This window comes from Herbidospora sp. RD11066, from assembly GCF_054661255.1.
Genome location: NZ_BAAGDO010000006.1, coordinates 1 through 114,202 on the forward strand (window position 1 = coordinate 1; position 114,202 = coordinate 114,202).

A 114,202-nucleotide genomic window follows, 5' to 3' on the forward strand; every position below is an offset into this window, starting at 1 on the left:
CGGGTTGATAGGCCGGGAGTGGAAGCGCGGTAACGTGTGGAGCTGACCGGTACTAATAGGCCGAGGACTTGACCATAAATGTTCGCGTCGACTATGCAACTCTCGAACCACAATCAGCGGTTCGGAGCGGGCAGAAGCAGTAGTTTCTGTTTGTTCTGAAGTTCGCGGTTGGTTGTTCGGTAGAGTTACGGCGGTTATGGCGGAGGGGAAACACCCGGTTACATTCCGAACCCGGAAGTTAAGCCCTCCAGCGCCGATGGTACTGCACCGGGGACGGTGTGGGAGAGTAGGACACCGCCGGACAATCTTTAATCCGAAGGCCCCCACCAGTTTGGTGGGGGCCTTCGACGTTTCTGGGACAGAAGAGCCCGGCCGTCATCGGCCGGGCTTTCGTCGTTTCGCTGGGAAGTGTCGGGGCCGGCGAATGACGGCCGGGTTTTGGCGCTTCACAGAGTCCGCTACGTGCCGGGCTTTGAGAGGTATGACGCCCGGCTACGCGCCGGGCTCATTGTGTTTCACAAGGCAGTATCGAGCCCGGCCGTCGTGCCGGGTCTTTTCTCGGGTGGCCGTAGGCCCGGCTAGTGAGGGGCTGGGTCTCGTGTTTCCGGGAGTGGTCGCGGCCCGTTGCGGTAGCCGTTTCTGAGGGTTCTGCCAGGTAGACCAGGTCTCTGTACCTCAGAGGTCGGCAGCGGCATCCAACAGGTGAGGCAGCTGGCCTGCTTGCGGTCAGTGGCGTCGTCAGTCGGTGTCGCAGGGCCAGTGGAAGACGTATTGCTTTTGGCTCTTGTCGAAATGGACGGTCATTTCGGGGAGGTCGATGCCGAATTCCTCGGACAGCCAGAGGTCCATCGCGGCTCGCACTCCTTCCGGTTGGTAGTCCGTCTCGGTGTAGGTGATCTTCCGGACTTCGATGACGATGCCGTCCCCATCAAGAGACTCTTCGATCTTCGTGGCGGCGGAGCGCACGGCAGGTGTGATCTGCTCTGCGATCTCCGCGTAGTGGGTGTAGCTCCTGAGGGCGAGCGACACCCTGTCGGTGATCTTTATCGTGTCACCCACGTAGTCGGCCTGAGGAAGAGCGCGGGCGGTCAACTGGACGAACACGCCCCACGACGTCGTGATGAACCTGTAGACGGCCGTTCTCATCGGCTCGTACTCGAACAGGCGGTCCGTGGGGATGTCGAGGTTGTCGAGGAGGTGGCCGGTGAAGTAGACGGTGCCCAGGGCCAGGACCCGGTTGCCGGCGTTCTCGATGAATGCGGCGTCGACCTTGTCGATGGTGGTCACGTGCCAGGTGTTCGGGAGGTCGCCGTTGAAGTTCAGGTGGGTCTGGGGGAGGCGGACGAAGGTGACGGGCAGGCCGTTCAGGGCCTCGATGGCGCCGTCCAGGTCCTTGTGGTCGGGGAGGCAGAGGAGGACGTGGTCGATGCCGCCCCATTCGGCCACGGCTCGCTGCACGGACATCTCCACGCCCGCTCTGCTGATCGGTGAGTCGATGATGAGGCGGGTGTGGCCGATGTCGTGGTGGGAGAAGCGGGCGGGAAGACGTACAGGAAGAAGGGGCTTCTGATCGGGCCGGAGGTCGGTCAGATGGGCGGCCGCTGTTCGGCCCAGGATCGCGTTTCTGGTCCAGGGGGCCTCCTGCGGGTCGATGCGGTGGAGGCGGGCGCCTGCCCTGGTGCTGAGTTCCGACCAGACCTCCGGGGTTTGGGGGAGGCTCACCACCGACAGGGTCTCGTCGGCGATCACGCCTGCCTTCTCGCGGGCGATCTCGGCGACGGTGTTCCCCAGGACGCCGATGTGTTCGGCGAAGATCTCCGTCACGGCGACGACCTGCGCTGGGAACAGCGATACCTCGTCGGATGCGCCGCCCATTCCGGCCTCCAGGACGACGAAGTCGGCTCTGATCCGCTGGGCGTGCAGGATTCCGGCGATGGTGAAGAGGCCCGCGGGGGACAGGTAGCCCTCCGACGGCGGGAGTGTCTCGCGGGTGACCCGGCTTCCCAGGCTCGCCAGGTCCTCATCGGAGATGGAGGCGCCGTTGACGCGGATGCGGTCGCGGTTGCTCCGCAGGCCGGGGCTGGTCACCGTCACGACGGTCGCGCCGGTCGAGGCCAGGTAGGCAGAGGCGTAGGTCGCCGTGGTGCCTTTTCCCTTACTTCCGACGACGGTCAGGACCGGTACGCGCACGCCGGCGTGCAGGGCCGTGACCAGGGCGCGCGCTCGGTTCAGGTCGCGGCGTGTTCCCGGGCGGCGGTGGGTCCATTCGGTGAAGAAGGCCTCGTCGGAGCTCATTCCCGACAGCTTAGGGAACGCCATTAGGCTGGCAGGGTGACGATCCACGCAGTTGAGGCCGCGATTCGTGCTCGCGGTGTCGAATGGGACATCGATCCGACGCTCGACCGGATGGCGGGGCTCGTCGATCTGCTGGGGAACCCGCAGGCGGCCTATCCGATCATCCACATCGCCGGCACCAACGGGAAGTCGAGCACGGCGCGGATGGCGGAGGCGCTGCTCAAGGAGCGGAACCTGCGGGTGGGGCGCTACACCTCGCCCGAGTTCGCCAGCATGCGCGACCGGATCTCGCTCGACGGGGAGCCGATCTCCGAGGAGCGGTTCGTCGAGGTGTACGAGGAGCTGGAGCCCTACTTCGCGATCGTCGACGAGAAGTTCGGGCGGCTGAGCTTCTTCGAGGTGCTCACCGCCATGGCGTTCGCCGCCTTCGCCGACGCACCCGTTGACGTCGCCGTCATCGAGACGGGCATGGGTGGCACGTGGGACGCCACGAACGTGGCCGACGGCACGGTTGCCGTGATCACTCCGGTTTCGCTGGATCACACCGAATATCTCGGGAACGACGTCGAGACGATCGCGGGGGAGAAGGCCGGGATCATCAAGCCCGGGTCGCTCGTCGTGCTCTCCCAACAGCAGCTCGCCGCGGCCGAGGTGATCGTCCGGCGGGCGGCCGAGGTCGGGGCGACCGTCGCCCGGGAGGGCATCGAGTTCGGGGTGCTCGGGCGGGAGCTCGCGATGGGTGGCCAACTGCTGCATCTGCGCGGGTTGAACGCCACCTACGAAGAGGTCTTCCTGCCGCTCTACGGCGGGCACCAGGCCGGGAACGCGGCGACCGCGCTGGCCGCCGTCGAGGCGCTGTCCACGGCGGCCGAGCCGCTGGGCGAGGAGCTGATCCGGCAGGCGTTCGGGCAGGTCACCAGCCCGGGGCGGCTTGAGGTCGTGCGTCGGGGGCCGACGGTGCTCGTCGACGCCTCGCACAACCCCGGGGGCATGGAGGCGACGCTCGACGCGGTCGGTGAGTCGTTCGGGTTCACGCGGCTGATCGCGGTGCTGGCGGTGATGGCCGACAAGGACGTCGCGACGATGCTGGAGCTCCTGGAGCCGGTCGTCGAGGAGATCGTGGTCACCCGGAACTCCTCGCCGCGCTCCATGGAGGCCGAGGAGCTGCTGGAGCACGCGCGTGAGGTGTTCGGGCCCGACCGGGTGCACGAGTCCGACCGGCTCGACGACGCCATTGACGTGGCCATCGGGCTGGCCGACCAGGGCGACGAGTATGGTTCCGGTGTGCTGATCACCGGTTCGGTGGTGACCGCGGGAGATGCCCGCATTCTGTTGAAGGCCGGATGATGAACTTCGAAGTTACCCCCGGAATGCGGCGGCTCGGCGCTTCGGTACTGGGCATGGAGGCGATCGTCGTCGCGCTGATGACCCCGGTCGCGATCATGGTCGGCAAGGTCGATCCGCCGATCGCCGTCGGGGTCGGCTGCGGGCTCGCCGTCCTCTGCGTCATCGCCGCCGGGCTGCTCAAGAAGCCGCTCGGTTACGTCTTGGGCAGCGCCGTGCAGGTGCTCGCGATCGCCTCGGGGATCATGGTCCCGACCATGTACTTCCTGGGGGTGATCTTCGCGGCACTCTGGGTCACCGCGATTATCGTCGCTCGCCGTGTCGAAGGCGCGACGAAGCGCTAAAGTCGGTCGCCATGGCCGTCCCCCCATTTCAGCCAGCCGTGCCCCAGAGGGTCCGGGCGCTCGCCGTAGACGTCGTGCGTCTGGCCCGGCGGCCGATGGTCACCGACGCCGTCGTCGGAATGTTGATCGCCGTGGCCCTGCCGCTGGCCATCGTGTCGATTCCCAACACGATTTCGCAGGTCGCGGCGTTGCTGCCGCCGGGTGTCTCGCAGATCGACATGATGCGGGCCCATGGTCTGGCGCTGCCGGTGATGCTGCTGACCGTGCCGCTGGCGGCGGTCGCGGTGCGCCGGTTCAAGGCGGCGCCCGTCCTGGTGCTGGGGCTGGCGATGCTGGCCACCGCCGACGCCGGTGGCGGTTACGCCGACGGGCCCGCTCTGGTCGGGGTGCTCCGGGTGATGCACGGCGTCGGGGCCGGGCTGCTCATTCCCGCCACACTCGTGGCGGCGGGGGAGCGCCGGGCGCGGCGCGGGCTGCTGGCCCTGTGGGCGGGCATGCTCGCGGTCTCGCTGGTGACCGCCCAGGCGCTGGCGCTCTGGCCGATCGACAACGTGCGGTCGTGGGCCGTCACGCTCCAGCCGTTCCCGCTGCTGACCGGCATCGCGCTCAGTCTCGCCGCCGTCTATCTGGTGCTGTGGCGCATGGCGTGGGAGACCACGGCGGCCTCCACCGACCGGCTGCTGATCTCCTCGCCGCCCGGCTCCGCGGAACGGTCCCGGCTGCTGATGGCGGCGGTGCCCTCGGCCGGGATCGCGGTGCTCGCGGTCGGCACCACCTACGACTGGCCCTCCGGGCTGGTGGTGGCCGTGGCGGGCCTCGCGCTCGTGGCGATGCTCGGGCTCGCGGTGTCGGCGGCCACGCCGGGGGCGCGCACGCTCGGGTTCACCTGCGTGGCGGTCGGGCTGGTCGTGCTGCCGACGGCGGCCCAGGTGACCTATGTGGAGATGCCCTGGCTCGGCGGCCCCGGGCTAGAGGCGATGGCGTGGCCGCTCGCGGTGGCGGTGATCGGCGCCCTCGGGGCCGCCGCGGTCGCCGGGCGGGCGGCCGAGGAGAAGAGCGCCAAGCTCGTAGGGGCCGGGCTGGTCGTGCTGGTCGTGGGGCTGTGCGCGATCAGGCTGCTGGTGCCGACGGTCGACGGGCTGCTGCTCGCGGTGCCGTTCACGCTGGTGGCCGCGGGTGCGGCGGTGGCGCTGGTGAGCGCGCTGCGGCTGGCCGGGCCGGTGGCGGCGCTGTTCGGGCTGACCCTGCTCTTCCCGGCCATGCTGGCCGGGTTCCTGCTCGGCACGGGCATCCAGGTCACCTGGCTCCGGTCGGCCGCGACCTCCGGGATGGCGACCTATCAGGGGATGGTCGACGGCTTCGTCGAGGCGCTCCACGTGTGGGCGCTGGTGGGCGGGTTCGGCGTCGTGCTGGTCCTCGGGCTGTCGGCGCTGTCGGGCCGCCGGGGCGCCCGGGTGGCCGCCGAGGTGCCCGTCGCCGAGGAGCCGGAAGACGAGCCGGAAGACGGGCCGGAAGCGCTGACGGACGGCGACGAATCGACCGGTAAGCTTCCCTCGGATTCCCACGAAGCCTTCACAAAGGAGTGATCCCGTGTCCGAGCGCACGCTCGTCCTCATCAAGCCGGACGGTGTCCGCCGCGGCCTCATCGGCGACGTCGTCGCCCGCATCGAGCGCAAGGGCCTGACCATCGCGGCCATGGAGCTGCGCCAGCTCGACGCCGAGACCGCCAAGACGCACTACGCGGAGCACTCCGAGCGCCCGTTCTTCGGTGAGCTGGTCGACTTCATCACCTCCGCGCCGCTGGTCGCGCTGGTCGTCGAGGGCCCGCGCGCCGTCGAGGCCTTCCGCGCCCTGGCCGGGCTCACCGACCCGGTGAAGTCGGCCCCCGGCACCATCCGCGGCGACCACGCGCTGGAGATCGGCGAGAACGTCGTCCACGGCTCCGACTCTCCCGAGTCCGCCGCGCGGGAGATCAAGATCTTCTTCCCCGACCGGTTCTAGAGAACCCTCCCGAAAGCCCCGGCCACGCCGGGGCTTTCTTGCGTTTTCACCGCCGGAAAGCCCGTGACCAGCGGATTTATGCGTTGAGAGTGGGGTCGGTGTGCCCAGCGTTGGGTACGACCCGTTACGATTCGAGTGCGATGCGTTACTCCCGCTAACCACCTGAAGGAAGGCCTCCTTCCCTATGGGCCACTTTGCTTTCCTGGGCCGCGACATGGCGGTCGATCTCGGCACCGCCAACACCCTGGTCTACGTGCGGGGGCGCGGCATCGTGCTCAACGAGCCGTCCGTCGTGGCGATCAACACCTCGACCGGCCGCATTGTCGCGGTCGGCATCGAGGCGAAACGGATGATCGGGCGAACACCGGGCAACATCGTCGCGGTCAGACCGCTCAAAGACGGTGTGATCGCCGACTTCGACGTGACCGAGCGCATGCTCAGATACTTCATCCAGCGCGTGCACAAACGGCGGCACTTCGCCAAGCCGCGCATCATCGTCGCGGTGCCCTCGGGCATCACCGGCGTCGAGCAGCGTGCCGTGAAGGAGGCCGGCTACCAGGCCGGCGCCAGGCGCGTCTACATCGTCGAAGAGCCGATGGCGGCGGCGATCGGGGCGGGCCTGCCCGTCCACGAGCCGACCGGCAACATGGTCGTCGACATCGGCGGCGGCACCACCGAGGTGGCGATCATCTCGATGGGCGGCATCGTCACCAGCCAGTCGATAAGGGTCGGCGGCGACGAACTCGACCAGGCGATCATCACGTACGCCAAGAAGGAGCACTCGCTCATGCTGGGCGAGCGCACCGCCGAGGAAGTGAAGATCGCCATCGGTTCGGCGTGCGCGGCGGCCGAGGAACCACAGGCCGAGATCCGCGGCCGTGACCTGGTCAGCGGCCTGCCGAAGACCGTCGTCGTGTCGTCGAGGGAGATCCGCGAGGCCATCGCCGAGCAGGTCGCCTCGATCGTCGACGCGGTGAAGTCGACCCTCGACAAGTGCCCGCCCGAACTGTCCGGCGACCTCATGGACCGCGGCCTCGCCCTCACCGGCGGCGGCGGCCTGCTCAAGGGCATGGACGCCCTGCTGCGTGAGGAAACCGGCATGCCCGTCCACCTGGTAGACAACGCGCTCGACTCGGTCGCGCTCGGCTCCGGCCGCTGCGTGGAGGACTTCGACGCCCTGCAGCAGGTGCTCGTGCCCGAGGCGAGGAACTGAAGAACATGAAAGACAGCCGCCGCTCCCGTCTGTTCCTCGGCCTGCTGCTGGCCGCGGCCCTGGTCCTGATCACCGTCGACCACCGGAGCGAGAACACGCCCGTGTTCGGGCCGATGCGCACGATCGTCACCTCGGCCTTCGGCGCGGTCGAACGCGGGGTCACCACGGTCACCGAGCCGATCGGCGGCTTCGTCGGCGCGCTCGCCGGGGCGCAGGGTTCACGCGAGCAGATCACCAACCTGAAGTCGCAGAACGCGAAGCTGCAGGGCGAACTGTCCTCGCAGCGGATCGACAAGCGGCGGTCGGCCGAGCTGCAGGCCATGCTCGGCCTGTCCGGCCTGGGCGGTTACAAGGTCGTCCCGGCGCAGGTCGTGGCGCGGCGCGCGTCGCCCGGGTTCGAAGACGCGGTGGAGATCGACGCCGGCACGACCGACGGGGTCAAGCCCGACATGACCGTGCTCAGCGGCGAGGGGCTCGTCGGCCGGGTGGTCAAGGCGACCGCGTCGACCGCGACCGTGGTGCTGCTGTGCGATCCGGCCTCCTCGACCGGGGCCCGGCTGGAGAACAGCGGCGAGCTCGGGGTCATCAGCGGGCTCGGCGCCAACGGCAACGCCGGGCGCCGGATCATGTTCCGGCTGCTCGACTCGACCGCGCCCGTGCCGGTCGGCACCCGCCTGGTGAGCTTCGGCTCGCAGGCCGGCGTGCCCTATGTCGCGGGCGTGCCGATCGGGACGATCGAGAAGGTGGAGGCGACGCCGGGTGAGCTCACCCGCACCGCCTACGCCAAGCCGTTCGCCGACCTGAGCTCGGTCGACGTCGTCGGCGTGGTGGTCGAGGGGCCGAAGCGCGATCCGCGCGACGCCCTGCTGCCGCCCGCGCCGAAGCCCGCCGCCAAGCCCAAGCCCGCGCAGCAACCGCTGCCCGGCGCGCAGGTGCCGCCGCAGGCCGCCCGACCCGGCCTGACCGGCCCGGCGAACACGGGTCCCGGCAACACCGCTCCCGGCGACGACGGTCCCGAGAACACCGGTCCGGAGGCGCCCGCGAACGAGAACGGAGCGCCCGGGAACACGCGGACGACCGATCGTGAGAACCCGGCTCCGGCCGCGCCGGTCCAGGGCCGTGAGACGGCGATACCAGGCGACGAGGCGGCGTGATCTCGATGCCCCGGATCCTGCTCACCACGCTGCTCGTGCTCACCGTCCTCGTGCTGCAGGTGACCGTGGTCAACCGGTTGCCGGTGTCGGTGGTGCCCGACTTCGTGCTGCTCGTGGTGATCGCGCTGGCCGCGATCCGGGGGCCGGTCGCCGGGGCGACCATCGGGTTCCTCTCCGGCCTGGGCGCCGATCTGCTGCCGCCCGCCGACCACGCGCTGGGCCAGCACGCGCTGGTGCTGTGCCTGGTCGGCTTCGCGGCCGGGCGGTGGGCCGAACGGTGGCCGCTGCTCACCGTCGCGGTCTGCGCGGCGGGGGCGCCGGCGTTCGCGCTGGCGGTGGGCGGGCTGCTCGGTGATCCGGGGGTCGACTTGCAGACGTTCGAGGTGGCGTGGCCGATGGCCGCGCTGGTCAACCTGCTGGCCGCGCCGGTCGTGGTGTGGGCGGTGCTGAAGATCTACGGGCCCAGGCCCGAGAAGGCCACGGCCGCCGCCGTGCCGGGGTGGAGGCGGGCATGACGCGGATGCGGACCAGGTTCGTGGTCCTCCACCTGACGGTGCTGGCGCTGCTCATCGTGCTCGGTGTGCGCCTCTACCAGGTGCAGGTCGTACGGGGTAAGGAGTTCGTCGCGGACGCGACCGAGACGCGCACCCGCGCGGTCGTCGTACCCGCCGTGCGGGGGCAGATCCTCGACTCGACCGGGCGGCCGCTGGTGCGGAACCTGACCCGGCTCGTGGTGTCGGTCGACCGCACCCGCCTGGAGCGCATGCCGCACGGCGGCCAGGAGGTGCTCGAGAAGCTGTCGGCCGTGCTCGCCATCCCGGTCGCCAAGCTGCGGGAGCGCCTGCGGTCGTGCGGTCCCGGCGTGAGCCGTCCGTGCTGGACGGGCTCGCCCTACCAGCCGATCCCGGTCGACGACCGGGTCACCCAGCGCGAGGCGCTGACCATCCTGGAGCGCCAGGAGGAGTTCCCCGGCGTGACCGCCGAGACCCAGGCCGTGCGCGACTATCCGGGCGGCGCCGACGCCTCCCAGGTGCTCGGCTACCTTCAGCCGGTCACCCAGCAGGAGCTGGAGCAGCGCAAGGGCCTGAAGGCCAGCTATTCGGGGGTCGACCTCGTCGGCCGCGACGGCCTCGAATCGGTCTACGACCACGAGCTGCGCGGCAGCCCGGGGCTGCGCCGGGTCCAGGTCGACCGCATGGGCAAGGTCATCGGCGTCGAGCAGCAGATTCCGCCGGTGGCAGGCGACACCCTGATCACCAGCATCGACGGCAAGGTGCAGGAGCTCGTCGAGAAGGCGCTGGCCGACGCGATGAAGAAGGCGCCCCAGGCCGACGGCGCCGCCGGTGTGGTGCTCGACGTGCGCGAGAACCGCGTGGTCGCGATGGGCAGCGTGCCCACCTACGACCCGCGCGTCTGGACGGGCGGCATCTCCGAGAAGGAATACCAGACGCTGCTGTCGGAGAAGGCGGGCAAGCCGCTGGTCTCGCGGGCGATCAAGGGCACCTTCGCGCCCGGTTCGACGTTCAAGGTCAGCTCGGTGTCGGCGATGGTCGCCGACGGCTATCCGATCAACGGCACCTACGACTGCCCGGGGTCCTACATGGTCGGCGCCCGGCCGTTCAACAACTTCCGGGGCATCGGCCTCGGGCCGATGAACCTGCACACCGCGCTGGTGAAGTCGTGCGACACGATCTTCTACCGGGCGGCGTACGAGATGTGGCAGCGCGACGGAGGCATGCAGCCCAAGTCGACCGCCAAAGACCCGATGGCCGCGATGGCCCGCGCCTACGGCTTCGGCAAGGTCACCGGCGTCGACCTGGTCGGCGAGTCGGCGGGCCGGATCCCCGACCGCTTCTGGAAGAAGGAGCTGTGGGCGGCCACCCGCAAGACCAACTGCACGCGGTCGAAGACCGGCTACCCCGAGGTGAAGGACGCCGCCCGCGCCGCCTTCCTCAAGCAGCTCGCCTACGAGAACTGCCTGGAGGGCTTCCAGTGGCGTCCCGGTGACGCCGCCAACTTCTCGATCGGCCAGGGCGACGTGCTCGTCACCCCGCTCCAGCTCGCCAACGCCTACGCGGCGCTGGTCGGCGACGGCAAGGTGCGCAGCCCGCGCATCGGGTGGGCGCTGATCCGCCCTGACGGCACCTCGGCCAAGGTCATCGAGCCGCCGGTGATCGGCAAGCTGCCGATCGACAAGAAGACCCGTGACTACATCAGGGGAGCCCTGAGCGAGGTCGCCTCCGACGGTACGGCCGCGGGCGCCTTCGGCGGCTTCCCGATGGACGTCGTCCGCATCGGCGGCAAGACCGGAACGGCCGAGGTCTACGGCAAACAGGACACCTCCTGGTTCGCCTCGTTCGCGCCCACCAAGAACCCGCGGTTCGTGGTCGTCGTCATGGTGTCCCAGGGCGGCATGGGCGGTTCGGCCGCCGCCCCGGCCGTGCGCCAGATCTACGAGGGCATCTTCGGCCTGACCGGTAAACCGCCCGTGCTGCCCGCCGGGCATCCGGCCGAGCGCCTGCCGGTGATCGGTCCCGACGGGACGGTGGAGCGATGATGTCCGCCCCGATCACCCGCATCCGCAAGCGGTCGCTGGCCAGCCGCGCGATCGGCACCGACGCCGCCGTCTGGCGGATGGACGGCATCCTGTTCGTCGCCGTGGCCGCCCTGTGCACCATCGGGACCCTGCTGGTGTGGTCGTCCACCCGCACCTGGACGGCGATCGAGCCGACCGGGCTGCTGAAGAAGCACCTGCTCAACCTGTGCGTCGGCGCGATCCTGTGCGGCCTGGTGGCGATGGTCGACCACCGGCGGCTGCGGGCCTACGCGCCGGTCGCCTACGGCGTGGCGCTGCTCGCGCTGGCGCTGGTGATCACGCCGGTCGGGTCGACCGTCAACGGCTCCCACTCGTGGATCATGCTCGGCGGCGGCTTCGCGATGCAGCCCTCCGAGCTGGCCAAACCGGCGCTGATCCTGCTGCTGGCGATGCTGCTGTCGGAGCCCGCCGAGGGCACCGACCGGCCCCGCACGCTCGACATCGTGCTGGCGCTGCTGGCGGCCGGGCTGACGATGGGGCTGGTCATGCTCCAGCCCGACCTCGGCACCACGATGGTGCTGACGGTGATCACCGCGAGCGTGCTGATCTTCTCGGGCATCCGCAAGCGGTGGATCGCGGCGGTCGTGCTGGTCGCCGTGACGGTGGCGGGGCTCGTGTGGTTCCTGGGGCTGCTGCAGCCCTACCAGGTGGCCCGGTTCACCGCGTTCATGAACCCGGCCAGCGACCCGCGCGGCGTCGGCTACAACGCGACCCAGGCGCTGATCGCGATCGGCTCGGGCGAGCTCTACGGCAAGGGGCTGTTCGAGGGCGGCCAGACCACCGGCCGGTTCGTGCCCGAGCAGCACACCGACTTCATCTTCACCGTCGCGGGCGAGGAGTTCGGCTTCCTCGGCGCGCTCACGGTGGTCGCGCTGCTCGGGGTGGTGCTCGTCCGGGGCATCACGATCGCGCGGCAGAGCGACGACAGGTTCGGCGCCCTGGTCGCCGCGGCCGTCGTCTGCTGGTTCGCGTTCCAGACATTCATTAACGTAGGGATGACGATCGGCATCATGCCGATCACGGGACTGCCGCTTCCGTTCGTCTCCTACGGAGGTACCGCCACGTTCGCCAACATGATCGGCGTGGGCCTTCTGCAGGCCATCCACAGCGGCCGGCGTACCTGAGAGCGTTCCGCATGAAGGTGCGGCAGGCTCTCACTGGTGCCACGGTCCTTTGGCGAACAGTCTGGGAACGAACCTTGAATAGGCGGTGACTCCGCAGACGGAGGAAGCGTGACACCGGACGACGAGGCGCGTGAGCGTATGCGCGCGTTGGACCTGCTCCGCAAGGCCTTTCCCGACTACCGGATCGTGTACGGCAACGGCCGGTGGGCCGCCGCGGCGGCCGGCAACCCACCGATGGTGTGGTTCGCCGACACGCCGGGCAGCCTCTGTGGTCAGTTGTTCATGGCTCAGGTCCGGAGCGGCGGTGACGTCGGCCCTTTCCGGACGAGCCGTGAGAGCGGCTCGCAGGCTGCGCGGTGACCGTTTCGTGATTATCGCGACGCTAGCGTGGAAATGTCCCCACCTGGAGAGAGCATGACGTACTCCGCCCGCGGCGCCGACCGTTCCGCGATCCAGTTCGCGTCGGCGATACGCGATCGAACCCTCGCGGCACTGGGGGAACCCCCTTCGACGGCGATCATCCATCAGATCGCCGAGGAGATCCACGCGGGTTCCCCGCAGACCTCACGACTGAAGTGCATGCGCCTGGCCAACGGCTGGACCGTCGAAGAGGCGATCGAGCGGTTCCACGACATGTGCGACCGGGCCGCCATCAAGCGGCGCGGCCTGTCCGAACGCTCCTGGCGGGAGTGGGAGGCCGGGGCGCGCCCCGACCGCGAGTACACCGATTTGCTGTGCCGCCTGTTCGAGACGGGCCCGGTGCAGCTCGGTTTCGCCCGCGACTACACCCCGGAGGAGGCCCGCCGGGCGCACGCCGCGGCCGGCACCGCCGACCCGGTGGAGGACGCCGCGCGCGAGGCCAGCGAGCACGCGGAAGAGGTCGAGAACAGCGAACTCGGCGCGGGCGCGCTGGAACGGTTACGCACCCAGGTGGTCTGGGTGGGCAGGCGATACGTGTGGGAGGCACCCCTCCCGCTGTTCGTCGAGATGCGCGTGTTGCAGGAGCAGACCCGCAAGGCCCTCGACCGGCGCATCCACCCGACCCAGGCGCAGGATCTCTACTTCCTCACCGGCGCCCTCTGCGGCCTGATGGCCAACGCCAGCATGGACATGGGCCGCCGGCTCCCGGCCGACACCCTGGCCCGCGCGGCGTGGACTTACGGCCGCATCGCGGGGAACAGGTCCCTGATGGGATGGTCGCGCGGGATGCAGGCGTCGGTCGCGTTGTGGGACCGGCGCTACGAAGACAGTTTCCGGTACGCCGGAGACGCGCTCACCCACCTCAACGAGGGGTCGGGCGGGGCCAGGCTCTACATGCTCAGGGCCAGGTCGGCCGCGATGCTGGGCCGTACCGCCGAATCGCGGGAGGCGCTGCTCCGGGCCGAGGAGGCGCGGGCCAGGGGCGGCCGCGACGAGCTCCACGACGAGATCGGCGGGGAGTTCGCGTTCCGCCCCGCCAAACAGCACTACTACGCGGCCGTCACCCATCTCCATCTGGGTGACGCCCCCCGGGCCATCCAGGAGGCGGGGGAGTCGATCGCGCTCTACTCGGCCGACGAGCGGGAGAACCGGTCCTACGGGTGCGAGGCCATGGCCCGTGCGCACCTGGCGATCGCCTATGTCATGGAGGACGACCAAGAGGGCGCCGAGCAGGCCGTGGCCCCATTGCTCGAACTGCCCCCGGACCGCCGCATCGACAGTCTCGGCGCCACCCTCGCGGCCAGCAGGTCGCTGGTGTCCGACCGGATGGCGCGGCAGATCGAGGGGTTCTGCTCGGTCGGCCTCACCCACACCGTGGCCGCGACCGACCAGCGGAGGCTCACCCCGTGACCGTCCCCCTCGTCGCCGGAATCCCGGCGGCCCTCATCGAGGCCTGCCGTGAGGCCGGCCTCAACTCCACCGGAGCCCGGCTCCTGCGCAGCTTCGCCAGCGTCGTGCACCACCTGCCGGAAGAGGGGCTGGTGGCCCGCATGGCGACCGCCACCACCCCCGGCAAGTACGACCGCCTGGTGACCTCGATCAAGGTCACCCGATGGCTGGCCGCGCAGGGTTTCCCGGCCACCCGTCCCGCCGAGTGCCGTCAGCCCATCGCGGTCGACGGCTACCTGGTGACCTTCTGGCACTACGAGGAGCAGGACGGGCCGGCCCCCGGTCCCGTCCCGCTCGGACTGCTGCTCCGGCGGCTGCACGCGCTGCCGCCGGTGCCGTTCGACCTGCCGACCTACGACCCGTTCGGGACCATCAGGCGGGCCATTGCGGATGCCCGCGCGATCCATCCCGAAGAGCGCGAGTGGCTGACCGAACGGTGCTCGGCGCTCTCCGACGCCTACTACGAGCGGCTGGAGTTCTCCCTCCCGTACGGACTGGTTCACGGTGACGCGCACCGGGGAAACCTGCTCCGTGCACCTGGGGGCTACCTGCTGTGCGATTGGGACTCGGTGAGCGCCGGGCCACGAGAGATCGACCTGGCGCCGACGATGGTCGGGGTCAGGTTCGGTCTGACCGAGGCGCAGCGCGATGGCTTCGTCGAGGCCTACGGCTATGACATCCGCAACTGGAACGGTTATTCCGTGTTGCGGGACACCCGGGAGCTCCAGACTCTGACGGCGCTGCTCAGGAACGCCCACACCGATCCCGACGCCCTCGCCGTGCTCCGGTTCAGGCTGGCCTCGCTCCGGGCGGGCGACAACCGTACCTGGCGTGCCTTCTAGCTCCTATACCCTGGGTCACATGTCTGTCGAGTCGCTGTTTCCCCGTCTGGAAGCCCTGCTGCCCAAGGTGCAGAAGCCGATCCAGTACGTCGGGGGTGAGCTCAACTCCACAGTCAAGGAGTGGGACGACGCCACGGTCCGCTGGGCGCTGATGTATCCCGACGCCTACGAGGTCGGCCTGCCCAACCAGGGCGTCCAGATCCTCTACGAGATCCTCAACGAGCTCCCCGGCACCCTGGCCGAGCGGACCTACGCGGTCTGGCCCGACCTCGAGGCCCTGATGCGGGCCGAGGGCGTCCCGCAGTTCACCGTCGACGCCCACCGGCCGGTGCGCGCGTTCGACGTGCTGGGCGTCTCGTTCTCGACGGAGCTCGGCTACACCAACCTGCTGACCGCGCTCGACCTGGCGGGCATCCCGTTCAGCTCGGCCGACCGGGGCGACGACGACCCGATCGTGCTGGCGGGCGGCCACTCGGCGTTCAACCCGGAGCCGATCTCGGAGTTCATCGACGCCGCCGTGCTCGGCGACGGCGAGCAGATCGCCATCGCGATCTCCGAGGTCATCCGCGAATGGAAGGCCGAGGGCGAGCCCGGCGGGCGCGACGGCGTGCTGCTGCGCCTGGCCGAGACCGGCGGGGTCTACGTGCCCCGGTTCTACGACGTCGAATACCTGCCCGACGGGCGGATCAAGCGGGTCGTGCCCAACCGGTCGGGGGTTCCCTCGCGGGTGTTCAAGCACACCGTGATGGACCTCGACGAGTGGCCCTACCCGAAGAAGCCGCTGGTCCCGCTGGCCGAGACCGTCCACGAGCGGTTCAGCGTGGAGATCTTCCGCGGCTGCACCCGCGGCTGCCGGTTCTGCCAGGCGGGCATGATCACCCGTCCGGTGCGCGAGCGGTCGATCACCACGATCGGCGCGATGGTCGACAACGGCGTCAAGGAGTCCGGCTACACCGAGGTCGGCCTGCTGTCGCTGTCGAGCGCCGACCACTCCGAGATCGGCGACGTCGCCAAGGGCCTGGCCGACCGCTACGAGGGCACCAACGTGTCGCTCTCGCTGCCGTCGACCCGGGTCGACGCGTTCAACATCGATCTCGCCAACGAGTTCTCGCGCAACGGCCGCCGGTCCGGGCTCACCTTCGCCCCCGAAGGCGGCTCGGAGCGGATGCGCAAGGTCATCAACAAGATGGTCAGCGAGGAAGACCTGATCCGCACCGTCACCACGGCCTACAGCCAGGGGTGGCGGCAGGTGAAGCTCTACTTCATGTGCGGCCTGCCGACAGAAGAGGACATCGACGTCCTCGGCATCGCCGACCTGGCCAAGAAGGTCATCAAGGCCGGCCGTGAGGTCACCGGGTCACGCGACGTGCGCTGCACGGTGTCGATCGGCGGGTTCGTGCCCAAGCCGCACACCCCGTTCCAGTGGGCCGCCCAGTGCGACCACGAGACCGTCGACCGGCGGCTCAAGGAACTCCGCAACAACCTGCGCAACGACAAGCAATACGGCAAGGCGATCGGCTTCCGCTACCACGACGGCAAACCGTCGATCGTGGAGGGGCTGCTGTCCCGGGGCGACCGCCGGGTCGGCAAGATCATCCAGGCGGTCTGGGAAGACGGCGGCCGTTTCGACGGCTGGAGCGAGCACTTCTCCTACGACCGGTGGATGGCCTGCGCCGGCAAGGCCCTCGACGGTGAGCCGGTCGACGTCGACTGGTACACCATCCGCGAGCGCGAGGAGCACGAGGTGCTCCCGTGGGACCACCTCGACGCCGGCCTCGACCGCGAGTGGCTCTGGCAGGACTGGCAGGACGCCGTCAACGACGTCGAGGTCGAAGACTGCCGCTGGACGCCCTGCTACGACTGCGGCGTCTGCCCGACCATGAACACGGAGATCCAGATCGGCCCCACGGGCCGCAAGCTGCTCCCGCTCACGGTCGTATCCTGAGGAGATGCCTCGGGGAGCGCTTTCTCCGAGGTGAAACGCACGAGACTGGAAGGAACACGGACCGCTGAGAAACGCTCCCGATGGACCCCCGCCCGCTCCGGTGGCGCAGCGCCTGCGTGTGCGCTACGCGAAACGGGGGCGGCTGCGCTTCACGAGCCACCGCGACATCTCCCGAGCCGTCGAACGGGCGGTCCGGCGGGCTGACATCCCGGTGGCCTTCAGCGCCGGGTTCAGCCCTCACCCGAGAATCTCCTACGCGGGTGCCGCCCCCACCGGGGTGGCCAGCGAGGCCGAATATCTCGAGATCGCGGTGACCCGCCCCTGCGACCCGCAGGCGTTGCGCGCCGCTCTCGACGCCTCGCTGCCGCCGGGCCTCGACGTCGTCGACGTGGTCGAGGCGCGCGTCGGCAGCCTGGCCGACCGGCTGGAGGGCTCGTTGTGGGAGGTGCGCCTGCCGGGAGCCGATCCCGGTGTGGCCGAGGGAGCGGTGAAGGAGTTCATGGCCGCGACGGAGATCGCGGTCGAACGCCTCACCAAGAAGGGGATGCGGAACTTCGACGCACGGGGAGCCGTGCTGTCGCTGACCGCTGACCAGGACGATCACGTGGAGGGAGGGCCGAATCAGTCGTGTGTCATACTTCGCATGGTTGTTCGGCACGAAACTCCGGCCGTCCGACCCGACGACGTGCTCATGGGTCTGCGTCTCGTGGCCGACTTCGCGCCGCCGTCACCGCCTTCGGTGACCAGGCTGGCGCAGGGGCCACTCGACGCGTCGACCGGTGAGCCCGCCGACCCGCTCGAAGCCGACCGGGTTGGTGGAGACCAATAGGACTTGCCGCCATGGCCCCGGAAGGTGGCCGGGCGGACCGCGAGAGACGAGAAGAGCCCCCGCGCGGCGCGGAAACGTGCCCGGGGGCTGACGGGAGAGCGCCCGCATGCTCGACAACGAGCCCATTGTCGGCGATACGACAACTGCAGATACGACGACCTCGGTGACAACGGCGAAGCCTGCCCGCAGACGGGCGGCCAGCCGCCCCGCGGGACCGCCGCCCGAGCCCGACGACATCCCTCCGGCCCCGGCCATCCAGGCGTCCGCGGCCGAGGCCCTCGGCACGGCCACTGCGGCCGCCCATTCGGGCGCCAACGGTTCGGCCCCGGCCGCCCAGGCGGAGAACGCGCCCGGAGCCGGTTCCGGTGCGGCCGGAGAGGCCGCCGAGGCCCAGGTGACCGCCGAGGTCGCTGAGAAGCCCAAGCGCACCCGCCGCCGGACCCGCTCCGCCGAGCCGGAGGCCACGGCCGAGACCGGTGAGGTCGGTGAGGCCGCCGGTGCCGCTGACGTGCCCGCCGCCGAGGCCCCCGCCGCCGAGGCCGAGGCCGTCGAGGTCAGCGCCACGCGTCGGCGTGCCACGCGGACCCGCGCGGCCACCAAGAAGGCGATCACGCCGGAGGCCGTCGTCCCGGAGGCCGCCGAGGTCCAGGCCGTCGAGGTGGCTCAGGACGAGGCGCTCGACGCCGAGATCGCCAAGCCCGTCCGGCGGAGCCGTACACGCAAGAAGGTCGAGGAGACGCCGGAGGCGGTCTCCGACGACGACGAGAAGCCGACGAGACGGCGCCGGACCCGCAAGAGGGACGAAGAGGTTCCCACGGAACGATCCAGCGCGCTCAACGCGGCCGAGGTGCAGGTCGCGGCCGCGATGCTGATCTCGCTGCCCACCGAGGAGCCGCTCGACGACGAGCCGGCCGGTGAGGATCTGGAAGACCTCGACGAGGGCGCCAAGCAGCCGTCACGGCTGGCCGACCCGTTCGGGTTCCACGCCGCCGAGCAGCCGCAGTACACCTTCCAGCGGCCCGCCGCCATATTCCAGCCGTTGTTCCAGGCGCCCGACGCCGCCGCGGCGATCCCCGCCCGGCCGCAGCCCGCGCCGCAGCCGGAACCCCAGCCGCAGCCCGAACCGGAGCCCGTGGCCGCCGAGGAGTCCGAGGAGGACTCCGACGACGACGGCGACGAGGAGTCCGGTGAGGGTTCGCGCCGCCGCCGGCGCCGCCGTGGTGGCCGCGGACGCGGTCGCGGCCGCGAGGAGAACGGCGACGAGCAGGACGGCGACGAGGAGCCCCAGGCCGCCGCCGAGGAGCCCGAGGAGGACTCCGAGGGCGACGACGAGAACGGCGAGGGCGGTTCGCGCCGCCGTCGCCGTCGCCGCCGCCGTGGTGGCGAGGACGAACCGGTCGTCTCCGACGATCCCCCCAACACCGTCGTGCGCATCCGCGCGCCGCGCGCCGGGCGGGCCACCACCACCTCGGTCGACGAGGTGCAGGGGTTCCGCGGGTCGACGCGCCTGGAGGCCAAGAAGCAGCGCCGCCGTGAGGGGCGCGAGCTCGGCCGCCGCCGCCCGCCGATCATCACCGAGTCGGAGTTCCTGGCCCGCCGCGAGTCGGTCGAGCGCATGATGGTCGTGCGCCGCCACGGCGGCCGCACCCAGATCGCGGTGCTCGAAGACGGCGTGCTGGTCGAGCACTACGTCGATCGCGAGGCCAGCCAGTCCTACGTCGGCAACGTCTACCTCGGCAAGGTGCAGAACGTGCTGCCCTCGATGGAGGCGGCGTTCGTCGACATCGGCAAGGGCCGCAACGCCGTGCTCTACGCCGGTGAGGTCAACTTCGACACCGCCGGGCTCGAAGGTCAGCCGCGCCGCATCGAGGCCGCCCTGAAGTCGGGCCAGTCGGTGCTGGTGCAGGTCACCAAAGACCCCATGGGTCACAAGGGCGCCCGGCTCACCTCGCAGATCAGCCTCCCCGGCCGTTATCTGGTGTACGTGCCCGACGGCTCGATGACCGGCATCTCGCGCAAGCTCCCCGACAAGGAGCGCACGCGCCTCAAGCAGATCCTCCGCAAGGTCATGCCCGAGAACGCGGGCGTGATCGTGCGCACCGCCGCCGAGGGCGCCTCCGAGGAGGAGCTGGCCCGCGACGTGTCGCGGCTGTCGGCGCAGTGGGAGAACATCCAGCGCAAGGCGAAGTCGGCCAGCCCGCCGGAACTGCTGTCGGCAGAGCCCGACATGACGGTCCGGGTGGTCCGAGACGTCTTCAACGAGGACTTCGCGAACCTGGTCGTCCAGGGCGACGAGGTCGCCCGGACGGTCGAGGAGTACGTCGACTACGTCGCCCCGCACCTCGCCGACCGCGTCGCCAAGTGGGACGAGGACGTCGACGTCTTCTCCGCCTACCGGGTCGACGAGCAGATCGCCAAGGCGATGGAGCGCAAGGTCTGGCTGCCCTCGGGCGGCTCGCTGGTGATCGACCGGACCGAGGCGATGACCGTCGTCGACGTCAACACCGGCAAGTTCACCGGCCAGGGTGGCAACCTGGAGGAGACGGTCACCAGGAACAACCTGGAGGCCGCCGAGGAGATCGTCCGTCAGCTCCGGCTGCGCGACGTCGGCGGCATCATCGTGATCGACTTCATCGACATGGTGCTGGAGAGCAATCGCGATCTGGTGCTGCGCCGGCTGCTCGAATGCCTGGCGCGCGACCGCACCAAGCACCAGGTGGCCGAGGTCACCTCGCTGGGTCTCGTGCAGATGACCCGCAAGCGGGTGGGCCAGGGGCTGCTGGAGGCGTTCTCGACGCCGTGCGACTGCTGCCACGGGCGCGGGGTGATCGTCTCGACCGAACCGGTCGAGGGGAAGCCCGAGCCGCGCGGCACGCAGGGCAAGATGGCCATCGAGAAGGCCGTGGCCGAGAAGCTGGAGAAGGCCGAGACCGGCGGCAACGCCGTCGCGGCCCACGACTCCCGCGACTCGGTGACCGACACCGTCGACGACCAGCCGCGCTCGCGGCGCAGGTCGCGAAGGTCAAGGTCAGCGGATTAGTTCACCACCGGCGGGCCGCTCGGTTCGACCTCGGGACCGGAACCCGGTACCCTAGAGAACCGGCGCGCCCTGGTGGCGCGCTTGGCTTCGCGCGCCCCTCCTGGTTCGCCGGTTCATCTGTTAGCGATCGGATGTCGGGGCGCAGCATCCAGTAGACAAGAAGGGTTCCGCGGTGTACGCGATCGTTCGTTGCGGCGGCAGGCAGCAGAAGGTCTCCGTCGGAGACGTCATCGAGGTCGACACGGTCGCCGGCGAGGTTGGTTCCTCGCTGACGCTGCCGGCGCTCCTCGTCGTCAACGACGGCGATGTCACGCATGACGCCGCCGCCCTGGCCCGTTTTGCGGTGACCGCCGAGATTCTCGGTGAGGTCAAGGGCCCCAAGATCCGCATCCTCAAGTACAAGAACAAGACCGGTTACAAGAAGCGCCAGGGTCACCGCCAGCGGTACACCCAGGTGAAGGTCACCGGCATCGACTCTGGGAAGTAGTGACTCATGGCACACAAGAAGGGCGCCTCGTCCACCAGGAACGGCCGTGACTCGAACGCCCAGCGTCTCGGTGTCAAGCGCTTCGGTGGTCAGCTCGTGAACGCCGGCGAGATCATCGTCCGCCAGCGTGGCACGCACTTCCACCCCGGCGACCTGGTCGGCCGCGGCAGCGACGACACGCTGTTCGCGCTGGCCGCCGGCCACGTGCAGTTCGGCCGTAAGCGCGGTCGCCGCGCGGTGAGCATCATCCCGGTCGCGGAGTAGATCCGCAGCACCGGAATAGGACGAGGCGGGTCGGTTCTACCGATCCGCCTTGTCGCGTTGTTAAGACCGAAAGGGTTGAGCCGCTGTGGCGGATTTCGTGGACAACGTCCTCCTGCACATCAAGGCGGGGGATGGCGGCAACGGCTGCGCGTCCGTCCACCGCGAGAAGTTCAAGCCGCTCGGCGGCCCCGACGGCGGCAACGGCGGGCGGGGCGGTGACGTGATCCTGGAGGTCGACCCCAACACCTCGACCCTCCTCGAATACCACCACCGGCCGCACCGCAAGGCCGGCAACGGCAAGCAGGGCGCGGGCTCCAACCGCGACGGCGCGATGGGCGAGGACCTGGTCCTCACGGTGCCCAACGGCACCGTCGTGAAGAACGCCAAGACCGGCGAGGTGCTGGTCGACCTGGTCGGCGTGGGCACCCGCTACGTCGCCGCGCAGGGCGGCTTCGGCGGCCTGGGGAACGCGGCGCTGGCCAACACCAAGCGCAAGGCCCCCGGGTTCGCGCTGCTCGGCGAGCCGGGCGACGAGGGCGACATCGTGCTGGAGCTGAAGACGGTCGCCGACGTGGCGCTCGTCGGGTTCCCCAACGCGGGCAAGTCGTCGCTGATCGCGGCGCTGTCGGCGGCCCGGCCGAAGATCGCCAACTACCCCTTCACGACGCTGATCCCCAACCTCGGGGTGGTGACGGCGGGCGAGGTGATCTACACGGTCGCCGACGTGCCGGGGCTGATCCCGGGGGCGTCCGAGGGCAAGGGCCTGGGTCATGAGTTCCTGCGTCACGTGGAGCGGTGCTCGACGATCGTCCACGTGCTCGACTGCGCGACCATGGAGCCCGGCCGCGACCCGCTGACCGACTTCGACGTGATCGAGGCTGAACTCGCGGCGTACGGCTCACTTCAGGACCGGCCCCGCATGGTGGTCTTGAACAAGGTCGACGTGCCCGACGGGCGCGAGCTGGCCGACATCGTGAAGCCGACCCTGGAGGAGCGCGGGCTGCGCGTCTTCGAGGTGTCGGCCGCCGCGCACGAGGGGCTGCGGCCCTTCTCCTACGCCATGGCCGAGATGGTCGAGCAGGCCCGCGCCGAGCGGCCGGTCGAGGAGCCGACGCGGCTGGTGCTGCGGCCCAGGAACTACGGCGAGACCGGGTTCTCCGTACGGCGGGTCAACGACGGCATGTTCCAGATCACCGGCGAGAAGCCCGAGCGGTGGATCCGCCAGACCGACTTCACCAACGACGAGGCCGTGGGCTACCTGGCCGACCGGCTGGAGCGGCTGGGGGTCGAGGAGGCGCTGATCAAGGCCGGGGCTACCATCGGCGCCGAGGTCGTCATCGGGTCGATGGAGAACGGCTACATCTTCGACTGGCAGCCTTCGGTCGGTGCCCGGACCGCCGGGCCCCGGGGCAGCGACAACCGCATCTAGGGGGAAACGTGGTCAGGGAGCGCATCGGCGCAGCCGGGCGGATCGTCGTCAAGGTGGGGTCGTCGTCGCTGACGACCTCGCAGGGCATGATCGACGTCGACCGCGTCGACGCTCTGGTCGACGTGCTGGCGGCCCGCCGCGCGGCCGGTTCGCAGGTCGTGCTCGTCTCCTCCGGCGCCATCGCGGCCGGGCTCGGCCCGCTCGGGCTGAAGGCCCGGCCGAAGGACCTGGCCACCCAGCAGGCCGCCGCCTCGGTCGGCCAGGGCGTGCTGGTGGCACGTTACACAAGCTCCTTCGCCCGCTACGGGCTGCGCGTCGGCCAGGTGCTCCTCACCGCCGACGACATGATGCGGCGCTCCCACCATCGCAACGCGCAGCGCACCCTGGCGCGGCTGCTGGAGCTGGGCATCGTCCCGGTCGTCAACGAGAACGACACCGTGGCCACCGACGAGATCCGCTTCGGCGACAACGACCGCCTCGCCGCGCTGGTCGCCCACCTGACCCACGCCGACGCGATGGTCCTGCTCTCCGACGTCGACGCCCTCTACGACGGCGACCCCCGGCGCCCCGGCGGTGCCAACCGCATCACCGAGGTACGCGGCCCGGAAGACCTCGAAGGCGTCGAACTCGGCACCTCCGGCCGGGTGGGCACCGGCGGCATGATCACCAAGGTGCAGGCCGCCAAGATCGCCACCGGTGCCGGGATCCCCGTCGTGCTGACCGCCTCGGCCCACGCGGCCCACGCGCTCGCCGGCGACGACGTGGGCACCGTCTTCCACCCGGGTGGCCGCCACCCCGGCACCCGCCTGCTCTGGCTCGCCCACGCGGCCACCGGCCGGGGCCGCCTCCACCTCGACGAGGGCGCCGTGAAAGCGGTGGCCGGGCGGCGGATGTCCCTGCTGCCCGCCGGTGTTCTCAAGGTCGAGGGCGAGTTCTCCGCCGGTGACCCGGTCGACCTGTGCGGGCCCACGGGAGACCTCGTCGGGCGCGGGCTGGTCAACTTCGACTCCGGCGAGATCCCCGAACTGCTCGGACGGTCGACGCGGGAGCTGGCCAGCAGCCTCGGGCCCGAATACGAGCGTGAACTGATCCACCGTGACGACATAGTGATTCTCTAGGAGCGGTCAATGAGCGAGTTCCTGCAGGTGGCGAACGCGGCGAAGGATGCCGCCCGGCTCCTCGCCCCGCTGCCGCGCGCGGCCAAGGACACCGCGCTGCGCGCCATCGCCGACGCCCTGGTCGCCCGCGCCGAGGAGATCGTCGAGGCCAACGCCGCCGACGTCACGAAGGCCCGCGCCGACGGGACGTCGGAGGCGATGATTGACCGGCTGCGGCTCGACGTGGCGCGCATCGGGCAGATCGCCGACGCCGTCAGGGACATCGCGGAGCTGCCCGACCCGGTGGGCGAGGTGATCCGGGGTTCCACTCTGCCCAACGGGCTTGAGCTGCGGCAGATCCGGGTTCCGCTCGGGGTCGTGGGGATCATCTACGAGGGGCGTCCCAACGTGACGGTCGACGCCGCCGCGCTGTGCCTCAAGAGCGGCAACGGGGTGCTGCTGCGGGGGTCGTCGAGCGCCTACTCGTCCAACACCGCGCTGGTGAAGATCATGCAGGAGGCCCTCGAAGGCACCGAGGTCCCGGCCGGGGCCGTGCAGCTGGTTCCCGGGCTGACGCGTGACTCCGTGAAGGAGCTCATGCGGGCGCGCGGGCTGGTCGACGTGCTGATCCCGCGTGGTGGCGCCTCGCTGATCAACAGCGTGGTCGAGGAGTCGTCGGTGCCGGTCATCGAGACCGGCGTGGGCGTCTGCCACGTCTACGTCGACGCCGCCGCCGACCAGGACATGGCGCTGCGGATCCTCGTCAACTCCAAGGCGCAGCGGGTGTCGGTCTGCAACTCGGCCGAGACGCTGCTCGTGCACGAGGCGATCGCCGCCGAGTTCGTGCCCAAGGCGGTCGCGGCGCTGGCCGAGGCCGGGGTGACCGTGCACGGCGACCCGGCGATGGTCGCCCTGGGCGGCTCCGGCGTGGTCGCGGTGACCGAGGAGGAGTACTCGACCGAGTACCTCTCCTACGACATCGCCGCCGCCGTGGTGCCGTCGCTGGAGGGGGCGGTCGCCCACATCACCCGCTACGGCTCGGGCCACACCGACGCGATCGTGACCGACTCACAGTCGGCGGCCAAGAGGTTCGTCTCGCTGGTCGACTCGGCGGCAGTGGCGGTCAACGCGTCGACCCGCTTCACCGACGGCGGTGAGTTCGGGTTCGGCGCCGAGATCGGCATCTCCACCCAGAAGCTCCACGCGCGCGGCCCGATGGGCCTGCCCGAACTGACCTCCACCAAGTTCGTGTACGTCGGCGAGGGCCACGTGCGCGGCTAGGACGCCCTGACGAGGACCCTGGTGCCCAGGCCCGCGTCGCGGGCCCGCAGGGCGGCGTCGAAGCGGCTCTCCGCCTCCAGCTTCGTCAGCACGTTGCTGACGTGGTTGCGGACCGTCTTCGGCGCCAGGCACATCTCCTTGGCGATCTCGGCGTTGCTGCGGCCGTCGGCCAGGTGCTCCAGCACCTCGTGTTCACGCTGGGTCAGCTCGGGGAAGGTCGTCCTGGTCGACCGCGTGGTCAGTTTTGTACGCAGCCCGGAAGCCACCTCGCAGGCGAACACCAAATGGCCGACGCCGACGGCGCGGATCGCGGTGGCCAGTTCTTCGGGGTGGGCGCTGGTCATGACGTAGCCCCGGGCGCCCGCGCGCATGGCGGCCATCAGGCTGAGCTCGTCGGCGTGCTGGCTGACGACGACGATCTTCACGTGGGGGCAGCGGCGGGCGATGTAGTCGACCTCGTGCAGCAGGGTCAGGTCGATCAGCAGCACGTCGGGGCCGAGTTCGACGGCGGCCCGCAGCGCGTCGGGGCCGTCGTCGGCCAGCGCCAGCAGCTTGATCCCGGGGGCGTCGGCCAGCGCCCAGCGGACTCCCTCGGTGTACAGGTAGGTCTCGCCGGCCACGACGACGGTAACGGGTTCGCTCATGGTCAAATCGTGGCCGACCTCTCTTGAGGATGACTTGGCAGTCACTTCAGTCACTCTCCGTGACCGGCGATGAGACATTGGTTCCATGGATCTTCTCGTCACGCTGAGTTTCATCGTGGCCGTCGTCGCGGGGGCCGATCGGCTGCTGCTCGCGATGGAGCGGCATGGGCTGATTCGCTGGCGGCACTCCGCGCGCCGTCCGGCCGAGCTCCGCGAACGCGGCGCCCGACTCGACTCGCTGCTCCGGTGAGGCCCGCCTTCTACGACGCCGCCGCCCTCTTCGGCCGGATCGCGCTCGGGACCACGTTCATCCAGCACGGCTACGCCAAGGCGCGCGGCGGCATCGACGCCACCACGCAGGCGATGACCCAGGCGGGGGTGCCCGCGCCGCGCGTGTCGGCCTGGTTCGCCACGATCGCCGAGCTCGGCGGCGGGATCCTGCTGGTCCTGGGGCTGCTGACGGCGGTCGCGGGGGCCATGCTGTTCGCGGTGATGTCGGGTGCGTTCCTGTTCGTCCACGTCAAGGACGGGTCGTTCGAACTCGTCACGGCATTGGGTGCGGTGGCCGTCATGCTGGCCGTGGCCGGACCCGGCCGGATTTCGCTGGATCGGTACGTCTTCCGGCGATGACCGGCGCGCCTCCGGGGAAATGTCGTGGCGCTCCCCTATGGTGACCAGACCTATGGGTGGACGTCTGGGGCGGGTCGGCCCATACGCGCTCCTGGAGCGCCTGGGCCGTGGTGGCATGGGCGAGGTCTATCTCGCGACGACCAAACGCGGTGAACAGGTCGCGCTGAAGATGCTCCGCGAGCCCATCGAAGGTGACGCCGACGCCCGATTAAGGCTAGATCGCGAGGTTCGTGCGCTTCGTCGGGTGGAGAGCCCCTACGTGGCGCGGGTCCTCGACGCCGACCTCTCCGGTGACCGGCCCTATCTGGTCATGGAGCACATCGCGGGCGACAACCTGCTGAATGCGGTCAAACGTGACGGGCCGCTGCCCGAGGTCGAGCTGATCCACCTCGCGCGCGGCCTGGCGACCGCGCTGGCGATCATCCACGCGGCCGGGATCGTGCACCGCGACCTGAAACCGGCCAACGTGCTAATGGGCGAAGAGGGCCCGGTGCTGATCGACTTCGGCATCGCCCAGGTCCTCGACGCGACCCGGATGACCCAGACCGGGACCTTCCTCGGCACCCCCGGCTACGCCGCCCCCGAACTCTTCGCGGGCGAGCAGGTCGGCGAACCGGCCGACCTCCACGCCTGGGCCGCGACCGTGGCCTTCGCCGCCACCGGCCGCCCGACCTTCGGCGGCGGCTCCGCGGAATCGCAGATGTACGCCATCCTCCACGGCAAGGCCGATCTCAAGGACGTGCCGCCGGCCCTGCTCCCGCAGATCAGGGCGGCCTTCAACCGCGACCCGGCCAAACGCCCGACCGCCGCGATCCTCGCCGACCGGATGACCCGCCTGGCGCGGGCGGCGGAGGAGCATGACGTACGGGAAAGGGAGTCCCCGACCACCGACGGCCCCGCACGCGGCGCCCGCCGAGGCCGCGCGGGTTCCGTTTCCGAGAGCACCAAGGACAAATCCGCCAAGGAGACCGGCACCAAGGATTCCGGCAGGGACACCGACGGCGGCAGGCGCGGGCGTGACGCCGCGAGCCGCGAACCGGCGAGCCGGGAGAGCGGCGCGAGCGCCGCCGAGGGCGGGCGCCGGGGCCGCGAGGCGGTGGGTCAGGAGAGCGGGTCGGCCGACGGCGGGCGCCGGGTCCAGGATGACGACGGTCAGGAGAGCCCGGCTGAGGGCGGGCGCCGCGGTCGGGACGGCACGGGCTCGGCTGATGGCCGCCGGACTCGGGAGGCCGCCGCTCAGGAGAGCGGTGCCGGGGCGGCCGAAGGGCGCCGCGCCAAGGACGCTGACGGCGGGCGCCGGGCGGGAAGCGCTTCGACGGACGGTGGGCGCCGGGGCACGGACTCCACCGACGGTCGTCGGACGCGGGAAGCCGCCGCCGTGTCGGTCGAGTCGCGGCGGGCCAAGGACAAGGAGACCGATTCGCGGCTCGGGGCCGAGGCCGTGGTGCAGACGCGGCGGAAGCGGGCCGTCAAGCCGCCCGAGTCGGTGCCCACGGGCGGCAACTCGCTGCTGGTGCTGGCCGCCGTGTCGGTGCCCTGCGTGATCGGGTGTGTGATCTACCCGGTCGCCACTTTCGCGGTGACCGGGGTGTTCGTCGTGCTGGCCCGCACCCTCTGGGTGGGGCACTGGCTGACGAGGAGGCGCAGGCCCGGACGGCTGAAGAAGGCCCTGCGGATCGGGCTGTTCCCGGTGTCGTTCTCCGGGGCGCTGATCGCCGGGGTCGCCTGGCCGGGGCTGCCCGCCGGGGCGCTGGCGTTCGGGGCGATGTGGGCGACCGCAGGGGGACGCCTGGCCCACGACTGGTGGGACCAGGCCGTGCCCGTCACGGTCGCGGGGCTCGTCTTCAGCGTCGTCTGCGGCGCGATCATCGGCCGCGAGGTCGAGAAGGTCGGCGCCGAGCTGCCGGAGCTGCGCAGAGAAGGGCTGCGGGCGCTGGCGGTGCTCGGCGGGTTCGTCGCGATCTGCGCCGCGGCGGTCCGGATCGTCGGATCGCTCTTCTAGCCCGCGACTAGTTTTCCCGGCGGGAGAAGCGGTTGAAGATGCGCTCGCCGGCGTTGACCGCGCCCTCGGCGACGTCGCGCAGCACGCCGATGAACGGGTCCTGCGACTGGGCCCACGACTCGCGGTAGGACGCCGCGGCGGCCTTGACCTCGTCGGTGAGCTTGGCGTTGTGGTCGTCGGTGCGGCGGGGGTAGTCGCCGGCGATGATCTGGTCGTAGTCGCCGCTGCGCCGCCAGCGGTCGAGCTCGGCGACCCGGGTGACCGCGAACGGGTGGGTGGTGCCCAGCAGGTTGAGCACCTTGAGCAGGCCGTCGCGGACGTCACCGGCGGTGTCGTATTCGCGGGCCTGGTCGAGGAAGGCCTCGATGTTCATCTCGTGGAGGCGGGAGCCGCCGGCCAGCTTCATCAGGGCGCGCAGCGCGGCGTCGGGGTCCTGACCCGCGAGAAGACCGCCACGGTCGGCGGACATCTCGGCCTTGCGGGCCCACTCTTCGAGCGCGGCGACGATCACGCGCAGGCCGATGTAGCCGAGGGGGATCCAGGCGACGCGGGTGGCCAGGCGGGTGAGGATCTGGAGCATCGTGCCGTAGACCGCGTGGCCCGACAGGATGTGGGCGGTCTCGTGGCCGACGACGAAGCGCAGCTCCTCGTCGTCGAGCAGGTCGAGACAGCCGGTCGAGATGACGATGAACGGCTCGTCGAAGCCGATGGCCATCGCGTAGACCTTGGGATCCTGCTGGACGTAGACCTCGGGGATCCGGGCCAGGTCGAGGATGTAGGCGCTGTCGCGGCCCATGTCGTACAGCGACCGGAACTGGGTCTCCGACGTGCGGACGGCCGAGGCGAGGAACATCAGGCGCAGGCGGCGCTCCGAGAACAGCCCGGAAGTCCGCTTGAGCACCGAGTCGAAGCCGGTCAGCGAGCGCATCGCCACGAGGGCGGACCGGTCGGCGGGGTGTTCGTAGGCACGGGAGCTGATGCCGGGCAGCGGCGTGCGGCTGCGATCGGGAGTGGTCATGCTCGGCATGCTACGTCGGTGCTCAGCACGACGCGCGTCAACGTTATCGTCCGAACTATGAGAAACGGGGCTCCAACCAGGCGGCTTGGAATCATGGGCGGCACCTTCGACCCGATCCACCACGGTCACCTGGTCGCCGCCAGCGAGGTCGCGCACCACTTCGATCTGGACGAGGTGGTGTTCGTCCCGACCGGCCAGCCGTGGCAGAAGGCCGACCGGACGGTGTCGGCCGCCGAGGACCGCTATCTGATGACCGTGATCGCGACCGCGTCGAACCCCGCCTTCTCGGTCAGCCGGGTCGACGTCGACCGGCCGGGGCCGACCTTCACGATCGACACCCTGAGGGACCTCGCGGAGTCGTACGGGCCCGGGACCGAGCTCTACTTCATCACCGGCGCCGACGCCCTGGCGCAGATCCTGGGCTGGCGGGACGCCGAGGAGCTGTTCACGATCGCCCATTTCGTCGGCTGTACTCGGCCGGGGCACACGCTCCAGGATCCGGGCCTGCCCAGCGGGAAGGTCAGCCTGATCGAGGTGCCGGCGCTGTCGATCTCGTCGTCGGAGTGCCGTGACCGGGTGGCCGCAGGTCAGCCGATCTGGTACCTCGTCCCGGACGGGATCGTCCAGTACATCGGCAAGCGGGGTCTTTACCGATAGGGCGGCAATAGGCTTGAACCGCACGCCGACGGGTGGGCACTCTGGGATCACGCATCCCCGTCATGGAGGAACAAACCGCATCGTGACCGCATCTGAACGCTCCATCCAGCTCGTATCGGTCGCCGCCGAGGCCGCGGCCGACAAGCTCGCCGACGACATCGTCGCCTACGACGTGAGCGACCGGCTGGTGATCACCGACGCCTTCGTCGTCTGTTCCGCCTCCAACGACCGGCAGGTCAGGGCGATCGTCGACGAGATCGAAGACCGTCTTCGCGTCGAGGCCGGGGCCAAGCCCGTGCGCCGTGAGGGCGAGCGGGAGGGCCGCTGGGTGCTGCTCGACTTCGTCGACATCGTGGTCCACGTCCAGCACGAAGAAGAGCACAACTTCTACGGGCTGGGGCGGCTCTGGAAGGACTGCCCGCCCATCGAACTGCCCGAGAGCGTGGCCCAGGCCGCCGCACAGAGGTCGCGGGGTGAGGGGTGACCCGCCGGATCGTCTGTCTCCGGCACGGCCAGACCAGCTGGAACGCCGAACACCGCTTCCAGGGGCACACCGACATCCCGCTCGACGAGACCGGGGTCGCCCAGGCGGCCCGGTCGGCGTCGCTGCTGGCGTCGCTCCGGCCTACGAAGATCGTGTCGAGCGATCTCAGCAGGGCCCACGACACCGCCCGCGCGCTCGGACGGATCACCGGTCTCCCGGTCACCGCCGACAAGGAGCTGCGTGAGCGCGGCGGCGGCGAGTGGGAGGGCCTGACCGGCGACGTCATGAAGGCCCGCTGGCCGGTCGAATACGCCGCCTTCGAGCCGCCGGGCGGTGAGACCGAGATCGAGGTCGCCACCCGGGTGTCGGCCGCGATCCTCCGGTGGGTCGAGGAGATCGACGACGACGGGCTGCTCGTGGTCGTCTCCCACGGCGCCGCGCTGCGGCTGGGCATGCTCGCCGTGCTGGGGCTGCCGCGGGAGTCGTGGCACGCGCTCGGCGGGCTCGGCAACTGCGCGTGGTCGGTGCTCAAGGAGGGCCGCAAGGGCTGGCGGCTCGTCGACCACAACGCGGGCACCCTCCCCGAGCCGGTCAGCAGCGACGACAAACCGGAGTTCCAGGACGACGGCACGCGATAGTGCCCTCCCGGGAAACCGGCTGAGCCTGTAGTCGTGGGGACATGCACTTGTTGTCCCTCTGGCGACTCAAGTCGTATCTCCGGCCCCATCTCACCGTCGTCATCGTCAACTGGGTCGCGGCCGTCGTCGGCATCGCCGCCGGGCTCGCGATCCCCATGGTCGGCAAGGAGATCATCGACGGCCCCATCGCCGCCGGTGACCTCACCGCTCTGACGCCCCTCGGCCTGCTCGCCCTCGCGCTGGGCGTGGTCGAGGCGGCGATGATCTGGCTGCGCCGCTGGACGCAGGGCCTCGCGGTGCTCGCCGTGGAGACCGCCCTCCGCGACGACATCTACGCCCACCTCCAGCGGCTCCCCATGAGCTTCCACGACGAGTGGCAGTCGGGGCAGCTCCTCTCCCGGGCCACCACCGACCTCAGCACCATCCGCCGCTTCTTCGGGTTCGGCGCGCTGTTCCTCGTCATGAACGTCATCCAGCTCGTCGTGGTGACGATCCTGCTGCTCAACCTCTACTGGCCGCTCGGCCTGCTGGTCGCGCTGGCGGCGGTGCCGATCATCACCGTGTCGGCCCGGTTCGAGAGGCGCTACCGGGGGATCTCCCGCACCCTCCAAGATCGGCAGGGCGACCTGGCCACCCACGTCGAGGAGTCGGCGCTGGGCATCCGCACCATCAAGGCGTTCGGCCGGGGCGGCCATGTCCTTTCCCGGTACGACGGCCTCGCGGTCGTCGTGAAGGACACCGCGCTGGCCAAGGTCCGCCTGTCCTCCCGGTTCTTCACGTTCCTGGAGATCGTGCCGAGCGTCACCCTGGCACTGGTGCTGCTGCTCGGAGCCTCGGCGGTCGGGGGCGGCACGCTGTCGCTGGGCACCCTGGTGGCGTTCACGAGCTTCGTGCTGCAGCTGGTCTGGCCGGTGTCCTCGCTCGGCTACATCCTGGCGATGGGCCAGGAGGCGATGACCGCCGCCGACCGGGTGCTCGAGGTGCTCGACACCAAGCCCGCGATCACCGGCGGCGCCCTCGTGCTCGACCGGCCGCGCGGCCACCTGCGGTTCGAGGGCGCCGGGTTCCGCTTCCCTGGCGCCGACCGGCCCGTCTTGGACGATCTGTGGCTGGAGGTGCACCCCGGCGAGACCGTGGCCGTCGTCGGGGCGACCGGCTCGGGCAAGACCACCCTCACGGCGCTGGTGCCCCGGCTGCTCGACGTGACGTCGGGACGGGTGAGCGTCGACGGCCACGACGTGCGCGACCTGACGCTGCCGTGCCTGCGGTCGATCGTGGCCACGGCGTTCGAGGAGGCCACGCTCTTCTCGATGAGCGTGCGCGAGAACGTGACGCTCGGGCACCACACGGCCACCGACGCCGAGGTGCGGGCCGCGCTGGAGGTGGCGCAGGCGACCTTCGCCTACGACCTGCCCTGGGGGCTCGACACCCGGATCGGCGAGCAGGGCATGTCGCTGTCGGGCGGCCAGCGGCAGCGGCTCGCGCTGGCGCGGGCGGTGCTCGGGCGGCCGAGGATCCTCGTGCTCGACGACACCCTGTCGGCGCTCGACGTCGAGACCGAGGCGCTGGTCGAGGAGGCGCTGCGGCTCGTGCTGGCCGACGCGACCGGGATCGTGGTCGCCCACCGGGCCTCGACCGTGCTGCTGGCCGACCGGGTCGCGCTGCTCGACGGCGGCACGATCACCCACGTCGGCACCCACCGGGAGTTACTCGCGGGGGTGCCGGGGTACCGGGCGCTCCTGGCCGCCGAGGAGGTGCTGAGTTGACCGACTGGCGCGGGGTCGCGGCGGAGAACCGCGACGACCTCGACGAGCGGGCCAACGTCCTGCTCAGGGCCCGGTCGCGGCGGCTGCTCGGCGATCTGCTGCGGCCGCACCGCAGGGCGCTCGCGGGGCTCGTCGCGCTGATCGTGGTGTCGAACGCGGCGGGGCTGTCGGTGCCGTACCTGGTCAAGATCGGGATCGACACCGGCATCCCGGCCGGGATGCGGACGCTGTCGATGATCGTGGCGGTGATCCTCGGGGCGGCGCTCACCCAGGCGCTGACCCGGCAGGCGTTCCTGCGGTTCTCCGGCCAGATCGGGCAGGAGACGCTGCTGGAGCTGCGGCGCCGGGTGTTCGGGCAGTTCCAGCGGCTGTCCCCGGCCTTCCACGAGAAGTACACCTCGGGGCGGGTGATCTCGCGGCTGACCTCCGACGTGGAGGCCATCGCCGAACTGCTCGAAGGCGGCTTCGACGGGGTGATCACGGCCGTGCTGACGCTGTTCGGCACGGCCGCGATGCTGCTGGTCCTCGACGTGCACCTCGGGCTGGTCGCGCTGGCGCCGTTCCCGGTGCTGTTCCTGATGACGCGCTGGTTCCGGCGGGCCTCTCTCACCGCCTACCGGCGTAGCCGCGACGCGGTCGCCCAGGTGATCGTCCACTTCGTCGAGTCGATGACCGGGATCAGGGCGGCCCAGACGTTCCGCCGGGAGCCGCGCAACCAGGAGATCTTCGAGGAGCTCGACGAGCGCTACCGGGCGGCCAACCTGGTCAGCATGCGGCTGGTCGCGCTGTTCCAGCCCGGGGTGAAGCTGCTCGGCAACGTCACCATCGCGGCGGTCCTGATCTACGGCGGCCGGCTGGCGATCGAGGGCGAGGTCACGGTCGGGGTGCTGGCCGCGTTCCTGCTGTATCTGCGGCAGTTCTACGAGCCGATGCAGGAGATTTCCAATTTTTACAACACGCTCCAGTCGGCGGGTGCCGCGTTGGAGAAGCTGTCGGGTGTGCTGGAGGAACGCCCCGGTGTGGCCGAGCCGCTCGTGCCGGTCGCGCTGCCCGCCGCGAGGGGGGAGGTGCGGTTCCAGGACGTCCGGTTCCACTACCACCCCGACGTGCCCGTGCTGCACCGGCTCGATCTGGTGATCCCGGCCGGGCAGATCGTCGCGGTCGTCGGGGCGACCGGGGCGGGCAAGACCACGCTGGCCAAGATGGTCGCCCGGTTCTACGACCCGGTCACCGGCCGGATCACCCTCGACGGCGTCGACCTGCGCGATCTCGGGGAGGCCGCGCTGCGGCGCGCGGTCGTCATGGTCACGCAGGAGAACTACCTGTTCGGCGGGAGCGTCGCCGACAACATCAGGTTCGGGCGGCCCTCGGCGACGGCGGCCGAGGTCGAGGCGGCCGCGGCGGCGGTCGGGGTGCGCGGGTTCGTCTCCTCGCTCGACGACGAGGCCGGGAAGCGGGGCGCGCGCATGTCGGCCGGGCAGCGGCAGCTCGTCGCCTTCGCCCGGGTGTTCCTCGCCGATCCGGCCGTGCTCATCCTCGACGAGGCCACCTCCAGCCTCGACGTGCCCGGCGAACGGCTCGTCCAGCGGGCCCTGCGGACGGTGCTGACCGGCCGGACCGCCCTGATCATCGCCCACCGGCTGTCGACCGTCGAGATCGCCGACCGCGTTCTCGTGATCGACGACGGCCGGGTGGTGGAAGACGGCCCGCCCGGCGAGCTGATCGCCGCGTCGGGACGGTACGCGGGCCTCCACCAGGCCTGGCTCGACAGCTTGACCTGATTCGTGCACATTCTCCGGATGATGGGTAGATCACCCCTTATGACTCGCTTGGTGGCGCTGGGCGTGGAAGAGGAATTCCACGTCGTCGATCTGGTCAGCCGCCGGCTGACCCCACAGGCCCATGTCGTCCTCGACGGGCTTCCCGACACGAGTTTCTCGGCCGAACTGCAGCAGGCCGTCGTCGAGACCAACAGCACCCCGACCCCCGACCTGGCCGCCCTCCGCGCCGACCTCGTCGACCTGCGCCGGCAGCTGATCGCCTCCGCCGAACCCCACGGCCTGGGCATCATCGGCTCCGGCACCGCACCCTTGCACGGCGCCGGGGGGTTCGAGCTCACCCCCGACGAGCGTTACCAATATCTGCTCGACACCTACCAGTTCATCGCCCGCGAGCAGTTCATCTGCGGCGGACAGGTCCACGTGGAGATCACCGACCGCGACCTGGCCGTGCTGGTGGCGCAGCGGGTGCAGCCGTGGCTGCCCGTCTTACTGGCCGTCTCGGCCAGCTCGCCCTACTGGTTCGAGACCGACAGCGGATACGCCAGCAGCCGGGCCCTGGCCTGGCAGCGCTGGCCGACCGCCGGACCGCTCGGGCCGTTCGAGTCGGCCGCGGAATACGACCGGGCCGTCGCCGACCTGGTCACCTCCGGGGTGATCGACGACCGGGGGATGGTCTACTTCGACATCCGGCTGTCGGCCCACGTGCCGACGATGGAACTGCGGGTGTGCGACGCGCTGCCCCGGGTCGACGACATGATCCTGCTGGCCGGGCTGTTCCGCGCCCTGGTCGTCAGAGAGACCGACGCCGTGGAGGCCGGCACCCCGCCCCGGCTCGACCACCGGCCCGCGGTGCTGCGGGCCGCGAGCTGGCGGGCGGCCCGCTCCGGGCTGGGCGGCGACCTCATCTCGCCGCTCACCGGGAAGCCGGGCCCGGCGGCGGCGCTGGTGGAGACGCTGCTGAACGAACTGCGCCCCACCCTCGACGCGCTGGGCGACTGGGACACCGTCTCCGCACTCGCCTCCGACCTGGTCCGGCGAGGGGACTCGGCGGGGCGGCAGCGGGCGGCGTACAAGAGGAAGGGGCAGGCCACCGACGTGGTGGACCTGCTGCTGGGGGAGACCGCAGAAGGGTGACGGTTCCGGTGGGCCGCAGGAGAGGGACCGGCGCGGCCCACCGGTACCCTGCTGGGCATGTTCTCCGCCTTTTCCGGATGGGTGATCGGCGCGGCCCTGCTGCTGGCCGTGGTCTCCCTCGTCACGGCGATCCGGAACCGGCCCATGGGGGCCGTCATCCTGGCCGGGCTCGTTCTGGTCGAGGTGGCCCTCGTCGTGCAGGCCGTCATCGCGTTTCCCAAGGCCGGTGAGGTGACCGAGCAGGCCACGTTCGTCGGTTACCTCCTCGGCACGATCGTCATCCCGCCGGCCGCCCTGTGGTGGGGGCGCGCCGAACGCACCCGCTGGGGGCCCGCCGTGATCGCCGTGGGCGCGTTCACCGCCGGGGTCATGACCGGGCGGCTGCTCCAGCTCTGGAACATGGCGTGAACACCGGGCCCGGCCGTCTGCTCGTCGCCGTCTACGGCGTGTTCGCGCTGGCGGCCTCGGCGCGGGCGGGGGTGCAGATCGCGACGAAGTTCTCCGAGGCGCCGCTGGCCTACGCGCTGTCGGCCTTCGCCGCCGCCGTCTACATCGTGCTGACCGTGGCGCTGGCCAGAGGGAACGGGCGGTTGGCGCTGGTGGCGTGCCTGATCGAGCTGGCCGGGGTGCTGATCGTCGGCACCCTGTCGATCGTCGACTCGCAGGCCTTCCCGCAGGCGACCGTGTGGTCGGGCTACGGCAGCGGCTATCTGTTCATCCCGCTCGTGCTGCCCATAGTCGGGCTGCTCTGGTTGTTCAGGACGCGCAGACTCGGGCAGGTGTGACCGTTCCCCCCTAGTTCAGGAGGAACGGCGAATGAGCACGATCGAACACACGGTGGACGTCGAAGTGCCGATCCGGGCCGCCTATGACCAGTGGACGCGGTTCGAGTCCTTCCCCGAGTTCATGGAGGGCGTCGAGTCGGTCAAACAGCTCGACGACCGCCGCACGCAGTGGGTCGTCGAGATCGCCGGGATCCGGCGCGAGTTCGAGGCCGAGATCACCGAGCAGACCCCCGACCACCGGCTCGAATGGCGGTCGCTGGAGCGTCCGCGTCACTCCGGCACGGTGACCTTCGAAACCCTCGGCGCGGGCGCGTGCCGGGTGTCGCTGCGGATGGAGTACGACCCCGAGGGGTTCGCCGAGACCGTCGGCGACGCGCTGCACATCGTGCACATGCGGGTCAACGGCGACCTCGACCGGTTCAAGGAGTTCATCGAGTCGCGCGGCGCCGAGACCGGCGGCTGGCGCGGCACGGTCGACGACCGGCACGAACCCGGCGGGACCCTGCCCGGCGACACCGGCCTTCCGGCGCCAGGCCCCACGCCCCGGCCGTCGTATGGCAACCCCCGTTACGACGAGGGTCCGCCGCTGACGCCCCCCGTCCACTGAGCCACTGATCTGCGCGGGCGGCCTCCGGGCCGCCCGTTTTATTACGGCTGGTTTGCCTAACTGGACAAAAAGGACCTAAACTTGTCGAATCATAGGATGATTCGATGAGTGGGGGACTGAGTTAGGCATGGCAGCGATCGCCGCCCGCCGAAGCCGTACCGGATCGATTGCCTGGCTGGTCGCCTTGGGAATCGTGTTGGCCGCGCTGAACCTGCGCACTGCGGTCAGCAGCGTCGGCCCTGTATTGGACCAGGTCAGAGACTCTCTCGGCATGTCGGCGGTGACCGCGGGCGTGCTCACCACGCTGCCGGTCCTCTGCTTCGCGGCCTTCGGCGCGGTGACTCCGGCCCTGTCCCGGCGGGCCGGGGAACACCGGCTGCTGGTGGCGGCGCTGGTGCTCACCGGCGTGGGCCTGCTGATCCGGTCGCTGGTGGACGACGTCTCGGTGTTCCTGCTGGCCAGCGCGGTCGCCCTGTCGGGTGGCGCGATCGGCAACGTGCTGATCCCGACGCTGATCAAGCGGCACTTCCCGGGGCGTCCCGGGCCGCTGACCACGCTCTACTCCGTCGGCCTCGCGTTCGGCACGATGATCTCGGCCGCCGCGACCGTGCCGATCCAGAAGGCGGCCGACGGCAACTGGCACATCGCCCTGGGGGTCTGGGCGGCGCTGGCGGCCGTGGCGGTCATCCCGTGGCTCGCGCTGCTGCGCACCGAGCCCGAGCGCGGCGCGGGCGGCGGGATCAAGCCCGGTGACCTCGTGCGGAACAAACTCGCGTGGGCGATGGCCGGGTATTTCGGGTCGCAGAGCCTGATCGCGTACGTCATCTTCGGCTGGTTCCCGCAGTTCCTGCTGGACCACGGCTTCACCGGTGAGCAGACCGGGACCATCATGGCCATCTTCGCGGCCGTCGGCATCCCGATCTCCCTCGTGGTGCCCGCTCTGGCCACGCGGATGCGCGACCAGCGGGGGCTGGTCCTGGTCTTCGTCGCCATCTACGTGATCGGCTTCGGCGGGCTGATGACCGGCCAGATGATCGTGCTGTGGACGATCATCCTGTCGCTGGCCATGGGGTCGTTCCCCCTGGCCCTGGCGCTGCTGGGGCTGCGCACCCGGACCGCCGAGGCGACCGCCGCGCTGTCGGCCTTCGGGCAGAGCGCCGGATATCTCATCGCGGGGGCGGGACCGCTGCTGGTCGGCCTGCTCTACCAGGTCTCCGGCGGCTGGACGCTCCCGTTCGCGCTGCTCTTCGTGGTGGTCGCGGGCCAGGCGGTCACCGGATGGTACGCGGGGGGCGATCGGGTTCTGGACGACGTGCCCGATAATGGCGAATATGGACATTCGCGCATCGACCCAGGTCACGTATCCCAAGGGCGGGCTGACCGGGTCGTCGGAAGTGGTCGCGCGGGTGCCGCTGGGGGGCGGCCACGGAGTGATCGTGGCCCGGACGCCGTTCCATCCACTCGACCACGCGTGGCCCGACCAGCCGGCCGACACCGGCCTGCTCGCCGGGGCCCGGGTGGTCGACTGCCAGACCGGTGCGACTGACGGCGAATTCCTCTACATCGGCGACGAGATCCCGGTGAAACGGGGCGCCGAGGGCTGGAAGTGGCTGGTCGTCCACATCATGGAGGAGCCCATCGAGGGCCAGGTCGAGCTCTGGGTCGACCCCGACCGGCGGCACGGCCTCTCGGCTGGCCACACCGCGTGTCACCTGACGGCGCTGGCGCTCAACGAGGCGCTGGCGCCGCTCTGGCGTAAGGAGGCCCGGCTCGACAGCCTCGGCCACCCCGACTTCGACCAGCTCGCCATCACGTCGTCGCGGATCCTCAACCACGGCAGCCGTGACGTCTACCGGCTCGGGAAGTCGCTGCGGCGCAAGGGGTTCGACGCGGCCGGGCTCGATCTGCAGGCGGTGACGTCGCAGGTCAGAGAGCGGATCAAGGAGTGGATCGCGGCCGACGCGCCCGTGTGGGTCGACTGCCCCGACGAGGATCTGACCGCCCGCCGCACCTGGCGCTGCCTGCTGCCCGGCGCGGAGGCCTCGATCCCGTGTGGCGGAACCCATCTCAGCAGTACGGGAGAGCTCAACGCGGTCGAAGTGGATCTCGCCTTCGACGGCGAGGAACTGGCGATGACGACCCGGGTGTCACGCAAATGACCCCGGACACAAGGGTGGCCGCCCGAGGCGACCTGACCTCGCCTCGGGCGACCACTTCACAAGCCTAGGCCATGGGAGGTGGATCGGGCCAATCTGCCCCCCATCCTTTACATCATTCCCAGGGTTTTCGCCGGTCGATCTGGCCGATTTCGCGGCGTTTTCGAGCGGTGGACGGCTCAGAAACAGGCACAATCCGGCAAGTGCGTACCGTTCCAAAGACTCACAGACGGGCCATCTTCTCGGGGTTGGCCACGGTGTAGACGGTCTGGATCAGCCCGTCGGCCACCACGACGGAGAAGACCGCCACCGCGCGGCCATCGGCGTGGACCACCACCGCCGGGCCGCCGTTGACGTCGGCGATCTCCACGGTGAGCTCGGCCTGGACGCCGTTGAGGAAACGGCTGACGCCGCGTTCGGTGGTGATGGCGACCAGGAACCTGGCCACGTTGGCGGCCCCCACGAGGATGTTGCGCGGCGCCCTGGCCTTCCCGCCGCCGTCGCCGACCAGGGTGACGTCCTTGGCCAGCAGGGCGGTCAGGCCGTCGAGGTCGCCCCCGGCGGCGGCGCTGACGAACCGCTCGGTGATCGCGCGGCGCTCGCCCCGGTCGACGTCGTAGCGGGGACGCCGCTCCCTGACGTGGTCGCGGGCCCGTTTGGCGAGTTGGCGGACCGCCGCCTCGTCGCGGCCGAGGATCGCGCCGATCTCGGCGTGGCCGTAGCCGAACGCCTCCCGCAGGACGAAGACCGCCCGCTCCAGCGGCGAGAGGGTCTCCAGGACGACCAGCAGGGCCAGCTCGACCGTGTCGGCCAGTTCGGCCTCTTCGGCGATGTCGGGGGTGGCGACCAGTTCGGGCAGCCAGGGGCCGACGTAGGACTCGCGGCGGGTCCTGGCCTGGCGGAGCCGGTCGATCGCGAGGTTCGTGGTGATGCGGATGAGGTAGGCCCGCTCGTCGTCGGCGTGCCCCTCGGGGAGCTGCGACCAGCGCAGCCACGTCTCCTGGACGACGTCCTCGGCGTCGGTGACGCTGCCGAGGATGCGGTAGGCGACCCCGATCAGGGTCTTGCGGTGCTCGCTGAACATAGTCACCCAGACGTATCACCCCCGCCGGACGTGACATGCGCGCGGGCCGCGCGATATTCCGGCAGCCAGTCGTCGCGGTAGGCCGCCGTGATCGATTCGGGCAGGGCGCCCAGGACGCGGGCCGTGCGCTCGTCGCCGGCGGAGTCGAGCACCCACGGCAGGTAGCGCCGGGTGTCGGCGCCGATCCGCTGCCGGTGCAGCGCGCCGAACCCGGCCCAGCCCTCGGGGGACAGGACGGCCGCGATCAGGGGGAGGGTCTGGCGTTCCTCGTGGGCCAGGTGGGCGGTGAGCCGGTCGCGCAGGACCGCGACGTTCTCGGCCAGGGCCTCGGGGGTGGCACTCGACTCGACGGCGATCAGGGCGGGGTCGATGACGGCGTGCTCGGCCTCCATGGCGTCGAGGAGGGCCAGGTCGGTCGCCGGGACCACCTCGCGCAGGGCGGGCCACAGGGAGTCGTCTTCCGAGGTGTGGTGGACGTGCAGGTAGGTGCTGAACAACTCCCAGGTCACCGTGGCCTTGAGGAGGGTGCCGGGGTGGTCGGTGGGGGTGTCGGTCAGGCGGGCGACGCGGTCGAGCTCGCGTCTGAGGGCGTCGTGGAGGGCGTACATCATCGTCATGTCGATGCTCATGTCGGGGACTTTATTATCAACTTACTTAACCGTCAACGACTTAACTATCTTATGCTGACGGGGTGCGGGAGTACCTCGGCTTTCTGTTGCGAACCCTCTACGCCCGCATCGCCGCCGACGGCGCCGGGCCACGCGACCTCGTGCTCCTCGACACGCTGGCCGACCAGCCGGTGGGCTCCCAGCAGGAGCTGGCCGTCCACCTCGGCATCAACCGCACGATCATGGTCAAGCTCATCGACCGGCTGTCCGGCGAGGGGCTCGTCGTCCGGACGGTGAACCCGGCGAACCGGCGGTCGCAGATGATCTCGGTGACGTCCAGGGGACGTGAGGTCCTCGAGGAGATGCGGGCGGCGATGGCCGCCCGCGACGGCGAACTGACCGCCGCCCTCACCCCATCTGAGCGGGCGCGCTTCACCGAGCTGCTCGGGCGGCTGGTGGGGTCGGTGGGGGGCGTCGACCATCTGGTCTCCCAGGCCCACTTCATGGCGCGGCGCCGGGGCGACGCGCTGCTGGCCGACGCCGGCCTGAAGATGCGCTATTTCGGGCCTCTGTGGACGATCGGTCAGCACGGCCCGTGCCCGCAGCAGCGGCTGGCCGAGGTGATGGGCTACACCGAGGCGGCCGCCGCCCAGGTCGTCGACGAACTCGTGTCGAGTGGGTCGGTGGCCAGGGGGCAGGACCCGCTCGACCGGCGTCGCTACGCGCTCGAACTCACCCCTTTGGGGATGGAGCGCCTAGAAGTCGCCCAGAAGGCGGCGGATACCCTTCAGAGGGAACTGATCGCCGCCCTGGGAGGTCCCGCCGAGGGCGAGGAGTTCGGGGAGCTGCTCCGGAGGCTGGTGTGACCGACCGCAAGCCCGTCGGGATGAATTTCGAGACCTGGATCGACCGGCAGATCCGCGAGGCCGCCGAGCGGGGCGAGTTCGACGATCTGCCCGGGGCGGGGAAGCCTCTTCCCCGCGGGCACGACGACGAGATGGGCTGGATCAAGCGCAAGCTCGACGAAGAGGGGCTGGAGTTTCCGCTGCCCGGGGGGCTCGGGCTGCGGCGCGAGGCCGAGAAGGTTCGCGCAGCGGCCGTGGCGGCTTCGTCGGAGGAGCGGGCGCTGGCGCTCGTCGAGGAGATGAACGAGCGGATCAAGGACGCGGTGCGTCACCCGATGGACGGGCCGCCGGTGATCGTCCCAATGCTCGACGTGGACGACGTGATCGCGGCCTGGCGAGAGGCGCACCCCGCGCCGGTGCCGCCTCCGGCGGCCACGGCGCCGCCGCCGCGTCGTCGATGGTGGCGACTGGGTTTCTAGTCCGGTCGAGGTGATCTCTGTTCGGGCGCGCTGCCGCTATGGCGTCGCTGATGGTGGCTGTTGTGTGGGCTGGGCAATGTGCTCGCGGCTTAGCTCGCATCGCATCAAGAGGTCGTGGCGCCGTTGCTCAGTGGGCCGACCGCCGGATGGTGATCAACGGCTGGTCTGTCGTGGTGGGGGTCACCCGCCACGACAGACGTGGCTACGTTGCTTCTAGGCCGGGGTACGAGGGTCGATGATCAGGGTCGTCGAGCGTTCGCCGGCCACCTGCAGGGTGCGGAGTTGCAGCAGGGCCGGGTGTTCCTCCAGGAGGCGGGCCGTGTTCGCCAGGGAGCGCAGGGCCGCGGCCTCCGCTCGGGCCTCCTCCAGGACGGCCTTGCCGCGTTCGCGGGCCACGACCGCGTCCATCGCCGCGCGGCGGAGTTCGCCCGGAAGCATCAGGTCGCGCATGCGGAACTCGGTGACCTCGATGCCCAGGGGTGCGACCTCGGTGCGTACCGGCTCGAGATCGGGGGCCGAACGGTCGGTCAGGAGTGCTTCGAGGTCCAGAAGGGCCACCTTGACGCGGATGGCGTCCTGGAGAGCGGCGTACAGGACCGGAACGGGCTTGGAGACGCCGTTCGTGTACGCGACCGGATCGGTCACCAGCCACGACGCCGTCGCCGACACGCGGACCGAGACGCCGTCGCGGGTCAGGACCTCCTGGCCGGGGACGTGCATGAGCTGCGGCCTGATGTCGACCGTGACGTGGGTCGTGCGCTTGGGGCTGTAGCGGTGCCGGCCCGGACCCAGGACCTGCTCGAACCTGCCGTCGCGGAACGCCAGTACGCGCTGCCACTCCATCACCGTGATCGTCGCCATTACCTGCTCACCCCTTTTCGCCGTCTGTGTGGAGGCGGCCTCCGGCGGGTCGCACGGGGCTCGGGCGGGGGTGTCCCGTCCGAGGACGGGCACCCGCAGGGCCCTCGCGACCGCATCGAACCCGGCCCACCGGAGGTCGCCGTGGAGGAGTCGAACCTCTAGGTCGGTGACCTTGCCATGAGAAGGATGGTGCGGCGCGATCGTGGGAACGCGACCCGGCGATACCCGGGGCGCCCTGCCCTGCCGGCACCGGGATCAACGGTAGGGGGAGGAATGCCCGGGATGCGAAGGGATTTCGGGGGAACCGCTCGCGTTCACCCCTCCTTCCAGAATCCGCTATGCTGGCACAGCACTTCACGCAAACAAGTGCGGCGGGGCTATAGCGCAGCTGGTAGCGCACCTCCATGGCATGGAGGGGGTCTGGGGTTCGAATCCCCATAGCTCCATGGCGAATGGACGGCCCGTGGTTGTTGCCCCCCTTTGGGGGGCACCTGCCGCGGGCTTTCGCCATTTCTGCCACACGGGGGGACGACCCCCCGAACCCCCCGATACGAGAGGGCTGTCGCCCCCTCGCGCTCCCCCTGGTCCGCGTTCGCGGCCCGGCATCGCTTCGCTCTGGGTCGCTCTGCTCCCTGCGATGGGCTCCGCCCCTCGCGCTCCCTGGTCAGGCCTCGCTTCGCTCGGGCTGCCTCTCGCTTCGCTCGCTCATTGTCTCCATAGGACCGGCTTGTGTGGAGTGAGGGGGTTGAGGACCGCCTTCCGCGTGCCTTCCATGCGGCGGTACGAGTTTGCGTGCCGGATCCGCCACATTGCCGACCTGGCCGTCGGCCGGGTCGAGGTGGCTGACTGTGTTGGTGAGGATCGCGGGCAGGTCTTGGTGTCGGCCATGAGCGTTTTTTATGGCGACCGTCTCTGGGAATGGCTGTGGTCGGTCGCCGGCACTCAACTGCTTCAGCGGAATTTCTTATGGAGGCGACCGTATGCATTGCCAGGTCGAGTAGGCATGCGTATCAAGTTCCCGGGCGGCTGCGGATCGTTAGTTCTGGATTTCGATGGGGCCCTCGTCGAAGAGGGTGATGTCGGTGACGATGGGGATGGGGTGGGGCCAGTCCACGTTGACGACGAAGGTTACGCCCTGGTTGGGGTCCCATGGTGGGCCGTGGGGGGCGATGTTGGAGACGGTGACGTTGGCGGAGCCGATGAAACGCTGGTGGTTGGCGTCGGCGAAGCCGCCGTGGGCGTCGGGGTCTGATTCCGGGATGTATTCGCTGGCGGCGATGTGCACGATCGAGTTGACGTTGATCGCCGGCCAGTTGAAATTGAGCGCGACTCGGCCGTTGAGCCGTCCCCAGTATTTGCGGATGTGCTGCGGCATGGGTTGCCCCCTCCGTTGGCGTTGTGGCACCAAGACTGGTGGGAACACGATGTCGTCACATGAGTAGGGGCCTACTCAATTTCGTCGCGCGGGTGAAGCGGGCGGCCAAAGCCCTTAGGTGGTCGATCAGTTCCGGGGGGTCGGTCACGTCGAAGTCGAGGTCGAGCATGCCCAGGTGGACCGCCAGGGTCTGCAGGGTGTCGGCGCCGGTGTCCAGGACGCACGTCGTGTCGTCGATCGCCTCGACCACCCCCACGGCCGGGTTGATGCGGGAGGTCACCACGTCGGCGGGGGCGTGGACGACCACGCGGGCCCGATGGCGCCAGGCGGCCGATGAGACGCCTCTCGTCACGTAGGCGGCGGCGCCGCCCTCAGGGGGGTCGCGAGGGGGGAAGCGGGGGCCGGTCGGGGTGCGGGGGGTGAGGCGGTCGAGGCGGAAGGTGCGCCAGTCCTCACGGTGGACGTCCCACGCGACCAGGTACCAGCGGCGGCCCCACGACACGATCCGATAGGGCTCGACGGTGCGCACGGTGGTCGAGCCGTCGTGGGCTCGGTAGTCGAACCTCAACCGCTCCTGGTCGCGGCAGGCGGTGGCGACGGCGGAGAGCACGGTGGTGTCGAGGGCCGGGGCGGGGTGGTCGGCGGGGACCGGTTCGGTGGACGAGCGGAGTGCGTCGACGCGGTGGCGCAGGCGCGATGGGAGGACCTGTTCCAGTTTGGTGAGGGCGCGGGCGGAGGTCTCCTCCAGGCCGGCGACGGCGGTGCGCAGGCCGAGTGCCACGGCGACGGCCTCCTCGTCGTCGAGGAGCAGGGGCGGCATGGCGGTGCCGGCGACCAGGCGGTAGCCGCCGTCGGTGCCCCGGCTCGCGTGGACGGGGTAGCCGAGGTCGCGCAGGCGGTCGACGTCGCGGCGGACGGTGCGGTCGCTGACGCCCAGGCGGTCGGCCAGGTCGCGGCCGGGCCAGTCGCGGCGCGACTGCAGGAGGGACAGCAGGCGCAGCAGGCGCGCCGAGGTTTCCAGCATGGACGTCACATTGCCAGCACTTCCGGACAGAGGCTGACCGGAAGCCTCCCTAGGGTGAGGGGCATGAGCGAAGAGATCACTCCCTTCCGGATCGACATCCCTCAGGCCGACCTCGACGATCTCCACGATCGGCTCGACCGCACGCGGTGGCCCGACCAGATCCCGGGTTCGGGCTCCGACTACGGGGTGCCGGTCTCGTACGTGAAGCGGCTGGCCGACCACTGGCTGCACACCTACGACTGGCGCGGGTGGGAGGCGCGGCTGAACGCGCATCCGCAGTTCACGACCGAGATCGACGGGCAGAACATCCACTTCCTGCACGTCCGCTCGACCCGCGACGACGCGCTTCCCCTGTTACTCACCCACGGCTGGCCCGGATCCGTCGTCGAATATCTGGACGTGATCGAGGGGCTCACCGCGCCGCCCGCCGACCAGCAGGCCTTCCACCTGGTGATCCCGTCGCTGCCGGGGTTCGGGTTCTCCGGGCCGACCAGAGAGCGGGGGTGGAACCGATTCCGGACCGCCCGCGCGTGGGCCGAGCTCATGCGGCGGCTCGGCTATGACCGCTACGGCACGGCCGGGAACGACGCCGGGTCGCTCGTCGCGCCGGAGCAGGGGCGCGTCGATCCCGAACACGTCGTCGGCGTGCACGTCACGCAGCTCTACTCGTTCCCGTCGGGGGACCCGGCCGAGTTCGCGAGGATCACGCCCGAGGACCAGGAGGCGCTCAAGGTCCTCGCGTGGTTCCGGGACAACAAGATGTCGTTCAACATCCTGCACTCGCAGCAGCCGCAGACCCTCTCCTACGCCATCACCGACTCGCCCGCCGGGCTGCTCGGCTGGCACGCCCAGCTCATGGGGGAGGACCTCGACCCCGATTTCGTCCTCACCAACGTCATGCTCTATTGGCTGACCGGCACCGCCACGTCGGCCACGCGCTTCTATTTCGAGGACGACAAGGCCGAGGCGCCGACGGGGCCGAGCACGGCGCCGATCGGGCTGGCGATGTTCAAGGGTGACTTCGTGTCGATGCGCACCTTCGCCGAACGGGATCATCAGGACATCCGGTCGTGGCACTCCTACGACGAGCCCGCCGGTCACTACGCGGCGCACCTGGCGCCGGAGGTACTCGTACAGGATCTTCGAGACTTCTTCCGAGGACTGGGAACCTGGTGAGCGACAACGTTCTCTCCGTCATTCCGGCAGATCCGCACTGGCTGCCGGGCCAGGACGCGGCCGACCGCGCCGCCGCGCTCGTGGCCGACCTGGTGCCCGGGGATCCCGACGACGAGATCGAGATCGACGTCACCTGGCACGAGGGCATCGGCGTGGTCGACTCCGCACAGAACCTGGAGCGGATCGGGTGCCCGCTGTGCGGGGCCTCGATCGACGTCGACTGGTGGCGGGAGTTCGTAGAGAAGGAACCGCTCTCCGCGCTGGAGTGCGTGGTGCCCTGCTGTTCGGGGGCGACCACGCTCGACGCGCTGGCCTACGAGTGGCCCTGTGGGTTCGCGCGGTTCGAGATCGCCGTCTGGAACCCGGATCGCGGGTGGTTCACCGACGACGAGATGGCCGCGCTCGGTGCGGCGCTCGGGCATCCGGTGCGGCAGGTCTTCGCGCACATCTGAGGCACGACCGCAGACGGCGGTGTCCGGGGGACACCGCCGCGCCTCAGGGGTGAAACAGGGTCACGCGTAGAGGAAGTAGTAGCGGTAGCGGTCCTCCCACTCGCACGAGTAGTCGTTCCACCAGTCCTGGTTCACACCCTGGGTGCCGATTCTCTCGCACTCCGCGTGCTCCCTGAAGACGCCCGCCAGCCTGTCGGCGTGCGCCGGGGCGGCGCCCATCGTCAGCGACGCTCCGAGAACCACGGCTGCCGTGACGAGAACAGCGCGTACCTTTCGCATTCGTCCTCCTGTGCCTGTGGAGATCATGACGGCGGACATTATCACCAACTGCGCGCAAGGAAAATTGTCACCGGCGAATCGGACACCCGGGTGGTTGAAAGTTTCACCGGCGGACGCGACCGGATGCAGGTACTCGCGAATATTCACCGTCGGTGAAGTCGGAATTACTTTCCGGCGGCTGTCCTCTTACGGACATGGCGGCCTTGAAAGGCCCTGCAGGTGCTCGATGATCTCTAAGGTCCGTTTTCTGCCTCTCTGAAGCGGAGTTAAGAAAACTTTGACCTTGCCGACTTATGTGTCATATCGTCGCCCCGCCCATATCGATGTACGCCGCGACAGTCGAGCAGGACGTCGTTCTCGCATGTCCCGGCACCGGGGGAGACACGGACGGTAACCGGCTGGGAAGCGGCGATCATCCGACCACCGGAGTCGCACTATGCAAGCTCGAATCCGCATGGCCAAGGTCGTCGGCATGGTGATATCCATGCTGGCCGCCCTAGGAGTGACGGCGGTCCTCGCACCGCCGGCGCACGCCGCGGTGATCTCCGACATCGCCTACGCGCCCGCATCACCGGCCGGCAGCAGGGGGCATCTGCTGGACCTCCACCTGCCGACCACCGGCATCACCCCTCGTCCGCTGCTCATCTGGCACAGCGGCTCGGCGTGGACGAGCGACGACAGCAAGCCCGGCGCGGCGGCGATCGCGGCGGTGTTCAACCCGCTGGGCTTCGCGGTGGCCGGCGTCAACGTCCGGTCCAGCGCCCAGGCGATCTTCCCGGCCCAGGTGCACGACATCAAGGCCGCCATCCGCTGGCTGCGCGCCAACGCCGCGACCTACCAGATCGACCCCAACCGCATCGCGATCGCGGGCGACTCGTCGGGGGCCTGGCTGACCCAGATGGCCGTCTTCTCCGGCGGCGTCGCGGCACTGGAGGGCACCGTCGGCACGACCGGCGTCTCCAGCGCGGTCAACGTGGGGCTCGCGTTCTACAGTCCGACCGACTTCCTGCAGATGAACGCGCAGAACCTGCCGACCGGGGGGCTCGACCACAACTCGCCCGCCTCGCCGGAGTCGCTGCTGGTCGGCTGCCCGATCCAGACCTGCCCGGCCGCGGTGGCGGCGGCCAACCCGATGACCTACGTCGACTCGGCCGACCCGCCGCTGATGTTCCTGCACGGCCAGGCCGACTTCCTGGTGCCGCACGGGCAGAGCGTCCTGCTCTTCAACCGGATCAAGGCGCAGTGCGGCAACGCCACCTTCATCTCGGTGCCGGCCGCCGACCACATGATGGTCCAGATCATGGACCCCGCTCAGTACGGCAACGAGACCGTGAAGACCACGGCCAACTGTGGTGAGACCACCAGCACCGGCACGCTCAACCCCACGTGGCCCAACTTCACGAACTGGCTGCGCGGCGGGCTCAAGATGGGCACCTCCTGCGAGGTCGCCTACGCCACCGGCGCCTGGGCCGGCGCCTTCAACGGCACCGCGACCATCAAGAACACCGGCACCACCCCGATCCAGAACTGGACCCTCCAGTGGACGTGGGGCGGCAACCAGAGCATCACGACGGCCTGGAACGCCACCGTGACCCAGGTCGGGACGGCCGTCACAGCCCGTGACGCCGGCCATAACTCCTATATCGGTCCGGGCCAATTCCAGAGCATGGGCTTCGCGGCGACCGTCACCGGGACGAACGCCACTCCCACGTTCAAGCTCAACAACATCACCTGCACGCTGGTTCCCTGATCGGAAGCGCCGGGCCCGGGCCGAAATGGCCGGGCCCGGCGCCGTTTTTGCATTCGGAAAAACGCCGTTGTGAAGCGGAAAGAAGTGTTTCCGAAATTCAACACGTACTGTCGGGTAATGCTCACCGAATGTCGCCGACGTTCATATTGCCTTAACGTGCGGTCCGCTCTATGGTTTCCCCTGGCGGCTCGCAAGCCATTTACCGTTGTTTTCATACCGGCCGGGATCTTTTGATATCCCGGGGCCCGAGATTTATCGGATGAGCCGCCCTTTCTTCCTGAGAGCCGTTTCCCAGGTCAATGAAGTAAGGGGACGTGTGCGTACATCCAACATGTTCGTCAGGAGTCTCGGCGTTTACGTGCCTGAAAGTGTGAGCGTCGAGCACGCGGTTCGCGAAGGCTGGTACCCGGCCGAGGAGGCCGAGAAGTTCCGGCAGCTCGGCGCGGCGGTGGCCGGCGACATGCCGGCGCCGGAGATGGCGCGGCTCGCGGTCCTGGACGCCTACGAGCGCTGGGGTGAGTCCTCCCCCCGCGAGCTCGACCTGCTGCTCTACCCCTCGGTGTGGCACCAGGGCCCGAACGGGTGGCAGCCCCAGCACTACCTGCAGATGCACCTCCTCGGCGGCAACGTTCCGGCGTTCGAGATCCGGAGCGGCTGCGTCGGGATGATCAGCTCGCTCGAACTGGCGGCGAGCTACCTGCAGGCCGTGCCCGAGCGGGAGACGGCGATGGTCGTCTCCTCCGACAACCACGGCACCCCGCTGGTCGACCGCTGGCGGATGACGCCCGGCGCGCTGATCGGCGACGCCGCCGCCGCGCTGCTGCTCGGCAAGGAGCACGGCATGGCCCAGCTCCTGTCGGTGAACGCGACGGTGATCCCCGAGGCCGACGCCGTCAACGACGGCGGCTATCCGCTGTTCCCCCCGGACGCCACCGTCGGCGTCGGGCTCAGTTTCGGAGACCGGCACGAGGAGTTCCGCCAGAAACTGCTCAAGAAGCAGGGCACCGGAATCCACCTGACGATCCAGAAGACGATGATGCAGCAGGTCGAGAAGACCCTCGACGAGGCCGGCATCGAACTGTCGGACATCACGAAGGTCGCGCTGCCGCACGGCCGCCGCGAGGACCTCGACGGGCAGATGTCCTGGCTGGGCATCGACGAGGACCAGACCACCTGGGACTACGGCCGGCGCGTGGGCCACTGCGGCGCGGTCGACCAGTTCATCGCCTTCGAGCACCTGCTCGCCACCGGCGGCCTGGTGGAGGGCGACCACCTGCTCATGGTCGGTTTCGGGTCGGGCACCTCCTGTGCCGCGGCCGTCTTCAAGGTTCTCGGGAACGGGGCAAGCGCATGACCGACCTCAGCCGGAGGCTCGTCGACTTCATCCAGGACAACCTCGTCCAGGAGGGCGACGACATCACCGTCGACGAGACGACCCCGCTCCTCACCTCGGGTCTGCTCGACTCCCTGCGCACCGCGCGACTGCTGAACTTCCTCCGTAAGGACGTCGGCGTGCCGGTCCCCGCCGCCAAGCTCGACTCGGAGAACTTCCAGGACGTCACGACCATCGTGGCGATGCTCAGAGAACTCGAAACCGTCGGATGAGGTACGCCGACACGTACATCAGCGGGGTGGGCGCCTTCGTCCCCCGGGCCGTGGTGAGCGTCGAGAAGGCGGTGGCCAAGGGCTGGTATCCGGCCGAAGAGGTCGAGCTGCACAACCTCGCCGGGGCGGTGGTGGCCGGTGACCTGCCGGCGCCCGAGATGGCCCTGCACGCCGCGCGCAGCGCGCTCAAGCGCAGCGGTCAGGCGCCGGGCGACCTCGACCTGCTCCTGTACGCCTCCACCTGGCACCAGGGCCCCGACGGCTGGCCCCCGCACTCCCACCTGCAACGGCAGCTCATCGGCGGGCACGTCCTGGCGACCGAGATCCGGCAGGGCTGCAACGGGATGTTCCTCGCTCTGGAGCTCGCCGCCGGTCACCTCGACGCCGCCCCCGGCCGGAAGGCCGCCCTGCTGGTCGCCGCCGACAACTACGGCACCCCGCTGATGGACCGCTGGCGGATGGGCCCCGGCTACATCGGCGGCGACGCCGCCAGCGCGCTCGTGCTCACCAAGGCTCCGGGCTTCGCCCGTCTTCTCTCGGTCTGTACGACCACCGTCACCGAGGCCGAGGAACTCCACCGGGGCAGCGAGCCCCTGTTCCCGCCGGGGGTCACGGTCGGGCGCAAGATGAGCTTCGCGGCCAGGAACGAGCAGTTCCGGCAGCAGGTCACGTCCAAGGGCGAGGCCACCGCGGCGCTGTTCAAGATCCAGCGGGCGCTGATGGAGGTCGTCGAGCAGGCGCTGGACGAGAGCGGCATCACGGCCGCCGACCTCACCCGGGTGGCGTTCATGAACTACTCCGAGGAGATCGTCGAGCAGCGCTGCATGGCCATGCTCGACCTCCCCATGTCCCGCTCGACCTGGGACTACGGCCGCACGATCGGCCACTGCGGTGCCAGCGACCAGGTGCTCTCCCTCGACCACCTGCTCATGACCGGGGACCTGGGTCCCGGCGACCACATGCTCATGCTCGGAACCGGGCCGGGAGTCACCGTCTCCAGTGCCGTGATCAAGATCGTTGACAAGCCTCAATGGGTTTGAACCGAAGGGAACGAACGCAGATGGCCGAACCAGTCGCGGTGATCGGGATCGGATGCCGCCTGCCGGGTGACGTCCACTCGCCGGACGAGTTCTGGGATTTGCTGAACGAAGGCCGGAACACGACCGGACCACTGCCCGCCGACCGCTGGCGCCGGGACGAGAACCGCAGCCCCGAATACGCCGCCGCGCTGCGCGACGCGGTGCGGCACGGCAGTTTCCTGAGCGACATCGAGGGCTTCGACGCGGAGTTCTTCGGCCTGTCGCCGCGCGAGGCCGAACTGATGGACCCGCAGCAGCGGATCCTGATGGAGACCGCCTGGGAGGCGCTGGAGCACGCCGGTCTGCCGCCGCACACGCTGCGCGGCACCGATGCGGGCGTGTTCGTCGGCGTCTGCACCGGCGACTACGGCGCCCGCCTCCTGGAGGACCTGCCCCAGATCGAGGCGTGGACCGGCATCGGCGCCGCGACCTGCGCCGTCGCCAACCGCATCTCCTACTCCCTCGACCTGCGCGGGCCCAGCATGGCGATCGACACCGCCTGCTCGGCGTCGCTGGTCGCGCTGCACCTGGCCGCGCAGAGCCTGCGCCTCGGCGAGAACGACGTCGCCCTCGCGGGCGGCGTCAACCTGCTGATCACCCCCGGCCAGACCCTCACCCTCGGCACCGCCGGGGCGCTGGCCCCCGACGGCCGGTCGAAGTCGTTCGACGCCTCGGCCGACGGCTACGGCCGGGGCGAGGGCGTCGGCGTGGTCGTGCTCAAGCGACTGTCGGACGCCCAGCGCGACGGCGACCGGATCCTCGCGCTCGTCATCGGCAGCGCGGTGAACCAGGACGGCCACACCCAGGGCATCATGGCGCCCTGCGGCGAGGCCCAGGAACACGTGATGAAGCGGGCCTGCAAGCAGGCCGGCGTCGACCCGTCGACCGTCGACTACATCGAGGCCCACGGCACCGGAACCCGTCTCGGCGACCCGCAAGAGGCCGAGGCGCTCACCGCCGTGTACGGCGCCGGCCGCTCCGCCGCCGACCCCTGCCTCATCGGCTCGGTCAAGTCGAACATCGGTCACCTCGAAGGCGCCGCCGGAATCTCGGGCGTCATCAAGGCGGTGCTCGCGCTCCACCGGGGCTCGATCCCGCCGAGCGTGCTGACCAGCCTGAACCCGAACATCCCGTGGGAGACCTCGGGCCTGCGCGTGGTGACCGAGCGGGCCGACTGGCCCGAGCGCGAGCATCCCCGCCGGGCGGGCGTCTCCAGTTTCGGTTACGGCGGCACCGTCGCCCACATCGTGCTGGAGCAGGCTCCGGCCGTACAGGAAGAGGAAACCCGCCAGGAGCCGGTGGGGGAGCGGCTGTTCCCGCTGTCGGCCGCGTCGGAGAAGGCGCTGCGGCAGTACGCGGCCAGGCTCGCCGGGCACCTGGAGAAGGGGCTCGACGTGGCCTCGGCCGGGCACACCCTGGCCCTGCGCCGCACCCACCTGACCCGCCGCGCCGTGGTGATCGGTTCCGAGTGGGACGAACTGGCGGCCGGCCTGCGCAGGCTCGCCGACGACGTGCCCGGCGAGGCGATCCTCACCGGTGACGTGCTGCCCGACCTCGGGCCGGGACCGGTCTGGGTGTTCTCCGGGCAGGGCTGCCAGTGGCGCGGGATGGGGCGCGAACTGCTCGCCGTGCCGGAGTTCGCCTCTGTGGTGGACGAGGTCGACCCCATCTTCGTCGAGGAGATCGGCTTCTCTCCCCGCCAGGTGCTGACCGACGGCGATCTCGACACGATCGACCGCGTCCAGACCATGATCTTCGTGATGCAGCTCGGGCTGGCCCGGCTCTGGACCGCCCACGGGGTCGTGCCGACGGCCGTCATCGGTCACTCGGTCGGCGAGATCGCGGCGGCGGTGACGGCCGGCGCGATGAGCGTCGCCGACGGCGCCCGCCTGATCTGCCGCCGGTCGGTGCTGCTGCGCCGCGCCGCGGGCAAGGGCGCGATGGTCATGGTCGACCTGCCCTTCGACGAGGCGGCCGAGCGGCTGGCCGGGCGCACCGACCTGGTCGCCGCGATCTCCTCGGCGCCCGGCTCCACCGTGCTGTCGGGCGACGTCGCCGCGGTCGAGGAGGTGGCGAACGACTGGCCGGCCGAGGGCATCGTGACCCGGAGGGTCGCCTCCGACGTCGCCTTCCACAGCCCGCAGATGGAGCCGCTGGCCGTCGACCTGGCCGCCCAGGTCGCCGACCTCACCTTCGGCGCGCCGAAGATCCCGATGTACTCGACCGCGCTGGCCGACCCCCGGTCGACCCCGGTCCTGGACGGTGACTACTGGGCCGCCAACCTCCGCGAGCCCGTGCGGCTGACCTCGGCGACGGCCGCCGCCGCCGAAGACGGCTACCGGGTCTTCCTGGAGATCTCGCCCCACCCGGTGGTCGCCCACTCGGTGACCGAGACCCTCTCGGAGCACGGCTTCGAGGACGTGTTCGTCGGCATCAGCCTGCGCCGCAACCAGCCCGAACTGCCGACCTTCCTGGTCGCCGTCGGCACCGCGCACTGCCACGGCGTGGACGTCGACTGGACCCGCCTCCAGCCGTCGGGCGGCCTGGCCGACCTGCCGCCGTACGCCTGGCAGCACCGCCGCCACTGGCGCGAGGCCTACACCGAGATGGACAACCGCGGCCACGATGTGCGCGAGTTCGACCTGCTCGGTGTCGGCACCAGCCTGGCCGGCAGCCGCACCCGCGTGTGGCGCACCAGCGTCGAGGACGCCAACCGCCCCTATCCGGGCAGCCACGCCCTCAACGGCGTCGAGATCGTGCCGGCCGCCGTGCTGGTCAACACGTTCCTGCACGCCGCCGAGGACGAGGACGTCACCCTCACCGACGTCGAGATGATGCACCCCCTGATGACGGCCGAACGCCGCCAGATCCAGGTCGTGCACGAACCTCCGGCCCTGCGCCTCGCCGCCCGCACCCCGGCGGGCCCCGACGAGCCGGAACCGGCCTGGCTGGTGCACGTCACCGCGAACGTGGCCGCTCCCGGCCAGGTCAAGCCCGACCTGCTGCCGGACGCGGGCACGCTCACCCCGATCGACCCGGGCTATGTGCACCAGCGCCTGGCCAAGGTCGGGGTGCCGTCGACCGGTTTCGACTGGTCGATCGAGACGCTGCTCAGCGGCGACGGCACGCTCCGGGCGACGGTCCGCACCGACGACTCCGGAAGCTGGGCCCCCGCCCTCGACGCGGTGATGTCGGTCGCGCCCTGCGTGTTCCCGGGTGACCCGGTGCTGCGCATGGTCGTCCACATCGACGAGATGGTGCTGACCGGCACCCCGCCGCAGACGGTGATCATCGACGCCGCCGTCGACCCGTCGGCGGAGGACACCGTCCGGGCCCTGGTCGCCGACGCCGACGGCCGGGTGGTGGGCCACCTGACGGGCCTGCGCTACCCGGTCATCGACGCCCCGCTCCAGTCGGACGAGGAGCTCGGCGGCCCGGCGGAGTCGTTCGCCGGGATGACGCCCGAGGCGCTGCGCGAGCGCGTCCTGCCGGAGATCCGCGCGGAGATCGCGACGGTGATGCGGCTGGCGCCGGAGGACCTGTCACTGCGGCGCCCGCTCGTCGAGCAGGGTCTCGACTCGGTGATGACCGTCATGGTCCGGCGGAGGCTGGAGAAGCGCTTCGGCTGCCGCCTTCCCACGACCCTGCTGTGGCAGCAGCCGACCATCTCCGCGATCGCCGACCGCCTGGTGGAGCTGCTGATGGCGGCCAAACCGGAAGTGGCGGAGACGGTGCCCGAGCCCGTCCCGGTGTTCGGAGGCTGAGACCGGCGGCCGGGCGGTCCCACGGGCCGCCCGGCCGTGTCCGTCAGTTGAAGGGGTTGTCGTAGGTGCCGGTGCTCTTGGTCCGGCTCATGTACTGGTAGCCGTTCACGCTGCTGAACCAGCCGGCGGTCAGGTCGAAGCGCATGTTGTAGACGGCGCTGCCGACGTTCACCTCGGCGCTGTACAGCGCCACCTGCTGGCAGCCCGCGGCCGAGCTGGAGCCCGTCCAGACGGGGTAGCTGTTGAAGGTCCCGTTCACATAGATCCCGGCGGACGGCTGGGGATAGGCGCCGCTCTGCCAGCAGATGCTCACCGAGTAGCGGTACTTCGTGTTGGAGTCGTCGAACGCGACGGTCCCCTGGAGCAGGGCCAGCGGCATCCCGGTGCCGTCGTTGGCGGTCAGCTGCAGGTAGACCGACTGGTCGGCGCTGTAGGCGGCGTGGGCGGGGGTGGCGGGCAGGATGAGGGCGGCCAGCGCCATGAAGGCGAAGGCGATGGACGTCGTCAGGCGGCGTCCCCTCGGGCGTTGGGTCACTTCACACCTCGTCGGTTCAGGAGTGATGGAACGCCCGATGGTGATAGATGCGATCTTGGCCGTCCAGTCGGCGCCATTTGGGACCGGTCTCACGGACATCAGTCGAATCACCGGTCACGCCTCCGCTGTTTGACCAGCGCATGTGCGGAATTACGGCCCGGACCGCCCGAGCTGAAAATTTCACCCTCATGGCGCGCTCTGACCTGCGAAGATACGATGCCGGGCATGGTCGAATTATTCGGCACCGAATATTTCCGCGACCCCTATGCCGCCCTCGATCGGCTGCGCGTGAATTCACCCGTCCACCGATATGTGTTTCCGCTCGGAAACGTCCCGATGTGGGTTGTGACCAGGTATGACGACGCGATGACGATCCTGTCCGACACCCGGTTCAGCACGGCCGAATGGCGGGGCAGCGCCGCGTTCCAGGCGTCGGGGCTGTCGATCAGCGCGGGCACCGTCCTGGCGCAGACGATCCCGGGGCTCGACCCGCCCCGGCACACCAAGGTGCGCCGCTGCGCGATGGGCGCGTTCACCCCGCGCGGCGTCGACCGGTGGCGCGAGGACGTCCGGCGCGTCATCGACCGGACCGTCGACGGCTGGGTGCCGGGGCAGGAACACGACCTGGTCGCCGAGTTCGCCGCGCTGATCCCCTCCGAGGTGATCTCGACCCGGCTCGGGTTCACGCTGGAGCGCAGGGAGCAACTCGGCCGCGACATCGACCTGCTCATCTCCACCGATCCGGCCGACTTCCCCCGCATCCCCGAGGCGCGGGAGCGCATCATCGCCTACGGCCGCGAGCTCGTCGCGCTGAAGCGGGCCGACCCGGGCGACGACCTCACCTCCGCCTTCATCCGGGCCGCCGACGAGGAGCGGATCACCCAGGACGAACTCGACGCGCTGGTCATCATCATGATCATCGCCGGGGTCGGCACGACCAAGATGTTCCTCACCAACGCGATGCTCGCCCTGCTCGACCACCCCGACCAGCTCAAGATGGTCGTCGACGACCCGGCGGCCCTCGGCGGAGCCGGGATCGAGGAGCTGCTCCGCTACGAGTCCCCGGTCGCGTCGGTGCCCTGGCGGTTCCCGGCCGAGGACATCACCGTCCGCGGGCAGCGCATCGGGGCCGGTGAGCCGGTCATGGTCATGGTCGCGGCGGCCAACCGCGACCCCGAGGTCTTCCCCGACCCCCACCGGCTCGACCTGACCCGTTCCGGGGCGCGGCACCTCGGGCTCGGGCACGGCATCCACAACTGCCTCGGCGCGGCGGCGGCCCGGCTGATCAGCGAGATGGCCCTGGCCACACTCGTCGAACGGTTTCCCGGGGTCCGGCTGGCGATACCCCGCGACGAGGTGCGCCGGCACGAGATCTGGGCGCTGAACGACTACCGCGCCCTGCCGGTCGTCCTCTGATGGCGGCGCGGCTGGAGGTCGACCGGTCCCTGTGTTTCGGTACGGGGCTCTGTTCCGCGACCGCGCCCGACCTGTTCACCCTCGGGGCCGACCGGCTCGCCGTCGCGCGGGAGGGGGAGCTCACCGATCCGGCCGACGTCGAACTGGCGCGGGAGGTGGCCGAGTGCTGCCCGCGTGAGGCGATCATCCTGCGCGTCTGAGCACGATCAGCCGCTTGGTGGCTCGGGTGAGGGCGACGTACAGATCCCGGGAGCCCGACTCGCGGTGGGTCTCGATGGCGTCGGGGTCGACGACGATGACGGTGTCGAACTCCAGGCCGCGCGCCTCGGGGGCGGGGATGACGCCCTCCGCCGCGAGCGTGCCGATGACGCCGGTCAGGCCGTTGCCGGGGTCCTGGGCCAGGGTGCGGGCGGTGGCGGCGAGGTCGGCGGCGGGGACGTCGACGACGCGCGGGGGTTCGCCGTGGCGGATCGACTGCGAGGGCTTCTGGTCGGGGGCGATGCGGGCCAGCAGCGGGGTGGCGAAGTCGAGGATCTCGGCGGTGGTGCGGTAGTTGACCGTCAGGGTGTGGTGGACGAAACGGTCGCCGACCGCCTCGGGCCAGGAGCGGATCGTGGTGGCCGAACCCGCCTGGGCGAAGTCGCCGACGACGGTCATCGAACGCGCCGGGCAGCGGCGCATCAGCATCCGCCACTCCCGTTCGGTGAGCTCCTGGGCCTCGTCGACGACGATGTGGCCGTACACCTCGCCGGGCGGGCCGTCGATCAGCGCGCGCGCCTCGTCGAGCAGGGCCAGATCGGCGGTGTCCCCCACGGCCTGCTCCGCGCTCAGGCGGGGCCAGATCGTCTCGACCGCGCGGTCGACGGCGGGGTCGTCGAGGAGCTGTTCGCGGACGGCGTCCCAGTCGAATTCCAGGTCGGCCGACGGGGTCTCGTCGAAGCCCAGCGACCGGAGGTCGGCGGCGACCGCCTCGTCGAGGGCCGGGTCGTCCATCTCGGTGAGTGTCTCCAGGGCGCGCTGTTCGAGGAGGTTCACCAGGTCGTCGACCACGTGCTCCTTGAAGACGGCGCGGGCGGGGTTGTGGGCCAGGCCGTTCCTGGTGGCGTGACGGCGGGCAGCGTCGATCGCTTCCGCGGACAGGACGTGCGTGTCGACCTCCAGCGGGACACCGCGAGGCCGGTGGGCGTCGATCCAGGTCTCCAGGTCGCCGGCCTGGGCCCGGACTCCGGAACGGGGTGCTCCGACCAGGTCGGACAGGGTGGCCAGGCGCACGTCGTTCTCGCCCAGGGACGGCAGGACCTCGGAGATGTAGTCGAGGAAACGGCGGTTGGGGCCGTACACGAGGACCCCGCGTTCGGCGATCGAGGGGAAGGCGTAGAGGACGTAGGCGGCGCGGTGCAGCGCGACCAGGGTCTTGCCGGTGCCGGGGCCGCCGTCCACGACGGTGATGCCCCGGTGCGGGGAGCGGACGATCGCGTCCTGCTCGGCCTGCAACGTCGACACGGCGTCGCGCATCCTGCCACTTCTCGCGCGGTCGAGCGCGGCGGCCAGCGGGCCGTCCCCGACGAGGTCCTCAGGCCGCGGCGCGGAGCCGTCGAGGATCTCGTCGCTGACGTCGGCGACGTCCCTGCCGCGCAGGCGCAGGTGACGACGCCGGCGCAGGCCCATCGGGTGGGCCGGGGTGGCGGCGTAGAAGGGGCGGGCGGCGTCGGCCCGCCAGTCGACCAGGACGATCTCCCCGCTCTCCGAACGCAGTCCGATGCGGCCGATGTGCAGGGTCTCGCCGGTGGCGGTGTCGATGCGGCCGAAGCAGAGGGAGCGTTCGGCCGCCCGGAGCTCACCGAGCCTGCGGGTCAGGCGGGACAGCTCGACGTCGCGGGTGTGCGGATCGTCGGACGCGGAAAGCGCCTGGTCACGGGCGGCCAGCGTGTCGGCGACGGCGGCGTCGAGACGGTCGTACAGGCCATCGATGATCTGCTGTTCGTCATCCACCCGCCCAAGTATGGAGAGGAGGGATACGGAAAGTAAGGCTTGACTTACTTTGTGGTGTCCATCGCGGGACTTCTAGACTCGTCGCGTGGGTGGATTAGAGCTCGCCCTCGTGGTCGGGGGCGGATATCTCGTCGCCGGGGTCGTGGGGTGGCTCGTCCAGCCGCGCTACCGAGCCGGGCCGCTGCTCGTCGTGGTGGGACTGCTCTGGCTCTTCGCCAAGCTGGGGCCCGCTGTTCCCCTGGTCGGTGGTGCCTGGGCGGCGGTGCTGGGGCACTGGCTGATCACCTTTCCCACGGGGCGTGCCGAGACCAAAGTGCAGAAGGCCGGAGTCGCGGTCGTGTACGCCGCCCTGCCGTTCGCGGGGCTGGTGGCCGGTGGCCTGGCGGTGATCGCGGTCCAGGTTCACCGGTGGTGGGGAAGTGCGGCGGCGCGGCGGCGGGTGTTCAATCCGGTCACGTTGTCCGGGCTGGTGGCGGTCGTGGTGGTGCTGGGGTTGAAGCCGGTCGCGGCCGACCCGGTGGCGGCACTCGCCCTGCAGGCAGCCCTGGGGCTGGTTCCCCTCGGCTACCTGGTGGGCCTGCCGAGGCGGAGGATCGCGGATCTCGTCATCAGGCTGGGAGCGGTTCCCGCTCACGGGATCGAAGGTGAGCTGGCCGCCATTCTCAAGGATCCCGGGTTGCGGGTCGGCTACTGGGCGTCCGGGCGATATGTCGACGTCAACGGGCGGGTGCTCGATGTTCCCGAGGTCGGGGCCACGCGGGTCGATCGGGCGGGGGAGCGGCTGGCGGTGCTCGTCCACGACCCGGTTCTTCTGGAGGAGCCCGAGCTGATCGAGGCGGCGTGCGCGGCGGCCGGGCTGGCGCTGTGGAACGAGCGGCTCGCCGCCGAGCTGCGGCTGCGCATCCGGGAGGCCGCCGAGGCGACCGAGGCCGAGCGGCGGCGCATCGAACGGGACCTGCACGACGGGGTGCAGCAGCGCCTCCTCTCGATCCCGATGACACTCTCGCTGGCCGAGGCGTCGCGGGATCCCGGGCCACTGATCAGAGAGGCTCGCCGGGAGCTACTCGGAGTGCTCGGCGACCTGCGGGCGCTGACGCAGGGAATCCATCCGCCGGTCCTCACCGAGCGGGGGCTTTCCGGCGCGATCCACGAACTGGCCGCTCTCTCGCCACTCAAGGTGCGGGTCTCGGCGCAGGTCGGCGAGCTGCCGCCCGAGATCGAGACGGTCGCCTACTACGTCGTCGCCGAAGGGCTGGCCAACGTGACCAAACACGCCAAAGCAACTGAAACCGTCGTCGAGATGGTGCTGGCTGATCGGGTCCTGTCGGTCGAGATCCGGGACGACGGGGTTGGCGGCGCGGATGCCTCCCGGGGTACCGGGCTGCGCGGGCTGGCCGATCGGGTCGCCGTCTGCGGCGGGTCCTTCAGCGTGACGAGCCAAGGGGGAACCGTCGTGAGAGCGGTGCTGCCGTGCGGGTAGCGATCGCCGAGGACAGCGCGCTGCTGCGCGAAGGGCTGGTCAGGCTGCTCGCCGAGGCCGGGTTCTCCGTCGTCGCGGCCGTCGAGGACGCCGCCGGGCTGCTCAAGGCCGTGGACGAACACCGCCCCGACGTCGCCCTCGTCGATATCCGGCTGCCACCGACCCGGACCGACGAGGGGCTCCGGGCGGCGGGGGAGATCCGCAGGCTCTATCCCGGTACGGGGGTGCTGGTCCTGTCCCAATATGTCAGGGTCACGTACACGGTCGAGCTGCTCGACGGCGGCGCGAAGGGCGTCGGCTACCTGCTCAAAGACCGGGTGACCGACCTGGCGGAACTCGCCGCCGCCGTCCGGCGGGTCGGGAGCGGCGGGGCGGCGTTCGATCCCGTCGTCATCGACCAGCTCGTCGGCCGCCGTGACCGCCACGACGACCCCCTGCGCGACCTCAGCGAACGCGAGCGGAGCGTGCTGTCGCTGATGGCCGAGGGCCGCACCAACCAGGCCATCGCGACCCGGCTCGGCATCGCGGAGCGGACCGTCGAGAAGCACTGCTCGGGCATCTTCACCAAGCTCACCCTTCCGGCCCATCCCGACGACCACCGGCGGGTTCTGGCGGTGCTGCGCTACCTGAACGGGTGAGGGTAGCCGCACCCCGGGTGCGTACGGACACGCTGTCGGGTTTCCGAGGGCGGCCGGAGACTCGGCCGGGTGAACCTCAGGACCTCAGCCCTCGCCGGAGTCGGCGCGGTGGCGCTGTTGATCGGCGCCTACTTCGTCGTGCTCCGCCCGCCCGTCGAACCCTTCGACCCGGTGGCCTGGGACCCCGGCCCGCCCGCCGTCGTGGCTCGCGACACCCCCGCCATCGGCGTCACCGCGCTGAGCGCACTGCCCGGTCCGGAGGACATGGCCGTCGACGGGTCGGGCCGCGTCCACACCGGGCTGATCGACGGCCGCATCATGCGCCTGACCCCGAAACCGGAGCCGTTCGCCCAGGTCGGCGGGCGCCCGCTGGGCCTGGCGTTCGACGCGAGCGGCAACCTGCTCGTCGCCAACCACGGCGTCGGCCTCCAGTCGGTGGCCCCCGACGGGACCGTCACCCTGCTCACCGACACCGCCGACGGCGAACCGATCCGCTTCGCCAACGACCTCGCCGTGGCCGACGACGGGATGGTCTACTTCTCCGACTCCAACAGCAGGCTGAACAACTCGACCCTGGAGGGCTCCGCCTTCTCCGTGTACGACTTCCTGGAGGGCCGCCCCCGAGGCAGGCTCCTCCGCTACGACCCGTCGTCGAAGGCGACCACCACCCTCGCGAAGGACCTCTACTTCCCCAACGGCATCGCCGTGACCGGCGACTCCCTGCTCGTCGTCGAGTCGACCCGCTACCGCGTGACCCGCGTCTCCCTGACCGGCGGAACCGTCACGACCTTCCTCGACCACGTCCCCGGCATCGGCGACGGCCTCACCCGCACCCCCGGCGGAAAGCTCCTTCTGAGCGTGTACGACCGCGTCCCCCTCCTCGACGACCGCATCCTGCCCGGAACGTGGACCCGCCAGTTCGCGGTCCGCCTGCCCACCGGCTTCCTGACCGACGAGAACGACCCGCCCGCCGGCTCGATCCTGGTCCTGGACGAGAACGGCGGCATCGAGCGCAGACTGTCCGGCATCGACCCGGCCCCCGCCAACGTCGTGCCCTGGGCGAACGGCTGGCTGCTGGGGTCGCTGCAAGGTGACGAGCTGCGGACGATGCCCGCGCCCGGTTAGGCGGTCTCGGAACGTACCAGGCGGAGGAAGGCCTTGAGCCCCGTGATGAGCTCCTGGTTGTCGCTCAGCCCGTCGACCGTCTCGTCGAAGCGGCGTGTCATCAGGGTGATCCGCCGGTTCAGGTCGTGGTCGGCGTCCTCCAGGACCGACCGCGTCGCGGCGAGTTCGTCGCGGGCCCGCTGGAGGTCCTCGGTCAGCTCCTTGAGCGACTCTTCGATGGACGTGCGGGCGTCGGTCAGGTTCTTGACGTCGGTACGCAGCGTCGCGACGTCCTGCCTCGGGTAGTGCAGCTCCTCCATGAGGGTGCCGACCCGGTCCTTCAGATGGGTCAGGTAGGCGCCCGTCGGCCGGAACATGGTCGCCAGCAGGTAGAACCCGGCGAAGTAGTAGCCGACGTACTCACCCGAGAAGTAGGTGATCGCCGCGATCACCGCCGCCGACACCACATGTCCCAGCACCGCCAGCCGCAGCATCCGCTTCGCGATGCCCCGGGCCTCGTCCTCACGGGCCTGCGGCACCTCGATGCCGCGCTCCCGCGACAGATGGGTCTCGTGGACGACCCTGCGGGCCGTGAAGTACAGGTTCCACGGCACGGTCAGCAGGACCAGCAGCCAGATCAGGCTGACCGCGCCGACCCCGATCGCCAGCACGGTGCTGGGGGCCACGCCGGTCGAGAAGGTCAGCCAGGCGGCGAATATCGCGAAACACAGGGAAACCAGGAAAATCCACCATTTCATGCCCCAAAGGATCTTCCATCGGGGCGGGCCGGTGCACCGCTTTCGTACTCAGACTGAGTGGGGAATCAGCACTAGTTCCGTCGCAGAACCCAGACACCGTCGGCATGGACGGTGACCAGACGGGTGCCCTGGGTCAACAGGACCTTGCCCTTGTACCGGCCGATCTTGTTGATGAGCAGGTCGGGATAGTCGGTGAGGCTCTGGTAGCCGTACACGATGAAGTTGGACTTGCCGTTGTGGGTGGCGTTCATGGTGCGCAGGCCCCGGGTGGGGTTGAGTTTGAGGACCTGGGTGCCCTCGCCGCGGATGGTCGCCGAGCACCAGCACCGGGCCTTGGCGACCGGCTTGAAGGTGGCGGTCCACGGGCCCTCCGCCTGGATCTGGAGGCCGGCGGTCCCGGTGTTGCCGAAGCTCGCCGGGTCGTTGTAAAGGACCGTTCCAGTCCACGAGCCGATCTCGTTGACGAGAAGGTCGTCCTTCTTCCCCTTCGGGTTGATCGTGTAGACGATGAAGTTCGACTCGCCCTCGTACGTGAACGTGATCAGGCCGGGGGTCTTGGTCGCCTTGACGCTGACGACGTCGTCGCCGTCGCCCCGGAAGGTCCTGTCGGCGTGGGCCGGGAGCGCGGTGACGCCCACGAGTGAAGTCGCGGTCAGGGCGAGAACGGTCAGTAAGCGGCGGAACACCACGGCTCCTTCGTTTCGGGTGATACGTCGGTGGACTATCGGGGCCCGCGTTTCAAACGTTCCATAATTTTCATGAGAAATGCCGCCGCCCCGGGGCTGAGGCGGCGACACGTCACGGGATCAGGCGCGGCGCCACTTCTGGTTGGCGCCGCCGTTGCACTCCCAGAGCTGGAGCGGGGTGCCGGTGCCGCCCCAGCCGGTCACGTCCACGCACTTGTTGGCCTGGGGGTTGACCAGGTCGCCCGCGCCCGACAGGACGAACTGCTGGGCCGGGTTGCCGCTGCACGTCGCGAGCTGGATCGCGGCGCCGTTGGCGGTGGAGCCCCAGGCCACGTCCATGCAGAGGCCGAAAGCGCGCACGGTGCCGTCACCCGGGAAGGTCCAGTTCTGGGCGTTGGTGTTGTTGCAGTCCCAGAGCTGGAGGCGCTGGCCGTCGACGGCGTTGCTGTTCGGCACGTCGACGCACTTGTTCTGCCAGCCGACCAGGCGGCTCGTCGAGCCGCCGCCACCGGTCGTGGTGAGCTGGAGTCCGTAGGCGCCGAGGATCTCGTTGACGGGCTGGAAGAACGTGGTGCCGCCGGTCGAGCAGTTGCCCGAACCGCCGGAGGTCACGCCCTGGGCCTGGTCACCGGTGATCCACGCGCCGCCCGAGTCGCCGCCCTCGGCGCAGGCGGTGGTCTGGGTGAGGCCGTACACCAGCTGGCCGTTGCCGTAGTTGACGGTCACGTTCTTGGCCTGGACGACGCCGCAGCGCCAGCCCGTCGTGCGGCCCGACCTGCAGATCGACGAACCGCTCGCGGCCTCGTTCGAACCGGCGACCGAGGCGTTGCCGCCGCCGTAGTTGTTGACCCAGGGGCGCGGGGTCCAGTTGGCGTTGGTGCGGACCCACGCGTAGTCGTTGACCGGGAACGAGCTGCCCGCGAAGGTGCCCTGGGAGACGTTGTTGTAGCCCAGGGTCGGGGAGCCGGTGCCGCCGCAGTGCCCGGCGGTGACGAATCCGCCGTTGTTGACCGGGAAGCCGACCGAGCAGAGGGTGTTGCCGTTGATGACGTACTGGTCGCCGCCCCGCAGGTCGTAGAGGGGCTTGGGCGCCTCGGTGACGACGACCTTCGCGTCGACGGCGGCCTTCCCGGCGAACGCGGCACCGCTGGCCTGGTCGGCCGCGGCCACCACGAGCGTGTTCTGGGCGGGGTCGACGTACCAGGCGTGCACCTTCTCGTTCACCGGCGCCCTGTCGAGGGCCGCCTTCGCCGTGGTCAGCTGTTTCTCACTGCGCCCGACCTGTACGGGCGCACCTCCGGCCGCCCGCACGAACGCGGCGTCGGCCTCGGTCAGGACACCGACCTGGAGCCTTTCCGAGCCGGGGGAGTACCAGGCGCCGCCGAAACGGTCGCCGAGTTTCGTCTTGACGCTCTTCTCGACGAGCATCGCGGCGGCCTCGTGGGCCTGCCGGATCCGGGCCTCGGCCGGGGTCAGGTCGAGGTCGCGCTGGAGGGCCTTCTCCGGGGAAACGGGTTCTGGGGCGGCAGCGGACGCAGGTGCCGAGGGCAGCCCGAAGGCCACCCCCAGCACTAAGACGGCGCTGGTCAGGATGGATTTTCTCACGACAGGTCCTTGGGGGCAGCGGAATGGACGAGACCGTGAGAGCGCTCTCAGTAAAGAAACTTTGCATTTGTGACGGATGGTGTCAAGCGGTCCTGACTATTCGGGCCAAGGGGTCCCGTCATCCCACATCCGCTCGGCCTCGGCGGCGAACCGGTGGAACCAGGCGCCGTCACGCGGCTCCAGTGCGAGGATCGGGCCGCTCTCGGCGGCCGGACGATGCTCGAAACGCTGGGCGCAGATGTAGACGCCGTCGATGATCTGGAGGCCCATCGAGGGGACGAACCCGGCCAGTCGGATCTCCAGTCTCCCTGTAGACCGGATCTGATCGAGTTCGGCCAGCACTCCCCGGATGCGCCCGGCCAGTAGCGCCGGGTCGGCTCCGCCTGCGCTGTGCAGAGCAACCGCTGTGATCACCGCATCGTTGTCGGGATCGGCGATCAGCACCCGCACTCGGCCGCCGTTCTCCAATATGCGTCGAAGTTCGAAGCGCATCGTGTTGGAGGTGCGTGCCATCGACCGCCCGATGAACAGGTAGTCGCGCGCCCGCGCCCGCCGGGCGGCCAGGTCGGCGGGGAAGTCGTCGCGGAGCAGGCGGTGGTCGGCCACCAGATCGGCGACCTGGCGGCGCGACTTGATCTGCGAGAACGCCAGGAGCGCCAGGACCGCCAGCGTGACCGAGATCAGCACCGACGTCTCGGCCAGGCCGACGCTGCCGAGCACGGTGAACACGAGCGCGACCAGCGCCAGCAGGTAGAGGTCGAGATTGTCGTCGCGAACGAGCTTTGCCAGGCGCTTCAACCGGACACCTTTCACGCGGGGGGTCTTCGGTCAGACCCCCTTCACCGGGAGGCTGAACCAGACCGTCTTACCTCCCGCCACCCGGCTCGTGCCCCACCTTTCCGCCAACTGGTTCACCACGAAGAGGCCGCGGCCCTCGTCGTCGTAACGGCCGGGTTCGCGCATCTTCGGCATGCGGTGGTCGTCGTCGCTGACCTCGCACAGCAGGCTGTCGGTGCGCAGCAGCCGTACCGTGATCGGCCGGGCCGTCGCCCGGACCGCGTTGGTCACCAGCTCCGAGGCGAGCAGTTCGGCCGTCGGGATGAGGGTGTGCAGGCCCCATCCGGCCAGCGTGCGCCGGATCAGCCCGCGCACCCGGGCGGGGGTCTGCGCCTGCGGTTCCAGCAGCCACTGGGCGACGTCGTCGCTCGGGATGCCGGTGAACCGGATCGCGAGCATCGTCACGTCGTCGCGCATCGGCGTGTTCGGGACCACGCTGTCGCAGACCTCCTCGATCGGGCGCACGCCCGCCAGGCCGCGCCGCAGGCGTTCGACCCCGACGCCGATGTCCTCGCCGCGCTCCTCGACCAGGCCGTCGGTGTAGAGGACGAGCATGCTGTCGTCGTCGGCCGCGATCTCGACCGTCTCGAACGCGTTGCGGCCGAGCCCGATCGGGGTGCCCGCCGGAGGTTGCAGCACGTCGGCCTTGCCCTCGGGGCTCACCAGGATCGGCGGCAGATGACCGGCGCTCGCGATCGTGCAGCGGCGCTGGACGGGGTCGTACACGCAATAGACGCAGGTCGTGATCGTCTGGGCGGCCAGACGCTGCGCCATCTCGTCGAGCGACTGCAATACCTGCTCGGCCGGAAGGTCGAGAGAAGCCAGGGTCTGTACGGCTATGCGCAACTGCCCCATGATCGCGGCAGCGTCCAGGCCGTGGCCCATGACGTCACCGACGACCAGGGCCACCCGGGATCCGGGCAGGGGGATGACGTCGAACCAGTCGCCGCCCACGCGCGCGGCGGCCGGCTGGTAGCGGTAGGCGATCTCCAGACCGGGCAGAGAGGGAGGCTGACCGGGCCGGATCCCGCGTTGCAGGATCTCCAGCGTTTCGAGCTGCTGGCGATGTAATCGTCCGTGGAAGATGGTCAGCGCCGCGGGAACCCCGAGCTGACCGGCGATCAGGACGTCGTCCTGGTCGAACTCGTCGCGTTCACGGTCCCGGGCGAGCACCGCGCATCCGATGGCCTCGCCGTAGGCGCGCAGCGGCACGGTCAGCAGCCGCCCGCCCACCAGTTCCGGGACGGTGGCGGCCGGGTCGCCCGACCAGCGCGAGGGCAGCCGCCCCCGCGGGTCGAGCCGGTGCACGGCACCTCCGTCGAGATAGACGGCGGCGGCGTCGGCCAGCCGGGGCACGGCCGCCTCGCAGAGCAGGCGCGCGACCTGCTCCGGATCGAGGCAGTCGCCGATGGCCCGGGCCGTGTCACCGAGAAACGCCAGACCCTCGGTGTCGATCACTTCAGAACTGGTTACGCCGGCAGTTGAGGAACAGCTGGATCTCCGGCGGAGCCTGCGTGGTGGCCGGGGCGTAGGAGATGTCGGTCTCGACGACCACGGTGAACCCCGTCTCCTCGACCAGCGCCCGCAGGTCCTCCCGCAGGTAGCCGGTGACCCGCACGGGCGCCCCGAGGAACTGGAACGGCACGTCGTCGAGGTCGATCTCGACCATGCTCAGCGCCAGCAGCCCGCCGGGCACGATGACGTCGTGGATCCGCTGGAGCGCCGTGGCGATGTCGGCCCGGGGCAGCATCAGCAGCGAGAAGAACGCCACCACGGCGTCGAACCGTCCGAGCGACGTGTCGATCTCGACGACGTCACGCTCCAGGAAGGTCCCTTCGGGCACGTTCTTGCGCGCCAGGTCGAGCATGACGGGCGAGATGTCGATCCCGGTCACCTCGCAGCCCGCCTCGGCGAACTGCTTGGAGGTCGGCTCACCGGTGCCACAACCGACGTCGAGGACGCGGGCACCCGGCTGGAGCTGCTTGATCAGCCACTCCCCGGCAGCGATCTGCCCCTCCTTGTGGGGGAAGGCATCGTCGTATCGTGATCCGATGCGGTTGAACGCCTCGGCCTGCATAGCCCGGTATTCGTCGCGACTTTGAGCCGAACCGGATTCAGTTGTCATCATGCCGCCATATGGGAGATCGCCGACTTCTGCCCACCAAGTGATAGGCCCTCCGCGCTCACAAGTCAAGATATATCTGCGTTAAATTGACATTTCATGCGGGCGACCTGCGACAACGGTGTTGACTGACAGTGTCGGGCCGGTCAATGCGGAGAGTCAGGTAAATGTCGATTTATGTTCACCATTGCCCCCGAACCGGAAAGGATCCATCGTGCCCCATCTGGCGTGGGAAGGCTGCCACAACACCCGAGACCTGGGAGGTCTCCCCCTTCACGAGGGCGGTCACACTCCCCACGGAGCGCTGGTCCGATCGGACAACCCCGAACGCCTGACGGCCACCGGCTGGGCCGCCCTGACGGCCTACGGGGTGCGGACCGTCGTCGACCTCCGCGAGGCGTCGTCCCCCGACGCGCGCCCCGCCGGCCTGACCACGATCCGCGTCGACCTCGACGACATGGCCGACACCGCCGTCTGGGACCACATCCGCCGCAACGAGCTCGATGGAACCCCTCTCTACTACCGCTACTTCCTCGAGGCGAAGCCCGCCCAGGCGGTGGCCGTCGCGACCGCCGTGGCGCGGGCCCCCGAGGGCGGCGTCCTCGTCCACTGCGGCCTGGGCCGCGACCGCACCGGCCTGATCGTCATGCTCCTGCTGTCACTGGCCGGGGTCACCCGCGAAGCGATCGCCGACGACTACGAGGCCAGCACGCGACGGCTGATCCCCCTCTACGCCGACCTGGGCATCGACGACCAGACGGCGGAGATCGAGGAGATCCTGCGCGCCAAGGGGACCACGCTCAGAACCGCCGTGTACGAGGCCCTCGACGGCTTCGACGCCGAAAGGTATCTCCTGGAGGCGGGCATGGCCGCGGCCGACGTGGCGGCGCTGCGGGCCCGGTTGCGATAGCCCCGTTACCGGGCCGTGCTGGTCCTGGTCGAGTCGCCGCTTCTAGTCTCCGGACGTGTTGATCAGTGCCCTGATGGTCATGATGGCCGCGGTCCCGTTCCCCATCGGTGTCACCGAGATCAAACTCCCGGGAACCGACGTCACGGTCTACGAACGGTCGACGGATCCGAAGGTCGTGACCTCGTACTACCGGGACGAGGACAAGCCGCACGCCTACGTGCGCACCCCCGGCACCGGCAAGTTCGCCGCGCAGTCCGGCGTGTGGCGGGCCGCGGTCTCTCCCGACGGCTCCCGCGTGATGGCCGCCAACGACCTGCTGGACGACAACGACTGCGAGACCTTCCAGATCTACGGCCACCTGACGGGCGCCATCCAATCGGTGAAATTCCCGAGCATCTGCACGCCGTACAGCGGCGGCTGGTTCTCGTGGGCGCCCGACAGCAAGCGCATCGTGCAGCGGATTTTCATCGGACAGGACGGGCAGGAGGGCTTCCAGACGATCGACGCCGGCACCGCGCGGACCCGCCATGTCCGGATGCCGAAGTCCTACGACGACTTCAGCTACATCGGGGCCCCCGACGGAGAACAGATCGTCGCCTTCGACGACAAGACCATCCGCTTTCTCTCCCCGGACGGAAAAGTCCGGCGCACCCTCACCGGAAAGGGCTCCGTCGCGGGGGAGGAGAACACCTTCTCCCCGAAGGGCGACCGTTTCCTGACGGGCTGCCCTGAAGGAGACGTCTGTATCTGGTCCGTGAAGACCGGAAAAGCGAAAGGCGTCGTTCCGGTGCCCAAGGGCGGAATGGTCGTGCACGGCTGGTGGGACGACGACCATCTGATCGTCTCGCGGGTGCGCGGCACGCTGCGGGAGTTCGTCGTCATGACCCTGAAGGGAAAGGTGACCAGGGTCATCGCGGACGTCCCGAAGAAAAGCTATGAGGCCCAGGGGCTGGAACTCGATTTCAGCCGGCCCTAGTGAACCGGGGAGAGCGGGCCGCCGGTGCGGTCGTCGGTTCGGCGGTGGGCGACGCCCTGGGCGCGCCGTTCGAGTTCGGCCCTCCGGGTGCGCTTTCCGCGTCCGGGGACGAGATGCGCGGAGGCGGCGGCTGGGACCCCGGTGAGGCCACCGACGACACCCAGATGGCCGTCCACGTGGCCGAATCCCTGCTCGAACGCGGCGGCCTCGACCTGGAGGACGTGTTCACCCGCTTCCGGCGATGGGCGGCCGACGACCCGAAGGACATCGGCCTCCAGACCGAGGACGTCCTGACCCGCGGCCTCCCCTGGGACCGGGCCGCCGACGCCCACTACCGGACGGCGCGCCACGCGGCGGGCAACGGCTCCCTCATGCGCGCGGCCACCTCGGCGGTCTACTTCGCCGCGTCGGGCCGCGAGGCCACCATGGACGCGGCCCGTCGCCTCTCGGCGCTGACGCACGGCGACCCGGCGGCGGGCGAGGGCGTCGCCCTCTTCCACGACCTGCTGCGCGTGGCCCTGACCGGTGCCGATCCCCTCGCGGAACTCCCCGCGACGTTGGCCGCCGTCCACCCGGATCACCGGGCGCGCTACGCCACGGTCACCTCCCCGGCGTGGCACCCGGCCGACGCGACCGAGTTCAACGGCGCCGTCTGGCCCTGTCTCGGCTCGGCACTCTGGGCACTGCGCACCACGACCGATTTCGACGACGCGGTCCGCGCCGCGATCGACCTGGGCGGCGACACCGACACGCTCGGCGCGGTCACCGGCGCCCTGGCCGGAGCCGTGTACGGCCTGCCCGCGATTCCCGCCCGATGGACCGAACGCCTCCACGTTCCCCTTCCGGGAAGCGGCGGCCGGACTCTCCGACTGCCCGACCTCCTGAATCTGGCCCGCTCGCTGGAAGAAAGCCGAGTGTGAAATGGAATCGCCGTCGCATGGGACCGGGAGTTTCGGCTCTGGGCTATTCGAGAATGACGGGGTTTTGCGACGCGTCGATCTGATGTTCGAGCGTTCCGAGACGAAAGGATCGTGAGGTTCCATCTTCCCGAACCCGGCGACAGCAGGTTGATCCTGGTCAACGGCGGGCCGGATTTCGTCAACTGGCACGAGGACGACGGTGACTCCCATTCACCGTCCCATTTCGGGCACGTGCGCGGCAGCGATTGATGTCGGTCGGGTCCGCTAGGATCCCGACCCGTGATTTATGAACGTATCTGGCGATTTATCAGGGTCGGATTAGTCGGCCTCATTCTTGTCTCGGTCATCGTGGGCGTTCTGTTCAGCGACGGCCTGCTCTGGTCGGCCGCCCATTGGTCGTACAACGACGTGCTGGATTACATCGAGCCCCACGGGTTCGACACCACCATGAAAGTGATGCTGGTCCTCACCGCCCTGGTGAAGGCCGTGTTCCTGTGGCTGATCCTGCGCACTCCCGAGCGAGGGCCGCTCGACGGCAGGGCGAGAGCGCTGCGCGTGCTGCTGTACGTGGCCGTGGCGGACGTTCTCGTGCTGTGGATCCCGTTCCGGTTCCTGCCCGACGAGGCCGAACTGATCTTCCAGCTCGTCCTGTGGACCTCGATCAACGTCCTCTTTCTGCTGGTGATCCACTGGCGCTCCCCCCTGCTGCGGGCCGCGGCCGGAGTGATGTTCGCGGTCGGATCGGTCGGGCTGATCGACGAGTTGCTCGACGAACTCGACCTGCCCGAACTCCCGCCGCACGAGATCGTCTACCTGGTCCTGATGGTGGCCGGACTGCTGGGGAACGTCCTCACGCTCGTCGGGCAGCGGCGCGACGGGCGGTGGAGCGTCGGCACGCTGATCGCCGGCTGGTTGTCGCTGGGCGTGTACATCCCGGCGTTCTTCTACTTCACCGACTTCTCCTTCGGTGGTTCGGGGATGTCGATCGGGCTCGACGCGATCGGGCTCCTCGGCACTCTGTGGATCGCGGCGACCGCCCGTGAGATGGCCGTCGGCGGCGGCCCGGTGGAGGACGTCCACCCCGGGCGGCAGCGCCTGGCCAGGGTCGCGACGGCGTCCGTGATCGTTCTGCCGATCATCGCGTCGATTCCCCCGGAGGAGACCCCGCGCCTCACGTACAGCGGCTGGGACATGGACTGTTACGACCGGCGCCCTTTCGGCGACCTCAAGCCGGAGGAGCTCGACGACGCGTTCCTGTGCCGGGCTCGGAGCGTCGACAGCGGGATACCGCCGATGTTCCCGGACACCTCGTCCGACCAGGAGGTTCTCGCCTACGGGCGTGAGCTGTGCGGGGCGAAGGACCGGGAGGCGCAGGAGGCGATCCTGACGCGGGCCGGGAGCGAACGGCCCGCCTGGGGCGTGGACGACTGGGACCTCGTCTACCTCTGCCCCGACGTCGTCGGCGCGGCGCGGCCCGATCTGCTGCGGTCGGAGGCGGAGGAGGAGGCCGACCACGATGCCTACATCGCCGAGGCGAACGCGGCCTGCCGCGACCCGTGGCCGAAGACGAAGGGCGTCGTCCAGGCCACGGCCAACTACTTCCTGTTCGCCGACGGCGACCCCGGCTATATGGTCTACGACCCGGTCGGCGACACGGGCGAGGAGTCGTTCGACGGGCTGATGGACAGGCTCTTCGACGGCGACACCGGGATCGGGCTGGGCGACGGCGCGGCTCTCGTCGGCCACCTCGACGACGTCATTGAACTGTGTCTCACCGTCAAGGCCTTCCGCGCCGCGCCGCCCCGGCGGCTGGCCGGCTGGGACCAGGTCACCGAGGTCCCGCTCGTCAGCCGCAGCGGCACGATCACCATCCCGGAGATGGACGGCGACGGCGTGGGCGCCGCCGCTCCCATGCCGAACCTGGCGATCGCGGGGAAGGGCCGCTACCGGGTCCGCGTCTACGCCCGGATCGGTGGCCAGGAGGAACACCTGGTCGTCGTCTATCCGGGAACGTCGAGGCGGACCCTCAAGCTCAAGGAGTGGGACATCGATTAGGCCGCCCCGACCAGCCCGCGGTAGCGACCCGAGTGGAAGACCAGTGGTTCCCCCTCGGCCCGCTGGTAGCCCTCCACCGCCCCGACGAAGATGTGGTGGTCACCGCCGTCGTGCACGCGTTCGGTCCGGCAGACGAAACTGGCCAGCGTCCCGGCGAGGATCGGCAGGGGAGCGCCGAGCAGCTCCACCCCGGCGAACTTGTCGGCCGACGGCGTGGCGAACCGCTGCGACAGGTGGTCCTGGCCGGCGGCCAGCACGTTCACGGCGAACCGCCCGGCCCGCAGGAACAGCGCCGCGCTCGGCGCCCGGTTCGACAGGCACCACAGCACCAGCGGCGGGTCGAGCGAGACCGAGGTGAACGAGTTGACCGTCACCCCGGCCCGCTCCCCGGCGTCGGTGACGGTCGTGATCACCGCCACGCCGGTCGCGAACTGCCCGAGGGCCTCGCGCAGCGATCTCATGACGCGACCCCGCCCAGGTAGGCCTCGGCGCGGTCGGCGTCCAGGAACCATTCGGCGTAGTCGGCGGGGTCGTCGAACCCGTTGACGAACCGGTGGGCGATCTCCGGCCGCTGCCCGGCGGCACCCAGCAGCGCCAGGTGGTGGGGCTGCGCCGGGGCCAGCAGGGCGTTGGTCCAGTCGGTGACGTGGCGGGCGTTCGTCCAGAAGAGCTCGAAGGTCTCCTGCATCCAGGCCGCGTCGAACGGCTGCGCCCCCCGCTCGACGATGGCCCGCAGGTAGGTGGCGGCGCACTTGGCGGCGTTGTTGCTGCCCTGCCCGGTGATCGGGTCGTTGAGCACCACGACGTCGGCGACCCCGAGGATCGGCGCGCCCGAGGGCAGCGTCGCGACCGGGCGCCGGACCGTCGGCGCGAACCGTCCGGTCAGCGTCGCATTGGCGTCGGTGAGCTCGATGCCGTCGCAGCGCTCGGCCTCCCACGGGAAGAAGGTCTCCAGGATCTGGCGGCTCCGCGCCAGGTGCTCGTCAGGTGTGTGTACGTCGCCCCAGCAGTCCATCGGACCGCCCGGCACCCCCTCGAACACCATGATCTCGCAGGGCCCGGTGTGGGTGAGCGCGGGGAAGACGAAGTACTCGCCGACCCCCGGCAGTAGGTTGAAGCAGACCGCCGAGTGCTCCGGCCGGGGCGCGAGCCCGTTCACATAGGTGACCGCCAGCGCCCGCTGAGGGGTCGTGTACGGAGACCGCGCCGCGTCCCGTTCGAACAGTGAGGCGATCGGCCCCTTCCCCGCGGCGACGAGCACCATGTCGTACCGCTCGGCATAGTCTTCGAGATCGGCCGGAGTGGCGTCGTGCAGGACGAGCTTGCCGCCGAGCCGCTCGAACTCGCCCAGCCAGGCGGGCATCTTCAGCCGCTGGTCGACCGACCGGGCCGGGGCGTCGAGCCGCGCCGCCCAGTCGAGCGCCTTGCCGCCGCCGGGCGCGGGAACCGTGAGCGCGATGCCGTCGATGGGCGGGCAGACGTTCGTCCACCAGTCGAGCCCGAGCTCCCGTTCACGGGACTGGGCGGTGCCGAACATGGCCTGGCCCGACATCACCCGCCCGTCGCGGATGTCCTCGGGGGTGCGGTTGGAGACGACGGTGACGTCGTAGCCGTTTTGGAGCAGTCCGATGGCCAGGTGGAGCCCGGCCTGTCCGGCGCCGACGACGAGAATCTCACGCATGGTGGTGATCCCTTCCGGGTGTCAGGAGTGTTTCGGTTCGGCGCCTGACAAGAACGGTACGTTCGGTCCCTCACTCCGAGCCATCCGCTGAGCGCGGACCTCATCCACTTACCGCCGCAATGTCTCCGACGGCGGCACGCCGTACTTCGCGCGGTAGAGAGCGGCGAACCGTCCCTGGTGCAGGAAGCCCCACCGGGCGGCGACGGTGGTCACCGTGACCCGGGCGGGATCGGCGCCGCGCAGCTCGTCGTGCACCCGCGCCAGCCGCACCTGCCGCAGGTAGGCCGTCGGCGTCAGCCCCGAATGCGCCCGGAACCCCTCCTGAAGCGAACGGCTGCTCACCGCCACCGCCCCCGCGATGTCGGCGGTGGTCAGCGGCAGATGCGCGTGCTCCTCGATGAACTCCATCGCCCGCCGCACGATCTTCGGCAGCGCGGCCGGTTTGGGTGCCCTCAACCGTTCCAGATAGTTGGACGGCTGCATGGTCAGCAGCAGCGTGATCAGGGCGTTCTCCAGATGGGCGATGGCCAGCGGATGCCCGCCCAGCCCGTCGTCCCGCTCACCCTCCCTGACGAGCAGATCGGCCATGTCCCGCCACGACCGGGTCCATCCGGTCGTCAGATCGATCCCGAGGTCGAAGACGACCGGGTCGGTCAGCCGCTCCCCGAGCATCTGCTCCAGCGACTGCTCGATGGACGCCCGCTCGAACTTGACGATCAGCTGAGGGCACCCCGCCGCCCACCGCATGTCGAGATGACTGGTGGGCGAGGGGATCGCCGCCAGCATGGGGTCGGACACCACCTCCTGGCCCCCGGCCCGGATGAGACTGCGCCCGGTGAGCGGGATCATGACCAGGAAGAACGTCCCGAGTTCCCCCGGCTCGATGTGGACGTCGGCCCCGTAGTCGAGATAACTGACCCGCACCGACCCGAGCTGGACCGAGTTGAACCGGGCCGACAGCAGATCCGCGTCCCCGGCGAGGTCCAGCCGGTGCGGGCAGAACACCTTGGCGACCTCACCACGGACCTCGTCGAGATCGGAACTGGCGAAGACGGCTCGATTGCTCAGGAGCACACCTGATGATCGTTACAGCCGCCCCCGGCGTTCCACGGAAAAGTACGCGCAAGCGATCCCGTGATCCGGCTTGACGTACCGTGAGCTGGGCTTTCGCCATTCCGAGGATACGGAACACTACCCAAAGCGATGGTCTGATCGCCTTCGGTCACCTTCCTGGCCAACCGGCATCCCGGCCGCGATGATGACCGAGTGCGTATGCCGCTTCCGCCGGACGACGAGATGATCAGACTGGTGTGGCGCTACGTCGTCCCGGGTCGCAGCCGGACCAAGCGCTACATCCACCTCTTGGGGAACCTCTTCGCCCTCTCCGACCGTGGGGTGGTCAGGTTCGGGCGCAAGCTCGCGAGGGACGCCCGCCGCATCTCCGACCACGACCTCGGCGTTCTGCTCGACGGCGACTGGCGCTCACGGCTCACCGCCGCCTGGCTCATCGCACTGGACCGCCGCGTCGGGTTCCGGGACCGGCTGAGCAGACTGCTCCTCGACAGCGAATTCGTGTACGCGGGCGCCGGATACTGCGTGGCCCTGGCCCGGTTCGGCGAGGCCGAAGACGCGGCCGTCCTGTCGGCCTATCTCGACCGCTACCTGCCGCAGGTGGAGAACCGCTACGACCAGGAAGACGCCCTGGGCGCCCTCCTGCTCGTCGACGAGAGACTCGGAACACGTCACGCCGGCAGGTTCCTGACCCCCGGCGGCCTGTGGGAGACGTTCACCACCGATGACGTCGGCGCCGACGCCTGCCGAAGCGACATGCGCGACCGGGTCTCCTTCGCGGAAAGCGCCATGAACGGCACTCTCGCCGCATGGACCGCGGCCCGCCCGATGCGGCCCCGCATGCCGAGGTTGTGGTTATTCGACAGGTTCCTGGGCGGCGGTGTCGCGCCGACCCGGTTCCAGCGGTTCGTCGCGGCCCATCCGCTGGGCTTCGGAGTGATCACCGGCGCCGTCATCGGAGGACCGTTGAGTGTCCTGACCTGGGCCGTGGTGGTCGTGCCGGTGATCTTTCTGGTGGCCCTGGCCTACTACGAACGCCTGCGGCAGCGGCACTACGGCCACTACCCGGCCGATCCGGCGGGCCGTCCACGTTGACGGCCCGCCGGATCGGTTCCGATGGTTAGGAGAGGGGTTCGATCCACACGTTGCGGAACCGGGGGTTCTCGCCCGCGTCGCCGTGGTCCTGGAGGCGGATGCCGCCCGTGGCCACGCTTTCCGCGATGTTGTCGCCCGTGCCGCCGTCGACGGCCACGTCGTTGTGGACGACCACGCCGTTCCAGACGACCGTCACCCGCGCGTTGTCGACCTTCACGCCCGTGCTGGTGTAGCGGGCCGCGCGGAACGTGATGTCGTAGGTCTGCCACGTCCCCGGCGGGTTGGTCACGTTGCTGTCGGCCGCGCGCTTGTTGTAGATCGCGCCCGCCCCGTTGATCAGCGGCGCGGGGTCACCCGCGGACTCCAGCACCTGGACCTCGTAGCGTTCCTGGAGGAAGACGCCGCTGTTGCCGCGCTGCTGACCGGTCACGTTCGCCGGGTAGTCGGGCACCAGCCACTCGACGTGGAGCTTGAAGTCGCCGTACGTCTGCCGGGTGCGGATGTCGCCGCCGAGGGATTCGGCGGAGCCGTTCGCGATCGGCCAGGTGGCCGTGTTGCCGTCCCGCTTCTCCCAGGCCGCCAGGGTCGACCCGTCGAACAGCGTGATCCGCTGCGCGAGCGACACGCTGATGTGGTCGAGGTTGACGTTGCCCGAGTCACCCGTGTCGTACTTGTAGGTGATCTCGTTGGTGCCGCGCTTCAGCGGGAGCTGCTCGGTCTGGACGGCCCACGACTGCCAGCCGCCGCTGGAGGCCAGCCGCACCTGCCTGACCTTCTCGCCGTTGACGTACACGCTCACCGTTCTGACGGTGTCGGCCGCGTAGCGGAGACCGACGTTGTGCGGGCCGGTCGTGTCGGACCACACGCTGAACGACGTGCTCGCGCCCGCGTTCCAGTAGCCGTCCACGAAACCCTTGTAGGTGTGGCCCGGGTGGTCGTTGTTCGACTTCGCGCCACCGGTCAGCGTGGCGTTCTCCGCTTCGAAGACCCGTTGCGCGGCGACGGTGAGGTTGTCGAGGTTGACGTGGCCGGTGTCGCCGGGGTCGACCTTGTAGGTGATGGTGTTGGCGCCCGCGTTCAGCGCCAGCGGCTCGACCCGGGTGGCCCACTGCTCCCACGACACCGTGGAGGGCAGCGGCACCTGCCTGATCTTGGTTCCGTTGACGTACACGCTGACGGATTTGTTGCCCGGCGCCGGGTTCGGGCCGTTGGAGTAGCGCAGCCCCACGTGGTAGACGCCGTCGCGGGGGACGGTCACGGCGAACTGCGTGGCCGCGCCCTGGTTGCCGTAGCCGGCGACGAAACCGCTGCCGGTGTAGCTCAGGTGGTCGGTGGCCAGGTTGGCGCCGCCGCTGTGGGAGGCGCTCTCCGCCTCGTACACGGAATCGAGCTGCGGGCCGTCGACCAGGGTGTTGAGCGTGTACCAGGCCTCGGTGCTCCAGAGCGGCTGCCCCGACGCCGAGGCGAACGGGCGCGGCGAGCGCAGGTGCACCACGCGGTCGGCCTTCAGGCCCGCGATCTTCAGCGTGACCTTCTTCCCGTCGGCGCTCAGGTCGGCGGAGGTGACGGTCAGCGGCTCCTCGTCGACCTTCGGACCGCCGTAGGTGGAGGAGGCGGCGTACCGCCACTGGGTGATCTGGTACTTACCGGCCAGCGACGCGGCGGTCTGCTCCGAGAGCGGCTGGGTGTACTCCACCTCGAAGCCGCCCGCGATCGCGCGCATCTTCAGCATGTCGAACGCCTTGGGGTCGCCGGGGGTCAGCTTCTGCAGGCCGTACATGAGCTTGCCCGCCTGCCCCCAGTTCCCGGTGGAGCCGAGACCTCCGGCGTAGATCGCGCCGTCGGGCCCCAGGCTGATCCGGTTGATCCCCGCTTCGAGACCCTGGGTGAGGCGGAAGACCGCGCCCTGGTACTCGCCGTCGACCTTCTCCAGGAAGGCGCGCTGGATGCCGCCGTAGGTGACGTCGCCGAACAGCATCTGCCCCGCGAACCTGCCCTCCTTGAGCAGCAGCGGCGTGCTGGGCGAGTTGGCGATCTCGTTGTGCGGCAGCCACAGGACCGGCTTGGTGACCGGGTTGTTGTCGAACCGCCCGTCGGGGTTGGTGTAGTGGTTGAAGAACCGGCCCTGCTTGATGTGGACGAGCTTCGAGGCCGGCAGCCAGCCGCCCTGGTTGTCCATGACGAACAGGTCGTCGTTGGGACCCCATCCAATGCCGTTCGGTGTACGCAGACCTCCGGCGATGTACTCGACCGCGCCGGTGGCCTTGTCGACCTTGATGGTCGTGCCCCGGTTCGGTGCCGGCTGCGGGTCGGTGGTGGCGCCGCCGTAGTTGATGGAGACGGACAGATTGATGTAGAAGTGCCCGTCCCGGTAGAGCATGCCGAACGCGAACTCGTGGAAGTTCCCGCCGAACGGCCAGGTCGCGACGGTCCTGAGGTCGTCCGCTACTTCGTCGCCGTTGGTGTCGTTCAGCTCCACCAGGCGGTTCTTCTCGGACACGTAGAGCTTGCCGTCGACGTACTTGATGCCCATGGGCTCCTTGAGCCCGCTCGCGATCCTCTTGGTGGTCACCTGGGCGGCCGAGGTCTGGCCGGTGACGTGGTCGAGCAGGTAGACCTCGCCGAGCGTCTTGTCGGAGCCGCCCCATGTGGCGATCGCCAACCGGCCGTCCGGCAGCCAGTCCATCGCGCTCACCTGCGGCTCGAACCCGCTGGGCCGAAGGGCGGTGAGGGTGAAGTCGGGGTGGACGGACTCCAGCGGCAACCCGTCGCCGGGGGAGTCGGCCCCGCTCTCACACTCCTTGCGCCCTGGGGCGGTCACCCGCACCACACCGGCGTCCGTGCTCAGCACCGAGTTCGGCACGAGCGTGAACCCGGCGGCCCCCGGCGGCTTCCACTCCAGCTTGAGCTGCTGGCCGAAGAGGTGCTCGAAGTGGTCGATGCGCAGCGCGTGATACCCGGCGGTCAGCGCGATCGTGCCGTCGACGGCGATCACCCCGTGCCGCCCGTCGTTGGTGATCACGACCGTGTCGTCGATCGTCAGCCGGGAGCCGTCGTCGCTGGAGAGCCGGAACTCGTGGACACCGGCGGTGGCGATGGAGATATTGGCCGTGACCTCGGTGACGAACTTGTCGACCAGCCCGAAATCGGCGTCGGACACCCAGTCGATCGTGGGCATCTTCTTGTCCACGTTGGGCGTCTGACCGGGCTTGAGCACGCAGAGCTTGGACAGCTCGACCTGCACGTCATACGTACGAAGAGTGACACCCGGCTCCTGAGGCGGCAGAGCGGCCCGCGCGGGAGCGGGCACCACGAGCCACGACAGTGCTGTGAGCAGTGAGACGGATAAGAGGGGTAATTTCCGCATGGCAAGCCCCATTTCGGCGCTGTAACACAGGGGACATTAATGCTGCTCTGCGCCGTAATATAGATCGAGATCTTCGTGTTGCCCATACCCTTTTGCGGAAATCGACGAAAGTCTTGCGCCTCGCGACAGAAGCGCAGAGTAACGATCGCACCCCGTTAGCATGTGCCCGTGCTCGAGATGATCGTGCTCTTGGCGGTGGTGTGCGTTCCGCTGGCGCTCGTGTGCGGCCCCCTCTTCCTGGCCGCCCGAGACCGCCCGCGCCTCGGGGCGGCCCTGTCGGGAACCGGACTCGTGATCCTGGCGCTGATCGCGGCGTTCACCCACGAAGACGGGCACTACGACGAATTCGGGTCGCTGCTGGCCGCCATCGCGGGCGTGCCGGCCGGAGCACTGCTGATCTTCGGCCTGAACCCCGCCACCCCATGGCTGCTGAGAGTCCTCGGCCGGAACGTCTCACGCCTGCCTCCGGCCGTCAGGCCGGCCGCGCGCCACCTGGCCGCCCGGCCGTCTCGAACCGCTCCCGGCGTGGCCACCACGATGACCGCGACCGCCGTCGCGGTCGCCGTGATGATCATCACCTTCGCCCTGTCGGCGCAGGCCAGGGCGTACTACCAGCCCGAAGCGCCGCCGGGCGCCCTGGTCGTGGAAGGGTTCTCCCCGGAAGACGAGGCCACCCTGCGGGCCGCCATCCTGGACGAGCTGCCCGGCGCCCCCATCGTGCGGAACAACGGTTTCGACGGGTTCGGCCTCCTGCAGGTGAAGACCCCCGATTCCCACTTCTGGGAGGATTTCCAGATCGGCGACGAGGCGCTGCTCCGCTACCTCACCGGAGACCCCGCGACCCCCTACGACCAGGGCACGATCGTGATGGTCGCGGCAGACGACGAAGAGGTGACGTCGGCGCAGGTGGAGTCCGTCGGCCGCACCAGAACCCTCCCGATGGTCACCGTCAGGCCCGCCGATCCCCGGATGGCGGAGGTCTTCATCCCCGCGAAGGTCGTGCAGAACCTCGGCTTAGACCTGGAGCCGGAGCAACTGATCATCGACCCTTCCCTCCATCGCACCACGCCGATCGAACAGGAGCGACTCGACCGCCGGCTGGGCGACCTCGCGACCACCCACCTGGAACAGGGCCACCGGTCTCCGACGGCGTGGCTGTACGTCGTGGCGGCGGCGATCCCCATCGCCCTCATCGGCACACTGGCCACGATCTCCACAGCCGGTTCGAGACGCGTCCTGCTCCGGGCCGGAGGCCCCCTGCGGTCGCCGATCGCCTGCCGAGCGGCGTTCGCCACGGCCTTCGGGACGGTGCTCGGCACCCTGGCCGGATGCGCCATCGGCCTGCTCCTGGCCTGGCCCATGACCACCTCGATCGAAGGGGACCCGCCGCCGAGAGTGTCGTTCGAGACCCCCTGGACGCTGATCGCCGCCCTCGTCATCGGACTCCCCGCACTCGCCGCAGGCCTCGCGGCCCTCGCCCCCCGGCGGCGACGGTTCGGATCCGGTTGATCTGTTCGTCCCCTGTTGCCAGACCGCTTTGTTGATGCGACATTCCATGAGACATCAGTCGGCATACGTCATATGTCTTGTGCAGATGTGTTAGCGCAAACATTAAGCGAGAGGAACAGAGCGTGAAGTCAGCCTTATCCACCACCGGGAAGGTGCTGGCGGTGCTTACGGTCTTCGCCGCCGCCGTGTTCGGTGGCCCGGTGGCCTCGGCCGATACCCAGGCCACCTACTACGTCGCCCCCGACGGCAACGACTCCAACGCCGGAACGATCTCGGCACCGTTCAAGACCGTGGAACGCGCGCGGAACGCCGTCCGCACCATCAACGGCAACATGACCGGCGACATCTACGTCTACCTTCGCGGGGGCACCTACCCGGTCACCAGCACCATCGACTTCACGACGGCCGACTCCGGTACGAACGGCTTCCGGGTCATCTACTCCGCCTACCAGAACGAGACGCCGAACCTGACCGGCGGCGTACAGGTGACGGGGTGGACGCAGCACAGCGGCAACATCTGGAAAGCACCGCTGAACCGCAACAACAAGCTCCGCGCGCTCTACGTCAACGACAAGCGCGCCTTCATGGCCACCAAGACCGTCAGCTCCCAGGGGTGCACCGGCACCTACACCATCACGGCGGGCCAGGCGTCGTGGGCGTGGGAGTCGGGTTCGCAGTGCGCCGGATCGCGCTACAGCCTGAGCGACTTCCCCGCCGTCGCGAACAACCAGGACGACATCGAGATCGAGACCGGCACGACCTGGACCACCGCCATCGTCGGCGTCCGCACGGTCACCTCCGACGGCTCCAGCCGCATCGCCACGTTCCAGCAGCCCGGCGCGGCCATCGCCCAAGGCGCCTTCAACGGCAACGCGCAGGTCGGCGGGACCCACAAGCTCATGAACGCCTACGAGTTCCTCGACACCGCGGGCGAGTTCTTCTTCGACAAGAGCACCAAGACGCTCTACTACTACAAGGCCAGCTCCGAGAACATGTCGACGGCGGCGGTCTTCGCCCCGAACAACGTGACCACCCTCATCAAGGTCGCCGGCACGTCCACGAGCGCCCGCGCCCGGAACATCACCTTCTCGGGCCTCACGGTCCAGCACTCCGACTGGAACCTGTTCAACGTGGCCGGTTCGGTGCTCAAGCAGGCCCAGCAGGGCAACCTCGGCGCCACCGCGTACGCCAAGCAGAACTTCCACGCCTACTCCTACCGCAACGTCGACACGGCGCCCGGCATCATCCAGGTCGACAACGCCGACGGGCTCGTGTTCCAGCGCAACCGGATCCAGCACACCGGGGTCGACGGCGTCAACCTGGTCAACGACGTCATCAACACGCAGCTCATCGGCAACTACACCAACGACATCGCCGGATCGGCCATCACGGTGGGCCACCCCCAGCACGTCTACATCGGTGACCACACCTCGTCCAACCGGGAGAAGTACACCGCGGCGGTCGAGGGCGCGCCCAGGAACATCGAGATCAAGAACAACTACCTCTACGACAGCGCGGTCCTGTTCTACGGCCACAGCCCCATCTCTGCCTACTTCGCCGACACCCTGTCGATCCAGCGCAACCGCATCGAGAAGGCCCCGTGGGCCGGGGTGACCCTCGGCTGGGGCTGGTGGAACTTCGACGGATCGTCAGGCTCGATCCGGCCCAACGTGCCGACCACCGTGGCGAAGAACAACACCATCAGCTACAACCACTTCGTCGACACGGTGCAGCGCCTCAGCGACACTGCCCCCGTCTACACGCTGGGCAACCAGCCCGGGACGACGATCACCAACAACTACATGCAGGGCGTCCCGTCGGGCCACAAGTACGGACTCCACCCCGACGAGGGCTCGGGGAACATGGTCTTCCGCGACAACGTCCTGAGCGTCGACAAGAACATCACGTGGCTCATCAACTCCGACGACTGGGGCCGCAAGCACGACCTGAGCATCACGCAGACCTACGGGCCGATCAACAAGGTCTCCAACAAGAACCTGCCGAACAGCACCGTCCACGACATCCTCGTGTCCTCCGACTACGTCTGGCCGGCGGCGGCGTACGGCATCGCCGTGAACTCCGGCCTCGAGGACGCCTACCGCGGCGTCATCCCGCAGAGCAACCTCTCCCTGCCCGACTACGTCCTCCCCGCCAGCACGTACGTGAGCAGCGGCACGACCTCGATCCCCATCCGCGGCACCGGAGACTCGTCCAAGACCATCTGGCTCGCCCCTTCGGGCACGACGACCTTCACCGCGGGCGCCACGATGACCAGGGCGGCGGGAAACGCGACCTCCATCGCCGTCCCCACGGCCAACGGCGAATACCGCCTGTTCGTCGTGGACGCCCAGGGCACCCGTTCCTCGGCGTCGCTGGTCCGGCAGGGCAGCGGCAGTAGTGGTGGGGGACAGCAGATCGTCGGCACCCAGTCGAACCGCTGTGTCGACATCACCGGCGGCTCGACCGCCAACAACACCCCGGCCCAGCTGTACGACTGCGGCAGCGGCACCAACCAGCGCCTGACCTACACCTCGGGCAAACAGCTGCAGGTGTACGGCACCAAGTGCCTGGACGCCAGCAACCAGGGCACCACGAACGGCACCCAGGTCATCATCTGGGACTGCAACGGACAGACCAACCAGCAGTGGAACGTCAACTCCAACGGCACCATCACCGGCGTCCAGTCCTCCCTGTGCCTGGACGCCTCCGGCGGCGCCACCGCGAACGGCACGAGAATCATCCTGTGGACCTGCAACGGCGGCCCCAACCAGCAGTGGACCCTCCGCAGCTGACCTGACCTAGCCGGGACGCGGACGGTCTCCCCACCGTCCGCGTCCACCGCCACAATCTCGTTCCATGGACGTCAACGGCTTCTGGGACCTGATCGAAGGCTCGGCGCGCGAATCCACGACCCGTGATGAACGCGTCCGCGTCCTGGAGGATCGCCTTTCGGCGGGTCGAGATGGCCAATCGCGCCTGCTCCTACAACGTGTGGGGAACTCGAACAACTCTTCTTCCAAGGTCACCGGCGCACATCGTTGTCGAAGAACGGAGCCTTCCCCTGGGCCGAAGAGGAATATCCCGTCTTCGAACTGACGGTCCTGACGGCTGCGTACTCGAACGCGGCGAATCCGCAATCTCGTGATCGGGACGTTTGATCACTAGGATCCGTCGATATGTCCTTGATCCTTAATGTCGCGATGGCTCTCTCGTTAACGGTGTCGGTGCCGGCCGGTCCGGGGGTGCTCACCAAGAATCCGATCTACAAATCCGGCGCACTACCCGTGGTCACCTGCACCGAAGAGCCGTACTTCTCCGACTTCGGCAACACGCAACGACAGGCCGAGAACATCATGACCTGCCTGGAACAGGCCTGGCGGCCAATCCTCGCCAAGGCGAAGATCCCCTTCAAACACGCCAAACTCGTCATCAAAGACGGCGACCGAGTGAAGGCGTGCGGGGTTTCCGGCGAGGCGCACGAGACGACCAGCGTGTATTGCCGAAAGAGCAAGACGATCTACGTCTGGTCTCCGGTGAGGGCGCGGAACAACGAACTCAACCGGCCGACCCTCCTGCTGAGCATTGGGCGTGGCTACGCCTACCACATCCAGCAACTCACCGGCATCCTTCCCGCCGCGCAGAAGGTATACGACAAAGCGCCGAAGAGCGGCAAGCGGGACGTGGGCCTCCGACTGGAAATGCAGGCCACCTGTTTCGCGGCCGCCTTCCTCGGCAGCGTCTGGGATTCCCTTGGGCACACCGCCGAAGACCACAAGCCAACCTATGTGCAGTACGTGCTGGCCAACATGCACCATGCGCTGGGCTTGAACAACGGCAAACACGACAACGGCGAATACTGGGCGAAACGAGGGTTCGACACTCGCTCCCCCGGATCCTGCAAGACGTTTTCGGCCCCGGCGAAGCGCGTCAGCTAGTCGCCGACAAAGCTCTGTTGAAGGCGGCGCTTAGGGCGAGCCCGTCAAGAAGGTCGTAGCCGGCCGTGAAACGCATCGAGGCTGACCCGTCGCTCCACCGGGTCAGCCCGCATGCCCCTCCGCATTCGCGGATGCCCACTCTCAGTTGCGCAGGGTGAACGTCAGAATGGTGCGGTCGTCAGGTTGCCTGTCGACATCGTTCTGCACCCGGATCTGCCTGGTGGCGCCCTGCCCCGGCCAGAGCAGGAACGTACCGATGCTCCCCTTGCCCTTCAGCCAGGGAGTATCCGCGCTGTCACCCTCGAAGAACCAGACGGCGATGTTGTCGACGGTCAGAATGCCCGAGGCGGCCCACTGGAGCCGGTAATGGACCTCGGTCCGGATCTCGCCACCGCACTTCGCCCAGGCCTTGAAATTCCTGGCCGGCCCGCCGATGCGCCCCGTGTTGTTGAGTGAGAGGTTGTATCGGCAACGCTCGTTCTTGCCGAAATTCTCGTAATCCATCATGTCGAACGTGATGTTGCCGGTCGCGGTCCGATCGGCGAGAGCGGACGCCTCGGCAGCGGGTGCGAAAACGCCCAGAGAAAGGGCGCCCGCAGCGGCACTGAGACCGAGAAAGCGGACGATGCGGTTCACCGGAATCTCCTTTGGTGAGGACGACGCTGTCCGCAGTAAAAGCCCGCCCACTTGCAGCGCTCCTTCACGTCACCTGCCGACCGATGAAAGGACTCCTGACCTGTGAGACTTGTCGACAGGACCGGCGTACAAGAATCGGCGCCGGCGATATCACGAGATGCCCCAGTCACCTGAAACAGCGCCCGAAGCGACAGCGAGGTCGGTGCCGCAATTACGGGCCGGGCGGGGCGTGAGGGGCGCCTACTCGAACTCATCCGCCCAGTTCGGCATGGGTTACGACTGAGGAAGTATCAGACGACTCTCCCGAGATAATCGGACTCATCTGCCTGAGTTGCAGGGACTCGCCTCAGCGGTGGCTCGGGGCAGCGGCGTCGCCGCCGTCTCCTGCCAGCGTCGGACCAGGCCCCCGTGCGTACAGATGTCACACGGGGAACGTCACCCGGGTCAGCTCCTCTGAGATCGTCCACAGCCGACGCTGGGTCGCGAGGTCGTAAGATCGCGGGCTCGACGTCACCACCTTCGGATAGCCCCTGCTCTCCTGGAATCCGTCCGGGCCCATGAACTGGCCGCCCTGAACGGCCGGGTCGGTCGCGGCGCGCAGCGAGGGCAGCGCCCCCATCTCGGCAGGCTGGATCAGCAGCGGCCGGACCAGCGCGAAGAAGGCCCGGAAGTACCACGGCTGGTTCGCGACGGAGGTCCTGGATCCGCCCGTGTCGGATCCCCCGGGATGGGCGGCGACGGCGATCGTCTCCCCCGCTCCGGACAGGCGGCGCTGGAGCTCGTAGGTGAACATCAGGTTGGCCAGTTTGGAGTTGCCGTACGCCGCCACCCGGCTGTATTCGCGGGTGGTCCAGTTGACGTCGTCGAAGTCGATCGGCCCACCCTGCCGGTGACCCGCGCTGCTGACGGTGACCACGCGAGAGCCCGGAACGGGCAGCATCAGGTCGAGCAGCAGCCCGGTCAGCGCGAAGTGGCCCAGGTGGTTGGTGCCGAACTGCATCTCGAAGCCGTCCGCGGTGGTCTGGCGCGGGGCGTACATGAGACCGGCGTTGTTGATCAGCAGGTCGACGCGGTCATAGGAGGCACGCAGCTCGGCGGCTGCCGCGCGGATCGACTCCAGCGAGGCCAGGTCGAGGCGCTGCACCCTGACCTCGGCATCCGGGATGCCTGCGGTGATCCCGGCCGCGGCCCGTTTGCCCTTGTCCAGATCGCGTACGGCCAGCACCACCGACGCTCCCCGCGCGGCGAGCGCGTTGGCGGTCTCGAAGCCGATTCCGGTGTTGCCTCCGGTGATCACGGCGACGCGACCTCGCTGATCGGGCATGTCGGCGGTCGTCCACCGCTCTCGGGGCATGGGTCCTCCAGATATAATCGGAGCGATCGTTCCGTTTTGAACCATACCGGAACGCACGCCCCGTTTGTCGAGGAGGCCCCTGTGACCGAGAAGCCCCGGCCGCTGCGCGCGGACGCCGTCCGCAACCGTGCTCGCGTGTTGCAGGTCGCCTACGAGACCTTCGCCGAAGAGGGGGCGGGCGTCCCGATCGACGAGATCGCCCGCCGGGCGGGAGTCGGGGCGGGCACGATCTACCGCCACTTCCCCACCAAGGAGTCGCTGTTCCAGGCGATCGTGGCCGACCGGTTGCAGCAGGTGGCCGAGCGGGCGCGAGACCAGGCGGCGGTCGACCCGGGAGAAGGGCTGTACGCCTTCCTCGTCCACATGGCCGAACAGGGCGCGACCGATCTGGGTCTCACAGAAGCGTTCGCGGGGAACGGATTCGACCTGGCGACGGCCCTGCCCGACGTTGAGAAGGAGTTCACGGAGCTGATGGCCGACCTCCTCGGCCAGGCCCAGCGTGCGGGAACCGTGCGATCCGATGTGGACGTGGCCGACATCAAGACCCTGATCGTCGGCCTGCAGGCGATGCGACGCTTCCGGGGCGACAGCGAGGTGATGCGGGTGATCCGGGCCGGTCTCGCCGGTTAAACGGGGCGGTCGTTCCGGTACAGTCCTAACCGGAACGACCGCCCCGAATACATCTGGAGCCGACCGCATGGACATCGGACTGTCGAGCTACGGCACCGGCGCCGTCCCGGAACTCCTGACCGAGATCGAACACGCCGCGGCCAGTGGCTTCTCCCGTTTCTGGCTCGGCGAGCACGGTGGCTGGGATCCGCTGACGGTGTTCGCCGCGCTGGGAGACCGCGCCCCCGGCATCGATCTGGGCACCTCCGTCGTGGGCACCTACCCGCGCCACCCCCTCGCCCTGGCCGCCCAGGCGCTCACCACCCAGGCCGCGACCGGCGGGCGACTGACCCTCGGCGTGGGCCCCAGCCACGCCCCGGTCGTCGCGAGCAGATATGGGCTGACCTGGCAGTCTCCCCTCCGGCACACCCGCGAGACCCTGGAGGTCCTCGCCCCCGTCCTGCACGGCGAGGAGGTCGAGGTCCACGGCACGTCGATCACGGCGGCCGGCGGCGTCACCGCACCCGGCGTGACCCCGCCGCCGCTCCTGCTGGCCGCGAACGGCCCCCGCATGCTCGCCCTCGCCGGCGAACACGCCGACGGCGCGCTCACCATGTGGACGACCCCCCGATTCCTCGGCGAGACCGTGGTCCCCACCGTCACCACCGCCGCAGCGGGACGAGCGGCCCCGCGCATCGCCGTCGGACTCCTGGCGTCCGTGACGTCAGACGTGGAAGGCGCCCGCCACCGCGTCAACACGGACTTCCGCCAGGCCGCGACCCTGCCCACCTTCCGCGCCCTGCTCGATCGGCAGGGATCCACCGGCCCGGACGACACCCTGGTCGCCGGCAACGAGGCCCACGTCGAGATGACGGCGGCCCGCTTCGCCGATGCCGGGGCCACCGAACTGATCATCTTCCCCGTCGGCCGCCCCGAAGACCGAGACCGAACGATCGCCCTGTTCGCCGATCTAGCAGGCAGAGGACGCGTGCCGGACCCCGTTTGAGACAATGGGAGAACCTTGCCGAGGCGCACCTGTTCGCCTCCAGGAAGGGGAAGATCATGTCTTCGGGAACATCCGCCTCCCCGCTCGGCAGCTGGGTGGCCACCGACTACGAGGTCGTCGCCGTGTTCGGCGAACCGATGCCGACCGGCGTGACCGTGACCGACGAAGGCCGCCTGTTCGTCTCCTTCCCGAGGTGGGGCGACGACGTGCCCTTCACCGTCGCGGAGGTCGTCAAGGGCGAGGCGGTGCCCTATCCCGATCTCGCGTTCAACACGGGCACTCTGGTGTCGGTGCAGAGCGTCATCACCGACCCAGAAGGTCACGTGTGGCTGCTCGACACGGGCAGCCTCGCCTTCGAGCCATGGCTGGAGAACGGCCCGAAACTGGTCGAGGTCGACCCCGCCACCGACCGGGTCGTCCGGGTCATCCCGCTCGATCCCGCCGTGGCCACCCGCGCGACCTACCTCAACGACGTGCGCTTCGACTTCTCGCGGGGATCGAGCGGATACGCGTACATGACCGACTGCGCGCCCGAAGGCGCGCTGATCGTGGTCGACCTGGCCACCGGAGAAACCTGGGCCAGGCTCCGCGGCCATGAGAGCACGTCGGCGGTCCCGGGGTTCCGCGCGATCGTGCAGGGCGTCGTCCGCGAGAACTACCGGGTCGGCGTGGACGGCATCGCGCTGAGCGCCGACGGCTCCCGCCTGTTCTACTGCCCGCTGTCCAGCAGACGCCTGTACAGCGTCGCGACCGACGCCCTGCTCGACCGCTCCCTGACCGACGAGCAGGTCGCGGCCACGGTCGCCGACCTGGGCGACAAGGGCGCCTCCGACGGCCTGGAATCCGACGCCGAAGGTGCCGTGTACGCGACCGCCTACGAGCACAGCGCCGTCGTCAGACGCGACCCCGACGGCCACTGGTCGACGATCCTGCACGCCCCGGCCCTGCTCTGGCCCGACACCCTGGCATTGGCGAACGACGGTTTCCTGTACGTCAGCGTGAACCAACTGCCGCGGACCCCGCTCTTCAACGACGGCACCGACACAAGGGTGCCGCCCTACCAGGTCATCCGGATCGACGTGGAAGCCCACCCCATCCGCCTGGGTGGGTGACCCGCGCGGCGTCGGACAAGTGATCGGTCAGCCGAAGCCGATGGCCGCCGGCTAGGCGAAGCCGTAACGAAAAATGGATCAAACGAGCGAAGCGAGAGGCAGCCCGAGCGAAGCGAGGCCTGTCCAGGGAGCGCGAGGGGCGGAGCCCCTGGCAAGGAGCGAGAGCGACCCGGAGCGACAGCGACGCAGGGCCGCAAAGCGGCCGGGGGAGCGCGAGGGGGCGAAAGCCCTCTCGTATCGGGGGGTTCCGGGGGGTCGTCCCCCCGGGGTGTGGAATGGCGAATGGCCCGCGGCAGGTGCCCCAAAGGGGCAACAACCACGGGCCATCCATTCACCAGTGGAGCTATGGGGATTCGAACCCCAGACCCCCTCCATGCCATGGAGGTGCGCTACCAGCTGCGCTATAGCCCCGAAGGTGTGAGAGAAGTCTATCGGACGGAGAGGGGTGCCCGTGACGTCGAACGCCCCCCGCCAGCGCTCCTAGTCACCGGCAAGTCGGGACCAAGTCCCCTCCCGCATGCTCTACCCATGCCCGCCCAAGCCCCACAGCCCATGGAAAGCGAAGGGAGCCGGGCCCGAAAGTCTCCCGCGGGGCCGGTTCGGCACTCATACTCCACCGTCCCCGCGGGCCTCCACCAAGAACAGGAAGCGAAAGCCATGTCCATCAGAACCCGCCTGGCGAAAGCCGCGACGATCTTCCACACCCGCCCTGCAGACCCCGACCGCCCCCGCCACGACCACCCCCATGCCCCGCATTGGACCTTCGGCAGCCTCAGATGACGGGACCGGTGAGCGCATCAACCGACAGGCGCCGAACGGTCCCGTCCCCGAGTTCGACCGCCAGCCCTTCCCGCGCCCAGTACTCGAACCCGCCGATCATCTCCTTGACCCGGTACCCGAGCCGGGCGAACGCCGCCCCACCCTGCTGGGCCCCGTTGCACCCGGGCCCCCAGCAGTAGACGACGACGGTCTGCTCAAACGGCAGGGTCGTACCGGGAATCTCGGAGATCGGAATGTGGACGGCACCCGGCACATGCCCCTGGTCCCAGCTCTCCCGGCTCCGTACATCGACGACGACCACGCCGGGGGCGCCGTCGGCGAGGTCGCGGGAGACGTCGGACACGTCGGTCTCGACGGCCAGCCGGGCCGTGAAGTGGGCGAACGCGACGGAGGGGGAGGCGGCGGGGGTACGCAGAATCGCTGACATGCCCCCAAGCCTGACCGAGCCGTCCCAAGAGGAGCAGTGGCGGAAACGCCCCCTTCCGCTAAGATTCCGCCATGCCCCACCACGTCGCGGTCCTCGCCTTCGAGGGCATGGCGCCGTTCGAGCTCGGCTGCGTCGTCGAGATCTTCAGGGTCGCGCGACCCGACAAGACCGATTGGTACGACCTCACCGTCTGCGCCGAAACCCCAGGCCCGCTCAACGTGGTCGGCGGCTTCACGATGACCCCCTCCCACGGCCTCGGCGCCTTCGCCACGGCCGACACGATCGTCATCCCGGGCGTCCGGGACGTCCGGCAGGAGATCTCCCCGGCGCTCGTCGAGGCACTCGCGGCCGCTCATCGCAGGAAGGCGCGGGTCGTCTCGATCTGCTCCGGTGCGTTCGCGCTGGCCGCCGCCGGGCTGCTCGACGGCCGCGCCGCGACCACCCACTGGCGGTACGCCCCTCTGCTCAAGGCCCGCTTCCCCGCGGTCACGGTCACCCCCGATGTCCTGTACGTCGACCACGGCGACGTCCTGACCAGCGCCGGCAGCGCGGCGGGGCTCGACCTGCTCCTCCACCTGGTCAGAACCGACCACGGCCCGACGATCGCCAACACGGTGGCCCGGCGCCTGGTCATCGCCCCGCACCGGGAGGGCGGTCAGGCCCAGTTCATCGAGACGCCGGTCACCCCGACCGAGGAGGACGCCGTCGGCCGGGCCATGGAGTGGGCGCTGGCGCGGCTGGCCACCCCGATGACGGTCCGGGAGATGGCGCGCCGGGCGGCGATGTCGGAGCGTTCGTTCCTGCGCCACTTCGCCAGGAAGTCGGGGACGAGCCCGCTCAGATGGCTGATCGCCCAGCGGGTGGCCGCCAGTCTCCCGCTGCTGGAGGGGACCACGACCCCGGTCGAGGAGATCGCCACCGTCTGCGGCTTCGACAGTCCGGTGACCTTCCGCCACCATTTCACCCGCGCGATGAAGACCTCGCCCTCGGCGTACAGGAGGGCGTTCCAGGAACGGGGCCTACCTGCGGATATTCAGGGCAGGGGCCGTACACATGAAGCGAATATTCCAGCTGTTCGTCACGAAGTGGTTGTCGAAAACCCCGTGGGGCATGGCTCTGCTCGGGGCGGGGTGGTTCGTCACCCGGCGGCGGCGCAAGGCGCGGGAGGAGCAGGAGGCCGCGCTCAGGCGGGGCCGCCGGCGACCGCCTCGGCGGGCGAGTCGTAGATAGGGATGTGGTCGGCCAGGCCGACCAGTTCCATCACCTTGCGCGGTGAGGGGCGGGGGCCGCTCAGCGCGATGCTGCCGCCGTTGGTCTGCGTGTGGTGGAGGGCGTCGAGGAGCACGCGGATGCCCGCGCTGTCCATGAACGACATCTCGGCCAGGTCGAAGACCAGATGAGCCGAGATCTCCTGGGCCCGCACGACCGCGTCGTGCAACTGCCCGGTGGTGGTGGCGTCGACGTCTCCGGCCACGGTGATCACGGCGTAGGCCTCGAACGAGGCCACGTGAACCCGGAGGTTTTCCATGATCTCCCTCTGTTCGTAACGGCATAAGACCTACCACAGGAGAGGCTCTACTCAGAAACATGTCGCAGTCTCGGTGACTTCTCTAGGGTGGGGGTCGCGAAATACTGCGAATCCGGTACGACTTGGGGGGCTGTATGACCTCGGAAGCCTTCGGTGACCTGATCGAGAGATGCCGGGCGGCGGAGGGCGATCTCGTCGGCCTGTGGCGTGCCGATGTGGCCGCCTCGTTGCGCGGGCGGGTGTCGGAGATCGAGCTCGACAAGGAGCTCCGCGATCTTCTCGACGCCGTGTTGTCGGCCGTGGGTTCCGACCACGGGGGTGACACCGGATCGTCGGCCTATGGTGAGGTGCGGGCGCTGCTGGTCGACCTGTCCCGGGCGCGGGCTCTGCAGGGGTTCAGCCCGCGTGAGACGGCGATCAGTGTCTTCGCCCTGAAGCGGGCGGTGCGGGCGTCGGTCGGCTCGGGTCCCGAGTTCGACGCCTTCTCCGACGTGATCGACGAGCTCGGGCTGTTCACCTTCGAGACCTATGCGAAGGCCCGCGAAGAGGTGATCTCCAACCAGGCCGAGCAGCTGCTCGAACTGGCCACTCCGGTGGTCAAGCTCTGGAACGGCGTCGTGGCGCTGCCGCTGGTCGGCACGCTCGACTCGGCCCGCGCCCAGGTCGTGATGGAGAAGCTGCTGCAGACGCTGGTCGACACCGGCAGCGAATACGCGATCATCGACATCACCGGGGTCCCGGCGGTCGACACGCAGGTCGCGCAGCATCTCCTCAAGACGATCGTGGCGGCCCGGCTGATGGGCGCCCAGTGCATCATCTCCGGCATCCGGCCGCAGATCGCGCAGACGATCGTCGCCCTCGGCATCGAGTTCGGCGACATCCCCACCAAGTCGACGCTGGCCGACGCGCTCATGCTGGCCCTGGGCCGCAGCGGCGTCGACATCGCGGCCGAGATGTCCAAGCGCGGTCTGTGATGGAGCGTCTCCCGATCCTGAAGATCGGCCAGATGCTGCTGGTCTCGATCCAGGTCGACCTGCGCGACGACATGGTGATCGCCCTCCAGGAGGACCTGGCCGAGCGGATCGTCGACACCGGCGCCCGGGGCGTCGTGATCGACATCACCGCCCTCGACATCGTCGACTCGTTCACCGGCCGGATGCTGGCCACGATCGCCGCGCTGTCGCGGGTCCTCGACGCCGAGACGGTCGTCGTGGGCATGCGCCCGGCGGTCGCGATCACTCTGGTCGAGCTCGGCCTGTCGCTCGACGGGATCAAGACGGCCCTCGACGTGGAGCGCGGCATGCGCCTGCTGAGCTCGGGCGGCGGCGTGGGTCGATGACCGCCCAGGAGCTCCCCATCGCGGGCGACGCCGACGTCGTGCGGGTCCGCCAGGCGGTCAGGGCGGCGGCCGTGGCGGCGAAGCTGTCCCTGGTCGACCAGACCAAACTGGTCACCGCGGCCAGCGAACTGGCGCGCAACACGCTCACCTACGGCGGAGGTGGGAGCGCTGTCATCGAAGAGGTGTTCAACGGGCTGCGCAAGGGCGTGAAGGCGGTCTTCAGCGACAAGGGGCCGGGCATCCCCGACGTCCAGCTCGCGTTGAGCGACGGCTACACGAGCGGGTCGGGCATGGGCCTCGGGCTGGGCGGTTCGCGCCGGCTGGTCGACGAGTTCACGATCGACACCGCGCCGGGCGACGGAACCACCGTGACGGTGATCAAGTGGGCCCGCTGACCGACGTCTGGATCGACGTCACAGAGGAGAGCGCGGTCGGCGCGGTCCGCCGCGCGGCCGTCGACCGGGCCAGGGCGGCCGGGCTGACCGAGCAGCGGATCGCCGAGGCCGCCATCGTGGCGGCCGAACTGGCCACCAACGTGCACCGGCACGCAGGCAGTGGCCGGATCCTGGTCCGCCGGGGCGTGGCCTACATCGAGATCGTGGCGGTCGACTCCGGCCCGGGGTTCGAACCGCCGCCGTCCGAGGGGCTGTCGACCCGGGGCGGCCTGGGCATCGGCCTGGGGGCCATCGACCGCCTGTCCGACTGGTCCGACGTCTATTCACGGCCGGACGCGGGCACGGTCTCGGCCGTACGCATCGGCGACCCCGACCCCGTCGACATCGCGGGCATCACCCGGCCGATGCCGGGAGAAGACGTGGGCGGCGACGGTTTCGCGTCCCGTACCGACGAAGGAAAGATCACCCTGATGGTCTGCGACGGGCTCGGGCACGGGCCGCTGGCCGCCTCGGCGGCGAGCGCGGCGATCCGGGCCTTCGAAGACGCCCCCGCCGGGCCGCCCGCGCAGTTCGTCAAGTACATCCACGGCGAGGTCTCCCACACCCGGGGCCTGGCCCTGGCCATCGCCCAGGCCGCGGGCGACACCCTCACCTTCGCGGGGCTGGGGAACATCGCGGCGACCGTCGTCGACCGCGGCGACCACCGCGGGCTGATCTCCCTGCCGGGCATCGCCGGGCACCGCGCGGCCACCATCCGGCAGTACGACTACCCGCTCGCGCCCGGGGCACTGCTCGTCATGCACACCGACGGCCTGCGGCAGCGCTGGACCTTCGGCGACTACCCGGGCCTGTTCTTCCGCCGGTCCCTGGTGATCGCCGGGACCCTCCTGAGAGATCTGGGGGTCCGCCGTGACGACGCCGGGGTGCTCGTCGCGAGGATGCCGTCATGACCTCGGGCGAGCTGCTGTCGATGGAGGTCAGGGGTGAGGGCGACGTGTTCACACTGCGGCAGCGCGCCCGCGCGGTGGCCGGGGCGGCCGGGCTCGACCAGCAAGACCAGGTGCGCCTGGCGACCGCGCTCAGCGAGGTCGGCCGGGAGGTGCTCAATCAGGCCGGAGGCGCGAGAATAGCCTTCTCCATCGAGGGTTCGCTGCGCGTCAGGGTCCGCGGGTTCCGGCCGCTCAGCCCCGACGCCCCCGGCTTCGCGGCGGCGGGCAGACTGGTCGACGAGATCTCACGCGAGGGGGAGGACGTCATCCTGAGCAAGGGGTTGCCCCCCGGCCGCTACACCGGCGAGTGGCTCCGCGACCTGCGCACCCACCTGGCCGGGCTGGCCAAGACGAGCCCGCTCGACGAACTGCGCGCCCAGAACCAAGACCTGATGGCCGCCCTCGAAGACGTCCAGGCGCAGCGCGACGAGCTGGAGGAGACCAACCGGGGCGTGATGGCCCTCTACACCCAGCTGTCGGAGGAGCTCGAACGCACCAACCAGGGCGTGGTGGCCCTCTACGCCGAGCTGGAGGACAAGTCGGCCCGGCTGCGCGAGGCCAGCGAGGCCAAGACCCGCTTCCTGGCCAACGTCAGCCATGAGCTGCGCGCCCCGGCCAGCTCGATCCTGGGCCTGGCCCGCATGCTGCTCGACCTCGGCGAGCCGCTCGCCGACGACAAGCGCCACCAGGCCGAGCTGATCCGCGAGTCGGGCCGCGACCTGCTCAACCTCGTCAACGAGCTGCTCGACCTGGCCAAGGCCGAGTCGGGCCGCCTCGAACCCGAGGTCGTCGACGTCTCGCTGCGGAGCCTGCTGCGCCGGCTCAGGGAGACGCTGCGGCCGATGGCCCGTGAGGGCGTCGAGCTGGTCGTCGACGACCCCGACGGCGTGGAGATCCTGCAGACCGACGAGCTGATGCTCACCCACGTGCTGCGCAACCTGCTCACCAACGGCCTGAAGTTCACCCAGCGCGGCGAGGTCAGGGTCGGTGCCCACGCCGACGGCGACCACGTCGTGCTGCGGGTCGCCGACACCGGCATCGGCATCCCCGCCGACGAGATCGAGCGCATCTTCGAGGAGTTCCACCAGATCAGGAGCCCGATCCAGGCCTCGGTGACCGGCACCGGCCTGGGCCTGCCCTACGCCCGGAGCCTGGTCGCCATCCTCGGCGGAGAGATGACGGTGCGCAGCGTGGTGGGCGAGGGCACGGTCTTCGAGGTGCGCCTCCCGCGCCTCGACCGCATCCACGTGGGGCGGGTCGTCATCGCCGACGACGATCCCGCGTTCCGGACCATGATGCGCGGTCTCCTCCACGGCGTCGCCGACGAGATCGAGGAGGCCGTCGACGGCTACGCCGCCCTCGCGGCCGTCCGGCGGGAGCTTCCCGACCTGCTCCTGCTCGACCTGCGGATGCCCGGGATGACGGGTGAGGAGGTCGTCGGGGAGCTGCGCGCCGACCCCGCGACCGCCGCCCTGCCGGTCATCGTGGTCACCTCGGCCGACACGGGCGGAATCGACGGCGTGGCCCTCGACAAGTCACGCCTGACCCGGGGCGAGCTGCTCCGGGCGGTCGGTGAGATCGGAAAACGCGATGCCTGAACGCATCCTCGTCGTCGACGACATCAGCGCCAACCGCTACGTGATCTCCAGCTGGCTCCAGCACTCGGGCTACGCCGTCGTCGAGGCCGCCACCGGCGCCGAGGCGCTCACCCAGGTCAAGGAGTCGCTGCCCGACCTGGTCCTGCTCGACGTCCGCATGCCCGACATGGACGGCTTCGAGGTGTGCGAGCGGATCAAGGCCGATCCGGTCAGCGCGTCCGTGCCGGTGATCCACCTGACCGCCTCGGCGGTCGGGGTCGGCGACCGGACGCAGGGGCTCGAACGCGGCGCCGACGCCTACCTCATCGAACCGGTCGAGCCCGAGGTGCTGCTGGCGACGGTCAACGCGACCCTGCGCTACGCCCGCGCCCGGCGTCAGGCCGAGCGGCTGGCGGGGCGGCTGGCCGGGCTGGCCGACGTCACGCTGGCCATCAACACGGCCGGAGACCTCGACGAACTGCTCGGCGCGGCGGCCGGCGGCGCGGCCCGGATCTTCGGCGGACCGGCGACCGTGTTCGCGCCGACCGAGACCGGCAGCCGCTACGTCAGGTTCGACCGCGACGAGACGACGGCGGGGAACTCGCCCCTGCTCGATCCCGGCGGGGTCCCGCGCGGGCCGTCGATGCGGACCACCCCCGGGTCCGACTGGGCCGGGGTGCTGGCGCAGTCGGTGGTGTCCGGCGAGGTGAAGGCCGCGCTGGCGCGGGTGCAGGGGCGGCCGCCCGTCGGGGTGCTCGTCGCGGCGTCGCTGGCCTACGGCGACGACGACGGCCACGTGCTCAGCCAGCTCTCGATGGTCGTGGCGCTCGCGGTCGAGGCGCTGCAGTCGATCGACGAGGAGCGGCGCATCGCGCTCACCCTCCAGCGGGCCCTGCTGCCCCGGTCGCTGCCGTCGGTGGAAGGCGTGCAGCTGGCCGCCCGCTACGTCCCGGCGAGTGCGAAGGCCGAGATCGGCGGCGACTTCTACGAGGTCATCGAGCTCGACGGCAAGCTGCTGGTGGCGATCGGCGACGTCATGGGCCACTCGCTGCACGCCGCGACCGTGATGGCCGAGATCCGCCACGCCGTGCGCGCCTACGCCAGCGAGGGCCATCCGCTCGACGAGATCCTGCGGCAGGTCAACCGGCTGATGCTGCGGTTCCTGCCGCGCGAGCTGGCCACGGTGGCGCTGCTGCTGCTCACCCCGGAGACCGGCGAGATCGTGATGTGCAACGCGGGGCACCTGCCGCCGCTGCTGGTCTCGGGCTCACACGTCGAATATCTGAGCATGCCCGGCCCGCTGCTCGGCGCCCGCCTGCACCGGCCCGGTGAGGCGCGGTTCACCCTCGCCCCGGGCGAGAGCCTGGTGCTGGTCACCGACGGGCTGGTGGAGCGGCGCGACCTGACCCTCCAAGAGGGCATGGCGTCGCTGAAGGAGCTGTCGGCGACCGTCGAAGACGATCTTGAGGCCTACTGCGACCGGGTGATCGGCGCGATGATGCGCCCCGATCACGAAGACGACGTCGCGCTCGTGGTGCTGCGCAGGGCGGCCTGAGGCCGGAAGGTCTGCCGGTAGGCGATGGGGGAGACGCCCACCGCGGCGTGCAGGTGCTGGCGCAGCGACACGGCGGTGCCGAACCCGGCCTGCCGGGCCACCTCGTCGACCGCGAGACCCGTCGTCTCCAGCAGGTGGCGGGCGTGCTCGACGCGCTGCCGGTTGAGCCAGCGGGCCGGCGACAGGCCGGTCTCCTCGCGGAAGCGCCGGGTGAAGGTCCGCACGCTCATGCGGGCGTGGGTGGCCAGCGCGTTGAGGTCGAGCGGTTCGCCCAGACGGGTCAGCATCCAGGCCCGGGTCGATTCGGTGGACGCGCCCTGCGCGGGCGGCAGCGGGCGTTCGATGAACTGGGCCTGGCCGCCCTCCCGGAACGGCGCGGTCACGCAGCGGCGGGCCACCCGGTTGGCGATCTCGGTGCCGAAGTCCGACCGGATGATGTGCAGGGCCAGATCGGTGCCGGCCGCCACGCCCGCCGAGGTGAGGATGTCGCCGTCGTCGACGAACAGCACGTCGGGGTTGAGCAGCACCTCGGGGAACAGCCGCCGGAAGCGGCGCGCGTTGCGCCAGTGGGTGGTGGCCGGACGCCCGTCGAGCAGCCCGGCGGCGCCCAGCACGAAAGCGCCGGTGCAGATCGACACGATCCGCCCCTTGAACGCGGTCAGGGCGGCGGCGACCTCGGGATCGAGCTCCCCGTCGAACGGCGGCCCGCCGTGCACGCCCGGGATGACCACCGTCTCGGCCCACTCCAGCAGCGACAGGTCGTGGTCGGGCACGATCGCGTAGCCCGCCGAGCAGCGGACCGGGAGCCCGCCGGGGGTGCAGGTCCGCACGTCGTAGAGCCTGGTGCGGTCGGCGTCTTCGGCGATGCCGAAGAACTGGCCGGGGACGCCGGCGTCCATGGTCGCGAAGTCGTCGAGCACCAGCATGGCCATACGGTGGGGCATGGCCCGATTCTTTCATATGTTGGCTTTCAGGCCACTGGTGGGGATATGGCCTGCTCGGAAGGATGTCGCACATGACCATAACCCGGGGGGTGACCCGGCCCGCGCGCGTGCACCGGGCCTGGATCGTGGGCGGCGTCGCCCTGATCGCCATCATCGGCGCGGCCGGATTCCGGGCCACGCCCGGTGTCATGATCACACCGTTGCAGGACGAGTTCGGCTGGTCCCGCGGCACGATCGGCTTCGCCGTCTCGGTCAACCTCATGTTCTACGGCCTGACCGCGCCCTTCGCCGCCGCGCTGATGGACCGGTTCGGCATGCGCAGGGTCGTCACCCTCGCGCTCGCGCTGGTCGCGATCGGCAGCGGCGTGACCGTGTTCATGGACGCGAGCTGGCAGCTCGTCCTCTGCTGGGGCGTGCTCGTCGGGCTCGGCACCGGGTCGATGGCGCTGGTCTTCGCCGCGACGCTGACCCAGCGGTGGTTCGTGCGCAGCCGGGGCCTGGTGACCGGCATCCTGACCGCGGGAGGCGCGACCGGGCAGCTCATCTTCCTGCCGGTGCTCGCGCTGCTCGTCGAGTCGACCGGCTGGCGGGCCGCCTCGCTGGTGGTGGCGGCCTGCGCGCTGGCGGTGGTCCCGCTGGTCTGGTTCCTGATCCGCGACCACCCCGCCGACGTCGGTCTCCTCCCGTACGGCGCCACCGAACCCCTGCCGCCCGCCGCCCCCGCCACGGTCGGGCCGGCCACGCGCGCGATCAGGGCGCTGCGCGACGCCGCCCGGACCAGGTCGTTCTGGTACCTGGCGGGCGGGTTCGCCATCTGCGGCGCGTCCACCAACGGCCTGGTCGGCACCCACTTCATCCCGGCCGCCCACGACCACGGCATGGCCGAACCGGTCGCGGCCTCGCTCCTGGCGATCATCGGGATCTTCGACATCGCCGGGACGATCTTCTCCGGCTGGCTGAGCGACCGTGTCGACGCGAGAGTGCTGCTGGGCGTCTACTACGCCCTGCGGGGCGCGTCGCTGCTGATCCTGCCCCAGCTGTTCAGCGACTCCGCGCACCCCAGCATGATCGTCTTCATCGTCTTCTACGGCCTCGACTGGGTCGCCACCGTCCCCCCGACGGTCGCGCTCTGCCGCAAGATCTACGGCGACGACGGCCCGATCGTGTTCGGCTGGGTCTTCGCCTCCCACCAGATCGGCGCCGCCTTCGCGGCCACCCTGGCCGGGGTGACCCGCGACCACCTCGGCACCTATGACCTCGCCTGGTACGTTTCGGGCGGACTTTGCGCACTGGCGGCCATCATGTCAATACGGATCGCGCGCGGGGCTGGCAGTATTGGCCGGTGAGCCAATACGTGCTGCCGCTGGTGGTCCGGATCGAGCGGGCCACCCCGCCACGACGCACCGACGCGCTCGAGGCCGCCGCGCTGGCCGTCCTGCGCATGGTCAACGACCCCCGGTCCGACGGCGAGGGCGAGTGGGCCGAGGCGGTGCGCGGCTGGGAGAGGCACGGCATCCGCAAGGTCGTCCGCCGGGCCCGCGGCGCCGAATGGACCCGCGTGCTCGGCCTGCCCGGTGAGACCGTCTCCGCCGGAACCGCCCAGGTGCGGGTCCACCCGCCGATCCCGCTCGACGGCTGGCCCAAAGACCTGTCGCGGCTGCAGGTCTCCGGCACCGACCTGGAGGACCCCGAGCCGCCGGGCAGCCCCGGGGCGCACTGCGTGCTGTGGATCAACCCCCACCTGGAGATGACGGCGGGCAAGGCGATGGCCCAGGCGGGCCACGCGGCCCAGCTGGCCTGGTGGGCGACCCCGCCGTCCGACCGGGCGGAGTGGCGGGAGACGGGCCTGGCGACCTCGGTCCGCACGGCCAGCGCCCACGACTGGGCCAAACTGGTCGAGACCGACCTCCCGGCGGTCCGCGACGCGGGTTTCACCGAGATCGAACCGGGCTCCGTCACCGTGATCGCCACCGCCCCGTGGCTGGCCGAAGACGGCTACCGCCCGCCGGGCTCGGGCCCGCTGCGCAACCCCTAGATCGTCAGGACGTCGGCCCAGACCCCGTCGGGGGTCAGGCGCTGAGGCGACGGGCTGTCGTGGACGATCATCAGCTGGCCGTTGCTCAACAGGGCCAATCCCTCTGGACGGTCATCGCGCACCCCCGTCGACAGATCGGCGACGTGGATCGGCTGGTCGCCGAAGCCGTTCCCCGGGGTCCAGCGGACGATCTTCACCGGGCCGTCGTGGGTCATGGTCGGGCCCGCCAGGATCAGGATCTCGTCGCCCACCGGGCACAGGTCGCGGATGCCGAGGCCGTCGAGGTCGACGAAATGGGTGCGGTAACGCGCGTCGCCGACCGGGGCGAAGCGCAGGCGCTCGTCGTGGTGGGGATCGGGTTCGGGGTGGATCTCCAGGATGACCGCCCAGCCGCGCAGCACCGGGCCGCGCAACCCGACGAAGACGCGCTCGCCGATGACCGCGATGCCCTCGATGTCGAAGCCGTTGTCCTTGCCGGGCAGGCGCAGGAACGGCGCCAGGTGGGGGTCGTGCTCCAGCATGTCGGACAGGTTCCGGCCGGGGCCGCTCAGGATCGCGGCATGCCTGGAGCCGTCTCTCCGCACGGGGACGGGCAGGCCGTCGCGGTCGACGAGAGGGAGACGTACGAGAACGAAGCGGTTCTCCTCCCTGACCACGGTGGCCAGACGCTTCCTGGCCTTCTCGCCGTTCTGACCCGGTTTGACGCGCTTGCGCTTCAGGCTGTGGGAGCCGACCGCCCAGAGCCAGCCGCCCGTGCGGGCCAGGCCCTCGATGTCGGCCTCCTCGTCGGGCCCGGCCGGGAGGTCGACGAAATCGGCCAGCTGGAAGGTCTGATGATCTTGGAAGGCGCCGTCGCGCCACGTGAGTCGTTCGACCCCCGCCCACTCGTCTCCGGCCACCCAGAGGCACCGGCCGTCCTGCCGGACAGCGGAAAGATCGTGATGGATCGCCGATCCCGGGGCGAACCGGAGCTCTACCTGCACCCAGTCATTATGAGGCGCAAACCTCGTTCCCGAAGTGTGATGACTACCGCACCCGAATTGCCGTGATTTGCCGTACGCTCACCGACGTGTCACCAGGGGACTATGGGACGAAGGCCGTTCCTTCGTACGTCGCGGCGGAAGCGGAGACCAGTCCGTTACCGAAGATCACGATCCAGGAGCCTCCGCCGCCTCCGTCGACGAAGGGCCTGAGCGACCTGCCGATGCGGCTCGTCTACCGGACCGCCGCAGTCGTCACCGTGATCGCAGCCGTGGGTGTCGTGACCGCAGCCGTCGTGGTGACCAGGAACGACACAGGTCAGGCGGCCGTAGCAGCCCCCAAGAGCGCCCCTCCGGTGACCCCGCCCCCCACGGTCGCCTCGACGACCCCCTCCCCGGTCCAGCCGAGCCCGAGCCCGTCCCCCTCGGTCAGCCCGCTCTCCACCGCGATGACCGACGCGCTCGACGACCCCCGGATCCCCAAGCTCCCCGGTGACCAGGAGAAACTGAAGACCTTCGCGGGCAAGAGCGCCAAGACGCGCGGCTCGATCAAAGACCAGCGCTCCGGGGTGTCCTTCCCCCGCTTCGCCGGTGACTGGGACCTGGCCTCCGCCTCGCCGTTCGCCTCGCGCCAGCAGCTGCCCAAGGTCAAGGGTTCGGCCTACCGGGGCATGCTGGTCTCCTGCCCGGTGCCGATCGAGGTGCAGGACGACCTGAAGGACACCGCCTTCCTGGCCGCCCGGTGGACGCTCAACCACCACCCGGCCGGCGCCACGATCAAGTGGACCGCCGCCGACTACACCTCGATCGACGACCGTCCGGCCTGGGTGCTCGGCTTCGACGTCAACTACACGATCAAGGGCGACAAGCGGAAGTCGACCGCCGCGATGGCGCTGGTGGACGTTCCCGAGGGCAAGCCCGCGCTGGTGTTCATCACCGTGCCGGACGCCCAGAAGAAGAGCTATCGCGACATCAATACCGTAATCGACAAGATCAAGGTGCTTTGACCCAGTCTGATCTGGGGAAATACCCCCCATCTGGACTTCGGGGGGAGCTCCATCATGGCTACGCTGATCGCCATCGCGTATGACGACCTCGGTACCGCCGTACAGGTCAGGGACAAGCTGTTCGAGTTGCAGAACGAGCACCTGATCACGCTCACCGACGCCGCGATCGTCGAGCACACGGCCGAAGGCAAGATCAAGATGAAGCCGGCCGTGAATCTGGCCGCCACCGGCGCGGCGGGCGGCGCCCTGTGGGGCGGCCTGATCGGCCTGATCTTCTTCATGCCGCTGGTCGGCGCGGCCGTCGGCGCCGCGACCGGCGCCCTGGTCGGCTCCAAGACCGACATCGGCGTCGACGACAAGTTCATGAAGGACGTCGCCGAGGGCCTCAAGCCGGGCGGCGCCGCGCTGTTCCTGCTCGTCGAGGACAGCACCCGCGACAAGGTGCTGCCGCAGATCGCGCCCATGGGCGGCCGCATCATCCACACGTCGCTGTCGCAGGAGGCGGAGAACCAGCTCAAGGAGGCCATCGAGGCGGCCCGGCACCACTAACCACGTCCACCTGACACGAGGAGAAGGCGACGTGGGTGAGCCGCCGAACGACTTCCGGGAGGGGGACCGCGACCGTCCGGACAGCCGTCCCGAGAAGGACAAGGACGGGGACGAGACGAAACCCTGGCGGGCCGAGGGCCTGCCCCCGCCGAAGCCGAACCGCCCCAAGATCAACTGGTGGCGGTTCGCGCTCACGATGGCGATCACCTATGCCGCCTTCTTCGTCATCAGCTCGTTCTTCGACGGCACACCCGTGCGGACGATCTCCTACACCGAGTTCATCCGCCAGGTGAACAGCGGGAACGTCAAGGACATCTACGCCACCGGCATGTCCATCCAGGGCGACCTGAAGAAGGCCCAGCCGATCCCCGGCGACAAGGAGAAGGACACCTTCACCAAGTTCGCCACCGTCATCCCGGTCTTCGCCAACCAGGACCAGATCTCCCAGCAGCTCGCCCAGCAGAACGTGATCGTCCAGGCCGAGGCCACCACCGACCAGCGCGGCACGTTCTGGAACCTGGTGCTGTCCCTGCTGCCCGTCCTGCTGCTGGCGGCCGTGTGGATCTGGCTGATGCGCCGGGCCGGCAGCATGATGGGCGGCGGCGGGGGCCTCGGCGGCATCGGCCGCAACCGCGCCGCCAAGCCGGTGGAGAGCGGCAAGGTCCGCGTCGACTTCTCCGACGTGGCCGGCATCGACGAGGTCGAGAACGAGCTCATCGAGATCGTCGACTACCTGAAGGAACCCGGGAAGTACCGCCGCCTGGGCGCGAAGCTCCCGAAGGGCGTGCTGCTCACCGGCCCGCCGGGAACGGGCAAGACCCTGCTGGCCAGGGCGGTCGCGGGCGAGGCCAGCGTGCCGTTCTTCTCGGCCAGCGCCTCGGAGTTCATCGAGATGATCGTCGGCGTCGGCGCCTCCCGCGTGCGGGAACTGTTCGACGAGGCCAGGAAGGTCGCCCCGTCGATCGTCTTCATCGACGAGATCGACGCGATCGGCCGTACCCGGGGAGCCTCGACGATAGGGGGTCACGACGAACGCGAGCAGACCCTCAACCAGGTCCTCACCGAGATGGACGGCTTCACCGGCAACGAGGGCGTCATCGTCATCGCCGCCACCAACCGCCCGGAGGTCCTGGACGCCGCGCTGCTGCGACCGGGCCGCTTCGACCGCAACATCGTCGTCGCGCCCCCCGACCAGCAGGGCCGCGTCGCGATCCTGCGCGTCCACACCAGGGGAGTCCCGCTGTCCCCGGCCGTGCAGCTGCCCGCCATCGCCAAGAGCACCCCGGGTATGACGGGCGCCGATTTGGCGAACCTGGTGAACGAGGCGGCTTTGCTCGCCGCCCGCCGTGGCCACAACGTGGTCAGCCCCGCCGACTTCGCCGACGCTTTGGAGAAACTCCAGCTCGGTACGGCCCGCGCCATCGTGATGCCGGAGGAGGAACGCACCCGTACCGCCTACCACGAGGCGGGCCACGCCCTCCTGGGCATGCTGCTCCCCGGCGCCGACCCGGTCAGGAAGATCTCCATCATCCCCCGAGGCCGTGCCCTCGGGGTGACCCTGTCGACGCCCGACGACGACAGATACGCCTACGACGAGCGCTACCTGCGCGGCCGCATCACCGGAGCCCTGGGCGGAATGGCGGCCGAACAGGTCGTCTTCGGCCTCGTGACCACCGGAGCGGAGAACGACCTGGAACAGGTCACCTCGATCGCGAGGGGGATGGTCGGCCGCTGGGGCATGTCCCCGTTGATCGGCCCGTTGACCATCCTCCCGACCGAGGGCCCGCCCCAGGCGGCGTCCGCGACGCTGGCCTCCGTCGACGAGGAGGCCCGCAGAATCGTGGACGAGTGCTACATGGAGGCCCAGCGCCTCATCACCGACAACCGCCACCGCCTGGAGGGCATCGTCGCCGCGCTGCTCGACCAGGAGACCCTCGACGAGGCCGACGCCTACGCGGCCGCCGGACTGAGCCGCGACTGACGCCACCACCTCGACGTGAGCGCGACCGCGACCGCCAGCCCGGCGGTCGTCAGCACCCCGCCCTCACCGAGCAGCCAGGGAGAGTGAGGCTGCGTCATGGCCTGGCCGACGAAGTAGGTCCCGGCGTTGAGCGTGGCGTGCATGACGAGCACCGGCCAGATCGACCCGGTCCGGAGCCGCAACCACACGAGCGGAAACGCCAGCACAATGGTCTGCAGGGTGAACCAGAGCAGTGCGTAGGCGAGCGGCACGCCGGGGTCGACCGCCCCCTGCACGAACACCATCAACGGGACATGGAACAGCGCCCACGCGACCCCGACGACGACCGCGACGACATCGGCCGAGTGCCGCTCCCCGAGCCGCGTGGCGAGGAACGAACTCCACCCGAGCTGCTCCCCGAGCGCCAGCACCAGATAGGGCACCAGCCCCGGCCCGAGCCCGACGACGACGGTGAGCAGCGGCGGCATGGCCAGCCCTTCGGCCCCGAACCGGGCCAGCCCGGTGAGCCACGCGATGCCATAGGCGAGCCCGAGCCCGACGACCGGGATCGCCCAGGCCTGCAACAGCGTTCCCCACCGGACCTTGGCGAAGCCCCAGGGGAACCCGCGCGTCCGGAAGGCGACGGCGGCTGCGACGGCCGGTGCGAGTGCCTGACTGTAGAGGGCGATCTGTACGGATATCGGCGCTTCTCCGATGTGGTCGAGATCGGCCCCTCGGGAGACGGCATAGGCGACGGCGGGGAGCACGAGTATGGGCAGCACGAGAGCGAACGTGGCAATCTGCCGGGAGGTATCGGTCTTCACGGTGACGAGTCGACTCGTCCGGCGGTCCCGCGCACATGAACGGGGAGTCCCCTAGGAGTCCTGACAGAGCTAGCGGCTTCCGCTGAACGGCCACGAAGTCTCAGATCCCAAGGCGCGCAGGTCACTGAGCTACAGATCGCCGGGCTTCAGTTTCCGGGTTCGGTCATTGGCTTTGGTTCACCTGCTCGGTGGGTCGTGGGGTTGGGTCAGAGGCTCTCGCGTTCGCGTCGTCGGAAAGAGGGTCCCGGGTTCGGCGGGACTCTGGTCCCATTCCTTCACCTGGGGATGTCGCCGACAATTGCCCCATGTCGACCGTCCGATGGCCGTGGATCGTGCCCGTGCTCTGCGCGGCCGCTGTCGTCATCGGGGTCGTCCTGACCGCCGGGGTCGAGCACGCCGACACCGACTACCTCGTCCTCGACGCCATCGTCGGCCTCACCTACCCCCTGACCGGCGCCCTCATCGCCGCCGCCCGGCCACGACACCCCGTGGGCTGGCTCTTCTGCCTGGGGGGCGCCGGGCTCGCGCTCCAAGCTCTGGCGGGTGGATACGCCGCGTTCGGGGAGGCCCACGGCTGGCCGGGGACCCTCGTGGCGGGGTGGGTCACCAACTGGGTCTTCCTGGCGGGCTTTGGGCCGCTCCTGCTGCTCCCGCTCTACCTCCCCGACGGCCGCCTCCCGTCGCCAAGGTGGCGTCCGGTCGCGGCGGTCATGATCGCCGCTCTCGTCGGGCTCCACGTCGTGCTCATGGTGCGGGACAAGATCTGGGTCTGGGGGGTCGAGCGGCCCAACCCCATCGGGTTCGTGCCGACCGAGCCGCACGCCTACACCGCGTTCACGATCGTCGCCACCGCCCTCGGCGTCACCGGGGCGGTCGCGCTGGCGACCAGGTTGCGGCACGACCGCAGGCGGCTGCTGCCGGTCTTCGCCGCCGTGGTCACGCTCGTGGCGGCGCTGATCGCCGATGCTCGGGTCGAGCCGCCGCTCGGGGTGCTGCTGCTGGCCGTCGCGCTGCCGTTGGTGCCGGTCGCGACGGCGGTGTCGATCTTCCGGTACCGGCTGTTCGACATCGAGATCCTGCTGCGCCGGACCGTCGTCTACACCCTCCTCACCGGGCTGCTGCTCGCGGTCTACCTCGGTGTCGTCGCCACCGCGCACGCCCTCATGGAGTCGACCGAGACGCTGGTGGCGACCGCTGTGGTCGCGGTCGCGTTCGCGCCGCTCCGGGCCGCGCTGCAGAAGGCCGTGGGGCGGTGGCTGTTCGGGCATCGCGGCGACCCCGCGACGGCGCTCAACCAGCTGGGTGTACGACTTGAGGCCGCCGCCGACCCCACCCGCCTCCTCGACGGGGCGGCCGAAACGGTCGCGTCGACCCTGCGGCTGCCCGCGGTCGCGGTGGTGTCTGCCGACGGTGTGACCGTGTCCGAGATCGGCCAGACGGGAGGCGGAGCCGTACAGCTCCCTCTGACGGCGAGCGGGCGGTACGAAGGCGAGCTGAGAGCGGCGCCGCGGTCGCCGGGGGAGCCGTTGTCGCGCGCCGACCTGGCCGTGCTCACCGACCTGGCGCGGCACCTGGCGGTCGCGCTGGCGGCGGCGCGGCTGGCGCGGGAGGTGCAGGAGTCGCGCGAGTCCCTGGTCAAGGCGCGTGAGGAGGAGCGCCGCCGCCTGCGCCGCGACCTGCACGACGGCCTCGGACCCGGCCTGGCCGCCATCGGCCTCGGCCTCGACCTGATCGAGGCGACGTCGCCGACCGAGACGGTCCGGAACGTGCGCGAGCTGACCCAGACCCTGGTCGGGGACGTGCGGCGGATCGTCCACGACCTGCGCCCACCCGCCTTGGACGAACTCGGCCTGTCCGGCGCCCTCGAAGACCTGGCCCTGGACGCCACCGGCCCAGAGGTCACCGTCTCCCTCTCCGACCTGCCCGAACTCCCCGCCGCCGTCGAGGTGGCCGCTTATCGGATAGCGCAGGAAGCCCTGTCCAACGCCCTGAAACACGCCGACGCGACCCGCATCGAGATCGGCGCCTCCGCCGCCGGAGGCCGCCTGACGATCACCGTCGCCGACGACGGCCGAGGCCTGCCCGACCCGCTCGTCGAGGGCGTCGGCAGCGGCAGCATGCGCGACCGCGCCGCCGAACTCGGCGGCACCCTCACCCGCACGTCATCGCAAGGCACGACCGTGAAGGCGGTGCTCCCGCTGTGAAAGTACTCCTCGCCGACGACCACCCTCTCCTCAGACACGGCCTGCGCGCCCTGCTCGAACAGGTCGGCGGCGCCGAGGTCGTGGGCGAAGCGGGCGACGGCGACGAGGCCGTCGCGATGGCTTTGACCCTGAACCCCGACGTGGTCGTGATGGACCTCGTGATGCCCGGTGTCGGAGGTCTGGAGGCGACCCGACGCCTCATCGACCAGCGTCCTGACCTGGGGATCCTGGTCCTGACGATGTCCGAGGACGACGCGTCGGTCTTCGCCGCGCTCCGCGCCGGCGCGCGCGGCTACGTGCTCAAGGGCACCGGCGGCGCCGACTTCCTCGCCGCCGTGGCGGCGGTCTCGAAAGGCGAGGCGGTGTACGGGCCCGCGGTGGCGCGGCGCATCCGGCGCTTTCTGACGACCGGTCCCGGTACGGGCCCGTTTCCCGAACTGACGGCGCGGGAGCGGGAGATCCTCGACCTGCTGGCCAACGGGAAGACGAACGCCGAGATCGCCCGAGCGCTGTTCCTCAGCCTGAAGACGGTGAAGAACCATCTGACCAGCGTGTTCGCGAAGCTCCAGGTGGCGGATAGGGCGCAGGCGGTGGTCCGGGCGCGTCAGGCGGGGCTGGGCGAGTGACCACGTATCGCTCGGCGCCGAGATGGTCGGAGGGTGTGCGACAGCCGTAAACAGAAAAAAGAGTTCGCACGCGGGAGTGGTCATTTGGTGCAAATCAGGCATTACCCCTAAATCGGGCCGGGCAGATCACTCGCGGAACACTTCTGAAACGGGGGAGAACCGACCGTGAGTCAGTCGAGTCAGTCGATGCACGAAGAGATCATCAGCAAGCTGGGCCCGCAGGGGATCCAGCAGATGGCGTCCCTGCTGGGGACCGACGCCGAGAACGCCAAGCCGGCCATCCAGGCCTGTCTGGCCACCGTCATCTGCGGCATGGCCCGCAACTGCGGCGAGCCCAAGGGCGCGCAGTCGCTGCGGACCGCCATGGACGACCACTCGGCCGCCGACCCCTTCCGGGACGTCGCCGGCCTGGCGAACGACCAGGACGGCCAGCGCATCCTGGCCCACGTCCTCGGGGTTCCCGGCAGCAAGCAGGCCGCTGAGGGCATCGCCCAGTTCATGGGGATGAACCCGGGCGCCATCATGAAGATGATGGCCATGGTCGCGCCGATGGCGATGGCCATGATGGCCCACCGGATCGACGAGAACCACATGGACGCCACCGCCATGGCGCGCGAGCTGCGTCGCCAGGAGTCGGCGATGAGCACGACCAGCTTCGGCGACATGCTCAGCGGTGTCCTCGGCGGGATCTTCGGTGGCGCGCAGCAGGGCGGCGCCAAGCCGAAGTCGAAGCCGCAGCGGGGCCAGCGCGTCTAACGCTCCGCCAGCACTATCACCTTGTCACCGGCCTCGAAAACGAGCTCGGCCGATTTGGCCGGATTGAGCACAACGCCGAAGTGGGGCGGTTCGTTGACGCGGGCCGCCCGCCGGTAGCCGATGGCCGTCTCGCCCCTGCGGCGGGCCGATTCGATCACCGTCGCGAACGTGACGGGACGGCCCTCGGTGACGTAGTCGCCCGCCGGCCTCGGATAGATCTCCGAGCCGCGGGAGTCGAAGAGGTAGCCGAACACCTCGGACAGGTGCCGGTTCTCGGCGAGCTGCGCGAGCAGCAGGCCGATGACGGTGTCGCTGATGACGATGTCGTCGGCCTCGGTGACCTCGGCGAGTTCCCTGTTGGTCTCGTCGTGCATCTCGCTGACGATCGAGTAGCGCTCGTGCATGACCGTCTGCATGTCGCGCAGCTGCAGCAGTGACATCAGCGTGCGCGTGTCGGCGTGGTGGGCCTCGAAGCGGTCGTCCGACAGGACGATGACGTGCTGGTAGATCCCCACGCCGAGGGCTTCGAGGGCGTAGCGGTCGGTGGTGTCGCACTCCTTCACGTTCAGCGTGAGGTTGTGCAGCCCGGCCAGGTTCGCGCCCGCGTCGGGGTGCCCGGCCGCCACGTCGAGCACCGAACCGGGCGCCACGTAACCGTCGAGATACCGCACGATCGTGTTCGCGCGGCCGTTCCACCCGAGCACCAGCGTCCGCTCGGGCTCCAGCCTGGTGCGGCCCGCGTGCACGATCGCCGTCTCGTCGATCTCCGGCGCCTTCGGCGCGAGCCGGATCGAGACGTTGTCCTGGGCGATGACGATGACGTCGTCGCCTTCGGCGATCGCCGTGTCCATCGGCGGGTTCAGCTCCACGCCGGTTCTCCGCCGCAGGCCGATGACGGTGGCGGTCTCAAAAGCCGTCAGAGCCTGGCTGTACGTCTTTCCGCTCAGCGACGGCACCGAGCGGAGATAGATCTCCCCGTCCTCGAAGTCGAGCAGGTCCATGCACACGACCGACATGCCCGACTGCCGCGACGACTGCACGATGAGCCGCGCCGCCGTGTCGTCGGAGTCGACCAGGTGCACGCCCGGTCCGCCCGCGAGCCGCGCCGCGGCCATGTTGCCCGAGTCGGCGATCGCCGCGACGACCGGGGGATGGTCACCCCGGCGCTTGGCCAGCGCGAGCAGGGTCTTGATGACGTGGGCGTCCGGATCCTCGCCCGAGGGCGACAGCACCACGATCGACTTGGCCGCGCCGAGGTTCATGAGGTCGAGGTCGGCCGACTCGGTGGGCCGGCCGGTCCGGCACACGATGCGGGTCTTCCTCGTGTCCGGGATGCGGTCGCGCAGGTCGTCCTCCATGGCGACCTTGTCGCGGTCGGCCAGGATGGAGATGACCGACTTGTGGTTGCGGGCCTTCACCAGCTCAGTGACGATCGTGAAAACCTGGTCGGACCACCCGAGGATGACGGTGTGCTGCGACTCGATGATCCGCGACCGGCCCTTGCGCAGGTCTTCGACCTTGGTCTTGAGCCCGGCCGACAGCAGGCCGACGAACAGCGAGACGAAGGTCAGCCCGCCCAGCGAGGCGATGAGCATGATGGCCAGATAGGGCGCGGTGCCCTCGTCGGAGGCGATCTTGCCCGGGCTGAGCGTCCGCATCAGCGAGGCCCAGATCGCCCCTTTGTACCCGTTCTGGATCTCGCCCGGCGTCAGCCAGACGGCGAGCAGCCCGACCCCGACGATCAGCGTCGCGCAGAACGCGGCCAGCCAGCCCAGCAACGCCCCGGTTCCCCGGGACATGGTGTTGTCGAACCAGTACCGCACCCTTTCGCGGACACTCACCTTCGCCACGTGGCCTCCCCGCCGCCGATCGACCCGGACAAGGTACCCCTCTTAACCATCAGCCCGCATATCGGTTGACAGCCGTTGAAAACGACTTCGGGACTAAGGTGGGCTGACGTGACCGAGCTCATTCTCGCCTCCGCGTCCCCCGCTCGCCTGGGCGTTCTCCGCGCCGCCGGGCTGGAGCCCAAAGTCATCGTCAGCGGCGTCGACGAGTCCGTCGTGACCGCCCCGACCCCCGCCGACCTGGCCCTGGTCCTGGCGAAAGCCAAGGCCAGAGCGGTCGCCGAGACGGTGTCCGGGCCCGCGCTGGTGATCGGCTGCGACTCGGTGCTGGAACTCGACGGGGTTGCCTACGGGAAACCGGCATCGGCCGAAGAGGCTACGGAACGGTGGCTCTCCATGAGGGGACGAACCGGACGCCTGCTGACGGGGCACAGCGTGATCGACGTGGCGTCGGGGCGCGAGGTGGGCGAGACCTGCGCGACGACGGTCCGCTTCGGGACACCGTCGGATGCGGAGATCGCGGCCTATGTGGCGAGCGGCGAGCCGCTGCACGTGGCGGGGGCCTTCACCCTCGACGGTTTGGGCGGCTGGTTCGTCGAGGGGATCGAGGGGGACCACGGCAACGTACTGGGAA

Annotated in this window: 105 protein-coding genes, 2 tRNA genes, 2 rRNA genes and 1 pseudogene (1 of these 110 cut by a window edge); 80 read left to right on the top strand and 30 right to left on the bottom strand. The window is 69.8% G+C overall.

Translation table 11 applies throughout. The annotated features are described in order from the left end of the window. Both ACYQ78_RS22855 and rrf read left to right on the top strand, forming a co-directional pair. Window positions 1-76: ribosomal RNA gene (locus ACYQ78_RS22855) — 23S ribosomal RNA — on the top strand; the annotation flags it as partial. 110 nt (window positions 77-186) lie between these two features. Next, window positions 187-303, top strand: a 5S ribosomal RNA gene (gene rrf, locus ACYQ78_RS22860). Window positions 304-738: 435 nt separating this feature from the next. Here the strand turns inward: rrf and ACYQ78_RS22865 are convergent. Next, window positions 739-2,295: a hypothetical protein gene (locus tag ACYQ78_RS22865; protein ID WP_459802928.1), complete on the bottom strand. Its 1,557-nt coding sequence runs from the start codon at window positions 2,293-2,295 to the stop codon at window positions 739-741. Window positions 2,296-2,331: 36 nt separating this feature from the next. On the opposite strand from ACYQ78_RS22865, the gene ACYQ78_RS22870 reads away from it, so the two are divergent. The 20 genes from ACYQ78_RS22870 to ACYQ78_RS22965 all read left to right on the top strand — a co-directional run bounded on the left by ACYQ78_RS22870 (window position 2,332) and on the right by ACYQ78_RS22965 (window position 25,154). Continuing rightward, window positions 2,332-3,642: a bifunctional folylpolyglutamate synthase/dihydrofolate synthase gene (locus tag ACYQ78_RS22870; RefSeq protein ID WP_459802929.1), complete on the top strand. Its 1,311-nt coding sequence runs from the start codon at window positions 2,332-2,334 to the stop codon at window positions 3,640-3,642. Next, entirely contained in the window at window positions 3,642-3,983 is a 342-nt protein-coding gene (locus ACYQ78_RS22875; protein ID WP_459802930.1) for a DUF4233 domain-containing protein, read from the top strand. The genes ACYQ78_RS22870 and ACYQ78_RS22875 overlap by 1 nt, the downstream gene beginning before the upstream one ends. Before the next feature lie 38 nt (window positions 3,984-4,021). After that, complete coding sequence (locus ACYQ78_RS22880) at window positions 4,022-5,569, top strand: hypothetical protein (RefSeq protein ID WP_459802931.1); 1,548 nt, start codon at window positions 4,022-4,024, stop codon at window positions 5,567-5,569. Between the two features lie 4 nt (window positions 5,570-5,573). Beyond that, window positions 5,574-5,984 (top strand): nucleoside-diphosphate kinase, encoded by a 411-nt coding sequence (gene ndk / locus ACYQ78_RS22885; protein ID WP_061297225.1) that lies wholly within the window; start codon window positions 5,574-5,576, stop codon window positions 5,982-5,984. Between the two features lie 184 nt (window positions 5,985-6,168). After that, the gene (locus ACYQ78_RS22890; protein WP_459802932.1) at window positions 6,169-7,197 is read left to right on the top strand and encodes a rod shape-determining protein; all 1,029 of its coding nucleotides are present in this window, start codon (window positions 6,169-6,171) and stop codon (window positions 7,195-7,197) included. A gap of 5 nt (window positions 7,198-7,202) precedes the next feature. Next, window positions 7,203-8,351 carry a rod shape-determining protein MreC gene (mreC, locus tag ACYQ78_RS22895; protein WP_459802933.1) on the top strand — a complete coding sequence of 383 codons (1,149 nt, stop codon included), beginning with the start codon at window positions 7,203-7,205 and terminating at the stop codon, window positions 8,349-8,351. A gap of 5 nt (window positions 8,352-8,356) precedes the next feature. Continuing rightward, complete coding sequence (mreD, locus tag ACYQ78_RS22900) at window positions 8,357-8,866, top strand: rod shape-determining protein MreD (protein ID WP_459803374.1); 510 nt, start codon at window positions 8,357-8,359, stop codon at window positions 8,864-8,866. Next, the gene (mrdA, locus tag ACYQ78_RS22905) at window positions 8,863-10,908 is read left to right on the top strand and encodes a penicillin-binding protein 2 (protein WP_459802934.1); all 2,046 of its coding nucleotides are present in this window, start codon (window positions 8,863-8,865) and stop codon (window positions 10,906-10,908) included. The genes mreD and mrdA overlap by 4 nt, the downstream gene beginning before the upstream one ends. Continuing rightward, window positions 10,908-12,071, top strand: a complete 1,164-nt coding sequence (gene rodA, locus ACYQ78_RS22910; RefSeq protein ID WP_459802935.1) for a rod shape-determining protein RodA — start codon at window positions 10,908-10,910, stop codon at window positions 12,069-12,071. Before mrdA ends, rodA begins: the two co-directional genes overlap by 1 nt. A gap of 108 nt (window positions 12,072-12,179) precedes the next feature. Then, window positions 12,180-12,431 carry a hypothetical protein gene (locus tag ACYQ78_RS22915; protein ID WP_459802936.1) on the top strand — a complete coding sequence of 84 codons (252 nt, stop codon included), beginning with the start codon at window positions 12,180-12,182 and terminating at the stop codon, window positions 12,429-12,431. Between the two features lie 54 nt (window positions 12,432-12,485). Beyond that, window positions 12,486-13,901, top strand: coding sequence for a hypothetical protein (locus ACYQ78_RS22920; protein ID WP_459802937.1), 1,416 nt, complete (start codon window positions 12,486-12,488; stop codon window positions 13,899-13,901). Beyond that, a complete protein-coding gene (locus tag ACYQ78_RS22925) occupies window positions 13,898-14,782 on the top strand; it encodes a phosphotransferase family protein (protein ID WP_459802938.1) in 885 nt (294 codons plus the stop codon). The genes ACYQ78_RS22920 and ACYQ78_RS22925 overlap by 4 nt, the downstream gene beginning before the upstream one ends. Window positions 14,783-14,801: 19 nt before the next feature. After that, window positions 14,802-16,727: a TIGR03960 family B12-binding radical SAM protein gene (locus ACYQ78_RS22930; RefSeq protein WP_459802939.1), complete on the top strand. Its 1,926-nt coding sequence runs from the start codon at window positions 14,802-14,804 to the stop codon at window positions 16,725-16,727. Between the two features lie 100 nt (window positions 16,728-16,827). Beyond that, entirely contained in the window at window positions 16,828-17,556 is a 729-nt protein-coding gene (locus tag ACYQ78_RS22935; RefSeq protein WP_459802940.1) for a TIGR03936 family radical SAM-associated protein, read from the top strand. A gap of 163 nt (window positions 17,557-17,719) precedes the next feature. Next, on the top strand, window positions 17,720-20,596 hold the full coding sequence (locus ACYQ78_RS22940) for an Rne/Rng family ribonuclease (protein WP_459802941.1): 2,877 nt from the start codon (window positions 17,720-17,722) through the stop codon (window positions 20,594-20,596). Between the two features lie 172 nt (window positions 20,597-20,768). Beyond that, window positions 20,769-21,083, top strand: a complete 315-nt coding sequence (gene rplU / locus ACYQ78_RS22945) for a 50S ribosomal protein L21 (protein ID WP_061297236.1) — start codon at window positions 20,769-20,771, stop codon at window positions 21,081-21,083. A 6-nt stretch (window positions 21,084-21,089) separates the two neighbouring features. After that, window positions 21,090-21,347: a 50S ribosomal protein L27 gene (gene rpmA / locus ACYQ78_RS22950; RefSeq protein ID WP_459802942.1), complete on the top strand. Its 258-nt coding sequence runs from the start codon at window positions 21,090-21,092 to the stop codon at window positions 21,345-21,347. Between the two features lie 85 nt (window positions 21,348-21,432). Continuing rightward, complete coding sequence (gene obgE, locus ACYQ78_RS22955) at window positions 21,433-22,776, top strand: GTPase ObgE (protein ID WP_459802943.1); 1,344 nt, start codon at window positions 21,433-21,435, stop codon at window positions 22,774-22,776. A gap of 8 nt (window positions 22,777-22,784) precedes the next feature. After that, the gene (proB, locus tag ACYQ78_RS22960) at window positions 22,785-23,894 is read left to right on the top strand and encodes a glutamate 5-kinase (protein ID WP_459802944.1); all 1,110 of its coding nucleotides are present in this window, start codon (window positions 22,785-22,787) and stop codon (window positions 23,892-23,894) included. A 9-nt stretch (window positions 23,895-23,903) separates the two neighbouring features. Continuing rightward, window positions 23,904-25,154 (top strand): glutamate-5-semialdehyde dehydrogenase, encoded by a 1,251-nt coding sequence (locus ACYQ78_RS22965; RefSeq protein WP_459802945.1) that lies wholly within the window; start codon window positions 23,904-23,906, stop codon window positions 25,152-25,154. On the opposite strand, the gene ACYQ78_RS22970 is transcribed toward ACYQ78_RS22965, so the two are convergent. Continuing rightward, window positions 25,151-25,798, bottom strand: a complete 648-nt coding sequence (locus ACYQ78_RS22970) for a LuxR C-terminal-related transcriptional regulator (RefSeq protein WP_459802946.1) — start codon at window positions 25,796-25,798, stop codon at window positions 25,151-25,153. The genes ACYQ78_RS22965 and ACYQ78_RS22970 overlap by 4 nt on opposite strands. Before the next feature lie 85 nt (window positions 25,799-25,883). Here ACYQ78_RS22970 and ACYQ78_RS22975 point away from each other — a divergent pair, with 85 nt between their 5' ends. The 3 genes from ACYQ78_RS22975 to ACYQ78_RS22985 are packed head-to-tail and all read left to right on the top strand — an operon-like array spanning window position 25,884 to window position 28,430. Beyond that, window positions 25,884-26,048, top strand: coding sequence for a hypothetical protein (locus ACYQ78_RS22975; protein ID WP_459802947.1), 165 nt, complete (start codon window positions 25,884-25,886; stop codon window positions 26,046-26,048). Continuing rightward, the gene (locus ACYQ78_RS22980) at window positions 26,045-26,428 is read left to right on the top strand and encodes a DoxX family protein (RefSeq protein WP_459802948.1); all 384 of its coding nucleotides are present in this window, start codon (window positions 26,045-26,047) and stop codon (window positions 26,426-26,428) included. The genes ACYQ78_RS22975 and ACYQ78_RS22980 overlap by 4 nt, the downstream gene beginning before the upstream one ends. Window positions 26,429-26,480: 52 nt before the next feature. Next, window positions 26,481-28,430 carry a serine/threonine-protein kinase gene (locus ACYQ78_RS22985; RefSeq protein WP_459802949.1) on the top strand — a complete coding sequence of 650 codons (1,950 nt, stop codon included), beginning with the start codon at window positions 26,481-26,483 and terminating at the stop codon, window positions 28,428-28,430. A gap of 7 nt (window positions 28,431-28,437) precedes the next feature. Here ACYQ78_RS22985 and ACYQ78_RS22990 read toward each other — a convergent pair whose 3' ends face one another. Beyond that, window positions 28,438-29,457 (bottom strand): M48 family metallopeptidase, encoded by a 1,020-nt coding sequence (locus ACYQ78_RS22990; protein ID WP_459802950.1) that lies wholly within the window; start codon window positions 29,455-29,457, stop codon window positions 28,438-28,440. 48 nt (window positions 29,458-29,505) lie between these two features. On the opposite strand from ACYQ78_RS22990, the gene nadD reads away from it, so the two are divergent. The 11 genes from nadD (at window position 29,506) to ACYQ78_RS23045 (ending at window position 39,459) form a co-directional block, all read left to right on the top strand. Continuing rightward, on the top strand, window positions 29,506-30,105 hold the full coding sequence (gene nadD, locus ACYQ78_RS22995; protein ID WP_459802951.1) for a nicotinate-nucleotide adenylyltransferase: 600 nt from the start codon (window positions 29,506-29,508) through the stop codon (window positions 30,103-30,105). An 82-nt stretch (window positions 30,106-30,187) separates the two neighbouring features. Next, window positions 30,188-30,589 carry a ribosome silencing factor gene (gene rsfS, locus ACYQ78_RS23000; RefSeq protein WP_459802952.1) on the top strand — a complete coding sequence of 134 codons (402 nt, stop codon included), beginning with the start codon at window positions 30,188-30,190 and terminating at the stop codon, window positions 30,587-30,589. After that, the gene (locus tag ACYQ78_RS23005) at window positions 30,586-31,227 is read left to right on the top strand and encodes a histidine phosphatase family protein (RefSeq protein WP_459802953.1); all 642 of its coding nucleotides are present in this window, start codon (window positions 30,586-30,588) and stop codon (window positions 31,225-31,227) included. The genes rsfS and ACYQ78_RS23005 overlap by 4 nt, the downstream gene beginning before the upstream one ends. Window positions 31,228-31,268: 41 nt before the next feature. Continuing rightward, window positions 31,269-32,993 (top strand): ABC transporter ATP-binding protein, encoded by a 1,725-nt coding sequence (locus ACYQ78_RS23010; protein ID WP_459802954.1) that lies wholly within the window; start codon window positions 31,269-31,271, stop codon window positions 32,991-32,993. Then, on the top strand, window positions 32,990-34,774 hold the full coding sequence (locus ACYQ78_RS23015; protein WP_459802955.1) for an ABC transporter ATP-binding protein: 1,785 nt from the start codon (window positions 32,990-32,992) through the stop codon (window positions 34,772-34,774). Before ACYQ78_RS23010 ends, ACYQ78_RS23015 begins: the two co-directional genes overlap by 4 nt. 39 nt (window positions 34,775-34,813) lie before the next feature. Continuing rightward, window positions 34,814-35,908: a carboxylate-amine ligase gene (locus ACYQ78_RS23020; protein ID WP_459802956.1), complete on the top strand. Its 1,095-nt coding sequence runs from the start codon at window positions 34,814-34,816 to the stop codon at window positions 35,906-35,908. Between the two features lie 57 nt (window positions 35,909-35,965). Next, entirely contained in the window at window positions 35,966-36,316 is a 351-nt protein-coding gene (locus ACYQ78_RS23025) for a hypothetical protein (RefSeq protein WP_459802957.1), read from the top strand. Further along, a complete protein-coding gene (locus ACYQ78_RS23030) occupies window positions 36,313-36,693 on the top strand; it encodes a hypothetical protein (protein ID WP_459802958.1) in 381 nt (126 codons plus the stop codon). Before ACYQ78_RS23025 ends, ACYQ78_RS23030 begins: the two co-directional genes overlap by 4 nt. Window positions 36,694-36,724: 31 nt before the next feature. Next, window positions 36,725-37,300 (top strand): SRPBCC family protein, encoded by a 576-nt coding sequence (locus tag ACYQ78_RS23035; protein ID WP_459802959.1) that lies wholly within the window; start codon window positions 36,725-36,727, stop codon window positions 37,298-37,300. 127 nt (window positions 37,301-37,427) lie between these two features. Further along, window positions 37,428-38,846, top strand: a complete 1,419-nt coding sequence (locus ACYQ78_RS23040; RefSeq protein WP_459802960.1) for a CynX/NimT family MFS transporter — start codon at window positions 37,428-37,430, stop codon at window positions 38,844-38,846. After that, window positions 38,737-39,459, top strand: coding sequence for an alanyl-tRNA editing protein (locus ACYQ78_RS23045; protein WP_459802961.1), 723 nt, complete (start codon window positions 38,737-38,739; stop codon window positions 39,457-39,459). The genes ACYQ78_RS23040 and ACYQ78_RS23045 overlap by 110 nt, the downstream gene beginning before the upstream one ends. A 220-nt stretch (window positions 39,460-39,679) precedes the next feature. On the opposite strand, the gene ACYQ78_RS23050 is transcribed toward ACYQ78_RS23045, so the two are convergent. Together ACYQ78_RS23050 and ACYQ78_RS23055 are read right to left on the bottom strand one after the other, a co-directional pair. After that, window positions 39,680-40,540, bottom strand: a complete 861-nt coding sequence (locus ACYQ78_RS23050) for an RNA polymerase sigma-70 factor (protein ID WP_459803375.1) — start codon at window positions 40,538-40,540, stop codon at window positions 39,680-39,682. A gap of 2 nt (window positions 40,541-40,542) precedes the next feature. Further along, on the bottom strand, window positions 40,543-41,169 hold the full coding sequence (locus ACYQ78_RS23055) for a hemerythrin domain-containing protein (RefSeq protein ID WP_459802962.1): 627 nt from the start codon (window positions 41,167-41,169) through the stop codon (window positions 40,543-40,545). Between the two features lie 62 nt (window positions 41,170-41,231). Between ACYQ78_RS23055 and ACYQ78_RS23060 the strand changes: the two genes are divergently transcribed. Together ACYQ78_RS23060 and ACYQ78_RS23065 are read left to right on the top strand one after the other, a co-directional pair. Continuing rightward, window positions 41,232-42,014, top strand: a complete 783-nt coding sequence (locus ACYQ78_RS23060) for a MarR family winged helix-turn-helix transcriptional regulator (RefSeq protein WP_459802963.1) — start codon at window positions 41,232-41,234, stop codon at window positions 42,012-42,014. Further along, window positions 42,011-42,472 (top strand): DnaJ family domain-containing protein, encoded by a 462-nt coding sequence (locus tag ACYQ78_RS23065; RefSeq protein WP_459802964.1) that lies wholly within the window; start codon window positions 42,011-42,013, stop codon window positions 42,470-42,472. Before ACYQ78_RS23060 ends, ACYQ78_RS23065 begins: the two co-directional genes overlap by 4 nt. Before the next feature lie 213 nt (window positions 42,473-42,685). On the opposite strand, the gene ACYQ78_RS23070 is transcribed toward ACYQ78_RS23065, so the two are convergent. Then, complete coding sequence (locus ACYQ78_RS23070; RefSeq protein WP_459802965.1) at window positions 42,686-43,333, bottom strand: slipin family protein; 648 nt, start codon at window positions 43,331-43,333, stop codon at window positions 42,686-42,688. Window positions 43,334-43,706: 373 nt separating this feature from the next. Here ACYQ78_RS23070 and ACYQ78_RS23075 point away from each other — a divergent pair. Further along, window positions 43,707-43,779, top strand: a tRNA-Ala gene (locus ACYQ78_RS23075). 590 nt (window positions 43,780-44,369) lie between these two features. On the opposite strand, the gene ACYQ78_RS23080 is transcribed toward ACYQ78_RS23075, so the two are convergent. Together ACYQ78_RS23080 and ACYQ78_RS23085 are read right to left on the bottom strand one after the other, a co-directional pair. Then, window positions 44,370-44,708 carry a hypothetical protein gene (locus ACYQ78_RS23080; RefSeq protein ID WP_459802966.1) on the bottom strand — a complete coding sequence of 113 codons (339 nt, stop codon included), beginning with the start codon at window positions 44,706-44,708 and terminating at the stop codon, window positions 44,370-44,372. A 55-nt stretch (window positions 44,709-44,763) separates the two neighbouring features. Then, window positions 44,764-45,732 (bottom strand): helix-turn-helix transcriptional regulator, encoded by a 969-nt coding sequence (locus ACYQ78_RS23085; RefSeq protein ID WP_459802967.1) that lies wholly within the window; start codon window positions 45,730-45,732, stop codon window positions 44,764-44,766. 63 nt (window positions 45,733-45,795) lie between these two features. Here ACYQ78_RS23085 and ACYQ78_RS23090 point away from each other — a divergent pair, with 63 nt between their 5' ends. Next, window positions 45,796-46,908 carry an epoxide hydrolase family protein gene (locus ACYQ78_RS23090; RefSeq protein WP_459802968.1) on the top strand — a complete coding sequence of 371 codons (1,113 nt, stop codon included), beginning with the start codon at window positions 45,796-45,798 and terminating at the stop codon, window positions 46,906-46,908. Continuing rightward, on the top strand, window positions 46,905-47,360 hold the full coding sequence (locus ACYQ78_RS23095; RefSeq protein ID WP_459802969.1) for a hypothetical protein: 456 nt from the start codon (window positions 46,905-46,907) through the stop codon (window positions 47,358-47,360). The genes ACYQ78_RS23090 and ACYQ78_RS23095 overlap by 4 nt, the downstream gene beginning before the upstream one ends. 60 nt (window positions 47,361-47,420) lie before the next feature. Here ACYQ78_RS23095 and ACYQ78_RS23100 read toward each other — a convergent pair whose 3' ends face one another. After that, the gene (locus tag ACYQ78_RS23100; protein ID WP_459802970.1) at window positions 47,421-47,639 is read right to left on the bottom strand and encodes a hypothetical protein; all 219 of its coding nucleotides are present in this window, start codon (window positions 47,637-47,639) and stop codon (window positions 47,421-47,423) included. A gap of 436 nt (window positions 47,640-48,075) precedes the next feature. On the opposite strand from ACYQ78_RS23100, the gene ACYQ78_RS23105 reads away from it, so the two are divergent. From ACYQ78_RS23105 to ACYQ78_RS23125, 5 genes are all read left to right on the top strand, one after another. After that, complete coding sequence (locus ACYQ78_RS23105; RefSeq protein WP_459802971.1) at window positions 48,076-49,389, top strand: cellulose binding domain-containing protein; 1,314 nt, start codon at window positions 48,076-48,078, stop codon at window positions 49,387-49,389. A gap of 358 nt (window positions 49,390-49,747) precedes the next feature. After that, entirely contained in the window at window positions 49,748-50,743 is a 996-nt protein-coding gene (locus ACYQ78_RS23110; RefSeq protein WP_459802972.1) for a ketoacyl-ACP synthase III family protein, read from the top strand. Next, on the top strand, window positions 50,740-50,994 hold the full coding sequence (locus ACYQ78_RS23115) for a hypothetical protein (RefSeq protein ID WP_459802973.1): 255 nt from the start codon (window positions 50,740-50,742) through the stop codon (window positions 50,992-50,994). The genes ACYQ78_RS23110 and ACYQ78_RS23115 overlap by 4 nt, the downstream gene beginning before the upstream one ends. Further along, window positions 50,991-52,034, top strand: coding sequence for a ketoacyl-ACP synthase III family protein (locus ACYQ78_RS23120; RefSeq protein WP_459802974.1), 1,044 nt, complete (start codon window positions 50,991-50,993; stop codon window positions 52,032-52,034). The genes ACYQ78_RS23115 and ACYQ78_RS23120 overlap by 4 nt, the downstream gene beginning before the upstream one ends. A 20-nt stretch (window positions 52,035-52,054) precedes the next feature. Further along, entirely contained in the window at window positions 52,055-55,837 is a 3,783-nt protein-coding gene (locus ACYQ78_RS23125; protein WP_459802975.1) for a type I polyketide synthase, read from the top strand. A 43-nt stretch (window positions 55,838-55,880) separates the two neighbouring features. On the opposite strand, the gene ACYQ78_RS23130 is transcribed toward ACYQ78_RS23125, so the two are convergent. After that, entirely contained in the window at window positions 55,881-56,372 is a 492-nt protein-coding gene (locus ACYQ78_RS23130; protein WP_459802976.1) for a hypothetical protein, read from the bottom strand. 225 nt (window positions 56,373-56,597) lie between these two features. Here ACYQ78_RS23130 and ACYQ78_RS23135 point away from each other — a divergent pair, with 225 nt between their 5' ends. Both ACYQ78_RS23135 and ACYQ78_RS23140 read left to right on the top strand, forming a co-directional pair. Beyond that, complete coding sequence (locus ACYQ78_RS23135) at window positions 56,598-57,788, top strand: cytochrome P450 family protein (RefSeq protein WP_459802977.1); 1,191 nt, start codon at window positions 56,598-56,600, stop codon at window positions 57,786-57,788. Beyond that, window positions 57,788-57,988, top strand: a complete 201-nt coding sequence (locus tag ACYQ78_RS23140; protein ID WP_459802978.1) for a ferredoxin — start codon at window positions 57,788-57,790, stop codon at window positions 57,986-57,988. The genes ACYQ78_RS23135 and ACYQ78_RS23140 overlap by 1 nt, the downstream gene beginning before the upstream one ends. On the opposite strand, the gene ACYQ78_RS23145 is transcribed toward ACYQ78_RS23140, so the two are convergent. After that, window positions 57,972-59,780, bottom strand: a complete 1,809-nt coding sequence (locus ACYQ78_RS23145; protein WP_459802979.1) for a HelD family protein — start codon at window positions 59,778-59,780, stop codon at window positions 57,972-57,974. The genes ACYQ78_RS23140 and ACYQ78_RS23145 overlap by 17 nt on opposite strands. An 85-nt stretch (window positions 59,781-59,865) precedes the next feature. On the opposite strand from ACYQ78_RS23145, the gene ACYQ78_RS23150 reads away from it, so the two are divergent. The 3 genes from ACYQ78_RS23150 (at window position 59,866) to ACYQ78_RS23160 (ending at window position 63,023) form a co-directional block, all read left to right on the top strand. After that, a complete protein-coding gene (locus tag ACYQ78_RS23150) occupies window positions 59,866-61,260 on the top strand; it encodes a sensor histidine kinase (RefSeq protein ID WP_459802980.1) in 1,395 nt (464 codons plus the stop codon). After that, a complete protein-coding gene (locus ACYQ78_RS23155; protein ID WP_459802981.1) occupies window positions 61,251-61,898 on the top strand; it encodes a response regulator in 648 nt (215 codons plus the stop codon). Before ACYQ78_RS23150 ends, ACYQ78_RS23155 begins: the two co-directional genes overlap by 10 nt. A 69-nt stretch (window positions 61,899-61,967) precedes the next feature. Beyond that, on the top strand, window positions 61,968-63,023 hold the full coding sequence (locus ACYQ78_RS23160) for an SMP-30/gluconolactonase/LRE family protein (protein WP_459802982.1): 1,056 nt from the start codon (window positions 61,968-61,970) through the stop codon (window positions 63,021-63,023). Here ACYQ78_RS23160 and ACYQ78_RS23165 read toward each other — a convergent pair. From ACYQ78_RS23165 to ACYQ78_RS23190, 6 genes are all read right to left on the bottom strand, one after another. Beyond that, window positions 63,020-63,760: a hypothetical protein gene (locus ACYQ78_RS23165; protein ID WP_459802983.1), complete on the bottom strand. Its 741-nt coding sequence runs from the start codon at window positions 63,758-63,760 to the stop codon at window positions 63,020-63,022. The two genes, ACYQ78_RS23160 and ACYQ78_RS23165, sit on opposite strands and share 4 nt — an antisense overlap. A gap of 71 nt (window positions 63,761-63,831) precedes the next feature. Further along, window positions 63,832-64,446 carry a hypothetical protein gene (locus tag ACYQ78_RS23170; protein ID WP_459802984.1) on the bottom strand — a complete coding sequence of 205 codons (615 nt, stop codon included), beginning with the start codon at window positions 64,444-64,446 and terminating at the stop codon, window positions 63,832-63,834. A 120-nt stretch (window positions 64,447-64,566) separates the two neighbouring features. Then, window positions 64,567-66,051 (bottom strand): ricin-type beta-trefoil lectin domain protein, encoded by a 1,485-nt coding sequence (locus ACYQ78_RS23175; protein ID WP_459802985.1) that lies wholly within the window; start codon window positions 66,049-66,051, stop codon window positions 64,567-64,569. A 96-nt stretch (window positions 66,052-66,147) separates the two neighbouring features. Next, window positions 66,148-66,849, bottom strand: coding sequence for a hypothetical protein (locus ACYQ78_RS23180; RefSeq protein WP_459802986.1), 702 nt, complete (start codon window positions 66,847-66,849; stop codon window positions 66,148-66,150). Window positions 66,850-66,879: 30 nt separating this feature from the next. After that, window positions 66,880-68,346, bottom strand: coding sequence for an ATP-binding SpoIIE family protein phosphatase (locus ACYQ78_RS23185; protein ID WP_459802987.1), 1,467 nt, complete (start codon window positions 68,344-68,346; stop codon window positions 66,880-66,882). A 1-nt stretch (window position 68,347) separates the two neighbouring features. Then, a complete protein-coding gene (locus ACYQ78_RS23190; RefSeq protein ID WP_459802988.1) occupies window positions 68,348-69,016 on the bottom strand; it encodes a class I SAM-dependent methyltransferase in 669 nt (222 codons plus the stop codon). Window positions 69,017-69,224: 208 nt separating this feature from the next. Between ACYQ78_RS23190 and ACYQ78_RS23195 the strand changes: the two genes are divergently transcribed. From ACYQ78_RS23195 to ACYQ78_RS23215, 5 genes are all read left to right on the top strand, one after another. Further along, window positions 69,225-69,920, top strand: coding sequence for a tyrosine-protein phosphatase (locus ACYQ78_RS23195; protein WP_459802989.1), 696 nt, complete (start codon window positions 69,225-69,227; stop codon window positions 69,918-69,920). Between the two features lie 55 nt (window positions 69,921-69,975). Next, window positions 69,976-70,896: a WD40 repeat domain-containing protein gene (locus tag ACYQ78_RS23200; RefSeq protein WP_459802990.1), complete on the top strand. Its 921-nt coding sequence runs from the start codon at window positions 69,976-69,978 to the stop codon at window positions 70,894-70,896. After that, window positions 70,896-71,816, top strand: coding sequence for an ADP-ribosylglycohydrolase family protein (locus ACYQ78_RS23205; RefSeq protein ID WP_459802991.1), 921 nt, complete (start codon window positions 70,896-70,898; stop codon window positions 71,814-71,816). Before ACYQ78_RS23200 ends, ACYQ78_RS23205 begins: the two co-directional genes overlap by 1 nt. 111 nt (window positions 71,817-71,927) lie before the next feature. Then, complete coding sequence (locus ACYQ78_RS23210) at window positions 71,928-72,065, top strand: hypothetical protein (RefSeq protein ID WP_459802992.1); 138 nt, start codon at window positions 71,928-71,930, stop codon at window positions 72,063-72,065. A gap of 99 nt (window positions 72,066-72,164) precedes the next feature. Beyond that, on the top strand, window positions 72,165-73,871 hold the full coding sequence (locus tag ACYQ78_RS23215) for a hypothetical protein (RefSeq protein WP_459802993.1): 1,707 nt from the start codon (window positions 72,165-72,167) through the stop codon (window positions 73,869-73,871). Here ACYQ78_RS23215 and ACYQ78_RS23220 read toward each other — a convergent pair. The 3 genes from ACYQ78_RS23220 to ACYQ78_RS23230 form a co-directional block, all read right to left on the bottom strand. Further along, the gene (locus ACYQ78_RS23220) at window positions 73,868-74,332 is read right to left on the bottom strand and encodes a flavin reductase family protein (protein ID WP_459802994.1); all 465 of its coding nucleotides are present in this window, start codon (window positions 74,330-74,332) and stop codon (window positions 73,868-73,870) included. The genes ACYQ78_RS23215 and ACYQ78_RS23220 overlap by 4 nt on opposite strands. Next, window positions 74,329-75,552, bottom strand: coding sequence for a styrene monooxygenase/indole monooxygenase family protein (locus ACYQ78_RS23225; protein ID WP_459802995.1), 1,224 nt, complete (start codon window positions 75,550-75,552; stop codon window positions 74,329-74,331). The genes ACYQ78_RS23220 and ACYQ78_RS23225 overlap by 4 nt, the downstream gene beginning before the upstream one ends. A 108-nt stretch (window positions 75,553-75,660) precedes the next feature. Next, window positions 75,661-76,626, bottom strand: a complete 966-nt coding sequence (locus ACYQ78_RS23230) for an AraC family transcriptional regulator (protein ID WP_459802996.1) — start codon at window positions 76,624-76,626, stop codon at window positions 75,661-75,663. 222 nt (window positions 76,627-76,848) lie between these two features. Between ACYQ78_RS23230 and ACYQ78_RS23235 the strand changes: the two genes are divergently transcribed. Further along, window positions 76,849-77,718, top strand: a complete 870-nt coding sequence (locus ACYQ78_RS23235; protein WP_459802997.1) for a DUF6000 family protein — start codon at window positions 76,849-76,851, stop codon at window positions 77,716-77,718. A 25-nt stretch (window positions 77,719-77,743) separates the two neighbouring features. Here ACYQ78_RS23235 and ACYQ78_RS23240 read toward each other — a convergent pair whose 3' ends face one another. Continuing rightward, on the bottom strand, window positions 77,744-81,085 hold the full coding sequence (locus ACYQ78_RS23240; protein WP_459802998.1) for a family 16 glycoside hydrolase: 3,342 nt from the start codon (window positions 81,083-81,085) through the stop codon (window positions 77,744-77,746). A gap of 168 nt (window positions 81,086-81,253) precedes the next feature. Between ACYQ78_RS23240 and ACYQ78_RS23245 the strand changes: the two genes are divergently transcribed. The 3 genes from ACYQ78_RS23245 to ACYQ78_RS23255 all read left to right on the top strand — a co-directional run bounded on the left by ACYQ78_RS23245 (window position 81,254) and on the right by ACYQ78_RS23255 (window position 86,529). Beyond that, window positions 81,254-82,594 carry a hypothetical protein gene (locus ACYQ78_RS23245; RefSeq protein ID WP_459802999.1) on the top strand — a complete coding sequence of 447 codons (1,341 nt, stop codon included), beginning with the start codon at window positions 81,254-81,256 and terminating at the stop codon, window positions 82,592-82,594. Between the two features lie 122 nt (window positions 82,595-82,716). Beyond that, window positions 82,717-85,386: an RICIN domain-containing protein gene (locus ACYQ78_RS23250; RefSeq protein WP_459803000.1), complete on the top strand. Its 2,670-nt coding sequence runs from the start codon at window positions 82,717-82,719 to the stop codon at window positions 85,384-85,386. Between the two features lie 384 nt (window positions 85,387-85,770). Further along, window positions 85,771-86,529 (top strand): neutral zinc metallopeptidase, encoded by a 759-nt coding sequence (locus ACYQ78_RS23255; RefSeq protein ID WP_459803001.1) that lies wholly within the window; start codon window positions 85,771-85,773, stop codon window positions 86,527-86,529. A 141-nt stretch (window positions 86,530-86,670) separates the two neighbouring features. On the opposite strand, the gene ACYQ78_RS23260 is transcribed toward ACYQ78_RS23255, so the two are convergent. Further along, window positions 86,671-87,165 carry a hypothetical protein gene (locus ACYQ78_RS23260; RefSeq protein WP_459803002.1) on the bottom strand — a complete coding sequence of 165 codons (495 nt, stop codon included), beginning with the start codon at window positions 87,163-87,165 and terminating at the stop codon, window positions 86,671-86,673. A gap of 421 nt (window positions 87,166-87,586) precedes the next feature. Then, window positions 87,587-88,519: an SDR family NAD(P)-dependent oxidoreductase gene (locus ACYQ78_RS23265; protein ID WP_459803003.1), complete on the bottom strand. Its 933-nt coding sequence runs from the start codon at window positions 88,517-88,519 to the stop codon at window positions 87,587-87,589. Window positions 88,520-88,600: 81 nt separating this feature from the next. On the opposite strand from ACYQ78_RS23265, the gene ACYQ78_RS23270 reads away from it, so the two are divergent. The 3 genes from ACYQ78_RS23270 to ACYQ78_RS23280 all read left to right on the top strand — a co-directional run bounded on the left by ACYQ78_RS23270 (window position 88,601) and on the right by ACYQ78_RS23280 (window position 91,246). Beyond that, window positions 88,601-89,149, top strand: coding sequence for a TetR/AcrR family transcriptional regulator (locus tag ACYQ78_RS23270; protein WP_459803004.1), 549 nt, complete (start codon window positions 88,601-88,603; stop codon window positions 89,147-89,149). A gap of 67 nt (window positions 89,150-89,216) precedes the next feature. Beyond that, window positions 89,217-90,134: a TIGR03564 family F420-dependent LLM class oxidoreductase gene (locus ACYQ78_RS23275; protein ID WP_459803005.1), complete on the top strand. Its 918-nt coding sequence runs from the start codon at window positions 89,217-89,219 to the stop codon at window positions 90,132-90,134. 56 nt (window positions 90,135-90,190) lie between these two features. Beyond that, window positions 90,191-91,246 (top strand): L-dopachrome tautomerase-related protein, encoded by a 1,056-nt coding sequence (locus ACYQ78_RS23280; protein WP_459803006.1) that lies wholly within the window; start codon window positions 90,191-90,193, stop codon window positions 91,244-91,246. 338 nt (window positions 91,247-91,584) lie between these two features. Here the strand turns inward: ACYQ78_RS23280 and ACYQ78_RS23285 are convergent. Beyond that, a tRNA-Ala gene (locus tag ACYQ78_RS23285) sits at window positions 91,585-91,657 on the bottom strand. A 361-nt stretch (window positions 91,658-92,018) separates the two neighbouring features. Then, entirely contained in the window at window positions 92,019-92,453 is a 435-nt protein-coding gene (locus ACYQ78_RS23290; RefSeq protein ID WP_459803007.1) for a rhodanese-like domain-containing protein, read from the bottom strand. A gap of 71 nt (window positions 92,454-92,524) precedes the next feature. On the opposite strand from ACYQ78_RS23290, the pseudogene ACYQ78_RS23295 reads away from it, so the two are divergent. Both ACYQ78_RS23295 and ACYQ78_RS23300 read left to right on the top strand, forming a co-directional pair. After that, window positions 92,525-93,460, top strand: a pseudogene (locus ACYQ78_RS23295) (helix-turn-helix domain-containing protein); the annotation flags it as partial. Between the two features lie 103 nt (window positions 93,461-93,563). Beyond that, window positions 93,564-93,683 (top strand): hypothetical protein, encoded by a 120-nt coding sequence (locus tag ACYQ78_RS23300; protein ID WP_459803008.1) that lies wholly within the window; start codon window positions 93,564-93,566, stop codon window positions 93,681-93,683. Here the strand turns inward: ACYQ78_RS23300 and ACYQ78_RS23305 are convergent. Continuing rightward, window positions 93,637-93,981: an STAS domain-containing protein gene (locus ACYQ78_RS23305; RefSeq protein ID WP_459803009.1), complete on the bottom strand. Its 345-nt coding sequence runs from the start codon at window positions 93,979-93,981 to the stop codon at window positions 93,637-93,639. The two genes, ACYQ78_RS23300 and ACYQ78_RS23305, sit on opposite strands and share 47 nt — an antisense overlap. Before the next feature lie 134 nt (window positions 93,982-94,115). Between ACYQ78_RS23305 and ACYQ78_RS23310 the strand changes: the two genes are divergently transcribed. Genes ACYQ78_RS23310 through ACYQ78_RS23335 form a run of 6 tightly spaced genes read left to right on the top strand, consistent with a single transcriptional unit; the run spans window position 94,116 to window position 99,836 of the window. Then, a complete protein-coding gene (locus tag ACYQ78_RS23310; protein WP_459803010.1) occupies window positions 94,116-94,955 on the top strand; it encodes an STAS domain-containing protein in 840 nt (279 codons plus the stop codon). Continuing rightward, window positions 94,955-95,320: an STAS domain-containing protein gene (locus ACYQ78_RS23315; protein WP_459803376.1), complete on the top strand. Its 366-nt coding sequence runs from the start codon at window positions 94,955-94,957 to the stop codon at window positions 95,318-95,320. Before ACYQ78_RS23310 ends, ACYQ78_RS23315 begins: the two co-directional genes overlap by 1 nt. Beyond that, window positions 95,317-95,715, top strand: a complete 399-nt coding sequence (locus tag ACYQ78_RS23320; protein ID WP_459803011.1) for an ATP-binding protein — start codon at window positions 95,317-95,319, stop codon at window positions 95,713-95,715. Before ACYQ78_RS23315 ends, ACYQ78_RS23320 begins: the two co-directional genes overlap by 4 nt. Continuing rightward, on the top strand, window positions 95,703-96,665 hold the full coding sequence (locus ACYQ78_RS23325) for an ATP-binding protein (RefSeq protein ID WP_459803012.1): 963 nt from the start codon (window positions 95,703-95,705) through the stop codon (window positions 96,663-96,665). The genes ACYQ78_RS23320 and ACYQ78_RS23325 overlap by 13 nt, the downstream gene beginning before the upstream one ends. Continuing rightward, entirely contained in the window at window positions 96,662-98,302 is a 1,641-nt protein-coding gene (locus ACYQ78_RS23330; RefSeq protein ID WP_459803013.1) for an ATP-binding response regulator, read from the top strand. Before ACYQ78_RS23325 ends, ACYQ78_RS23330 begins: the two co-directional genes overlap by 4 nt. Continuing rightward, on the top strand, window positions 98,295-99,836 hold the full coding sequence (locus tag ACYQ78_RS23335) for a SpoIIE family protein phosphatase (protein WP_459803014.1): 1,542 nt from the start codon (window positions 98,295-98,297) through the stop codon (window positions 99,834-99,836). The genes ACYQ78_RS23330 and ACYQ78_RS23335 overlap by 8 nt, the downstream gene beginning before the upstream one ends. On the opposite strand, the gene ACYQ78_RS23340 is transcribed toward ACYQ78_RS23335, so the two are convergent. Next, window positions 99,791-100,780 (bottom strand): GlxA family transcriptional regulator, encoded by a 990-nt coding sequence (locus tag ACYQ78_RS23340; protein ID WP_459803015.1) that lies wholly within the window; start codon window positions 100,778-100,780, stop codon window positions 99,791-99,793. The genes ACYQ78_RS23335 and ACYQ78_RS23340 overlap by 46 nt on opposite strands. 71 nt (window positions 100,781-100,851) lie before the next feature. Between ACYQ78_RS23340 and ACYQ78_RS23345 the strand changes: the two genes are divergently transcribed. Then, on the top strand, window positions 100,852-102,126 hold the full coding sequence (locus ACYQ78_RS23345; protein ID WP_459803016.1) for an MFS transporter: 1,275 nt from the start codon (window positions 100,852-100,854) through the stop codon (window positions 102,124-102,126). Then, entirely contained in the window at window positions 102,123-102,815 is a 693-nt protein-coding gene (locus tag ACYQ78_RS23350; RefSeq protein WP_459803017.1) for a peptidyl-tRNA hydrolase, read from the top strand. Before ACYQ78_RS23345 ends, ACYQ78_RS23350 begins: the two co-directional genes overlap by 4 nt. Here ACYQ78_RS23350 and ACYQ78_RS23355 read toward each other — a convergent pair. Further along, window positions 102,812-103,798, bottom strand: coding sequence for a DUF3616 domain-containing protein (locus ACYQ78_RS23355; RefSeq protein ID WP_459803018.1), 987 nt, complete (start codon window positions 103,796-103,798; stop codon window positions 102,812-102,814). The two genes, ACYQ78_RS23350 and ACYQ78_RS23355, sit on opposite strands and share 4 nt — an antisense overlap. 86 nt (window positions 103,799-103,884) lie before the next feature. Between ACYQ78_RS23355 and ACYQ78_RS23360 the strand changes: the two genes are divergently transcribed. Genes ACYQ78_RS23360 through ftsH form a run of 3 tightly spaced genes read left to right on the top strand, consistent with a single transcriptional unit; the run spans window position 103,885 to window position 107,332 of the window. After that, a complete protein-coding gene (locus ACYQ78_RS23360; RefSeq protein ID WP_459803019.1) occupies window positions 103,885-104,802 on the top strand; it encodes a hypothetical protein in 918 nt (305 codons plus the stop codon). 54 nt (window positions 104,803-104,856) lie between these two features. Continuing rightward, window positions 104,857-105,351, top strand: a complete 495-nt coding sequence (locus ACYQ78_RS23365; protein WP_459803020.1) for a DUF1269 domain-containing protein — start codon at window positions 104,857-104,859, stop codon at window positions 105,349-105,351. A gap of 31 nt (window positions 105,352-105,382) precedes the next feature. Continuing rightward, window positions 105,383-107,332, top strand: a complete 1,950-nt coding sequence (ftsH, locus tag ACYQ78_RS23370; RefSeq protein WP_459803021.1) for an ATP-dependent zinc metalloprotease FtsH — start codon at window positions 105,383-105,385, stop codon at window positions 107,330-107,332. Here the strand turns inward: ftsH and ACYQ78_RS23375 are convergent. Continuing rightward, window positions 107,302-108,093, bottom strand: coding sequence for a CPBP family glutamic-type intramembrane protease (locus tag ACYQ78_RS23375; RefSeq protein WP_459803022.1), 792 nt, complete (start codon window positions 108,091-108,093; stop codon window positions 107,302-107,304). The genes ftsH and ACYQ78_RS23375 overlap by 31 nt on opposite strands. Before the next feature lie 347 nt (window positions 108,094-108,440). On the opposite strand from ACYQ78_RS23375, the gene ACYQ78_RS23380 reads away from it, so the two are divergent. The 3 genes from ACYQ78_RS23380 (at window position 108,441) to ACYQ78_RS23390 (ending at window position 111,721) form a co-directional block, all read left to right on the top strand. Further along, entirely contained in the window at window positions 108,441-110,339 is a 1,899-nt protein-coding gene (locus tag ACYQ78_RS23380) for a sensor histidine kinase (protein WP_459803023.1), read from the top strand. Next, window positions 110,336-110,965, top strand: coding sequence for a response regulator (locus ACYQ78_RS23385; RefSeq protein ID WP_459803024.1), 630 nt, complete (start codon window positions 110,336-110,338; stop codon window positions 110,963-110,965). Before ACYQ78_RS23380 ends, ACYQ78_RS23385 begins: the two co-directional genes overlap by 4 nt. 165 nt (window positions 110,966-111,130) lie before the next feature. Beyond that, a complete protein-coding gene (locus ACYQ78_RS23390; RefSeq protein WP_459803025.1) occupies window positions 111,131-111,721 on the top strand; it encodes a DUF937 domain-containing protein in 591 nt (196 codons plus the stop codon). Here the strand turns inward: ACYQ78_RS23390 and ACYQ78_RS23395 are convergent. After that, entirely contained in the window at window positions 111,718-113,571 is a 1,854-nt protein-coding gene (locus tag ACYQ78_RS23395) for a CASTOR/POLLUX-related putative ion channel (protein ID WP_459803026.1), read from the bottom strand. The genes ACYQ78_RS23390 and ACYQ78_RS23395 overlap by 4 nt on opposite strands. A 108-nt stretch (window positions 113,572-113,679) precedes the next feature. Here ACYQ78_RS23395 and ACYQ78_RS23400 point away from each other — a divergent pair, with 108 nt between their 5' ends. Continuing rightward, window positions 113,680-114,202, top strand: partial view of a Maf family protein gene (locus ACYQ78_RS23400; protein ID WP_459803027.1) — the 5' portion only. 74 nt of this gene lie beyond the right edge of the window; 523 of the gene's 597 nt are visible here — the first part of the coding sequence; the start codon lies at window positions 113,680-113,682; its stop codon lies beyond the right edge, outside the window.

Bases quoted from the DNA above. Each gene is read 5' to 3' on its own strand.
- ACYQ78_RS22865 (WP_459802928.1), bottom strand. From the start codon at position 2,295: ATGAGCTCCGACGAGGCCTTCTTCACCGAATGGACCCACCGCCGCCCG.
- ACYQ78_RS22875 (WP_459802930.1), top strand. From the start codon at position 3,642: ATGAACTTCGAAGTTACCCCCGGAATGCGGCGGCTCGGCGCTTCGGTA.
- ACYQ78_RS22890 (WP_459802932.1), top strand. From the start codon at position 6,169: ATGGGCCACTTTGCTTTCCTGGGCCGCGACATGGCGGTCGATCTCGGC.
- mreC (WP_459802933.1), top strand. From the start codon at position 7,203: ATGAAAGACAGCCGCCGCTCCCGTCTGTTCCTCGGCCTGCTGCTGGCC.
- mreD (WP_459803374.1), top strand. From the start codon at position 8,357: ATGCCCCGGATCCTGCTCACCACGCTGCTCGTGCTCACCGTCCTCGTG.
- mrdA (WP_459802934.1), top strand. From the start codon at position 8,863: ATGACGCGGATGCGGACCAGGTTCGTGGTCCTCCACCTGACGGTGCTG.
- rodA (WP_459802935.1), top strand. From the start codon at position 10,908: ATGTCCGCCCCGATCACCCGCATCCGCAAGCGGTCGCTGGCCAGCCGC.
- ACYQ78_RS22920 (WP_459802937.1), top strand. From the start codon at position 12,486: ATGACGTACTCCGCCCGCGGCGCCGACCGTTCCGCGATCCAGTTCGCG.
- ACYQ78_RS22930 (WP_459802939.1), top strand. From the start codon at position 14,802: ATGTCTGTCGAGTCGCTGTTTCCCCGTCTGGAAGCCCTGCTGCCCAAG.
- rpmA (WP_459802942.1), top strand. From the start codon at position 21,090: ATGGCACACAAGAAGGGCGCCTCGTCCACCAGGAACGGCCGTGACTCG.
- ACYQ78_RS22965 (WP_459802945.1), top strand. From the start codon at position 23,904: ATGAGCGAGTTCCTGCAGGTGGCGAACGCGGCGAAGGATGCCGCCCGG.
- ACYQ78_RS22970 (WP_459802946.1), bottom strand. From the start codon at position 25,798: ATGAGCGAACCCGTTACCGTCGTCGTGGCCGGCGAGACCTACCTGTAC.
- ACYQ78_RS22975 (WP_459802947.1), top strand. From the start codon at position 25,884: ATGGATCTTCTCGTCACGCTGAGTTTCATCGTGGCCGTCGTCGCGGGG.
- ACYQ78_RS22985 (WP_459802949.1), top strand. From the start codon at position 26,481: ATGGGTGGACGTCTGGGGCGGGTCGGCCCATACGCGCTCCTGGAGCGC.
- ACYQ78_RS22990 (WP_459802950.1), bottom strand. From the start codon at position 29,457: ATGCCGAGCATGACCACTCCCGATCGCAGCCGCACGCCGCTGCCCGGC.
- nadD (WP_459802951.1), top strand. From the start codon at position 29,506: ATGAGAAACGGGGCTCCAACCAGGCGGCTTGGAATCATGGGCGGCACC.
- ACYQ78_RS23010 (WP_459802954.1), top strand. From the start codon at position 31,269: ATGCACTTGTTGTCCCTCTGGCGACTCAAGTCGTATCTCCGGCCCCAT.
- ACYQ78_RS23020 (WP_459802956.1), top strand. From the start codon at position 34,814: ATGACTCGCTTGGTGGCGCTGGGCGTGGAAGAGGAATTCCACGTCGTC.
- ACYQ78_RS23025 (WP_459802957.1), top strand. From the start codon at position 35,966: ATGTTCTCCGCCTTTTCCGGATGGGTGATCGGCGCGGCCCTGCTGCTG.
- ACYQ78_RS23035 (WP_459802959.1), top strand. From the start codon at position 36,725: ATGAGCACGATCGAACACACGGTGGACGTCGAAGTGCCGATCCGGGCC.
- ACYQ78_RS23040 (WP_459802960.1), top strand. From the start codon at position 37,428: ATGGCAGCGATCGCCGCCCGCCGAAGCCGTACCGGATCGATTGCCTGG.
- ACYQ78_RS23050 (WP_459803375.1), bottom strand. From the start codon at position 40,540: ATGTTCAGCGAGCACCGCAAGACCCTGATCGGGGTCGCCTACCGCATC.
- ACYQ78_RS23055 (WP_459802962.1), bottom strand. From the start codon at position 41,169: ATGAGCATCGACATGACGATGATGTACGCCCTCCACGACGCCCTCAGA.
- ACYQ78_RS23070 (WP_459802965.1), bottom strand. From the start codon at position 43,333: ATGGCGACGATCACGGTGATGGAGTGGCAGCGCGTACTGGCGTTCCGC.
- ACYQ78_RS23080 (WP_459802966.1), bottom strand. From the start codon at position 44,708: ATGCCGCAGCACATCCGCAAATACTGGGGACGGCTCAACGGCCGAGTC.
- ACYQ78_RS23085 (WP_459802967.1), bottom strand. From the start codon at position 45,732: ATGCTGGAAACCTCGGCGCGCCTGCTGCGCCTGCTGTCCCTCCTGCAG.
- ACYQ78_RS23090 (WP_459802968.1), top strand. From the start codon at position 45,796: ATGAGCGAAGAGATCACTCCCTTCCGGATCGACATCCCTCAGGCCGAC.
- ACYQ78_RS23100 (WP_459802970.1), bottom strand. From the start codon at position 47,639: ATGCGAAAGGTACGCGCTGTTCTCGTCACGGCAGCCGTGGTTCTCGGA.
- ACYQ78_RS23105 (WP_459802971.1), top strand. From the start codon at position 48,076: ATGCAAGCTCGAATCCGCATGGCCAAGGTCGTCGGCATGGTGATATCC.
- ACYQ78_RS23115 (WP_459802973.1), top strand. From the start codon at position 50,740: ATGACCGACCTCAGCCGGAGGCTCGTCGACTTCATCCAGGACAACCTC.
- ACYQ78_RS23120 (WP_459802974.1), top strand. From the start codon at position 50,991: ATGAGGTACGCCGACACGTACATCAGCGGGGTGGGCGCCTTCGTCCCC.
- ACYQ78_RS23125 (WP_459802975.1), top strand. From the start codon at position 52,055: ATGGCCGAACCAGTCGCGGTGATCGGGATCGGATGCCGCCTGCCGGGT.
- ACYQ78_RS23135 (WP_459802977.1), top strand. From the start codon at position 56,598: ATGGTCGAATTATTCGGCACCGAATATTTCCGCGACCCCTATGCCGCC.
- ACYQ78_RS23140 (WP_459802978.1), top strand. From the start codon at position 57,788: ATGGCGGCGCGGCTGGAGGTCGACCGGTCCCTGTGTTTCGGTACGGGG.
- ACYQ78_RS23165 (WP_459802983.1), bottom strand. From the start codon at position 63,760: ATGAAATGGTGGATTTTCCTGGTTTCCCTGTGTTTCGCGATATTCGCC.
- ACYQ78_RS23190 (WP_459802988.1), bottom strand. From the start codon at position 69,016: ATGATGACAACTGAATCCGGTTCGGCTCAAAGTCGCGACGAATACCGG.
- ACYQ78_RS23220 (WP_459802994.1), bottom strand. From the start codon at position 74,332: ATGAGATCGCTGCGCGAGGCCCTCGGGCAGTTCGCGACCGGCGTGGCG.
- ACYQ78_RS23225 (WP_459802995.1), bottom strand. From the start codon at position 75,552: ATGCGTGAGATTCTCGTCGTCGGCGCCGGACAGGCCGGGCTCCACCTG.
- ACYQ78_RS23235 (WP_459802997.1), top strand. From the start codon at position 76,849: ATGATCAGACTGGTGTGGCGCTACGTCGTCCCGGGTCGCAGCCGGACC.
- ACYQ78_RS23240 (WP_459802998.1), bottom strand. From the start codon at position 81,085: ATGCGGAAATTACCCCTCTTATCCGTCTCACTGCTCACAGCACTGTCG.
- ACYQ78_RS23255 (WP_459803001.1), top strand. From the start codon at position 85,771: ATGTCCTTGATCCTTAATGTCGCGATGGCTCTCTCGTTAACGGTGTCG.
- ACYQ78_RS23265 (WP_459803003.1), bottom strand. From the start codon at position 88,519: ATGCCCCGAGAGCGGTGGACGACCGCCGACATGCCCGATCAGCGAGGT.
- ACYQ78_RS23275 (WP_459803005.1), top strand. From the start codon at position 89,217: ATGGACATCGGACTGTCGAGCTACGGCACCGGCGCCGTCCCGGAACTC.
- ACYQ78_RS23280 (WP_459803006.1), top strand. From the start codon at position 90,191: ATGTCTTCGGGAACATCCGCCTCCCCGCTCGGCAGCTGGGTGGCCACC.
- ACYQ78_RS23290 (WP_459803007.1), bottom strand. From the start codon at position 92,453: ATGTCAGCGATTCTGCGTACCCCCGCCGCCTCCCCCTCCGTCGCGTTC.
- ACYQ78_RS23300 (WP_459803008.1), top strand. From the start codon at position 93,564: ATGGCTCTGCTCGGGGCGGGGTGGTTCGTCACCCGGCGGCGGCGCAAG.
- ACYQ78_RS23305 (WP_459803009.1), bottom strand. From the start codon at position 93,981: ATGGAAAACCTCCGGGTTCACGTGGCCTCGTTCGAGGCCTACGCCGTG.
- ACYQ78_RS23310 (WP_459803010.1), top strand. From the start codon at position 94,116: ATGACCTCGGAAGCCTTCGGTGACCTGATCGAGAGATGCCGGGCGGCG.
- ACYQ78_RS23315 (WP_459803376.1), top strand. From the start codon at position 94,955: ATGGAGCGTCTCCCGATCCTGAAGATCGGCCAGATGCTGCTGGTCTCG.
- ACYQ78_RS23320 (WP_459803011.1), top strand. From the start codon at position 95,317: ATGACCGCCCAGGAGCTCCCCATCGCGGGCGACGCCGACGTCGTGCGG.
- ACYQ78_RS23330 (WP_459803013.1), top strand. From the start codon at position 96,662: ATGACCTCGGGCGAGCTGCTGTCGATGGAGGTCAGGGGTGAGGGCGAC.
- ACYQ78_RS23335 (WP_459803014.1), top strand. From the start codon at position 98,295: ATGCCTGAACGCATCCTCGTCGTCGACGACATCAGCGCCAACCGCTAC.
- ACYQ78_RS23340 (WP_459803015.1), bottom strand. From the start codon at position 100,780: ATGCCCCACCGTATGGCCATGCTGGTGCTCGACGACTTCGCGACCATG.
- ACYQ78_RS23345 (WP_459803016.1), top strand. From the start codon at position 100,852: ATGACCATAACCCGGGGGGTGACCCGGCCCGCGCGCGTGCACCGGGCC.
- ACYQ78_RS23365 (WP_459803020.1), top strand. From the start codon at position 104,857: ATGGCTACGCTGATCGCCATCGCGTATGACGACCTCGGTACCGCCGTA.
- ACYQ78_RS23380 (WP_459803023.1), top strand. From the start codon at position 108,441: ATGTCGACCGTCCGATGGCCGTGGATCGTGCCCGTGCTCTGCGCGGCC.